The sequence below is a fragment of the Kitasatospora sp. NPDC034533 genome (assembly GCF_055575155.1).
This window is the reverse complement of sequence record NZ_JBVITE010000005.1, coordinates 118,371-219,246: the sequence shown is the minus strand read 5'-3', so window position 1 is coordinate 219,246 and position 100,876 is coordinate 118,371. Positions and strand designations below refer to the sequence as shown.

Genomic DNA, 100,876 nt, shown 5'->3' with positions numbered 1-100,876 from the left:
TCCACCCCGAAGGGCTTCACCGTTCGACTTGCATGTGTTAAGCACGCCGCCAGCGTTCGTCCTGAGCCAGGATCAAACTCTCCGTGAATGTTTACCCGTAATCGGGTCCACACTCGCGTTGAGCGGCACGGCAACCACCGGAATAAGGCGGTCCCGCGCACTGCGTCCTCGCTAGTGTTATTTCAAAAGGAATCTCCAACCCCGATCAGAAGATCAAGGCCGGGGATGTCAACATATCTGGCGTTGACTTTTGGCACGCTGTTGAGTTCTCAAGGAACGGACGCTTCCTTCGAACCGCCTTCCGGCAGGCCCTCCGGGCTTCGTTCTTTCGTGTCTCCAGCTTATCAGATGTTTTCCGCTCCGTTTCCGGGGCTTCGTTCATCCAACTCGCCGGTGTCTTCCGGGGCTTGACGCCCTGTCCGACGTTTCAAACTCTAGCCGATCTCCGCTCCGAAAAGCGAATCCGGCCGCAACCCGATAAACGCGCACACCGAATACGCACCAGGCCGCGACGCGAAAACGACGAAGCGACCCGGCCCGAACCGGGAAGTGGTGTTTCAGAGGATTGGCCGCCCCGGGACCGTCCGCGCAGATGCGTGTCCGGTGCTCCCTGCCGAGCGACTAGAGAACAGTACTCCTCCTTCGGACCGACGCCAAACGCCCCAGGCCCCAGGCCCCGGACCCCGGCCCCCGGGCCCCACGCGCGGCGCCCTCGGACGGCGGTAAACGCCGACGTTCATCGTTCGTCTACCGCCGCCGCCCATGCTCCTTCCCAGCGGCGGCCACGAGGCCTCGTGGCCGCCGACAGCACGAGAGCCGACAGCACGAGAGAGGTCCACGGGGACATGAAGATGATGAAGACGCTGCGACGCACGGCCATCGGGGTAGCGGCCGGCATGCTGGCGCTGGCCGGGACGATCTCCTCTACCGGGACCGCACAGGCCGCCACCGGATACGGATCGACGTTGGGCGAGCCCGGGGTGCTCTACCCGGGCGACTACCTCGAATCCGAGGACACCCGGCTGTACATGCAGGGCGACGGCAACTTCGTCCTCTACAAGTACGCCACGTCGTTCCCGACGGCGGTGTGGTCGGCTCCTGGAACCCTGGGCTGCGGCCAGAAGGCGATCATGCAGGGTGACGGCAACCTCGTCGTCTACGGCGCAGGCAACCGCATCTGCTGGGCCCGTGGCACGTACAAGAGCAGTTCCCTGGCGACCGCCAGCCTGGTGGTGGCCCCCAAGGGCGGCCTCTCGGTCGTCTACGTCACGCCCCGCCAGCTGAGCATCGTCACGGACACCTTCCGCAGCTCGGACCCCTACTAAAGAGGTCCAAAGAGGTCCGCGCGAGAAGAAGCCCTCAGCCCCGCTCGGTGAACCACCTGACCAGGTCGGCCACCGTCCAGCGCGGCCGGGCCGCGAGCCGCGTCGCCGCCGCTCGCAACAGCACCGGCAGGTGGCCGCAGAGCGCGGCCACCTCCGCCGCCGTGTCCGGCTCCTGCCGGACACGCTCCGGGCCGATGATCCGGGCCAGCAGCTCGTAGGCGTCGTGTGGCTCCAGCGGTCCCACCGCCAGCCGTACGGCGTCCTCGGGCAGCGCGCCCGGCTCCGCGCCCGCGACCACTGCGGCGCAGCCCGCCGTCCCGGGCAGCAGCGGCCCGGGGTCGGCCACGCCGTCGAGCAGCACCAGTACCCGCCGCCCGGCGAGCAGCCCGCGATAGCGCGCGCCGAGTTCCTCGACGCCCGCGCCCACCATCGGCCGTTCTCCCAGCGCCCGCAGGAACCCGGCGAGGACCGCACCCGCCTCGCCGCCGCCCGCGTACAGCTGCCCGTCCGGGAAGGCGTCCTGCACGAGGTGCGCTACGTGCACCGCCAGCGCCGAGGCGCCGCTGCCCGCCGGCCCCGACAGCCCCAGCACCGACGCGCCGCCCGCCCGCAGCGCCCGCTCGGCCTCCCGCGCCTGCGCCGCCCGACCGACCAGGTCCGGGATGTCCGGCGGCAGCTGCTGCGGCCTCGGCAGCCGCCGCGGGACCACCGGCGCCTCGCCCCGCCTGATCTGCTCGGCCAGCTCGACCAGTGCCGGGGCGGGTTCCAGCCCCAGGTCCCCGTCCAGCCGCTCCCGCAGCGCCTCGTACTCGGCCAGCGCCTCCGGAGTGCGGCCGCAACGGTGCAACGCCAGCAGGTGCAGCCGGTGCAACTCCTCGTCCTGCGGGTGCTCGGCCGCCAGCCCGGCCAGCTCCTCCAGCGCCTCGGCGTGCCGCCCGAGCGCCAAGTCGAGGTCGAACCGCGCCTTCACTGCCGCGAACCGCCCGGCGGCCAACCGCTCCCGCGACCGCTCGGCGAACGCCCCCGGCACCCCGTCCAGGGCCAGGCACCCGTCCCACATGCCGAGCGCCTCCACCAGCAGCTCCCGGGCCCGGAACGCGTCCTGGTGACGCAGCGCGACGGCCTGGGCCACCGCGGCCTCGTAGCGGAACAGGTCCACCGACTCGCGCGGCACCGCCAAGCGGTAGCCCCCGGCCACCGCGACCAGCAGCCCGGGCTCCCCCAGGGCGCGCCGCAGCCGGTGCGCGTGGGTGCCGATCTGCCCGACCGGATCCTTCGGCCAGCGACCGTCGTCCTCTCCCCACACACCTTCGACCAGCCGCTCCGTCGGCACCAGCTGGCCCGGGGCGAGCAGCAGCGCGGCCAGCACCGCTCGCTGCTGCGGTCGGCCCAGATCGACCTCCCGACCGTCGCACCGGGCGCGCAGCGGCCCCAGCACGCGGAATTCGAGCCGCACGGCCCACCCCTCGAAGCTCTCGTTCCGGTGCACAATCTGTGATGACTGAGCATAGGTCGCCGGGGTATGGGGGCGCCGCTGTCCGGACGGAAGTGGCGGAATACCGGTGCGGAACGACTCTTCGGGACGGGACACATGGGTGACATGGGGGGAGCCGGGCTGCGGTTCGGACTGCTGGGGCCGCTGCGGGCCTGGTACGGGGGGCGGGAACTGGAACTGGGCAGGCCGCAGCAGCGGGCCGTGCTCGCCATGCTGCTGGACGCCGCTGGACGGACGGTCTCCGTCCCGGTCCTGGTCGAGGGCGTGTGGGGCGGGGCCGCGCCGGCCGACCCGCGCAAGGCCGTCCAGCTGGCCGTCTCCCGGCTGCGCAGCGCCTTCCGGCCGTACACCGGCGACCACCCGGAGCGGCTGCCGCTGGTGCGGATCGGCGACGGCTACGCGCTCAGGGCGCCCGAGGCCGATGTCGACGCCACCGCGTGGGAGACACTGCTGGGCGAAGCCGAACGGCTGCGGGAAGCCGACGCGCCGCCGCAGGAGGTCCGGGAGGTGCTGCGGAGCGCCCAACGGCTGTGGGTCGGCGAACCGCTGGCCGGACTGCCCGGGCCGCACGCCGAGGCCGTCCGGGCCCGCCTCACCGAGCAGCGGATCTCGGCCAACGAGACGGCACTGGAGCTGGACGCCGACCTCGGCGACCGCCCCGACCTCACCGCGGCGATCGCCGCCTTCGCCCTGGAGCACCCCGGCCGCCCCCGGCTCACCGCCGTCCTGATGCGCGCCCTCTACCAGGCGGGCCGCAAAGCCGAGGCGCTGGCCGTGTACGAGGACGCCCGCGCCTGGCTCCCGCCCGGCAGGAGCGCCCCCGCCGACCTCCAGCTGCGCATCCTGCGCGAGGACGCCTCCCTGCTGCCCGCGCACGCCGCCACCGGCCCGGCCGAACCCGTCGCCACCGCCACCGGCTGGCAGACCCCCGACCAACTCCCCTCCGGCCTAGCCGACTTCACCGGTCGGACCGAGGAGGTCAAGACCCTCGCCGACCAGCTCTCCGCGGCCGGCGGGCGCGCCGTCGTCGTCTCCGCCCTGGACGGCATGGGCGGCGTCGGCAAGACCACCCTCGCCGTGCACGTCGCCCGGCAGATCCGCGTCCGCTTCCCCGACGGGCAGCTCTTCGCCGACCTGCGCGGCGAGGACCGCACCCCGCCCGACCCGGGCACCGTCCTCGCCGGGTTCCTGCGCGCCCTCGGCGTCGACCCCGCCGACGTCCCACCGGACACCGGGGAACGCAGCGCGCTCTACCGCTCCGTCCTGGCCGGCCGGCGCGTGCTGGTCGTCCTCGACAACGCCGCCACCCCCGGCCACGTCGAACCGCTGCTGCCCGGCTCGGCCGGCTGCGCTGTCCTCGTCACCAGCCGCCACCGGCTGGCCGGCCTCGCCGGAGCCCACCAGATGCGCTTGGACACCCTGCCCGCCGAGCAGGCCCTGGAGCTGCTCACCCGGATCGTCGGCGCCGCACGCGTCACCGCCGAACCCGCCGCCGCCGAGGAGGTCGTCCGGGCCTGCGGGCTGCTGCCGCTGGCCGTCCGGATCGCCGCCTCCCGGCTCGCCGCCGACCCGGCGCTCACCCTCGCCGCCCTCGCCGAAGGACTGCGCCACGAGCACCGGCTGGCCGAACTCAGCGACGGCGAACGCACCGTCGAAGCCACCTTCGCGCTCTCCTACCACCGACTGGATCCCGAACTCGCCCGCGCCTTCCGCCTGTTGGCGATGCCCGACGCCCCCGACATCCCGCTGTCCTGTGCCGCCGCCCTGCTCGACCGCACTGAGGCCGAGACCGACGACCTGCTCGAAACCCTGGTCGACCTCAACCTGCTGCACTCCCCCCGCTTCGGCCGCTACGGCTACCACGACCTCGTCCGCGCCTACGCCCGCGGCCGGCTCGCCGACGAGGACGGCCCCGCCGAACGCACCGCCGCCCTCGACCGGCTGCTCGACTTCTGCCTCGCCACCGCCCGCAACGCCGACCGCGCGGCCCGCAAGGCCGACCCGGCCGAACTCAGCCTGCTCGGCGCCCCCGCCACCGCCCCGGGCCGGACGATCGCGGACGGCACCGAAGCCGTCCGCTGGATGCGCGACCAAGCCGACGTCCACGCCGCCGTCATCGCCCTCTCCTGCGCCGACCCGGCCCTGCCGCTCGACCGCGCCGCCGAACTCGCCGACCGGATGGGCGCCATCCTCCCCGAACGCGCCCGGACCGGCGTCATCGTCGAGCTCGCCGGACACCTCGCCCGACAGGCGGCCTCCCGCGGCGAACCCGGGCCGCTCGCCCTCGCCCGCTACCTGCGCGGCAGCATGCTCTGGCACATCAACGACTACGCCGAGTCCGAGGAGGAGATCCGCCGGGCCGTCGCCCTCGCCGAACAGGACGAGCGCACCGAGCGCGTCCTCGCCAAGGCCCTGATCACCCTCGGCAGCAACGCCCGGATGCACGGCCGCTACGCCGAGGCGGCCGAGCACGCCGGCCGCGCCGCCGACCTGTTCCACCGCCTCGACGCCCAGCGCGCCGAGGGCAGCGCGCTCGGCGAGTTCGCCTTCAGCGCCGCCCAGACCGGACGCCTCGACGAGGCCAGGGCCGCCGCCGAACGCAGCGCCCACCTGATGAGCCGCTCCGGCCCGGTCTCCGCCGCCACCGGCCGCTACTACCTCGCCCGGGTGCTGCGGCTGTGCGGCGACCCGGAGGAAGCGCTCGCCCACGCCGTCGCCGCCCGCGAGGAGTTCACCACCCTCCAGGTCACCGTCTTCGCCGCCGCGGCCGGCGACCTCGCCGCCCGCATCCACGCCGAGGCCGGCCGCTGGCTGCTCGCCGTCGACGCCGCCGAGGCCGTCCTCCCGCTCGCCCGCCGCACCAGCGCCGCCCTGGAGGCCGCCCTGCTGCGCACCCTCGGCACCGCGCTCACCGGCCTCGGCCGCCCGCGCCAGGCCCGGGCCTGTCTGTCCGACTCCCTGGAGGTGTACGAGCGGCTGGGGCTGTCGGAGGACGCGGCGCAGGTCAGGGGGCTGCTGGAACGGTAGACACGGGATCAACGGCCTTGTGCGCTACGCGCGTTGACCCGACGTCTACCGCGACCGGGGAACGTCTCTCCCGCCAGGCCCCGGGCCGCACGAGCAGCGGCGGCCCGGGGCAGCACCACAGACGAGAGGCGCAACCATGCCCACGCTCCCGCAGCACGGCCAGACCTGGACCCTGAAGTCCGCCAACGGAACGGTCGCCGACGTCCGCTCCAGCCTGACCTCGGCCGGCACCGCCATCCAGTCCTGGGGCCCCAACGGCACCACCGCCCAGGGCTGGACCTTCTGGGCCAAGGAGAACGGCAGCTTCCTCCTGGAGACCCAGCTGACCACCGGCAAGCACCCGGGCGGCCAGGCCATGGTCATGGACTACAACTACTCCATCGGCCAGACCTGGCTGTACAACGAGCACAACCGGCCCAACCAGCACTGGACCTTCGAGCCCGTCGACAACGACTGGGTCCGGATCCGCACCACCCGCACCGACGAGGGCCCGCTCTTCCTCACCGCGGCCGCCCCGGGCTCCCCGCTCGCCCTGGCCCGGCAGGACGACCGCAACCCGGCGCAGCGCTGGCAGCTCGTCCCGGCCGGGGGCGTCAGCGGCGGCGGCCGGCAGCAGCCCCAGCCACAACCGCAGCCCCAGCCGCAGCCCGGCGGCGACTTCCGCACGGAGATGCTGAACGCCGTCAACGCCGAGCGCGGCCGGGTGGGCGCCCCGCCGCTGAGCTTGGACGACCGCCTCAGCGCGGCCGCCCAGCGGCACGCCAACGACATGTCCGCGCACGACCTGACCGACCACAACGGCACCGACGGCAGCACCCCCTGGTCGCGCATCGGCGACGTCGGCTACCGCAACGTGGCCGCCGCCGAGAACGTCACCCCGGGCAACAGCGTGGCGGAGGCCATGCAGATGTGGATGAACAGCCCGCACCACCGGGACAACATCCTCAACCGCGACTACAACCGCATCGGCATCGGCTACTCGCCCCGCCAGGGCGGCCACAACTGGGGCCGCTACGTGCAGACCTTCGTCAAGGCCTGAGACCCCCGACCTCCTACTGTCGTAAAGCCCGGAACCGCGCGGCCGGAGGATCGGCGAGGTAGCCGTTCAGAAGGTCGAAGGTGCGGAGCTGCTCCGGGAGCCGCTCGTACCACGCGAGTCCGGATCTGTTGCACGAGTCGCACACGATGCCGCGCACGCACCGTCCGCAGGAATCGGACGACTTGGGGCAGCAGCCGTGGTCGTGATCGACATGCCAGACGCCTTTTCCTCCGGGCTCCGTGCGCCCGCATATTCCGCACCGCCCGCCCTGGAACTCCAGCAGTCCCGTGTACTCCTCCCACGAGAGGCCGTAGCGGGACCTCAGGTGGAACTGCTTGCGGTAGTCGCGAGCGCACTCGGTGCACTTGCAGAGCAGATCGTCGGGTGCATGGCCACCGCCTGCCACGACCTCACAGGCCTCGCTCACCGGACCCACCCGGCACACCCGGAGCGGCTTCAGCTGCCCGTCACGATATTGCTGGAGCAAGTGGGGTTTGCAGAGCGAGTTTGCCTCCGCGATCAGTTCACACCCCGGATAGCCACACACAACACGCGCCTTCTTCCGCCGCACCGGGCTCAGCGGCACCCCCCGCTTCAGTTGGGCGTAGTGGGCCGCACACAGGCTCCGGCGGGTTCCCGGACGATCACACGCGGGACCGACACACATTTTCTGAGCCAAGCGACGCATCCTCCGCGGTCCTTCGCGCCCTCTCCCGTCCCAAGACCCAACCGACGGTACCTGGAGGGTCCGACAAACCGATCCCACGTCCCACCACCCCAGAAGGAGATTCCCAATGATGCTGTCAAACTGCCGTGAGTGGCTCTCGGGAGCCAGCTCACGCCGCGGCGGCAGCTGGCGCTGGCGGCAGTGCGGCGGTCGCGTATGAGGGCCCAGAGCACGTTCAGGCGCCGCCTGGCGAGCGCCAGGACGGCCTGCTTGTGGGACTTCCCCTCGTCGCGCTTGCGCCGGTAGAAGGCCTTGGAGACGGGGCAATGCACGGCGGCTCGGGCAAGGTCGTCGACCTGGACAGCTGGGGCTCCGGGGCCGTCCAGCTCTGGGACACCCCCGGCGGCTGGGACGGCCTCAACCGTCCGGCCGGTGACTGGATGTCGGCCAACCAGAAGTGGCGGCTGACCGACGCGGACCGCGGCTGGTACCTGATCCGCAGCGCGGCCACCGGGCAGTGCCTCGGCTCCTCCGGCCTCGGCCAGGCCACCAGGGTCACCACCTGCGACCCCGGTGACCCGGCCCAGCGCTGGCTGCTGGGCTGACGGAACCACCGGGCCCGGGCCGCTCGCCGACGTCGAGCGGCCCGGGCCCGTCCTCGTTCGGGCCCGGACTTGCCACGGAACAGGCGTGCTCTATGCTGCGTACGACTTCTACACCCGTGTAGAGGCGAAGCGGGAGCGCCCTCCCCGACCGCGGGCGGTCGAAGCCCGCACCGGAACCGGCCACCCCGAACCGGCGTCCAGAACTGGCAGCACCATGAGCCGACTTCCGGACAGCCGGACAGTCCGACGTGAGGACATCGGGACGTTCGGACTTCGGGATGAACGGACGGCGAGCGGCGCAGGCGCCACCGTGGCGCACGGAACGCGGGAACAGCGGGGGTGAGGGCGTGGCGGGGCAGCGAGGACGGTCAGCCGACCAAGGAGCACGGCGGCGGGCGGCGGACGGCGGACCCGCCGGGCGCCCCCTGCGCGGCGGCCCCGCACTGCCCGCGGCCGCCGCCGTCGGGCTGCCGCTCGCGGGCGCCGTGGTCGACGAACTCTCCGGCCCCGGCATGGGGTTGGCCTTCGCGGTGAGCGCGGTGCTCGGCACCGGCGTCGCGGCCGCCCTGAGCGGCCGCAACGGCTGGTGGTGGGTGCTCGCCGCCTCCCCGCTGGTCGTCCTGGGAGTGACGGTCGCCGTCGAGCTGGCCGCCCACCGCGACCGGTACCTGGGCAAGGGCCTGGCCACCGGCGCCGCGAAGTGGGTGGTGCACGGCTTTCCCGTGATGGCCGAGGCCGCCGCCGCGGCCGTCATCGTGATCGCGGTCCGGCTGGTCCGGGCGAGGAGGAGGCAGCATGGCTGACAACGCCGGGGACGGCCGCCGCACCAGGACCCGCCGCCCCTCCCCGCTGCTGATCGCGGGACGGGTGGTGGCCTGCACCGTCGGGCTGGCGGTGTTCGCCGCCAGCGGGGTGGTCTGGTACGAGTACAAGCAGCTCACCGACGGGATGACCACCTCCAACGTCATCGCCGAGACCAAGAAGAACGCGCCCAAGCACCTGGACAACTCGGTCAACCTGCTGCTGATCGGCCTGGACAGCCGCAAGAACATGGACGGCACGGACCTCCCGCCCGAGTTCGTCCAGGACGAGCTGCACGCCGGCCACAGCTCCGACATCGGCGGCTACAACACCAACTCCCTGATCCTGCTGCACATACCGGCGAGCGGCGGCAAGGTGCAGGCCGTCTCGATCCCCCGCGACGACTACGTCATGACCTACGGCGCCGACGGCAAGCAGGCCGGCATGCGCAAGATCAAGGAGGCGTACGGCGAGGCCAAGGACAAGGCCACCCCGGCCCTCCAGGCCAAGGGGCTCAAGGGCGCGGACCTGGAGAAGGCCGGGCGCGACGCCGGACGCGCGGCGACCATCCAGACCGTCCAGAAGTTCCTCGACCAGCCCGTCGACCACATCGCCGAAGTCAACCTGATGGGCTTCTACGACATCGCCAAGGCGCTCCAGCCGATCGAGGTCTGCCTCACCCACGACACCAAGGACCCGGCCATGGAGGGGCAGGGCTCCGGGGCCGACTTCCACAAGGGCATCAACAAGCTCAACGCCTCGCAGGCGCTCTCCTTCGTCCGCCAGCGCCACAACCTCGACGGGGGCGACGGCAACGACAGCGACTTCGCCCGCACCCACCGCCAGCAGGCCTTCATCTCCTCCGTCGTGCACAACCTGAAGCAGAAGGGCGTCATCGGCGACCTCGGCAAGATGCAGGAGCTGATGGGCGTGGTGCAGAAGGACCTCGTCATCGACAACGAGTGGAACGTCCTGGACTTCGCCCAGCAGGCCCCCAACCTCACCGGCGGCAACGCGGAGTTCCGCACCCTCCCGGTGGCCGAGCTCAAGCGGGTCAACGGCCAGGACGTCAACATCGTCAGCCCGCCGCAGATCCAGAAGATCGTCAAGCAGCTCTTCGGCTACGCGGACACCAGCCCCGCTCCGGCCCCGACCGACGAGAGCGCCGCCCCCGCCGCCCCCGCCGCCCCCGCCGCCTCCGCGGCCCCCGCCCAGTCGGCCACGACCCCGCCCCCGGCCGCCGCCAAGTCCGTCACCGTGGACGTCTTCAACGCCTCCTCGGCCGCCGGCGTCACCTCCGCCTCGGAGGCCAAGGCGCTGGCCGCGATGGGGTTCAAGGAGGGGAGGACCGGCCCGGCGAGCACCAGGCCGAAGACCACCACCGTCACCTACGGCAAGGGCGCCAAGGAGGCCGCCGACCGGATCGCCGCCCGCTACGGCGTGACCGCCACCGAGTCCGCCTCCACGGCCGCCGAGCACGTCGTCGTCACCCTCGGCACCACCTTCACCGGCGCCGCCGGGGACAAGCCCGCCGCCGACGCCCCGCCCGCCCCGGACACCAACGTGCCCCAGCAGGGCCCCATGGTCGACGCGGAGTCCGACGGCGGCATCCCCTGCGTCTTCTGAGCCGCCCCTGAGCCGCCCCTGAGCCGCCCCTGAGCCGCCCCTCCGTCGAGGACCTCGGCCCGGTACCCGGCACCCGATCACCCCCCGCGCTCGAACGCGGGCGCCGTCGCGTTGCGGGAACCCTTGGCGAAATTCTCCGTACTATGTATAGTGTACTGCGTACGGGATAACGGGACAGCCGTTACGAGTACCGACGAGAGGGTCCTTCCTTGCAGATCACCAAGACCGCCGTCTCCCTGACCGTCGAGGACGTCACCGCCTCCGCCGCCTTCCTCAAGCGGCACTTCGGCTACACCGAGGACATGTCGGCCGACGGCTTCGTCTCGCTCGTCCACCCCGGCGGCGGGGTGGCCGTCGTCTACCTGCGGCGCGGAATCGAGGTGCTGCCCGAGGAGCAGCGCCACCGCCTCGCGGACGGCGTGATCCTGGCGTTCGTCGTCGAGGACGTCGCCGCCGAGGAGCGGCGGCTGCGCGAGGAGGGGGTCGCGATCACCCTGCCGCTGCGCGAGGAGCCGTGGGGCGAGAAGCTCTTCCAGATCACCGACCCGAACGGGGTGGCGATCGAGCTGGTCGAGTGGGTCAAGCCCCAGCAGTAGGCACGAACGGCGGCGCCCCCTGACCCGGTCGGGTCAGGGGGCGCCGCCCGGTTGGGCCGCCGGGGTCAGTCCACCGTCCAGGTGTCGTTGCCGGCGAGCAGGGCGGCCAGGTCGCCGGGGCCGCCGCGGCTGGTGGCGGCGGCCAGCTGGTCGGCCATCAGCTCGTCGTAGACGGGGCGTTCGACGCTGCGGAGCACACCGATCGGGGTGTGGTGGAGCGTGTCGGCGTCGGCGATGCGGGAGAGGGCGAAGGCCGTGGTGGGGCTGGACGCGTGGGCGTCGTGGACCAGGACGTCCGCCTCGTTGTCCGCGGTGACGGGGGCGGTGGTCAGCTCGCCGTCCGGGCCGCGGAAGACGCCGTTGGCCAGGTCGGCGCCGAAGCGGACGGGCCGGCCGTGTTCGAGCCGGATCAGCGCCTCGTCCCGGCTGCCCGGCTCCTTCAGGACCTCGAAGGCGCCGTCGTTGAAGATGTTGCAGTTCTGGTAGATCTCCACCAGGGCCGTGCCCCGGTGCCGGGCGGCCTCGCGCAGCACCGACTGGAGGTGCTGGCGGTCGGAGTCGATGGTGCGGGCGACGAAGGTGGCCTCGGCGCCGATCGCCAGCGACAGCGGGTTGAACGGGGCGTCCAGGGAGCCCATCGGGGTGGACTTGGTGATCTTGCCGAGTTCGCTGGTCGGCGAGTACTGGCCCTTGGTGAGGCCGTAGATCCGGTTGTTGAACAGCAGGATCTTCAGGTTGACGTTCCGCCGCAGGGCGTGGATCAGGTGGTTGCCTCCGATCGACAGCGCGTCGCCGTCCCCGGTCACCACCCACACGCTCAGGTCCTGGCGCGAGGAGGCCAGCCCGGTCGCGATCGCCGGCGCCCGGCCGTGGATGGAGTGCACCCCGTAGGTGTTCATGTAGTACGGGAACCGCGAGGAGCAGCCGATGCCGGAGACGAACACGGTGTTCTCGCGCTTGATGCCCAGCTCGGGCATGAAGGACTGGACGGCGGCCAGGATCGCGTAGTCGCCGCAGCCGGGGCACCAGCGCACTTCCTGGTCGGTCTTGAAGTCCCGTGCGCTCTGCGGTCCTTCGGCCTTGGGGACGAGGTGCAGGGAGGGGAACTGCTCGCTCATCGGTGGTCCTCCTCGTCCAGGGTGCCGATCGCGGCCGACAGCACGTCCGCCAACTGGGCGGCCTTGAAGGGCAGTCCGCGGACCTGGTTGTAGGACTCGGCGTCCACCAGGTACTTCGCCCGCAGCAGCAGGGCCAGCTGCCCCAGGTTCATCTCGGGCACGATGACCTTCTCGTAACTGCGCAGCACCGTGCCCAGGTTGGCCGGGAACGGGTTGAGGTTGCGCAGGTGGGCCTGGGCGACCTCGCCGCCGTCGGCGCGCACCCGGCGCACCGCGGCGGTGATCGGCCCGTAGGTCGATCCCCAGCCGAGCACCAGCACCCGGGCGTCCCCGCTCGGGTCGTCCACCTCCAGGGGTTTGACGGTGATGCCGTCGACCTTGGCCTGGCGGGTGCGGACCATGAAGTCGTGGTTGGCCGGGTCGTAGGAGATGTTGCCGGTGCCGTCCTGCTTCTCGATGCCGCCGATCCGGTGCTCCAGGCCGGGCGTGCCGGGCAGCGCCCAGGGCCGGGCGAGGGTCCGCGGGTCGCGCAGGTAGGGCCAGAAGGCGCCGTCCTCGCGGTTCGGTCCGGTCGCGAACCGCGGGTCGACCAGCGGGAGTTCGTCGACGTCGGGGATGCGCCAGGGCTCCGAGCCGTTGGCCAGGTAGCCGTCGGAGAGCAGGAAGACCGGGGTGCGGTAGGTGACCGCGATCCGGGCCGCCTCCAGGGCCGCGTCGAAGCACTCCGCGGGCGTGGCCGGGGCGACGATCGGCACCGGCGCCTCGCCGTTGCGGCCGAACATCGCCTGGAGCAGGTCCGCCTGCTCGGTCTTGGTCGGCAGGCCGGTGGACGGTCCGCCGCGCTGGATGTCCACGATCAGCAGCGGCAGTTCGAGCGACACCGCGAGCCCGATCGTCTCCGACTTCAGCGCGACGCCGGGCCCGGAGGTGGTCGTCACTCCCAGCGCCCCGCCGAACGAGGCGCCCAGCGCGGCCCCGATCCCGGCGATCTCGTCCTCCGCCTGGAAGGTGCGCACCCCGAAGTTCTTGTGCCGGCTCAGCTCGTGCAGGATGTCCGAGGCCGGGGTGATCGGGTACGAGCCCAGGTACAGCGGCAGGCCGCAGCGCTGCGCGGCGGCGATCAGCCCGTAGGACAGGGCGAGGTTGCCGGAGATGTTGCGGTAGCGCCCGGCCGGGAGCCTGGCCGGCGGCACCTCGTACGAGACCGCGAAGGACTCGGTGGTCTCGCCGAAGTTCCAACCGGCCCGGAAGGCGCTGATGTTCGCCTCGGCGATCTGCGGCTTCTTGGCGAACTTGGTGCGCAGGAACGACTCCGTCCCGTGCGTCGGCCGGTGGTACATCCAGGACAGCAGGCCCAGGGCGAACATGTTCTTCGCCCGCTCCGCGTCCTTGCGGGCCAGGCCGCTGTCCTTGAGCGCCTCCAGGGTCAGCGTGGTCAGCGGCACCTTGTGCAGGTGGAAGGCGTCCAGCGAGCCGTCGCCGAGCGGATCCGCCGAGTAGCCGACCTTGGCGAGGGCGCGCTTGGTGAACTCGTCGGTGTTGACGATGATCTCCGCGCCGCGCGGCAGGTCCGGCAGGTTCGCCTTCAGCGCCGCCGGGTTCATCGCGACCAGCACGTTCGGGGCGTCGCCCGGCGTCAGGATGTCGTGGTCCGCGAAGTGCAGCTGGAAGGACGAGACGCCCGGCAGCGTCCCGGCGGGCGCCCGGATCTCGGCCGGGAAGTTCGGCAGCGTCGACAGGTCGTTGCCGAAGGACGCCGTCTCCGAGGTGAAGCGGTCACCGGTGAGCTGCATGCCGTCACCGGAGTCGCCGGCGAAGCGGATGATCACCCGATCGAGTCTGCGGATCGGCTTGCCGCCCTTCACCGGTGGGCCGCCCGGGGCGGTCGGGCCGGCGGGCGCGGCCGAGCCGGGGCCGGCGTCGCCGTTCCCGCTCCGGGCCGCGTCGCCGTCCGGGCCGTCCACTGCCTCTGACTGATCGACCTGACTGGTCACTGCCGCGGACCTCCTCGTGGGCGCACCACCGCGGGCGCGGCCCCGTGCCCCGTCCGCTTGGTGCACCTCTCGCATCCTATGCGGGCTGACATGACGACGGCCGGAGCCACGGCAGATTTCACCGGCCCGCGACTGCACCGCACAGGAACGTCAACGCCCGCCCGGCGGAGATCATTCCGGCTCCGGCGGGCGGGCGCGAGGGCGCGGCGGACGCATGGCCGAGATGCGCTCCCGGGCGTCGCCGGGGAGCGCCGTCCGGTCGCGGGCGGACGCCCTCAGGAGTTGAGGTAGGTGAGCACCGCCAGCACCCGGCGGTGGTCCTCCGCGCTCTGGGTCAGACCCAGCTTGAGGAAGATGTTGCTGACGTGCTTCTCCACGGCGCCGTCGGAGACCACCAGCTGCTTGGCGACGGCGGCGTTGGTGCGGCCCTCCGCCATCAGCCCGAGCACCTCGCGCTCGCGCGGCGTGAGATTGGCCAGAACGTCGCCCTTGCGGCTGCGGCTGAAGAGCTGCTGCACCACCTCCGGGTCCAGCGCGGTGCCGCCCTCGGCGACCCGGACCACCGCGTCGGCGAACTCGCGCACCTCGGCGACCCGGTCCTTGAGCAGGTAGCCGACGCCCCGGGTGGAGTCGGCCAGCAGCTCCGAGGCGTAACGTTCCTCCACGAATTGCGACAGCACCAGCACGCCCAGTCGCGGGTAGCGGGCCCGCAGCTCGACGCAGGCGCGCAGGCCCTCGTCGGTGTGGGTCGGGGGCATCCGCACGTCGGAGACCACCACGTCCGGCAGGGCGTCGGCCGCGGCCAGCTCGTGGATGGTCCGCACCAGGGCCTCGCCGTCCCCGACCCCCGCGACGACCTCCAGGCCGCGGTCGGTGAGCAGCCGGGTCAGGCCCTCCCTCAGCAGTACGGAGTCCTCGGCGATGACGACGCGACGCATGGCGACCTTCCGGGCAGGGAGTGCTGACGGGAGTCAGTCTCCCCCATCACCGGGCGCACCGGGTCCCCCAGTCCGGCCACGTCCGCGGCCGCGGGGGCGGCGCCGGCCCGGCTCACATGGTGCGGATCGCCACCGCGTCGCAGAGGCCCACCAGGGCGGTCTTGGCCGCGCAGTCCGGCAGCGGGGCGAGCAGCGCCCGGGCCTCCTCGGCCCGGCGCAGCGTCTCGGCGCGGGCGCGCTCCAGCGCGGGGTGGGCGCGCAGCAGGCGCAGCGCCTCGGCGTGCAGGTCGTCGTCCGCGAGGTCCTGGTCGAGCAGTTCGCGCAGCCGGGTGTCGTCCGGGTCGGACGGGTCGGCGGGCATCTGCCGCAGCAGCAGGGTCGGCAGGGTCGGCACGCCCTCGCGCAGGTCGGTGCCGGGGGTCTTGCCGGACTCGTGGCCGTCGCTGGCGATGTCGAGCACGTCGTCGGCCAGCTGGAAGGCGATGCCGATCCGCTCGCCGAACTCGCCGAGGGTGTCCACCAGGTCGCGCTCGGCACCGGCCATCAGCGCTCCTATCCGGCAGGAGACGGCGATCAGCGAGCCGGTCTTGCCCTCCAGGACGTCCAGGTAGTGCAGCAGCGGGTCCATCTCCGGGCCGGGGCCGCGGGTCTCCAGGATCTGGCCGGTGACCAGCCGCTCGAAGGCCTCGGCCTGCATCCGCACGGCCTCCGGGCCGAGGTCGGCGAGCACCTGGGAGGCGCGGGAGAACAGGAAGTCGCCGGTGAGGATGGCGACCGAGTTGTCCCAGCGGGAGTTGGCGCTGGGGGCGCCTCGGCGCACCGGCGCCTCGTCCATGACGTCGTCGTGGTACAGCGTGGCCAGGTGGGTCAGTTCGACCACGACGGCGGCGGGCACCACGCCGGGCGCGCCCGGGTCGCCGAACTGGGCGGCCAGCAGCAGGAGCAGCGGACGGAAGCGCTTGCCGCCGGCCTCCAGGAGGTGGCTGGCGGTGACGGTGATGAACGGGACGTCGCTCTTGACGGCCTCGCCGAGCGCCGCCTCCACCGCGTCCAGTCCGGCCTGGACGTCCCGGGTCAGGTCGCGGTCCTGCACGCTGAGCCCGAAGGGTTCCACGACGGTCACGAAGACCACTCCTCTGTCCCTGGTCGATCTAGCGGCCTGGTCCCTGAGTGCCGCCGCTGGCCATACAGGCAGGGTATCCGGTCGTGAGTGGATCACTGCACGGGCGTGCGGATCCTGTCATGATCGTGCTTGATGCCCTGGTCAGGACGGATGTGTGGCTCGGACGGCGGTGGGGGCGAATTCGGCCGGAAATAAAGGCGGGAGAGCCCTCGGGCTCCCCCGCCGCGGGCTGCCGGCAAAGAGCCGTCCGGGCCGCGCGGCGGAGCGCGGCCCGGACGGGTCCCGGTCGGGAGCGGTGGACGCGAAGGCCGGCGGAAGGGCCGGCGACGGACTCGGCGAAAAGGTCAGCGCACGAACAGTGAGGCCTTGGAGGCCAGGTCGAGGAAGTACTGCGGGAGCAGTCCGAGACCCAGCGTGACCAGTACCCCCACTCCGATCGCGGTCGCCGTGAAGGCGCTCGGGATCGCCACCGTGGGGCCGCCCGGCTGCGGGTCCGAGAAGAACATCAGCACGATGACCCGGATGTAGAAGAACGCCGCCACCGCCGAGCTCAGCACACCGACGACCACCAGCGGGGTGGCGCCGCCGCTGGCCGCAGCCTGGAAGACCGCGAACTTCCCGGTGAAGCCCGAGGTCAGCGGGATCCCGGCGAAGGCCAGCAGGAACAGGGCGAACACCGCGGCCAGCAGCGGCGAGCGCCGTCCGAGCCCGGCCCAGCTGGACAGGTGGGTCGCCTCGCCCTTGGAGTCGCGCACCAGGGTGACCACGGCGAACGCGCCGAGCGTCACGAAGGAGTACGCCAGCAGGTAGAACAGCACCGAGGAGATGCCCTGCTTGTTGACGGCGATCACGCCGGTCAGGATGAACCCGGCGTGCGCGATCGAGGAGTACGCCAGCAGGCGCTTGACGTCCTGCTGGGTCACCGCGAGGACCGCGCCGACCACCATGGTGAGGATCGCCACCCCCCACATCACCGGCCGCCAGTCCAGCCGCAGGCCCGGGAAGGCCACGTAGAACAGCCGCAGGAAGGCGCCGAAGGCCGCGACCTTGGTGGCCGCCGCCATGAAGCCGGTCACCGGGGTCGGCGCGCCCTGGTAGACGTCCGGGGTCCAGGAGTGGAAGGGCACCGCGGCGACCTTGAACAGCAGGCCGACGGCCAGCATCGCCAGGCCGGTGAGCACCAGCGCGTCGCTCTGGGTGGTGCTCAGCTGCGCCGGGGTGGTCATCGCCTTGCCGGAGATGACGTCGCCGATGTCGCCGAGCTTCACGCTGCCCGCGTAGCCGTACAGCAGCGCGGTGCCGAACAGGAAGAACGCCGAGGCGAAGGCGCCGAGCAGGAAGTACTTGACCGCCGCCTCCTGGGAGAGCAGCCGGCGGCGGCGGGCCAGCGCGCACAGCAGGTACAGCGGCAGCGAGAAGACCTCCAGCGCCACGAACATGGTCAGCAGGTCGTTGGCGGCCGGGAACAGCAGCATGCCGGCGACGGCGAACATGGTGAGCGGGAAGACCTCGCTGGTGGCGAAGCCGGCCCGGATCGCGGCCCGCTCGTGCTCGCCGCCGGGGGTGGCGGCGGCCTGGGCGGCGAAGGCGTCGGCGGGCAGGCCGCCGGCCTTGGGCTCCAGCCTGCGCTCGGCGTAGGTGAGCACCGCGACCACCGAGACCAGCAGGATGACGCCCTGGAGGAACAGCGCCGGGCCGTCCATCGCGACGGTCTCCATGGCCAGCAGGTCGATCCGGGTGAAGCCGTGGCTGCGGACGGCCAGCACCACCACCGCGACGAAGGCGCCGGCCAGCCCGGCCAGGGCCAGCGCCACCTGGGTCCAGTGCCGGTACCGGCGGGGCACGAAGGCCTCGACCAGGACGCCGGCCACGGCGGCGGCGAACACCACGATCATCGGGGACAGTTGGCCGTACTCGATGTGCGGCGCCGGGATGCTGGCGGTGTTGCCGCCCGCGGCGGCGAGCATTGCGGTGGCGCTCACTTCTGCTCACCTCCTGAGGTGGCGGCGACGGGGTGGGCCGGCGCCGGATCGGTCTGGTGGACCTGCGACAGCGTCGCGTTCACCGAGGGGTTGACCAGGTCGGTGAGCGGCTTGGGGTAGACGCCGAGCAGGATGGTCAGCGCCACCAGCGGGGTGACCACGGCGAGTTCGCGGGCCTTGAGGTCGGGCAGCGTCCGCACGCCCTCCCGCACCGGGCCGGTCATGGTGCGCTGGTACAGCAGCAGGGCGTACAGCGCGGCCAGCACGATGCCGAAGGTGGCCACGACGCCGATCGCCGGGTAGCGGGTGAAGGTGCCCACCAGCACCAGGAACTCGCTGACGAACGGGGCGAGGCCGGGCAGCGACAGGGTGGCCAGGCTGCCGATCAGGAACGTCCCGGCGAGCACCGGGGCGACCTTCTGCACCCCGCCGTAGTCGGCGATCAGCCGCGAGCCGCGGCGCGAGATCAGGAACCCGGCCACCAGCATCCAGGCCGCCGTGGACAGGCCGTGGTTGACCATGTAGAGGGTGGCGCCGCTCTGGCCCTGGCTGGTCAGGGCGAAGATGCCCATGATGATGAAGCCGAAGTGCGAGATCGACGCGTACGCCACCAGGCGCTTGATGTCCTTCTGGCCGATCGCCAGCAGCGCGCCGTAGACGATCCCGATCAGCGCCAGGACCAGGATCGCCGGGGCGAAGGTCTTCGAGGCGTTCGGGAACAGCCCGAGGCAGAAGCGCAGCATCGCGAAGGTGCCGACCTTGTCCACCACCGCGGTGATCAGCACCGCGGTGCCGGCGGTGGACTCGCCCATCGCGTTCGGCAGCCAGGTGTGCAGCGGCCACAGCGGGGCCTTCACCGCGAAGGCGAAGAAGAAGCCCAGGAACAGCGCCTTCTCGGCGGTGCCGCTCAGCTGGAGCCGGCCGTCGGCGATCGCCGAGGTGAGGGTCGGCAGGTCGAAGGTGCCGAAGCCCTGGTCCTGCGCGATCACGTACAGGCCGATCACGGCGGCCAGCATCACCAGGCCGCCGAGCAGGTTGTAGAGGAGGAACTTCACGGCCGCGTAGGAGCGCTGGCGCGCCGACTCGGGGCCGCCGGCCCGGTCCCCGAAGCCGCCGATCAGGAAGTACATCGGGATCAGCATGGCTTCGAAGAACACGTAGAACACGAAGACGTCGGTGGCGTAGAAGGAGACGATCACCATCGCCTCCACCGCCAGGATCAGGGCGAAGAAGCCCTGGGTCCGGCGCACGTTCTCGAAGGTGCCGTCGGGCCCGGCGGCGCCCGGGTCGGCGTCGTGCCAGGAGGCGAGGATCACCATCGGCACCAGCACCGCCGTGAGCAGGGCGAGGACGGCGCCGATGCCGTCCACCCCGAGCGAGAAGGTGATGCCGAAGGAGCGGATCCAGCTGTACGACTCGGTCAGCTGGAAGCGGTCGCCGTGCGGGTCGAACCGCGTCGCCACCACGGCGGCCAGCGCCAGGGTGACGGCCGAGACGCCCAGCGCGACGGCCTTGGTGGTCCTGCGCCGGGCCTCGTTCGACCCGGCCGGCAGGGCGGCGGTCAGTACCGCGCCGGCCGCCGGGACGGCGCAGGTGGCGGTCAGCAGCGCACTCATGGCCTGACCTCCCAAGGTGATTCGGGACGAGTCATCAGACGGACCTCATCAGGAGAGTCATGGCGGCCAGCACCAGCGTGCCGCCGAACATGGAGAGCGCGTACGAGCGGACGAAGCCGTTCTGGACCCGCCGCAGCCGGCCGGAGAGACCGCCGATGGCGGCGGCCAGGCCGTTCACCGCGCCGTCCAGGCCGCGGCTGTCGAAGAAGACCAGCGTCGCGGTGAGCGCCGAGCCCGGCCGCACCAGCACGGCGTGGTTGAAGTCGTCCTGCAACAGGTCACGGCGGGCGGCCCGGGTGAGCGGGGAGCCGACCGGCGCCACCACCGGGACGGGCGAGCGCCCGTACATCAGGTACGCGAGGCCGACGCCGGCCAGCATGCAGGCCGTGGTGAGCCCGGTGACGGTCCACGCGCCGAGCGGCGAGTTGCCCTCGCTGTGGCCGGTGACCGGCTCCAGCCACTTCAGGAAGCCGTCGTTGACGTCGAACAGCGCGCCCGCGCCCGCCGAGCCGACGGCCAGCAGCACCATCGGGATCACCATCGTCCTCGGCGACTCGTGGGGGTGCGGGAGGTTGCCCTCCGCGTCGGGCTGCCAGCGCTTCTCGCCGAAGAAGGTCAGCACCACCACGCGGGTCATGTAGAACGCGGTGACCGCCGCGCCGACCAGCGCGCACAGCCCGAGGATCCAGCCCTCGGTGCCGCCCTTGGCGAAGGCCGCCTCGATGATCCGGTCCTTGGAGAAGAAGCCGGACAGGCCCGGGAAGCCGATGATGGCGAGGTAGCCGACGAAGAAGGTGCCGAAGGTCCACGGCATGGACTTGCGCAGTCCGCCGTAGTGACGCATGTTCACCTCGTCGTTCATGCCGTGCATGACTGACCCGGCGCCGAGGAACAGCCCGGCCTTGAAGAAGCCGTGGGTCACCAGGTGCATGATCGCGAAGGCGTAGCCGATCGGGCCCAGCCCGGCCGCCAGCACCATGTAGCCGATCTGCGACATGGTCGAGCCGGCCAGCGCCTTCTTGATGTCGTCCTTGGCGCAACCGACGACGGCACCGAACAGCAGCGTGACCGCGCCGACCACCACCACGGCGGTCCGGGCGTCCGGCGCCAGGTCGAAGACCGCCGCGGACCGGGTGATCAGGTAGACCCCGGCGGTCACCATGGTGGCCGCGTGGATCAGGGCCGAGACCGGGGTCGGGCCCTCCATGGCGTCCCCGAGCCAGGACTGCAGCGGCACCTGCGCCGACTTGCCGCAGGCCGCCAGCAGCAGCATCAGGCCGATCGCCGTCAGCTTGCCCTCGCTCGCCTCGTGCGCGCTCCCGAAGACCGGGTCGAAGGCGAAGGAGCCGAACTCCGCGAACATCAGCATGATCGCGATGGACAGGCCCATGTCGCCGACCCGGTTGACGACGAAGGCCTTCTTCGCCGCCGTCGCCGCGCTCGGCTTGTGCTGCCAGAAGCCGATCAGGAGGTACGAGGCCAGGCCCACGCCCTCCCAGCCGAAGTACAGCAGCAGGTAGTTGTCGGCGACCACCAGCAGCAGCATGGCCGCCAGGAACAGGTTCAGGTACGCGAAGAAGCGGCGCCGGCGCTCGTCGTGCGCCATGTAGCCCACCGAGTACAGGTGGATCAGCGTGCCGACGCCGGTGATCAGCAGGACGAAGGTCATCGAGAGCTGGTCGAGCCGGAAGGAGATGTCGGCCTGGAAGCCGTTCACCGGGATCCAGCTGAACAGGTGCCGGGTGACCGCCCGGTGCTCGGCGTCGCGGCCGAGCATGTCCGAGAACAGGACCAGGCCGAAGCCGAACGAGAGCGCCGCGAGCGCCGTGGCCAGCCAGTGGCCGTACCGGTCCAGCGCCCGGCCGCCGAGCAGCAGCAGGGCGGCACCGGCCAGTGGAGCCGCCACCAGCAGCGGAATGAGAGAGTTCACCGAGGCCCTCCGCCTACAGCTTCATCAGGTTGCTGTCGTCGACCGAAGCGGAGTGCCTGGTCCGGAAGATGGAGACGATGATGGCGAGGCCGACCACGACCTCGGCCGCCGCGACCACCATCGTGAAGAACGCGATGATCTGGCCGTCCAGGGTCCCGTGCAGCCGGGAGAAGGTCACCAGGGCGAGGTTCGAGGCGTTCAGCATCAGCTCCACGCACATGAACAGCACGATCGCGTTGCGCCGCACCAGCACCCCGGCCGCGCCGATGGTGAACAACAGGGCCGACAGGTAGAGGTAGTTGACCGGGTTCACTCCGCGCCCTCCTCGTCGCCCGGGTGCTTCACGTGGTTCGCCGGCACCGGCTCGCCGTTCACCGGCCCGCGCCCGCCGTTCACCGGGCCCCGCTCGCCGTTCGCCGGCACCGGCTCCAGCGACCTGCGCGGAGCGGCCACCGCCGGCCGCTCCGAGGAGGGACGGCCCAGCCAGTCCGCCGTGGTGTTCTCCAGCTCCGCCATCCGCCGCAGCATCGCCTGGCTGACGTCCCGGACCTGGCCGCGCTCGCGCAGCGTCGCCATCACCGAGTCCTCGGCGATCGTGCCGTCCGGCAGCAGCGCCGGGACGTCCACCGCGTTGTGCCGCGCGTACACGCCCGGCGCCGGCAGCGGCGGCACCTGGATGTTGTCCTTGACCCGCTGCGCCGCCAGCTCGCGCTGGGTCTTGGGCGCCGTCACGTGCTCCCGGTGGGTCAGCACCATCGCACCGATCGCCGCCGTGATCAGCAGCGCGCCGGTGACCTCGAAGGCCCACACGTACCGGGTGAAGATCAGCCGGGCCAGGCCCGGCACGTTGCCCTCGGCGTTCGCCTCGGACAGCCCGGTGAAGTGGTTCAGCCTCGCGTTGGCGATCCCGGCGACCAGCAGCACCCCGAAGCCCAGCCCGCACAGCGCCGCGGCGAACCGCTGGCCCTTCAGGTGCTCCTTCAGGGGCCCCTCCTGCCCGTTGGCGGGCGAGGAGGGAGAGTCCTCGCTGGTGACGCCGACCAGCATCACCACGAACAGGAACAGCATCATGATCGCGCCGGTGTAGACCACGATCTGCACCACGCCCAGGAACACCGCGCCCTGGGCCATGTAGCAGACCGCCAGCGCCAGCATGGTGGCCGCCAGGCAGAGCGCGCTGTGCACGGCCTTGCGCATCGTCACCATGCCGAGCGCGCCGCCGACCGCGATCACCGCGAGCACCCAGAACTGGACGGCCTCACCCGTGGAGGTCGTCCCGGTCGCTTCCGCCAGCCGCGCGATCACTGCCGCACCTCCTTCTCCCGGTCGGTGCGCTCCTGCTGGACCGTCCCCGGCGCCGCCGCGGTGACCTCGCCCCGGTAGTAGGCGCCCTCGTCGGTGCCCGGGAAGATCGCGTGCGGGGTGTCGACCATGCCCTCGGACAGGCCCACCAGCAGCTGCTCCTTGGTGAAGATCAGGTCCCGGCGGGAGGAGTCGGCCAGCTCGTACTCGTTGGTCATGGTCAGCGCCCGGGTCGGGCAGGCCTCGATGCACAGCCCGCACAGGATGCAGCGGGCGTAGTTGATCTGGTACACCGCGCCGTAGCGCTCGCCCGGGGAGTAGCGCTCCTCGTCCCGGTTGTCGGCGCCCTCCACGTAGATCGCGTCGGCCGGGCAGGCCCACGCGCACAGCTCGCAGCCGACGCACTTCTCCAGGCCGTCCGGGTGCCGGTTCAGCTGGTGGCGGCCGTGGAAGCGCGGAGCGGTGGGCTTCTTCTGCTCCGGGTACTGCTCGGTGAGCCGCTTCTTGAACATGGCCTTGAAGGTCACGCCGAAGCCGGCGGCCGGGCCGAGGATCGACGGGCGGTCGCCCCGTTCGGGGCGGTCCGTACGGTCGGACTGGTCGGACATCTCGGTTCAGCTCCCTTCGGAATGGTCGGCCCCGTTGAGGGCGTCCTGGAGTTGCTTCGGGGCGCGGCTGGGCCGGCGCGGCACCGGCGGGAGCGCCTGACCGGGCATCGGCGGGACGGGGTAGCCGCCCGCCATCGGGTCGAACTCCGTTGCCGGCGGGGCCTCTTCGGGCTCCGGCTGCTTCCTCGCGAAGTCCCGCAGCAGCGCCAGCAGCAGGATCACGGCGACCGGGGCGCCCACGTACAGCACCACCTCGCCGAAGCCGTAGCCCTCGTTGCGCAGCGCCCGCACGCTCGCGATCAGCACCAGCCACACCAGCGAGACCGGGATCAGCACCTTCCAGCCCAGCTTCATGAACTGGTCGTAGCGGAACCGGGGCAGCGTGCCGCGCAGCCAGATGAAGAAGAACAGCAGCAGCTGGATCTTCAGGGTGATCCACAGCATCGGCCACCAGCCGTGGTTGGCGCCCTCCCAGAACGTCGACACCGGCCACGGGGCCCGCCAGCCGCCCAGGAAGAGGGTCGAGGCCACCGCCGAGACCGTCACCATGTTCACGTACTCGGCCAGCATGAACATCGCGAACTTCAGCGAGGAGTACTCGGTGTTGAAGCCGCCGACCAGCTCGCCCTCGGCCTCCGGCAGGTCGAACGGCGCCCGGTTGGTCTCGCCGACCATCGCGATGACGTAGACGATGAACGACACCGGCAGCAGCGCCGCGAACCAGGTCGGCTGCTGGTGCGCCACGATCTCCGAGGTCGACATCGAGCCGGAGTAGATGAACACCGCCGCGAAGGCCAGGCCCATCGCGATCTCGTAGCTGACCATCTGCGCGGCCGAGCGCAGCCCGCCCAGCAGCGGGTACGTCGAGCCGGACGACCAGCCCGCCAGCACGATGCCGTAGATCCCGATCGAGGCCGTCGCCAGGATGTACAGCAGGGCCACCGGGAAGTCCGTCAGCTGGAGCGGCGTACGGGTGCCGAAGACCGACACCTCGTTGCCGGCCGGTCCGAACGGGATCACCGCGAAGGCCATGAACGCGGGGATGGCGCAGACGATCGGGGCCAGGATGTAGACCACCTTGTCCGAGCCCTTGACCACCAGGTCTTCCTTCAGCGCCAGCTTCACGCCGTCCGCCAGCGACTGGAGCATGCCCCACGGGCCGTGCCGGTTGGGCCCGATGCGCAGTTGCATCCAGGCCACCACCTTGCGCTCCCAGACGATCGCGATCAGGACCGTCAGGACCAGGAAGGCGAAGCAGAACACCGCCTTCAGCAGCACCAGCCACCACGGGTCCTGCCCGAAGAAGTGGAGCGTCTCGTACGGCTGCGAAGTCATCGGTCCTCCCCTTCGCCCGCGGCTTCGGCCGCGGTGTCGGCGGCGGCGGTGTCGGCGGTGGCCTCGGCCTGGGTCCCCGGCTCGGGTGCGGGCTCGGGCTCGGGCTCGGGCTCGGGCTCGGCCGCGGCGATCGAGACCAGGTGGCCGACGGTGGTGCCGAGCGCGCGGTGGGCGCCGCCCGGTGTGGAGTCGAGCGGGATCCAGACCGTGCGGTCCGGGATCGAGTCGGTGACCTCCAGCGGCAGGGTCAGCGAGCCCGCCGGGCCGGTCAGCCGCAGCGCGGCGGCCGCCTCGGCGCCGATCTCCTTGGCCGTCTCCGCCGAGATCCGGGCCACCGCCCGGTGCCGGGTGCCGGCCAGGTGCGGATCCCCCTGCTGCAGCACGCCGTTGTCCAGCAGCAGGCGCCAGCCCGCCAGCACAGCCTGGCCCTCGGCCGGCCGGGGCAGCACGGCCGGGTGCTCGGCCGGGTCGGCCGTGCGGTCGCCCTCCCAGGGGACGAACCGGTCCAGCTCCAGCCGGGCCGCCCGGACGTCCGGCAGGCCCAGCCGGTGGCCCAGGGCGTCCGCCAGCATGTTCAGCACCCGCAGGTCCGACTGGAGGTGGCGGCCCATCTGCTGGTCCGGCTTGAGCGCGGCCTCGAACATCCGCACCCGGCCCTCCCAGTCCAGGAAGGTGCCCGCCTTCTCCGCCACCGCCGCCACCGGCAGCACCACGTCCGCGTGCGCCGTCACCGCCGAGGGCCGCAGCTCCAGCGACACCAGGAACGGCACCGCCGCCAGCGCCTCGTCGGCCAGCGCCGGATCCGGCAGGTCGTCCGGGTCCACACCGCCGACCACCAGCGCGTCCAGCTCGCCCCGCACGGCCGCCGCCAGGATGCCGCCGGTGTCCCGGCCCGGCCGGGACGGCAGCTCGGCCCCGCCCCACACGGCGGCCGCCTGCGCCCGGGCCGCCGGAACGGCCACCGGACGGCCGCCCGGCAGCAGGCCCGGCAGCACGCCGGCCTCCACGGCCCCGCGCTCACCCGCCCGGCGCGGCACCCAGGCGAGCCTCGCGCCGGTCGCGTGCGCCAGCCGCAGCACCGCCGTCAGCGCGCCCGGGACGGCGGCCAGCCGCTCGCCCGCCAGGATCACCGCGCCCGGCGCGCGCAGCAGTTCGGCCGCCCGGCCCGCGTCGTCGCTCAGCGGCTCGTCCGCCGCCAGCGCCGCGAACCACTCCGGCTCGGTGCCGGGCGCCGCCGGCAGCAGCGCCCCGCGCAGCTTCGCCAGGCCCCGGGAGCCGTACGCGGCCACCGAGAACACCTTCAGGCCCGCCGCCCGGGTCGCCTTGCGCAGCCGCAGGAAGACGATCGGCGACTCCTCCTCCGGCTCGAAGCCCGCCAGCAGCACCGCCGGCGCCCGGTCGAGGTCCTGGTACGCGACTCCGGAGCCGTCCAGGTCGACGCCCCGCCCGGCCACCGCCGCGGCCAGGAAGTCGGCCTCCTCGCCGCTGTGCGGGCGGGCCCGGAAGTCCACGTCGTTGGTGCCCAGCACCACCCGCGCGAACTTCCCGTACGCGTAGGCGTCCTCGACCGTCAGCCGGCCGCCGGCCAGCACCCCGGTCCGGGCCTCGCGCAGCCCTTGGGCCGCCCGGGCCAGCGCCTCCGGCCAGGAGGCCGGCACCAGTTCGCCGTCCACCCGCACCAGCGGGGTGGTCAGCCGGTCCCGCAGCTGGGCGTAGCGGAAGGCGAAGCGGCCCTTGTCGCAGTTCCACTCCTCGTTCACCGCCGGGTCCTCGCCCGCCAGCCGGCGCAGCACCTTGCCGCGCCGGTGGTCGGTGCGCTGCGCGCAGCCGGAGGCGCAGTGCTCGCACACGCTCGGCGAGGAGGTCAGGTCGAACGGGCGCGAGCGGAACCGGTACGCCGCCGAGGTCAGCGCCCCCACCGGGCAGATCTGGATGGTGTTCCCGGAGAAGTAGGACTCGAAGTCGTCCCCCTCGCCGGTGCCGACCTGTTGCAGTGCCCCGCGCTCCACCAGGTCGATGAACGGGTCCCCGGCGATCTGCTGCGAGAAGCGGGTGCAGCGCGCGCACAGCACGCAGCGCTCGCGGTCCAGCAGCACCTGGCTGCTGATCGGCACCGGCTTCTCGTAGGTGCGCTTCATGCCCTCGAAGCGGGAGTCGGCGGCGCCGTTGGTCATCGCCTGGTTCTGGAGCGGGCACTCGCCGCCCTTGTCGCAGACCGGGCAGTCCAGCGGGTGGTTGATCAGCAGCAGCTCCATCACGCCGCGCTGCGCCTTCTCGGCCACCGGTGAGCTGAGCTGGGTGCGCACCACCATGCCCTCGGCCACCGGGATGGTGCAGGAGGCGACCGGCTTGCGCTGGCCCTCGATCTCGACGATGCACTGGCGGCAGGCGCCGGCCGGGTCGAGCAACGGGTGGTCGCAGAAGCGCGGGATCTGGGTGCCGATGGTCTCGGCGGCCCGGATCACCAACGTCCCCTTGGGGACCCGCACTTCGACGCCGTCGATGGTGAGCGTGACCAGTTCGACCGCGGTCTCGGAGGCGGTTGGCTCTGTGATCGTCACGCGTGCACCTCCCTTTCGGTGGCGGACTGGTGGCCGGGGCGGGGGCCGTCGGCCCAGACGGTGGAGGCGGCCGGGTCGAACGGGCAGCGGCGCTCGGCCAGGTGCTGCTCGTACTCGGCCCGGAAGTGCTTGAGCGAGGAGACGATCGGGCTGGCCGCGCCGTCGCCCAGGGCGCAGAAGGACTTGCCGTTGATGTTGTCGGCGATGTCGAGGAGCTTCTCCAGGTCCCCGTCGACGCCCTCGCCCGCCTCGATCCGCTTGAGCAGCTGGACCAGCCAGTAGGTGCCCTCGCGGCAGGGGGTGCACTTGCCGCAGGACTCGTGGGCGTAGAACTCCGTCCAGCGGGTGACCGCGCGCACCACGCAGGTGGTCTCGTCGAAGACCTGGAGCGCCTTGGTGCCGAGCATCGAGCCGGCCGCGCCGACGCCCTCGTAGTCCAGCGGGACGTCGAGGTGCTCGTCGGTGAACATCGGGGTGGAGGAGCCGCCCGGGGTCCAGAACTTCAGCCGGTGCCCGGCGCGGACGCCGCCGCTGAGGTCGAGCAGCTGGCGCAGCGTGATGCCGAGCGGGGCCTCGTACTGGCCGGGGTTGGTGACGTGGCCGGAGAGCGAGTAGAGCGTGAAGCCGGGCGACTTCTCGGTGCCCAGGGCCTTGAACCACTCCTTGCCGCGGGCCAGGATCGGCGGCACCGAGGCGATCGACTCGACGTTGTTGACCACCGTCGGGCAGGCGTAGAGGCCGGCGATCGCCGGGAACGGCGGCCGCAGCCTCGGCTGGCCCCGGCGGCCCTCCAGCGAGTCCAGCAGCGCCGTCTCCTCGCCGCAGATGTAGGCGCCGGCGCCGGCGTGCACGGTGATGTCGAGGTCGACTCCCGAGCCGAGGATGTTCCGGCCCAGCAGCCCGGCCGCGTACGCCTCGGCGACGGCCGCGTGCAGTCGGCGCAGCACCGGGACGACCTCGCCGCGCAGGTAGACGAAGGCGTGGTCGCAGCGAATCGCGTAGGAGGCGATGATCATGCCCTCGATCAGCGCGTGGGGGTTGGCGAACAGCAGCGGGATGTCCTTGCAGGTGCCCGGCTCGGACTCGTCCGCGTTGACCACCAGGTAGTGCGGCTTGCCGTCGTTCTGCGGGATGAACTGCCACTTCATCCCCGTCGGGAAGCCGGCGCCGCCGCGACCGCGCAGCCCCGAGTCCTTGACCAGGGCGATCACGTCGTCCGGCGGCATGGCGAGGGCGGCCTTGAGTCCCTCGTAGCCGTGGTGGCGCCGGTAGGTGTCGAGCGTCCAGGGGCGGGTGTCGTCCCAGGAGTCGGACAGCACCGGGGTGAGCAGCTTCTCGGCCGGTTCGGCAGAGGTCATCACGCCCCGCTCCCTTCCTGGCCGTCGCCCGTGGCGCCGTCGCCCGTGGTGCCGCTGTCGGTCTGGCCGTTGCCCTCGTGGCGGGGGGAGACCACCTTGGCGCCGGGGGTGCCGGGCAGGGCCTCGCCCCGGGCCAGCCGCAGGCCGGCCATCGAGGGGGCGCCGCCGGCGCCGGACTCGTCGTTGGCGCCGGGGCGCTCGTCGGGGAAGCCGGCCAGGATCCGGGCGGTCTCCTTGAAGCCGCACAGCCGGGCGCCGCGGGTGGGCCGGACCTCGCGTCCGGCGCGCAGGTCGTCGACCAGCCGCCGGGCGCTCTCCGGGGTCTGGTCGTCGAAGAACTCCCAGTTGACCATCACCACGGGGGCGTAGTCGCAGGCCGCGTTGCACTCGATGTGCTCGATCGAGACCGCGCCGTCCTCGGTGGTCTCGTTGTTGCGGATGCCCAGGTGCTCCTGGAGCTCGGCGAAGATCTGGTCGCCGCCGAGCACCGCGCACAGGGTGTTGGTGCAGACCCCGACGTGGTACTTCCCGGCGGGGCGGCGCCGGTACATGGTGTAGAAGGTCGCGACCGCGGTGACCTCGGCGGTGGTGAGGTCCAGCTGCTCGGCGCAGAAGCGGATCCCGGTCGGGCTGACGAAGCCCTCCTCGGCCTGCACCAGGTGGAGCAGCGGCAGCAGTGCCGAGCGCGACTGGGGGTAGCGGGCGATCAGCTCGGCGGCGTCGGCGGCCAGCCGGGCGTGCACCTCCTCGGGGTACGGTGCGGCCGGCAGTGCCGGCAGTCCGAGTTCGACGTTGGTCACCGGTCCACGCCTCCCATCACCGGGTCGATCCCGGCCACCGCGACGATCACGTCGGCCACCTGGCCGCCCTCGCACATCGCCGCCATCGTCTGCAGATTGGTGAACGACGGGTCCCTGAAGTGGACCCGGTACGGGCGCGTGCCGCCGTCGCTGACCACGTGCACGCCCAGCTCGCCCTTGGGCGACTCGATCGCCGAGAACGCCTGGCCGACCGGGACCCTGAAGCCCTCGGTGACCAGCTTGAAGTGGTGGATCAGGGCCTCCATCGAGGTGCCCATGATCTTGCGGATGTGGTCGAGGGAGTTGCCCATCCCGTCCGGGCCGACCGCCAGTTGGGCGGGCCAGGCGATCTTCCTGTCGGCCACCATGACGGGGCCCGGCCGCAGCCGGTCCAGGCACTGCTCGACGATCCGCAGCGACTGCTTCATCTCCTCCAGCCGGATCAGGAACCGGCCGTAGGAGTCGGCGCTGTCGGCGGTCGCGACCTCGAAGTCGTAGTCCTCGTACCCGCAGTACGGGTCGCTCTTGCGCAGGTCGTGCGGCAGGCCGGTGGCCCGCAGGATCGGTCCGGTGGCGCCGAGGGCCAGGCAGCCGGGCAGGTCCAGGAAGCCGACGCCGACCAGGCGGGCCTTGAACACCGGGTTGCCGGTGGCGAGTTTGTCGTACTCGTGCATCCGGGAGCGGAAGACCTTGACCGCCTCGCGGATCTGGTCGACGGCGCCGGGCGGCAGGTCCTGGGCGAGGCCGCCGGGGCGCACGTACGCGTGGTTCATGCGCAGGCCGGTGACCAACTCGAAGACGTCCAGGATCAGTTCGCGGTCGCGGAAGCCGTAGATCATCAGCGTGGTGGAGCCGATCTCCATGCCACCGGTGGCCAGGCAGACCAGGTGCGAGGCGATCCGGTTGAGCTCCATCATCATCACCCGGATGACGCTCGCCCGCTCCGGGACGTCGCCGGTGATGCCGAGCAGCTTCTCGACCGCCAGGCAGTACGCCGTCTCGTTGAACAGCGGCGTCAGGTAGTCCATGCGGGTCACGAAGGTGGTGCCCTGGACCCAGCTGCGGAACTCCATGTTCTTCTCGATGCCGGTGTGGAGGTAGCCGATGCCGCAGCGGGCCTCCTTCACCGTCTCGCCGTCGATCTCCAGGATCAGCCGCAGCACGCCGTGGGTGGACGGGTGCTGGGGGCCCATGTTGACGATGACGCGCTCGTCGTCGGCCCGGCCGACCGCCTCGACCACCTCGCCCCAGTCGCCGCCGGTGACGGTGAAGACCCGGCCCTCGGTGGTGTCGCGGACGTCCGCCGCCTCGGTCTCGCCATAGTGCTGGGTGTTCATCAGCTGTACGACCTCCGCTGGTCGGGAGCCGGGATCTGGGCGCCCTTGTACTCGACGGGGATGCCGCCGAGCGGGTAGTCCTTGCGCTGCGGGTGGCCCAGCCAGTCGTCCGGCATCATGATCCGGGTGAGCGCCGGGTGGCCCTCGAAGACCAGGCCGAAGAAGTCGTAGGCCTCGCGCTCGTGCCAGTCGTTGGTCGGGTAGACGCTCACCACGGAGGGGATCCGCGGGTCGGCGTCCGGCGCGGTGACCTCCAGCCGGATCAGCCGGCCGTGGGTGATCGAGCGCAGGTGGTAGACCGCGTGCAGCTCGCGGCCCTTGTCCCCGGGGTAGTGCACCCCGCTCACGCCCAGGCACAGTTCGAAGCGCAGCGCCGGGTCGTCGCGCAGGACGCGGACGGTCCTCAGCAGGTGGGCGCGGTCGATGTGGAAGGTGAGCTCGCCGCGGTCGACCACGGTCTTCTCGATCACCTCGACCGGGTCCAGGCCCTGCTCCTCCAGGGCGCCCTCCAGCTCGTCGGCGACCTCGTCGAACCAGCCCCCGTACGGGCGTTCGCTCGGGCCGGGCAGCACGATCGGGGCCGCCAGGCCGCCGAAGCCGGAGGTGTCGCCGGTGTCCTTGGCGCCGAACATGCCCTGGCGGCGGCCGACCACCTCGACCGGGATCTCGCGGGAGGGCTGCTCGCGGCGGGTCTCGGGTACCTGCTCGTTCATCGCAGCTGCCCCCGCATCTCGCTGACCGGGGTGGCCTTGAGGGCGAGCGCCTCGCCCAGCTCCTCGGCCCGGCGCCTGTTCACGCCCAGCGGCTCGTGCCGGATCTTGTCGTGCAGCTTCAGGATGGCGTCCATCAGCATCTCCGGACGGGGCGGACAGCCGGGCAGGTAGATGTCCACCGGGACGATGTGGTCGACGCCCTGGACGATCGCGTAGTTGTTGAACATCCCGCCGGAAGAGGCGCAGACGCCCATCGAGATGACCCACTTGGGATTGGGCATCTGGTCGTACACCTGGCGCAGCACCGGGGCCATCTTCTGGCTCACCCGTCCCGCCACGATCATCAGATCGGCCTGCCGGGGCGAGCCCCGGAAGACCTCCATGCCGAACCGGGCCAGGTCGTAGCGGCCGGCGCCGGTGGTCATCATCTCGATCGCGCAGCAGGCCAGACCGAAGGTGGCCGGGAAGAGTGACGCCTTGCGCACCCAGCCGGCGGCCGTCTCCACGGTCGTGAGCAGAAAGCCGCTCGGCAGCTTCTCCTCGATTCCCATCAGATCCCTCTCAATGCCCTCAAGTCCGCTGATACGTGGGCCGGTTCTGGCTTGTCCGCTCGTTCACAAGCGGGTGCGCAGCCGGCGGACGGGTGGCGCGGCCACCCCGCGCTCGGACCACCCCGCGCTCAGTCCCACTCCAGGCCGCCGCGGCGCCACACGTAGGCGTACGCGACGAAGACGGTGGCGATGAACAGGAGCATCTCGACCAGCCCGAAGATCCCCAGGGCGTCGAAGGTCACCGCCCAGGGGTAGAGGAAGACGATCTCGATGTCGAAGACGATGAAGAGCATCGCCGTCAGGTAGTACTTGATCGGGAACCGACCGCCGCCCACGGGCTGCGGGGTCGGCTCGATGCCGCACTCGTACGCCTCCAACTTGGCCCGGTTGTAGCGCTTGGGGCCGGTGAGTGAGGCCATCACGACGGAGCCGACCGCGAACGCCGCCGCGATGGCACCGAGTACGAGGATCGGCGCGTAGGCATTCATAGCCCCCGCTCCCTCCGTCCAGTCGTCCTTGACTGCAGATCGGAACCGGCAGGTCACCCTGAGATGAACCCGCGTTCCAGTTCCCGAGATCCACCTCATGTGAGGCAGTTCACAAAGCCTGGAACGAGCGCATCCTATGCCCGTCCGCTTGTGATCTGCGACACGCAGTTCACCGCCATCTTTGTGATCTACGACACCATGTGAATGGTGGTGAATGCGAACATGCCCAGACTTGCCAACGCAAAGCAGTCAAATGGTCACAAGCAGTCGCATTTATCTGTGAAGCGGCTGGTCAGAGGCGCGTTCCTATATCAACTATGCGCCGCGACAGGCAAATTTCCGGGCGTCATGTTGACGTGTTATAGCGGCTCACTCGCAGGGGTGGCGGGGGGCCGAACGCTCGCTTGACCCTTCGTTCACAAGCGCGCGAGCGCCCCCGGCCGTGCGACACGGGTCGCATTAGGCTGGGGGCCGAGGGCCGCCGCCCCGACGCCGACCTCGATGCGAGTGGAGCCGACCGTGTCCGAAGCCGCCCGCCCCGAACCCGGGCCCCGCACCCCCGCCGCCCCGCGCCCCGGGGGCCGCAGCGCCCGGATCCGGGCGGAGGTGGTCGCCGCCACGCTCGCCGAGGTCACCGAGCACGGGTACGACGGCCTCACCGTCGAGGCGGTCGCCGCCCGCTCCGGCGTCCACAAGGCGACGCTCTACCGGCGGTGGGGCGGGGTGGACGGCCTGGTCGCCGACGCCCTGACGGCCTCCGCCGACCAGCCGTGGCCGGTGCCCGACACCGGGGACCTCCGAGAGGACCTCCGCCGGATCACCCGCGAGGTCCTCGCCGTCTTCACCGACCCGGAACTCGGCCCGACGCCGGCCGCGCTGATCTGCGCCGCCCAGCATTCGGACACCGGGGCGTCCGCCCTGCGCTCCTTCTTCGCCGCCCGCCACCGCCAGGCCGCCGAGGTGGTCGAACGGGCCGTCGCCCGGGGCGAGTTGCCCACCGGAACGGACGGCGCCGAGGTCGTCCGGGCCGCCACCGCGCCGCTCTACTGCCGGCTGTTCGTCTCCGGCGAGCCGCTCGACGCCCGCACCGCCGAGCGGGCCGCCGACGCCGCCGCGCTGGCCGCACGAGCCGGACTCTTCACGCCCACCTCCACCGCCACGGAACGGAACTGACGCAACGTCACGATACGGTCGCCCGGGGAACCACGGCCGTCCCACCCCCTACCGCATCCCCGACCGGCCGTGGATGATTCCTCCATGACAATCCCGCCGTCCACCACCCCCCGGAAGGCCCGTCACGTGAAGCGCGGACACTGGGCGCTGGTCGCCGCCGCCACCGCCCTCCCGCTCGTGGCGAGCACCGGCACCGCCGTCGCGGACACCCCCGCGACCGCCGCTCCCGCCGCCGGCTGCACCTACACACCGGCCGTCCCGGCGGACAACTTCAAGGGCATCCCGGTCTTCGACGCCAAGAAGGCGGCGAAGCCCTACAGCGCGACCCTGCGGACCAGCCAGGGCCGGATCACCTTCGAGGCGCTGACCGACAAGGCGCCGTGCACCACCTTCTCGTTCCGCTTCCTCGCCGAGCACGACTACTTCGACCGCAGCCACTGCCACCGCCTCACCACCCAGCGGATCTACGTCCTCCAGTGCGGCGACCCGACCGGTACCGGCAGCGGCGGGCCCGGCTACTCGTTCCCGGACGAGAACCTGGCCGGCGCCACCTACCCGGCCGGCACCGTGGCCATGGCCAACGCCGGCCCGGACACCAACGGCAGCCAGTTCTTCTTCGTCTGGAAGGACACCAAGCTCTCCCCCGCCTACACCCCGTTCAGCCGGGTCACCGCCGGTCTGGACGTCCTCCAGAAGATCGCCGCCGGGGGCGAGGACGACCAGAACAACCCGGGCGACGGCTTCCCCACCCTGCCGGTGGACATCCGCAACGTGAAGATCAGCGCCCGCTGAGCCGACGGGCCGGACGGCCCCGGCCCGCGGGCCCGCCCCGGCCCGCACCGACCACCCGGCCGCCCCACCGCCCGCGCTCCCGTACGGTGGCAGCACCAACGACACCGCACGGGAGCAGGAGCAGCACCGCATGGACAGCCGGATCTGGGAGAGCGTCGACCACCTGGTCGCGTGGCTGGACGAGCAGGGCACCCAGTCGCCCCAGGAGGAGCGCCTGCTGCGCATCCTCAAGCTGTCCGAGGAGGTCGGCGAGGTCGGGGCGGCGGTGATCGGCGCCACCGGCCAGAACCCGCGCAAGGGCGTCACCCACACCTGGGAGGACGTCCAGCACGAGCTCTGTGACGTCGTCTTCTCCGCCCTCGTCGCCCTGCGGACCCTCACTCCCGACGCGGCCCGGGTCTTCGCCGAGCGCCTCGCCTACGTCGAACAGCGCTCCGCCGCCTCCCGCCGGGACCCCGGGGGGCGGCAGCGGGAGACGGCGGTCCCGGAGGAGGACTAGGCGTTCGGCGCGACCTTGGCGAGGCCGTTGATCACCCGGTCCATCGCGTCGCCGCCCTGCGGGTCGGTGAGGTTGGCGAGCAGCTTCAGGGTGAAGCGCATCAGCATCGGGTGGGTGAGGCCGCGCTGGGTGGCCAGCTGCATCACCTTGGGGTTGCCGATGAGCTTCACGAAGGCGCGGCCCAGGGTGTAGTAGCCGCCGTACACGTCCTTGAGGATGCGCGGGTAGGCCTGGAGGGCGCGCTCACGGCCGGCGTCGGTGACCCGGGCGAGCGCCTGCACGATGACACCGGCGGCGATCTGGCCGGATTCCATCGCGTAGGCGATGCCCTCGCCGTTGAACGGGTTGACCATGCCGCCCGCGTCGCCGACGAGCAGCAGGCCGCGGGTGTAGTGCGGCTGCCGGTTGAAGGCCATCGGCAGGGCGGCGCCCCGGATCGGCTCGGTCATGTTCTCGGGGGTGTAGCCCCACTCCTCCGGCATGCCGGCGCACCAGGCCTTCAGCACCTCGCGCCAGTCCAGTTCGCCGAACGCCGGCGAGGAGTTGAGGATGCCGAGGCCGACGTTGGAGGTGCCGTCGCCCATGCCGAAGACCCAGCCGTACCCGGGCAGCAGCTTGCGCCCGCCGTCGCGGGTGTCCCAGAGCTCCAGCCAGGACTCCAGGTAGTCGTCGTCGTGGCGCGGCGAGGTGAAGTACGTGCGGTAGGCGACGCCCATCGGGCGGTCCTCGCGCCGGTGCAGGCCCATGGCCAGCGAGAGCCGGGTGGAGTTGCCGTCGGCGGCGACCACCAGCGGGGCCCGGAAGGTGACCGACCGCTTCTCCTCGCCGAGCTTGGCGGTGACGCCGACGATCCGGCCGGTGCGCTCGTCCAGGGCCGGGCCGCTGACGTTGCAGCGCTCGTACAGCCGGGCGCCCGCCTTCTCGGCCTGACGGGCCAGCAGCTCGTCGAAGTCGGCGCGCTTGCGCACCAGGCCGTAGTCGGGGAAGGAGGACAGCTCCGGCCAGTCCAGCTCCAGCCGGACGCCGCCGCCGATGATGCGCAGGCCCTTGTTGTGCAGCCAGCCGTTCTCGGTGGAGACGTCGATGCCCATGTCCACCAGCTGCTTGGTGGCGCGCGGGGTCAGGCCGTCGCCGCACACCTTCTCGCGCGGGAAGGCGGTCTTCTCCAGCAGCAGCACGTCCAGCCCGGCCTGGGCCAGGTAGTACGCGGTGGTGGAGCCGGCCGGGCCCGCACCGACCACGATGACGTCGGCCGTGCTCTCCACGGGGCTGTCCGGCTTCGTCGGATCGGCTGCGGTCTCGGGCACCTGGACACACTCCTGGAACTGCGGCGGGGGGCGGTTTCGTCTCCGGCAGTCTAGTTCCGCTCACTTCACCGGATGGGCACCCGCCCCCGGCCGCCCGCCCCGGCCGCACGGGCCGGAACGCCTAGGCGACCTTGTACGCCCGGTGCAGCGCGACGATCCCGCCGGTCAGGTTCCGCCAGGCGACCTTCGACCAGCCGTTCTCCTGGAGCCTGGCGGCCAGCCCCGGCTGGTCCGGCCAGGCCCGGATGGACTCGGCGAGGTAGACGTACGCCTCCGGGTTGCTGCTGACGGCGGTGGCCACCGGCGGCAGCGCGCGCATCAGGTACTCGGTGTAGACCGTGCGGAACGGCGTCCAGGTCGGGGTGGAGAACTCGCAGATCACCAGCTTGCCGCCGGGCTTGGTGACCCGCAGCAGCTCGCTCAGCGCCGCGTCGGTGTCCTGGACGTTGCGCAGCGCGAAGGAGATCGTCACCGAGTCGAAGGTGTCGTCCGCGAACGGCAGCCGGGTCGCGTCGCCGGCGGTGAGCGCCAGCTCGGGGTGGCGGCGCTTGCCCTCGGTGAGCATGCCGACGGAGAAGTCGCAGGGGACGACCGTCGCCCCGGCCTCGGCGAAGGGCAGCGAGGAGGTGCCGGTGCCGGCCCCGAGGTCGAGCACGAGGTCCCCCGGCGCGGCGGCCACCGCCTCGGCCACCGCCCGGCGCCAGGCGCGGGCCTGGCCGAGGGAGAGCACGTCGTTGGTGCGGTCGTACTTGGCCGCGACGTCGTCGAACATGGCGGCGACTTCGTGCGGCTGCTTGTCCAGAGAGGCTCGGGTCACGCCCCCATTGTTCACCCTCGCACGGACGCCCCGGCCAACGGGGCACGCCGACCCCGGTCGCGACCCCGGTCGCACCCGGGCCGCGCCCGTCAGTGCTGGGCGCGCCGCCCGCCCGCCCGGCGCCTGCGGCGGGACCGCTTGCCGTGCGTTATCGCGGGCATCCCGTCCGCCAGCGCCCCCGTCGCCAGGGCGAGGTTCGCGGCCAGCTTCCCCTGCCCGCCGCGTACCGCGAGGGCCTTGTGGTGCCGCCGGATGCGCAGCACGCAGATCACGAAGAGCACGACGGCCACCGGCACGCTGAACCTGGCCAGGCCCACGCCGACCGGCTGCGGGTAGGTGTCGCCGCAGATCCGCACCGCGCTCGGGTCGTCGGCGGCGTGCTCCAGGCAGACCGTGTCGCCGACCTTGGCGCGGTCCGAGAGCGGCAGCGCGGCCGCGGTGCGCGGCTGGCCCCCGGCCCGGTAGCTGACGGCGCTGTAGGTGCCGCCGCCGGTCGGGAGCTGGGTGACGACCCCGTCGACTCTCACCGGGTGTGCCGCGATCCGGTCGGCCTGGTCGGCCTGGCGCCAACCCAGCAGACACATGCCGACGGCCAGCACGGCGCTGAGCACGGCGGCGAGGTACCAACCACGGCCCATCCGCGGGGTGCGCGGCGGGGGAACGGTCGCGGTTCGCATGGTTCCTGTCCTGGCTTGCCGTCGGGGCCGGGGACACGGCCCCGCCGCCCGCAGGGCACGGGCGGTGGTGTGGTGAGGGTACGGAGTGAGCTGTCCGGGATCGTATCCGCTGGCGGGCCCTCAGGTCACGGCGAAGGCGCAATCACTCTCCGGAACCGGCAGCGGAGTTCAGCCGCATACGAAGGAAGTGCCCCGCGCCGCAAGGAGATCCGGCTACCGGCGAGTACGCCGTGCGCGCCGTGACAGCGGTCTCACCGCCGCCGGTACACCAACCGACCGCCCAGCACGGTGGCCAGGCACCCGCCGGCCGCCGGCACCGCGCTCCCGCCCCCGGTGCTCCCGTCCCCCGCGTCCTGGGCCGGGCGGACCGCGAACACCGCGAAGTCCGCCCGCCCGCCGGCCGCCATCCGGCCGTGCACGGCCTCCGCGAACGGCAGGGCGGCCAGCGGGTCCAGCGGCCCCGCACGGCCGGGCGCCCCCGGCAGCCCCACGACCCCCGAGCGCGCCACCGCCGTCCGCACCGAGGCCCGCTCGAAGGGCCCGGCCACCGCCGTCACGCCGTACCCGAGCATCCGTTGCAGCCCCCGCCGCGCGCTGGCCCCGCACCGCGTCTCGTCCGCGCACCCGGCCAGCCCGTCCGCCACCGGCTCGGCACCGGCCTCCTCCCGGGGGTCCGGGTGGTACGCGCGTTCCAGCAGCCAGTGCCCGTACGGATTGCGCAGGCCGGGGGCGAGCACGGCCGTGCCCCAGTCCCGCACCCGCGCGCCCGGGTGCGCGGCCGCCAGCTCCCCGTACGGCCCGACCGCCTCGACCGTCTCGCCCCGCACCACCACCGCCCCGTCGGCGATGGACGGGGCGGTGGGAGCGGCCGGGTCGGGCAGCACGAACGCCGCCCGGTGCAGGGTCAGCACGGGACTCAGTTGTCCAGGATCTTCAGCTCCGGGTGAGCGGTGCCGCCCTCGATCGCCGTGGAGGCGATGTGCGAGGCCACCCGGGCGTCGACCGGGTCGTCGGCCGGGTCGTCCAGCACCCGCAGGTGCTCGTAGGTGGTCGAGCGCTGCGCCGGGACGCGGTCGGCGGCCCGGATCAGGTGGATCAGCTCGGTGAGGTTGGAGCGGTGCTTGGCGCCCGCCGCCGAGACGACGTTCTCCTCCAGCATCACGGAGCCGAGGTCGTCCGCGCCGTAGTGCAGCGACAGCTGGCCCGCCTCCTTGCCGGTGGTGAGCCAGGAGCCCTGGATGTGGGCGACGTTGTCGAGGAACAGGCGGGCGATCGCGATCATCCGCAGGTACTCGAAGACGGTGGCCTGGGTCGAGCCCTTCAGGTGGTTGTTCTGCGGCTGGTAGGTGTAGGGGATGAAGGCCCGGAAGCCGCCGGTGCGGTCCTGGACGTCGCGGATCATCCGCAGGTGCTCGATCCGCTCGGCGTTGGTCTCGCCGGTGCCCATCAGCATGGTGGAGGTGGACTCGACGCCGAGGCCGTGGGCGATCTCCATGATCTCCAGCCAGCGCTCGCCCGACTCCTTCAGCGGGGCGATCGCCTTGCGCGGGCGCTCCGGCAGCAGCTCGGCGCCGGCGCCCGCGAAGGAGTCCAGGCCCGCCGTGTGGATCCGGGTGATCGCCTCCTCGACGGAGACGCCCGAGATCCGGGACATGTGCTCGACCTCGGAGGCGCCCAGCGAGTGGATCACCAGCTGCGGGAAGTCCGCCTTGATCGCCGAGAACGCGCGCTCGTAGTACTCCACGCCGTAGTCCGGGTGGTGGCCGCCCTGGAACATGATCTGGGTGCCGCCCAGCTCGACCGTCTCCGCGCAGCGGCGCAGGATCTCGTCGAGCTCGCGGGACCAGCCCTTGTCGCTCTTCGGCGGCACGTAGAAGGCGCAGAACTTGCACGCCGTCACGCAGACGTTGGTGTAGTTGATGTTGCGCTCGATGATGTACGTCGCGATGTGCTCGGTACCCGCGTAGCGGCGGCGGCGCACCGCGTCGGCGGCGGCGCCGAGCGCGTGCAGCGGCGCCGAGCGGTAGAGCTCCAGTGCCTCCTCCGGGGTGATCCGGCCGCCGGCGGCGGCCCGGTCGAGCACGGCCTTCAGGTCGGTGCTGGACGCATCGAGGGTGGTCGCTGCGAGCTCGGTCACCTGGCGGCCTTCTCTCTCTCAAGTGCTACTGGGGTACGGCCGAACCAGCCTACGCCAGCGCGTTCCGCCGCCCGCTCCAGCCCGCTGGACTGCGACCGGACCGCGCCGGGGCCGCCGCGCCGGGCCCGGCCGGACCGCGCCGTCGATCGGTCGGATCCGGCCGGGCCCCGGGCCCTACTGCCCCGCCGGCAGCGCCACCGGCTCCAGCAGCCGCACCGCCACGTCCGGGGCGAACCCGCTGTCGTGCGCGACCCGCCGTGCGAACTCCGCGACGCCGTCCAGCTGCCGCTCCCCGAGCGAGAAGTCCAGCGCCTCGCTGAAGTACCGCTCCAGCACGTCCGCCCCGAAGGCCTCCCAGCGGGCGGCCTGCTCGGCGACCTTGGCGGCCTCCACCAGAGAGAGGTCGCGCGACTCCAGGAAGGCCCGGTGCACCGCGGCGGTCAGCTCCGGGGCGCGCTCGGCGAACTCACGGCGCACCGCCCAGACCGCGAAGACGAACGGCAGGCCCGTCCACTCCTTCCACATCTCGCCGAGGTCGTGGACGGTCAGCCCGAGGTCGGCGGCCTGGCCGAGGTAGGCGCGCAGCGCCGGGTCCCCGATCAGGACGGCGGCGTCCGCCTCGGCGAGCATCGCGCTGAGGTCCGGCGGGCAGCTGAAGTAGTCCGGGCGCACGCCCTCGCGCTCCTCCAGGAGCAGCCGGGCGAGCCGGACGGAGGTGCGGCTGGTGGAGCCGAGGGCGACCCGGCGGCCGTCGAGCTCGGCGAGCGGCACCTTGCTCACGATCAGGCAGGACATCACCGGGCCGTCGCTGCCGACCGCGATGTCCGGCAGGACCAGCAGGTCGTCCGCGTTGCGCAGGTACTCCACGCAGGTGATCGGGCCGATGTCCAGGGCCCCGTCGACGAGCTGGTCGCTCAGCTTCTCCGGGGTGTCCTTGGTGAGGTCCAGGTCGAGCAGGTTGCCGGTCCTGGCGAGCCCCCAGTAGAGGGGGACGCAGTTCAGGAACTGGATGTGGCCGACCCGCGGTCTGACCGGGGTGTCCGTCGACCCGTCCGGGCCGTGCTCCTGGGGCTCCCGCGTCCGCGCGTCCGGTGTTGGTGCTTCCGGTGCTGCCACTGCGCCGCTCCCTTGCTGTTCGTGCCTCCCCGCAGCGTATGCCTGCCGTTCGCGGCGGCTCGCACCGGCCGTCCGGACACGCTCCTTCACGCGCTCCGGACGCGTCCTTCCACGCCCGCTCCCGCCCTTACGACACGCGCCTTCCACACCCCGAATGACCTCTGGTCGTCACAGCGGCCGCATGCTAGCGTTGCCCTCAGTTGCAGTTTGATTCCCCTTGCAGTACTTGAAGCCTGCGGAGCATGTAACCGCAGGCTTTTTGTAGTTTTTCAGCAATATCGAAAAATTTCGGACTCGTCCGGAGGCAGGGCGATCAGCGCAGCGGACCGGGTGTCACACGGTGTGGCCCCCGACACGCATCGCAAGGAGAACGGCATGGCTCAGGGAACCGTCAAGTGGTTCAACGCTGAGAAGGGCTTCGGCTTCATCGCCCAGGAGGGCGGCGGCCCCGACGTCTTCGTTCACTACTCCGCCATCAACGCGAACGGCTTCCGTTCGCTGGAGGAGAACCAGACGGTCACCTTCGACGTCACCCAGGGCCCCAAGGGCCCGCAGGCGGAGAACGTCACCGCTGTCTGACGATCCTCTGATGATCTGATCGCTCGGGACCCGTACGGGTCCGTCGGCGGCTCCCGACAGCCGCCACCATGAGCACAAGAGCAGTACCCAAGGGGGCCCGCCCATCCGGCGGGCCCCCTGCCTTTTCGAGTCGCGGTTCGAACGCGAAGTACGGACACGACCGGAGGAATGCGGAAAGGGCCCTCTCCCGTCACCCGGGAGAGGGCCCTTTCCCTCTGTCGGCCGAACGTCCCCTCAAACGTCGGACCGGACATCCGAACGGCCTCGGACGGTCCGGGCCCCGAGGGACCCGGACGGGCTCAGGCCGCGGCCGGAGCCGCCCCGCCCTGCCCCGCGGCGACGGGGGCCGGCTTGGCGTCCTCCTCGTACAGGTCCCCGGACGGGTTGTTGTACGCGGCGACGTCCAGGATCCGCTCCCGGGCGGCGACCACGATCGGCACGACGACCTGGCCGGCGACGTTGGTCGCGGTGCGCATCATGTCCAGGATCGGGTCGATGGCGAGCAGCAGGCCGACGCCCTCCAGCGGCAGGCCCAGGGTGGACAGGGTCAGCGTCAGCATGATGATCGCGCCGGTGAGGCCCGCGGTGGCGGCCGAGCCGACCACCGAGACGAAGGCGATCAGGATGTAGTCCTTGATGCCCAGCTCGATGTTGAAGACCTGGGCGACGAAGATCGCGGCGACGGCCGGGTAGATCGAGGCGCAGCCGTCCATCTTGGTGGTGGCGCCGAACGGCACGGAGAAGGACGCGTACTCGCTCGGGACGCCGAGGCGCTCGGTGACGCGGCGGGTGACCGGCAGGGTGCCCACCGAGGAGCGGGAGACGAAGGCCAGCTGGATGGCGGGCCAGGCGCCCTTGAAGAAGTGCAGCGGGTTGAGCCCGGCGGCGAAGCGCAGCACCAGCGAGTAGACGACGAACAGCACCAGCGCGCAGCCGAGGTAGATGTCCAGGGTCAGCGTCGCGAAGGGCTTGAGCAGGTCCCAGCCGTACTTGGCGACGGACTTGCCGATCAGGCCGAGGGTGCCGAGCGGGGAGAGCCGGATGACCCACCACAGGGCGGTCTGGGTCAGCTCCAGCACGGACTCGCTGAGCTTGAGGACCGGCTCGGCCTTGGCGCCGAGCTTGATGACCGCCGCGCCGACCACGACCGCCAGGAAGACGATCTGGAGCACGTTCACCTTGGCGAAGGAGTCGACGATGTTGGTCGGGAAGATCCCGGTCAGGAAGTCGATCCAGGTGCCCTTGGAGTCGAGCGCCTTGAGGCCCTCGGTCTTCAGGTTGGTGCCCTCGCCCGGGTTGGTCAGCAGGCCCAGGCCGATGCCGATGGCGACCGAGATCAGCGAGGTGATCATGAACCAGAGCAGCGTGCGGGTGGCCAGGCGGGCCGCGTTGGTCACGTTGCGCAGGTTGGCGACGCTCACCACGATCGCGGTGAACACCAGCGGCGGGACGGCGACCTTGAGCAGCTGGACGAAGATCTTGCCGATCGTCTCCAGGGTGGTGGCCAGCCAGGAGATGTCGGCGGCGCGGGCCAGGTAGCCGAGGCCGACGCCGAGCACGAGGCCGGCGACGATCTGCACCCAGAACGGTGTCTTGCGGATGCGGGTGAGCACGGACGGCGACGAGGTCACCTCGGGCGCTGTGGACATGGGGGAGCTTCTCCGGGGGAGGGCGTTGCTGACGGTGAGGTGTGGGGCGCACAGGCGGCACAGCGCGGGGCCGGACGGGAGGGGCCGGGCCCCCGGTTAGGGGCGTGCCGCCGCAGTACAGCTCATGGCGCGACAACGGCGCGGGCTGTCCACAGCACCGGCCAGAGCACACGGGCGGGCGGCGCCGGGCAGCGGGCCCGGGCCGTGCGTCCGCAGTGCGTCTGAGGCTGTCATGGCCGATACGTTAGCAGCAAAGGTTTGAGATGTTCAAAGGACTTGTTTGAGGTTACGCAGAGTTCCCACTTCCCCCGGATTCATCACGGGGCATGACTCCGGACACGAACGAAGCTGACGTGTCATCAGATCGCCATACGAGTCCGATTGACCGCTCGACGGTTATACGTATAACCTCGGCGGCGTCCTCGACCACGCCTGCCCACCCGGGAGAAGACGCCGATGGGCTACCTCGCCCTGCTCCGAGCCCCCCACGTCACCCGGCTGCTGCTCGGCACCCTGCTCGGCCGCCTGCCCGCCGGCATGACCGCCCTGGTGATCGCCCTCGCCCTGCGCGACGCCGAGGTGCCGTACGGCCGGGTCGGGCTGGCCACCTCCGCCTACGCGATCGCCGCCGCCGTCGGCGGGCCGGTGCTCGGACGGATCGTGGACCGCACCGGACAGCCGCGCGTGCTGCTCGCCTCCGCCGTGGTCGCCGGCGGCGGGTACGCACTGCTCGCCCTCGACCCCGGCTCGGCGATCGGCGCGCCCGTCGGCGCCGCGATCGCCGGGCTCGCCATGCCCCCGCTGGAGCCCTGCCTGCGCTCGCTCTGGCCGGACGTGGTCGAGGAGGAGCAGCTGGACACCGCGTACGCCTTCGACTCCGCCTCCCAGCAGACGCTCTACGTCGCCGGACCGCTGGCCGTCGCCGCCATCTCCGGACTGTTCAGCCCCGTCGCCGCGCTCTGGGTCGCCGCCGGGCTCGGCCTGGCCGGCGCGCTGATCGTGGCCACCACCGGGCCGGCCCGGACCTGGCGCGCCCCGGTGCGGGAGAAGTCCGCCGGACTGCTCGGACCGCTGCGCTCCCCCGGCCTGGTGCTGCTGCTGGTCGGACTGGGCGGCGCCGGCTGGGCGGTCGGCGCCCAGAACGTGCTGTTCATCGCCTACGCCGAGCAGCACGCCGGCGCGCTGCCCGGCGGCGGGGGCGCCCTGCTGGCGCTCGCGGCGCTCAGCGGCCTGCTGGGCGCGCTCGCCTACGGCGCGGTCAGGTGGCGGCGGAGCACCGCCACCCGCACCTGGGTGATGGCCCTGGTGATGGCCGCCACCTACCTGCCGCTGCTCTCGCTGCCCGGGCCGTACCCGATGGCCGCGCTGGCCTTCCTCTCCGGGATCATGCTGGCGCCGCTGCTGGCGGCGGCGTTCGTCCTGGTCGCCGAACTGGCGCCGACCGGCACCGTCACCGAGGCCTTCGCCTGGCTGGTGACGCTGTTCGCCACCGGCAACTCGCTCGGCTACGCCGTCTCCGGCAAGCTCGCCGAGGGCTCGCTGCGCTCGGTGGCGCTGTGCGCGGTGGGCGGGATCGCGCTCGGCGGACTGCTGCTGTTCGGCGCCCGGCGCTGGTTCCACCCGGCCCCGGCCGCCCCGACCGCGCGGCCCGTCCCGGTGGGCTGACCCACCCCCACGAGCGACCGCGCCCACCGGGGTCTGGCCGGCGGGCGCGGTCTTCCCCCGCCCACGGGTGATCAGCCGCGGCGGCCCGAGCGGGGGCCGGTCCGCTACGCCGGCGCCGTGGAGGAACGCGGCACCAGTGCCGTCGCGAGCGGTGCGACCGGCGCCACCCGCTCCCCGCGCAGCAGCGCGGCCAGCGCGGCCGCACCCGCCCGGCCGAGCTCCTCGCCGGGCAGGTCGACGGTGGTCAGCGGCGGGGCGAGCAGCGCGGCCACCGCGACGTTGTCCATGCCGACCACGGACAGATCCTCCGGCACCCGCAACCCCCGTTCGGCGGCGGCCTGGTAGACCCCGGAGGCGACCACGTCGTCGTCGCAGATCACCGCGCGCGGCCGGTCCGGCCGTTCCAGCAACCGACCCGCCACGGCCCGCGCGGCCCGGTGGCCGTCGTTCAGACTCACGCCCAACTCCACGACGTCCAGGCCGAGTTCGCGGACGGCCCGCTCGAAGGCGGCCTGCCGGACCCGGAAGGTGTACGCGGCGTGGCTGGAGCGCAGCCGGCCGATCCGGCGGTGGCCGAGCGCGGCCAGGTGCTCGACCGCGGCGCGCATCCCGCCGGCCACGTCGAGCTCGACGGTCGGCCGCGCCCGGTCGGTGCCCGGGTCGGCGTCCAGGAAGACGGCGGGGGTGTCGGCGGGCAGCTCGCCGAGCTGGCTGTCGTCCGGGGAGCAGATCAGCAGGCCGTCGAAGCGGCCGGCGGTGGCGGCCTCGGCGAGGGTGTCCCGGCCCCAGCCGGAACTGACCACGACGGACAGGCCGTTGCGGCCCGCCTCCTCGTGGACCCCCTCCAGCACCCGGCCGAAGAACGGGCCCTGGAGGTTCGGCACGGCCAGCAGGATCATCCCGCTGCGGCCCAGCCGCAGCTGCCGGCCGGCCGCCTGCGGGCGGTAGCCGAGGCTGTCGGCGGCCTCCCGGACCCGCTGCCGGGTGGCCTCGGAGACCCGTCGGCCCGCTTCGGCGCCGGAGAAGACCAGGGAGACGGTGGCCTGGGAGACCCCGGCGAGCCGGGCCACGTCCCGCCCGGTGGGCCGGCGGACGGGGGCCGGCCAGGTGCCGCGCGCCTCCTCGGTGGACGACGGCCCCGGCGGCGGTTCCGGCGACGGCCCGGACGTCGGTCCGGGCGAGGGCTCGCAGGGCGGCTCGGACGGCGCGGAGTCTCGGATGGCGGGCACGGGGGCTGTGCTCGGGGCGGGGCCGGGGGTCAGCTCTGGCCGGCGGAGGCCGCGCGGGCGGCGTCGTCGGCGGCGTCCTCTTCCGCGTTCTGCGCGGCGATCCGCTCGGCGGTGCGGTTGCGCAGCCCGGCGACCTTACCGCTGACCTGCGCGGACATCGCGTCGCGCTGCTTGCTCAGCAGCGCGTAGCTGAGCGGCGCGGAGGCGATCGCGGCCAGCAGGAACAGGAAGATCACGCCGGCCTCGCCGCTCACCGGGATGATCTGGAAGTGACCGAGCAGCAGGGCCACCAGCAGGCAGCCGAGGAAGATGCTGACCCGCAGGGAGGTGTAGCGGAGCGTGGCGTGCGACTTCTCCGGGCCGTTGCTGGTCACTGGACACATCCTTCTTCTTGGCGCGGGCGAGGGCGGGTCCTCCAGTCAAGCATGCCTGACGGGCGGCGCGGGGCACGGGGCACCCGTGGGTCCCGCACCGCCCGGCGCCGTCCGTCCGCAGGCGGGAGTCAGCGCAGATCGAGCCACATGGTGATGTCGTCGCGGTCGTCCCCGGGGGCGACCCGGATCGCCGCCGGCACCCGGCCGACCTCGCGGTAGCCGCTGCGGGCGTAGAAGCGCTCCAGCCCCAGCCCGCCGCGTGCGGTGAGCCGCAGCGACTCCAGGCCCCACTCCCGGGCCACCCGCTCGGCCTCGGCGAGGAGCCGGGCACCGTAGCCGCGGCCCTGGAAGTCCGGGTGCACCATGACCCGCTTGAGCATCCGCCAGTGCTCCATGGGGCCGAAGCGCATCGACTCGAAGAACAGCACGCCGGCCAGCCGGCCCGTGCCGCTCTCGTGCGCGACCAGCAGCCGGTCCGGGCCGTCCGGCTCGACCCCGGCAAACTGGCGGTCGGCGGTGTCCCAGACCTCCTCCTCGGTGACCGGCGCCACGAAGCCGACCGCCCCGCCGGCGTTGGTGACGTCGGTCCAGAGCCGGACGACGTCCGTCCTCAGGTCCGGATCGAGCTTCGGGTCCAGGGTGAAGGTGAGGGCCATGGGGCGGAGCCTAGACCTCCGGTACGACAGCCCTACCGGGCGGGTCCGTACGACCCTTCGGACCCGCCGCTCCACCGCCCCGCTCCATCGCCCCGCTCCGTCCGGCCGGCCGTCACGGAAGCGCCGGCACCGCCCCGGCGGTGCGGTTGGTGCGCAGCGCCAGGCAGAGCCCGACCGCGACGACGCACAGCGCTCCGGCGCCGTACCAGGTGAGGTCGTAGTCACCGAGCGCGTCCCGGGCCAGGCCCGCCAGCCCGGCGACGACGGCCGCGCCGATCTGGTGGGCGGCGAGCACCCAGCCGAAGACGATCGGGGCGTCCTCGCCGAAGTGCCGGCGGCACAGCGCGACGGTCGGCGGGACGGTGGCCACCCAGTCCAGGCCGTAGAAGATCACGAAGGCCAGGATCGGCGGCTGGAGCGAGCCGGCCAGCAGCTGGGGCAGCAGGAGCAGGGACAGTCCGCGCAGCCCGTAGTAGACGGTCAGCAGCAGCCGGGAGTCGACCCGGTCGGTGAGCCAGCCGCTGAAGACCGTGCCGACCACGTCGAACACGCCGATCAGGGCGAGCAGGCTCGCGGCGGTGGTGACCGGCATGCCGTGGTCGTGCGCGGCCGGGATGAAGTGGGTGCCGACCAGTCCGGCCGTGGTGGCGCCGCAGATCGCGAAGGAGCCGGCCAGCAGCCAGAACGCCCGGCTGCGGGCGGCGTCGCGCAGCACCCGCAGCGAGCGGGTCAGGGCGCGGCCGTCGGCGACCGGCGCGGGAGGGGCCTCGGTCGCGCCGTACGGGAGCAGGCCGAGGTCGGCGGGCCGCTCGCGCATCAGCAGCAGGACCGGGACGGCGACGGCGCTGGCGGCGAGCGAGACCACGACCACGGCCGAGCGCCAGCCGTGCTGCTCGACCAGCCAGGCGCCGACCGGCAGGAAGACCAGGTTGCCCGCAGCTCCGGCGGCGGTCAGCACCCCGGTGACCAGGCCCTGGCGGGCCTGGAACCAGCGGCCGGTGATGGTGGTGGCGAAGGCACCGGCCATCGATCCGCTGCCGAGACCGACCAACACGCCCCAGCAGAGCACCAGTTGCCAGGGCTCGCGCATCAGCATGGTCAGCCCGGCGCCGACCGAGATGGTCAGCAGCGCGCAGACCACCACCAGCCGGACCCCGAAACGGTCCATCAGGGCGGCGGCGAAGGGGGCGGTGAGGCCGTAGAGGGTCAGGTTGACGGAGGTGGCGCTGGAGATCGTCCCGAGCGACCAGCCGAACTCGTTGTGCAGGGCGTCCATCATCAGGCTCGGCGTGGAGCGGAAGCCGGCCGAGCCGAGCAGGACGAGCAGGGAGACGGCGGCCACCACCCAGGCGTAGTGCACCCGGGGGCGCCGGGCCGGGGCGGGCGGTCCGGAGGCCGGCCGTTCTGGGGCGGATGGTTCGGAGGCGGATGGTTCGGAGGCGGGTGGCTCGGAAGCGGGGGCGAGGGCGCTGCGTTCGGTCACTCTGACGAGTGTTCCGGCGCGCCCGGAAGCTGACGAGTGGCCCGAATGACAGCTTTCGCAAGAATCGGGCCAGCGTCCGCAGTACCCTGGCCGGGGCCGAGCGACCGTCACCGGAGGCCGCTCCCACCGACGCCCGAGGGGGACGGCATGGCACACCTGGTCGCGGTACTCGCCCTGGAGGGCGTGATCGCCTTCGAACTCGGCATCCCCGCCCGCATCTTCGGCGGCGCCAAGGACCCGGACGGTCAGCCGCTGTACGAGGTGGCCACCTGCACCCTGGACGGCGGCCCGGTCACCACCAGCGCGGACTTCCGGGTGGTGGTCGACCACGGGCCCGAACTGCTGGAGCGGGCCGACACGGTGCTGATCCCGGCCTCCGCCGACTCCAGCCCGGCCGTCGCCGACGCCTGCTTCACCCCGGCGCTGGCCGCCGCGCTGGCCCGGATCCGGCCCGGCACCCGGCTGATGTCGATCTGCACCGGCTCCTTCATCCTGGCCGCCGCCGGCCTGCTGGACGGCCGCCCGGCCACCACCCACTGGCGCTACACCGAGCGCTTCGCCCGGCTCTTCCCCCGGGTGCGGCTGGACCCCGACGTGCTCTACACCGACGACGGCGACATCCTCACCTCCGGCGGGGTGGCCGCCGGGGTGGACCTGTGCCTGCACGTGGTGCGCCGCGACCACGGCAGCGCGGTGGCCAACGCGGTGGCCCGCAACTGCCTGGTGCCGCCGTGGCGCGAGGGTGGCCAGAAGCAGTACGTGGAGGCCCCGAGCCCGGCGGACTCCGGCGTCGGCGGCACCGCCGCGGTGCGCGCCTGGGCGCTGGAGCACCTGGACGAGCCACTGGCGCTGCGCCAGCTCGCCGACCAGGCGGGGATGAGCGTACGGACCTTCACCCGGCGCTTCCGCGAGGAGACCGGAGCCAGCCCCGGGCAGTGGATCACCACCCAGCGCACCGAGCGGGCCCGGCAGTTGCTGGAGCGGACCGACCTGACCATCGACCAGGTCGCCCGGGAGTCCGGCTTCGGCACGGCGGCCTCGCTGCGGCTGCGGCTGCGCGGCCGCCTGGACGTCGCGCCGAGCGCCTACCGGCGCACCTTCCGCACCGTCGCCGAGAGCCCGTGAACCCGCAGGACCCGCAGGACCCTTGGAACCCGGTCCGCCGGTGGCCGAAACCCGTCGCCTCCCGGCGTCGCATTGGATGGCGGCAGGCCGCGCGCACCCCGAGCGCACCACGGCGAGCCGCCATCCAACCGCGGCGCGCGAGCCCTGAACCCGCGCCGCACCCTCCGCACTCGCCGAGGAGCGGGCCTCGACCGGCCGCCGGCGGTCCCCCTCGCTGGCACGAATTCCCTGGACAGCAACACCGCGGCGGTGGACGGACGTCCCCTCGGCGTCCCCTCGCGACGGAGCGCCGCACCCAAGCGTGATCAGTCGGATACGTCACGTCAATGGGTAGTCCGAAATTCGGAATGGTTGCGTCACCTTTCGGCCGGTGATCGGAACCGTGGTCCGGCACCGCCCGACGGCCCCCGCGAAAGCCGCTATTGCGCCAAAGCCGCCCAGTCCACGTCGGCCAGCGGATCGGCCGGGCGGGCGTCGCCGCCGATCTCGCACCAGACCCGCTTGCCCTCGCCGTCCGGGTACCAGCCCCAGCGTTCGCAGAGCAGCTCGACCAGCTCCAAGCCCCGCCCGTTGGTCGCCTCCTCGTCCGCCCCCGCGCGCCGCGGGGCCGGGGCGGCCCGGCTCGCGTCGGCGACCTCGACCCTCAGCAGCGGGGCGGGCTGACGGCCGTCCGCCGGGTCGTCTCCCCCACCCGGCCCGTCCGCCACCGGCAGGCAGAGCCGCAGCACGGCCGGACAGCCGGTGTGCACCACGGCGTTGGTCACCAGCTCCGAGACCACCAGCACCACCGTCTCGGCCATCGGCGCATCCGGGTCCACCCCGTGGTTCAGCAGCCGCGAGCGCACCCACCGGCGGGCCCGGCCGACCTCGGCGGGGTCAGCCTGCACCGCCAGCTGTACCTGAAGAACCTGCACCGCTCCACCACCCGCACTCGCAGTTCGGCCTGAGTCCCGATCGGGCCGGCTGGGCCGGCCGACGGGCCCTCGCGCGTCGCCCGGCGCCGCCCGGGCCGTACCCGGGCGTCCGCCCACGCCCACTCGTCCACGTCGTCCCGTCGGTCGGGCACCGGCCGCGGCACGAATACGCCTCAGGATGGGCGGGGGGACGGACCGCAGCAAGCGCTTCGGGCATATTCCGGCGATCGGGGGACAGCGCAGTGCATACTGTCCCGCTCACTCTGGCGAGCCTCGTACCGGCGCTCGGCCGCCCCGGGCCCACCCGCCGGCCCCGCAGTCGGGAACCTACCGCCAGGCGCCCCCGGCGCCCCGCCCGCCACTCGCGCACCACCCGTGCGACCCGTGCCCGGCGGCGCTCGCGCGTCGGCACCGGCGCACCGTCCCACCAGCCGACCGTCGTACCGTCCGACGATCCGGCCCCGGGCGCCCGGGCAGGCGGTCCCGTACCGGTGGGGACGACGGTCCGCGCCGAACGGTTCCACTCTTGCGGCAATCGCCCCCGGCGCCGCCCGGCCGCAAGATACCGTTGGGTACGCCAGCGAACCCGGGCAGGAGGGTGGTTCCCGATGGCCACCCCCGAGCGGAACCCGCGCTGGGACGAGCAGTTGCAGCGCCGCCTCGCCCGCGGCGAGGAGACGGCGCTCGGCGAACTCTACGACCGGCTCGCGCCGATGGTGCACGGCCTGGCCGGAGGGATACTGGCCGACCAGGCGGCCGCCACCCAGCTCACCCGGGAGGTCTTCGCCCATGTCTGGGAGCACCCCGAGGAGTTCGACCCCGCCCGGGGCACGCTGCGCTCCTGGCTGGGCGCGCTGACCCACCACCGCGCGGTCGAACGGCTGCGGGCGCGGCGCGCCGCCGAACGCGGCCCGGCAGGCGGCACCGGGCCCGCCGAGGCGGAGATCCGCGCCGTGGCCACCGCCGCGCGGATGCGGTTCGTGGTCGACTCCCTGCCCCGGCCCCTGCGTGAGACCATCGCGGTGACCTACTACGACGGCCGCACCTACCCGGAGACGGCCCGGCTGCTCGGCATCAGCGAGCAGGCCGCCAAGCAGCGGATGCGGCTGGGTCTGGAGCTGCTGGCCACCGAACTGGCCGACGAACGCGCCCGCCAGGACGACGCGACCGAGCACGGGCCAGGGGACGGGAGGAGCGGGGAGACGTGAGCAGCACCGAGGAGCGGCACGACGCCCTGCGCTCGCTGCTCGGCGCCTGGGCCCTCGGCGCCTGCCCGCCCGACGAGGCCGCCGAGTTGGAGCAGCACCTGGGCGCATGCGGGGAGTGCGCCGAGGAGGCGGCCCGGCTGCGCGAGGCGGCCGGCTGGCTCTCCCACGACGAGCCGCTGGACCAGCCCTGCTCGCTGCGCCGGCAGGTGCTCGACTGGTGCCTGGCCCGCCGGCCGGCCGAACTGCCCGTCCCCGCCTGGGCCAGGCCGTACACGGCGGAGACCGCCAAGCTCGACGCGCTGCTGCGCGACCTCGGCCCGGAGGAGTGGCAGGAGGTGGCCGAACTGCCGTGGCACGGCGGCACCACGCGGCTGCGCCCGGCCGAGGTGCTCGGCCACCTGACCGCCGTGGACGGCTTCCTGGCGCTCGCCCTCGGCCTGCCCGACCCGGTGCCGGCCGCTCCGGGCCCGCCCGTCGCGCCGGCCGCGCGGCGGGTGCCGCCGCAGGAGCCGGCCACCGGGCCGCCCGTGCCCCGCGTCCCGCCGCAGGGCGGTCCGTACGGCGCGATCACCGCGCGCACCGCCCGCCTGATCGCCGACCAGGCGGGCCTGGCACCGCGGTCGGTGCGCTCCCGCTGGCGGCGGCAGACCCACGACCTGGTGCGCAGCGCCGCGCTGGTCCCGCAGGGCAACACCCCGGTGGACTACGGCTTCGCGGTGCTGCCGCTGCGCGACGCCTTCGTGGACCGCGCCTTCGAGTGCTTCGTGCACGGCGAGAACGTGGCCCGGGCGGTCGCCTACCCGTACGATCCGCCGGCGACCCGGCACCTGCGGCAGATGGTGGAGTTGGTGGTCCGGCTGCTCCCCCGGGCGCTGGCCGGGCAGCGCGCCGCCCGCCCAGAGCACGCCGGCGCGCCGGGCGCACCGGAGGGCGGGGTCCGGGCCGCCCGGCGGGTGCGGCTGGTGGTCGACGGCCCGGCGGGCGGCGAGTGGCTGGTCCCCCTGGACGAGGGCGACGGCGGCGACGCCGAACCGGTGGCCTCGATGGTGCTGGACGGCCTGGAGCTGTGCCAGCTGGCCGCCGCGCACCGGGACCCGGACCGGCTGCCGGTCGGCAAGCACGGTGACCGGGCCGCGGTCCGCGAGGTGCTGCACGCGCTCCCGCTGCTCTCCCGGCCGTAGGGCCGGTGGACCGTAGGCGCGTTGGCCCTTGGGCCCGTGGACCCGTGGGCTCGTGGGGCCCGCGCGGCGGCGCGCGGCCCGGGCGCCGTCAGGCGAAGACGACCGTACGGGTCCCGTCCAGCAGCACCCGGTGCTCGCTGTGCCACTTCACCGCGCGGGCCAGCGCCTGGCACTCGACGTCCCGGCCGATCGCGACCAGCTGGTCCGGGCTGACGTCGTGGGTGACCCGCGCCACCTCCTGCTCGATGATCGGGCCCTCGTCCAGGTCCGCGGTGACGTAGTGGGCGGTGGCGCCGATCAGCTTCACACCGCGCGCGTGCGCCTGGTGGTACGGCTTGGCGCCCTTGAAGCTCGGCAGGAAGGAGTGGTGGATGTTGATCACGCGGCCGGACAGCTCGGTGCACAGCCGGTCGGAGAGCACCTGCATGTAGCGGGCCAGCACGACCAGTTCGACATCCTCCGCGGCGACCAGGTCGAGCAGCCGCCGCTCGGCCTCCGCCTTGGTGTCCTTGGTCACCGGGATGTGGTGGAACGGGACGCCGTAGCTCTCGGTCAGGTCCTGGAGGTCGGTGTGGTTGGAGACCACCGCGGCGATCTCCACCGGCAGCGCGCCGATCCGGGTGCGGTACAGCAGGTCGTTCAGGCAGTGCCCGAACTTGCTGACCATGAGGATGATCCGCATCCGCTGGTCGCTCGGGTGGATCTGCCAGTCCATCCCGAAGGAGGCGCCGATCGCGGCGAAGCTGGCCCGCAGCTTGTCGACGGTGACCGGCTCGGTGGCGGAGAAGTGCACCCGCATGAAGAAGAGTCCGCTGTCCCCGTCCCCGAACTGCTGGCTGTCGATGATGTTGCAGCCGGTCATGAAGAGGTAGCTGGAGACAGCGTGGACGATGCCCTGCTTGTCGGGGCAGGACAGCGTGAGGACGTACTGGGCGCTGGCCGGCTGCTGTTCCACTGGGGGTATCCCGTTCTGAGGTCGTGACGTGGGTGGACGGTCCAGCGTGTCACATCCCGGACATCCGCCGCCCCGCTGCCCGTACTGCGGGACGGAGGGTGCCCGGCCCGTCACACCTGCGTGAGGATGCGCAGCACTTCCAGCGACTTGGGCGGCGCGTCCGGGTCCTCCCCGTCGCCCGCGGCCAGCGCGACGTGCGCCTCGCGGGCGGCCCGGACGGTCTCCGGCCAGCCGGGGTGGCCCAGGTAGGCGGAGGCCGGGGCGTCCGCGCCGACCTCGTGCAGCGTCTGCACGGCCCGCAGCACCGCGACGTCCACCAGCGCGGCCTCGGCGGAGTCCCGGAAGATCGTGCCGACGTACTTCTCGGCCGACCAGTGGTCCAGCCAGGTGTCCTCGACCAGCCGGTAGACGGCGTCGGTCACGTCCCCGTAGCCCTCCCGGCCGGTCAGCCAGGTCTCCCGCTGGAAACCGGGGTCGGACAGCATGTGCAGCGCCGAGCGCAGTCGGGCTCGCCAGCGCCACCAGGGCAGGTCGTTGAGCGGCATGCCGCCCATGGTGCTGGAGCGGTGGCCCGGCCGGGAGGCGTTTCGGGCGGACCGGTGCGAAGAATCTGTGCTGGCGGACATGGTGAACGATCGTACGTTCCCCGTCTGTTCGCGCTCCACTCCCGATCTACACGCGTACCGCCCCCGATTTCGGCCGCCGTTCGCCGCCCGTTCGCACTTCGGCCCTCTCGGCTTGCGGCGCCGGGGCTTGGCTTGCTCCGGTGCGCCGGAGGGCGCCCCAGAGAGGGAAGACCGATGACCAGCCGAAGGGACTCGTTCCAGGACGCCCGTCCCCCGATCGCGCGACGCCGCCGCCGGCGCCCGATCGCAGCCGCCGCGACCACCGCGGTCCTGCTCCCCACCCTCTTCTCGGCCTCCGCGTGCGGCGGATCGGCCGATGCTTCCACCAGCGGCACCGAACTGACCGTGATGACCTGGGCCCCGTCCGGCACCGGTGCGGCCGACCGCCCGGGCATGACGGTGCTCGCCTCCGCCATCGGCCAGGACGTCAACGGCAACGGCGGGATGAGCGGCCACCGGCTGCGGGTGATCACCTGCAACGAGCACAACTCCGCGGACGGTGCCCGCGCCTGTGCCCAGCAGGCGGTCGACGCCAAGGTGACCGCCGTGATCGGCTCCTACAGCCAGTGGGGCGAGGCGTTCATGCCGGTGCTGGAGCGCGCCGGAATCCCGCTGATCGGCGGCTACGGACTCTCCCAGCCGGAGTTCGCCAGCCCGCTGTCCTACCCGGTGGACGGCGGCCTGCCGGCGCTGGTCGCGGGCAACGGCCGCCAGCTGGTGGACGCCGGCTGCAAGAGCGTCGCCCTGGTCCGCCCGGACACCCCGGCCGGCGACAGCCTGCTCGGCTACCTGGGCACCGCGCTGCGGCCCGCCGGGGTCAAGCTGACCGACGTCAAGGCGCCCGAGCAGTCCTCCGACTACTCCCCGGTGGCCCGCAAGGCGATCGGCAAGGACGAGCCGGGCAACTGCATCACCAGCGCCCTGGCCGCCGAGCCGACCGGCAACCTGCTGGACTCCTACCGGCGGCTGGCCCCGAAGAACACCCGGATCGCCTCGGTGATCGGCAGCGTCCAGCAGTCGGTGGTGGACTCCACCGGCGGCGACTCCGGCCCGCTGAACGGCGCCTACGTCACCAGCTGGTACCCGCCGGAGTCGGCGAAGATCTGGGACGGGCTGCGCGCGGTGGTGCGCACCGACACCACCGGCGGCCACACCATCGACGTCTCCGACCCCGGCGTGCAGACCACCTGGGTCGCGTACGAGGTGTTCCGGACGGTGGTCCAGAAGCTGACGGAGGGCGGCCGGCCGGTCACCCCGAAGACGGTCTCCTCGCTGCTGGACAGCGGCGAGGGCATCGACGTCGGGATCACCCCGACGCTGAACTGGGGCACCACCAACATGCTGCCCAGCAGCGGATCGCCCCGGCTGGTGAACACCTGGGTCACGTACCAGGTGGTCAAGAACGGCCGGATGACCCTTCAGCAGCCGGGCTTCGTGGACGTCCGCTGGGCGCTCACCGGGGGCCACCCGCCGGCCTGACGGCGACCTCCCGGGCCAGGGGGGGGAGCCCCCCGTCCCTCACAGGTCGCCGTCGCTCCGGCTGGGCAGCCCGCTCTGGGCGGCGATCGTGTTCCAGAGCGCGGCGGCCTGCTTCTTCGCGGTGGTCGCGGTGCCGCTGGCCTGCACGGCGTTCTTGTAGTGCTGGTTGTCCTGCTTCTTCGCGTCGCAGGAGCCCTGGGCGTCCTGCGCCCAGGCCGCGTACTCGTCGTCGGCCTGGGCCGAGGCCGTCCAGGCCGCGTTGAGCTGCTCGACCAGCTGCTGGCCGCCGGGCAGCTTGTCGGTCTTCAGCTGGCCCAGCTTGCCCTGGAGCTCGCGGCGCTTGCCGGCCGCGGCGGTCAGCGCCTGCTGGGACTCGGGCAGCTTGTCGCACTTCTGCACCGAGGCGACCGCGGAGACCACCGAGCTGCGGCTGTCGCTCGCGGTGCCCAGCAGGTCGGACAGCGGCTGCGCCTGGGCCTTGACGTCCGGGTCGACGGCCGGGCCCGAGCCGCTCGCGCTCGCCGTGCCGGAGGCGCCGGTGGGGGCGGTGCTCACGGCGGCCACCGGGGTGGTCTTCTTGCCGTCCTCGGGCTCGTCCTTACCGCTGAGCAGGACGGCGGCCACGATGCCGGCCACCGCGAAGCCCGCCACCACACCGCCGACGATCAGCTTGTTGGAGCGGCGTCCGCCCCGGCCCGCGCCGCCCGTCCGGGTCGCGTCGAAGCCCCCGCCGGTGCTCTGGCCGTAGTCCTGCCCCTGGCCGGCGCCCGGTGCGTAGCCCTGGCCGTAGTCCGGCGTCGGGTAGGCCGGCTGCGGCTGCGCGGCCGGCGGATATCCCTGGTAGCCGGGCTGGGGCTGCGGCTGGGGGTAGCCGGGCTGGGCCGGTGCGGCCGGGTAGCCCGCCGCCTGCGGATCGCCGACCGGGTACGGCGGCAGGTGCTGGGTCTCCGGGGCCGGATCGTGCTGCGGGGCGCCGTACCCGGGCTGGGGCGCGCCCCACGGGGCCGCCTGCGCGGGCATCGCCTGGGTCGGCAGCGTGTGCGCGCCCTCGCCGAGGTACTCCGGCTGCCCGGACGGCTGGCCCACCGGCGGCACGGCCGAGTGGCCCTGCGGCTGCCCGGGCTCGGGGCGGAACAGGTCGTCCAGGTTGAAGTCACCGGAGTTCGGGTACGAGCGGCGCTGACTCAACGCGATTCCTCACCTGTGCAGGACCGCGCGCTGACGGCGGACCACATCTCGTCGGTTCTTGGGAGCATCACAGTTCCTTGGACGTCGCGCCCACGCTACCGGTTCGCCTCACCGGGTGACCACGTGGGCGGGACAACCGTCACGCTCCCTGCACAGACGATCCGCGACCGCCGCCGGCCCGGACCACCAGGGCCCGGGCCGCGTCGCTCAGGCCGCCTCGGCGTCCGCCCGGGCGTGGAACTCCCGGACCACCCGCTGCTCCCGGTACGGCTCCAGCCGGCGCCGGAACTCGTCCAGGTACTCCACGCCCCGGTTGGAGCGCAGCCCGCTCAGCAGCCGGACCGCCTGGGTGCCCGTCTCGCAGGCGCGTTCCAGGTCCCGCTGCTGGAGCTGGGCGGTGGCCAGCAGGACGAGGTCCACCGCGCGGCGCCGCACCCTGGTCGGCGGGTGCAGGTCGAGCGCCCGGCGGGCGTAGTGCTCGGCCTGGCCGGCCTGCTCCAGGTCACGGTGGCAGTGGGCCAGTTCGTCCGCGAGGTAGGCGTCGTCGAAGTGGGCGATCCAGTCCGGGTCGTCCTCCGGGCGGCGCTTCTCCATCATCGCCAGCGCCTTGGCCGACACCGCCTCGCAGGAGCGGGCGTCGCCGAGCAGGGCGTGGCCGCGGGCCTCGGCGGCGTAGAACATCGCCATCGCCGTCGGAGTGGCCACCGACCGGGCCCCCTCCTGGGCGGCGCGGGCGAGTTGGGCGATCTCCCGCGGGTTGCCGAGGGTGGCCGCCAGGTGGCTCATCGAGGCGGCCAGCACGTACCCGCCGTAGCCCCGGTCGTCGGCGGCCTGGGCGAGCCGCAGCGCCTGGATGTAGTAGCGCTGGGCGAGCCCGGGCTGCCCGGTGTCCACCGCCATGTAGCCGGCCAGTTCCGTCAACCTGGCCACGGCGGCGAAGAGTTGGCGCCCGATCTCCTCCCGGTAGGCGCCGCCGAGCAGGCCGGAGACCACCGAGTTGAGGTAGTGCACCACCACCGGGCGCACATGGCCGCTGCCGAAGCGGTGGTCCAGGTCGACCAGCATCACGGTGGTCGCCTTGATCGCGGCCACGTCGGTCGGACCGACCCGGGGGCCACCGGCCCGCGCCACCACCGGGTCCGGCGGGGTGATCAGCCAGTCCCGGCTGGGCTCCACCAGCGCGGAGGCGGCGACCGTCGCCCCGGTCAGGAAGTCCCGCCGGCCGACGTCGCTGCGCCACAGCTCGCAGACCTGCTCCAGGGCGGCGCCGATGGTCGGCGCGAACTGGAGCCCGATGCCGGAGCTGAGGTTCTTGCCGTCCGCCATGCCGATCTCCTCGACCGACACGCTGCGGCCGAGCTTGCGGCCCAGGGCCTCGGCGATCACGGCCGGCGCCTGCCCGCGCGGCTGCTGCCCGCGCAGCCAGCGGGCGACGGAGGTCTTGTCGTACCGAAGGTCCAGCCCGTGTTCGGCGCCGCAGAGGTTGACCCTCCGGGCCAGACCGGCGTTGGAGCAACTGGCCTCCTGGATCAGTTGCTGCAGGCGCTCGTTGGGCTGTCGTGCGACGAGTGGTCTCGCGGCCATTGGGCTTCGCCTCCCCACACCCTCCGGTCCCGGCCGGCGGGCGACGATTCTGCTGATCTGTTGCCGACTGTCCGACCGTCCAAGGAATCTGACACAAGGTTAGCGATCAGCGACGCCAGCGGGATACCCACGGTGACGAACCGCACCCCCCTTGCGCCCTGGGAAATGCTCCCGTGCGCCCCCACTGCGCCCGCCTTCGGGCCCTTCAACTCGGTCGACTAACCGGAACGGGTGACATCGCCCGGATGCACCCAACCGGGCGCCCCCGGGCCGTAACCAGCCTCACACACGGTAGTTGAGCACCCCGTGGAAGACATCCCCGATGTTTCGGGCCAGGACCAGAAGGCCGCTCCGCCCGCACTGCTCACCGAAGCCGCCGGCTACGCCGAGACCAGGCACTGGGAGGTGGCTCCCGGCGCCTGGCTGGTCGACGACGCCGGGGCCGTCCGCTGCTCCTGCGACGACCCGCACTGCCCCCTGCCGGGAGCCCACCCGCTGGACGCGGACTGGGCGCGCAAGGCGAGCGCCGGGCCCGGGGCGGTGCGGAGCTGGTGGTCCGAGCGGCCGCAGGCGTCGATCCTGCTGCCCACCGGGCGCTCCTTCGACGTCCTGGACGTCCCGGAGACGGCCGGCTGCCTGGCGCTCGCCCGGATGGAACGGATGGACCTCCAGCTCGGCCCGGTGGCGGTCCAGCCCGCCGCCCCCGGCCGGGTCGGGCGGCGGCTGCACTTCCTGGTGCTGCCCGGCGCCGCGGCCCGGCTCCCGGACATGCTGCGCCGGCTCGGCCGCCCGCCCGGCCGGCTGGACCTGGTGGCCCGCGGCGAGGGCGACTGGACGGTCGCCCCGCCCTCCCGGATCGGCTCCCTGGGGTACGCCCAGTGGGCCCGCACCCCCACCGCGCTCAACCGCTGGCTGCCGGACGCCGCCGAGCTGATCGGCCCGCTGGTCTACGCCTGCGCCCGCGAGGCGCCCCCGCGCCGGCCGGTCCGGGCCGCCGAGGCCGCCAGCCCGGCCCCGGTGGGCTGAGCCGGGCCCGCTCCGGCGGCCCGCCGCGGCCGACCGGAGCGGGCCCCGGAACGGACGCCCTCCGCCGATCGGGTGAGGGCGTGCACCGCGCGACACACCGCGCGCGAGTGACGGGCCCCGTCTCCCACCGGAGACGGGGCCCGTCATACGCATGTCCGGATAAGGCTTCCGTGTACCCGCTGGTCAGGCGTGAAAGCCCCTCGTACGAGTGACAGCACTCAAGGATTGCCATGATCGGCCGAGGGGAGGAATTGCGATGTGTGGGGACGCCGGAAGGGGCGCTCGGACGGGGAAGCCGGGCGGCGGCGGTGGAGGGGAAGCGGGAGGGGCGGAGGGGAGCAGGAGGGGACGGGGAGGGCGAAAGGGGCCCGCTGCACGGGGAGCAGCGGGCCCCTTCGCCGTACCGGCGCGCGGCGCCGACGCGCGGTGTCGGATCCCACGGCGCCGACGCACGCGGCGCCGACGCGGCCTCAGGCCTGGGCGACGAAGACGTGCTGGGCGATGTCCTTGCCCAGCTCCGCCGCGTTGTCCCCGGTGCCGACCAGCACGCCGCCGACGCCGGCGCTCACCTTGACCGTGGACCCCGGCCGGACCCCGGCCCGGCGCAGGGTGCTCATCAGTGCGCTGTCGGTCTGGATCGGCTCGCCGATCCGGCGGACCACCACGTCGGCCCCGGCCTCGCCCGGCTTGACGGTGTCCAGCGGGACGAGCCCGGCGTCGAAGCCCTCGCCCTCGGCCTTGGTGTCGCCCAGCTCGTCCAGGCCCGGAATCGGGTTGCCGTACGGGGACTGGGTGGGGTGGCCGAGCATGGCGAGCACCTTGCGCTCGACCGTCTCGCTCATCACGTGCTCCCAGCGGCAGGCCTCCTCGTGCACCTGCTCCCACTCCAGGCCGATCACGTCGACGAGCAGGCACTCCGCGATGCGGTGCTTGCGCATCACCCGCACCGCGAGCCGGCGGCCCTCCTCGGTCAGTTCGAGGTGGCGGTCACCGGCGACCTGGAGCAGCCCGTCGCGCTCCATCCGGCCGACCGTCTGGCTGACGGTGGGGCCGCTCTGTTCCAGGCGCTCCGCGATCCGGGCGCGCATCGGGACGATGCCCTCCTCCTCCAGCTCCAGGATGGTGCGAAGGTACATCTCAGTGGTGTCGATCAGCCCAGACATCGTCGCCGGCTCCGTTCTTCGGTGTCCTCACCGCCAATTCTGACGTACCGGACCGACAACCGGGCCCGCGCCGGGGCTCCCGGGGGCCGTTTTCCCCACTGTTGACAACGGTGCCGCCGGGGCGCGACCGTGCTCGCCGAAGCTTTCTCCACCGGCGGTCTGGACCACCCGGACCACCCCACCCCGGCCGGCTCCCCCACCGGCAGAGAGCGAAGGCACCAGATGAACGACCTGGTCGGCAGGTACTTCGACGCCGCGATCGCCCACCTCCAGCGGGTCCGGGAGGAGGAGGCCGACACCATCGAGGCCGCCGCCGCGCTGCTGGCGGAGGCGATGACCGAGGGCCGCCGGGTCTTCACCTTCGGCGCCGGGCACTCGGCGCTGGCGGCCCAGGACGTGGTCTACCGGGCCGGCGGGCTCGTCCCGATCAACCTGCTGAACGTCCCCGGGATGGCCGGGGTGACGGTGATGCCCGCGCCGCTGTCCAGCGCGCTGGAGCGGGTCTCCGGGCTGGCCACCGCGACCCTGGACCTGACCCCGGCGACCACCGGGGACCTGCTGTTCCTGATCTCGCTCTCCGGCCGCCAGGTGATGCTGGTCGAGCTGGCCCGCTACGCCCGGGACCGCGGCCTCAAGGTGATCGGGGTGACCTCGCTGGCGTACCCGCCGGAGGTGCCCTCGGCGCACCCGACCGGCACCTACCTCAAGGACCACTGCGACGTGGTGCTGGACAGCAAGATCGCGGTCGGCGACGGCGAGCTGACCCACCCGGGCGCCGAGACGACCTTCGGCCCGGTCTCCACCATCGTGACCAGCGCGCTGATGCAGGCCGTGGTCGCCTCGGCGGTCGGCCGGCTGGCCGACAAGGCCGCCGCCGGGGAGTGCCCCGCGCCGCCGCTGTTCCGCTCCGGCAACGTCCCGGGCGGCACCGAGTGGAACGCCAAGCAGATGGCCGAGAACGCCGAGCGGGTCTTCTACACCTACTGACCGGCCCTCCCGCGCCCCCCGCGCACACCGCCGGCCACCGCGCGCCCCCACCGGCTCCCCGTACGCTGGGTGCCGGTCCGGACACTGGGAGTACCGGACAAACCACGGGACTTCCCGGCCACATCCGGCCGCCCCGGCCGTCACCAGGCGTACCGGAGAGCCGCCCGGGGCAGGAGGGCGGTGCGACCGGAGCGACTGGTGGGGGCCGAACATGGCGTCTGTTGCGGGACGGACCGGGTGGGTGCGGGAGCGGGAGCTGCTCCCCGAGTTCTTCTGGGCCGCCGACGCGGCCTCGCTGCGCGGGCAGCGCCGCTCGGTGCTGCTCTCCGCCTGGGAGCTGGTCCTGCTGGTGGCCGCCGCGGCGAGCGGCTCGGCCGACGGCGAGCCCTGGGCCTGGTCGGCGGCCGTGGCCTACCTCGGCGCGATCGCGCTGGCGGTGGTGATCAGCCGGCAGAACCCGCAGGGCCTCTGGTACGAGGGCCGGGCCGCCGCCGAGTCGGTGAAGACGCTGGCCTGGAAGTACGCCGTGCGGGCCGACGCCTACCAGCCGCCGCCGCGCGCCCTGCCGGACGCCGAGGGCCTGTACGGCTTCCAACTCGCCCGGGTGCTCGGCGCGTTCCGGGGCGGCCCGGTGTCCGTCCCGGAGAACGGGGCGGGGATCACCCCGGCGATGCGCGACCTGCGCGGGCAGCCGCTCGCGGTGCGCCGCGAGGTGTACCTGGCCGAGCGGATCCAGGTGCAGCACGACTGGTACCGCGCCAAGGCCCGCCACTGCGCCCGCGCCGGGCACTGGGCCGGGCTGCTGGGCGTGCTGCTGCCCGCGCTCGGCCTGGTGCTGGCCCTGCTGCGGGCGCTCGGCGCGTTCACCTACGACGCGCTGGGCACCGTCTCGGCGGTGGCCGCCTCGGTCACCGCCTGGGCGCAGCTGCGCCAGTACCGGCCGCTGGCCGCCGCGTACGCCCTGGCCGCCGAGGAACTGGCGCAGATCCGGCGCCAGCTCGCCCGGCTGGACCTGGAGTCGCTGGAGGCCGAGGAGATCTGGGCCCGCCTGGCCCGGGACGCCGAGGACGCGATCTCCCGCGAGCACACCACCTGGCAGGCCCGCCGAGAGGTGCGCACCACCACCGACCGGGAGCACGCCACCGATCCGGAGCCCTGAGGAGGCCGCAGGTGTCGTTACGGATGGTCAGAACGGCGGACGACCGCCTCCTCGCCGTCGAGTCCCTCGGCGACCCGCGCGGCCGTCCGGTGTTCCTGCTGCACGGCATGCCGGGCAGCCGGGTCGGCCCGCATCCGCGCAGCACCGTGCTGTACCGGCTGGGCGTCCGGCTGATCTCGTACGACCGGCCCGGCTACGGCGACTCGACCCGCCTGTTCGGCCGCCGGGTGAGCGCGGCGGCCGCGGACGTGCGGACCATCGCGGACGAGTTCGGGCTGGAGGGCTTCGCGGTGCTCGGCCGCTCCGGCGGCGGCCCGCACGCGCTGGCCTGCGCGGCGCTGCTGCCGGAGCGGGTCAGCCGGGTGGCGGTGCTGGTCGGCCTCGCGCCGCGCGACGCGGCCGGGCTGGACTGGTACGCGGGGATGACCCCGTCCAACGTCCGGGCGTACCAGGAGGCGGAGCGCGGGCACGGCCGGATGGCCGACGCGATGGAGTTCCGCTCCCGGCAGATCAAGGACGACCCGGTCCGGCTGCTGAACGGGCTGCGCACCGAACTCTCGCCCGCCGACCGGGAGGTGGTGGCGGACAGCGGGCTGCGGCGGATGCTCCAGAGCAACTACCGGGAGGCGTTCCGGCACGGCGCGGACGGCTGGATCGACGACGTGCTGGCCTTCACCGCCGACTGGGGGTTCGACGTCGGGTCGATCCGGGTGCCGACCTGGCTCTGGCACGGCGCGGACGACCAGTTCTCCCCGGTCGACCACTCCCGCTGGCTGGCCGACCACATCCCGGGCGCCGAACTGTTCCTCGAACCGGGGGCCGCGCACTTCGGGGCGTTCCGGGTGATGACCACCGCCCTGGCATGGGCTGCCGGGTAGGCCACTCCCCCGGCTCAGCCCCGCACCGGCGTCAGGGGCGCCGAACCACCCAGCACCGCCAGCACGTTGTCCACCGCCAGGCCACCCATCGCCTGCTCGGGACGTTCCGGGAGACCACCACCGCACCGGCGTCAAGGGCGCCGAACCACCCAGCACCGCAGGCACGTTGTCCACCGCCAGACCACCCATCGCCTGCCGGGGACGTTCCGGGAGACCACCACCGCACCGGCCCGCGCGGCGGGGCAGGCCACCCCCCGGCTCAGCCCCGCACCGGCGTCAGGGGCGCCGAACCACCCAGCACCGCAAGCACGTTGTCCACCGCCAGACCACCCATCGCCTGCCGGGTGCGGACGGTGGCGCTGCCCAGGTGCGGGGCGAGCACGGCGCGTTCCTGGGCGAGCAGCGCGGACGGGACGGCCGGCTCGTGCTCGAAGTTGTCCACGGCCGCGGCGAACAGGGCGCCGGACTCCAGCGCCGCGGCCAGCGCCTGCTCGTCCACCACTCCGGCGGTCATGCTGACCACCACCGCGCCGGGCGGCAGCAGGGCGAGCCGGCGGGCGTCCAGCAGGTGCCGGGTCTCGGCGGTGAACGGGCAGGTGACGACCAGCACGGTGGAGGTGGCGAGCAGTTCCTCCAGCGGCTTCCAGTCGGCGCCCTCGGCCTGCTCGGGCGGCAGGGCCCGGCGGTTGTGGTAGCTGACCGGCATGTCGAAGGCGCGGGCCCGGCGGGCCACCGCCTGCCCGATCCGGCCCATTCCGAGCACGCCCAGCGGGGTGCCGGCCAGCTCCAGGCCGAGCAGGAAGTTCGGTGCCCAGGTCCAGGGCGCGCCGGAGCGCAGCAGCCGTTCGCCCTCGCCGAGCCGGCGGGTGGCGGACAGCAGCAGGGCCCAGGCCATGTCGGCGGTGGCGGTGGTGAGCACGCCGGGGGTGTTGGTGACCAGCACGCCGCGCTCGGCGCAGGCGGCCACGTCCACGTTGTGGTAGCCGACGGCGTGGTTGGCGACCACGGCCAGCTCCGGCCCGGCGGCGTCGAGGAACTCGGCGTCCACCCGGTCGTCCAGGGTGGTGATCACGGCCCGCCGGCCGCGGACGGCGGCCAGCAGCTCGGCCCGGTCCATCGCCAGGTCGGAGTCGTGGCAGGTGGCGGCGTGGTGCGCGGTGAGGCGCTCGATGACGCCGGGGGCGAGGCGCCGGGTGACCAGGACCGGGGGCGGGGTGCTCATGGTTCCGCAGCGTACCCCCGGTCCGGGAGCACCCCCGAGGCCCCGGCCCGCGAGCGCGCGCCGGCCCGGAAGCTGGCGCCGACCCAACAGCGCGCCCCGGCCTGCGAGCGCGCCTCGCCCCGGAAGCGCCCCCGCCCCTCCCGTCACACCGGCTGCGGCTCCAGGTCCCGGTTGATCCGCTTCCAGCCGCGCGCCGAGACCGTGTTGGGGTGCTCCTCGCCGAACTGCCGGATCAGCTCGGCGATCGACCGCGCCCGCAGCTCCGCCGCCTGGGTGTGCTTCCCGGCCGCCCGCAGGGTGATCGCCAGGTTGGCCTCGCAGGCCACCGCGTCCGGGTGCTGCGGGCTGTAGCGCTCGCACAGCCCCCGGTAGGCGGCCCGGCCGAGCCGTTCGGCGCGCTCTATCTGCCCGTCGTCGCCGTAGGCGTTGGCCAGGTTGATCATCGCGTTGAGGGTGTACGGGTGCTCCGCCCCGACCGAGCGGGTCAGCCCCTCGACGGTGAGCCGCCCGCGCTCGATGGCGCCCTGGACGTCGCCGCTGCCCCGCAGGTAGATGCCGAGGTTGTTGGCGCAGGCCAGGGTGAACGGGTGCTCGTCACCGAACAGCCGCCGGTGGCCCTCGAAGACGGTGGAGCAGAGGTCGCGGGCGGCCTCCTTGTCTCCGGAGGCGCTGTGGTCGGCGGCCAGGTTGAGCGCGCAGGCGAGCGCGTCGGGGGCGTCCGCGCCGTAGCGCTCCAGGTACCGCTCGTAGGTCTCCCTGGTGATCCGGCGGGCCTCGGCGAGCTGGCCGATCCGGCGCAGCGAGACGGCCAGCGACTTGGCGTTGCGCAGGTTCTCCGGCAGGTCCGGGTCCAGCACGTCGCCGAGGTCGGAGGTGACCTCCTGGAGGAGGTCCACCGAGCCGCGGTAGTCGCCGAGTTCGCGCAGGTCGCGGGCCAGGTTGGACTTGGTGGACAGGGTGTAGGGGTGCTTGGGGCCGAGCACCGCGGTGCGCCGGTCGAGGGTCTCCTGGTCGAGTTCCCGGGCCGCCTCGCTGTCGCCGACCAGCCGGTAGTCGATCGCCAGGTTGTTCGCCATGGAGAGCGTGCGCGGGTTGTCGTCGCCGAACAACTCGCGGAACTGGTCGAGGATTTCGCGGTCGAGGTCGAGCGCGGCCTGGAACCGGCCGAGGGCCCGGCGGTCGGCGCCGAGCGAGCCGGCCGTCATCAGGGTGTACGGGTGGTGCTCGCCGAGCAGGGCCCGCTGGCGCTCCACGGTGTCCTCGTCCAGGGCCAGCGCCTCGGCGTAATTGCCTTGGGAGCGGAGGACGTTGGCGAGCTGGAAGCGCAGCAGCAGGGTCTGCCGGTCGTTCTCGCCGAGCTTGCCGGTCCACTCCGCGTCCAGGGCGTGGCCGAGGTCGCGGGCGCGGTCGAGTTCGCCGCGCTTCCACAGGTAGCGGACCCGGTCGATGAGCAGCTGGCGGGTGTCCGCCTCGTCGCAGTTGTGCGCCTTGGAGGGCGACAGGTGCGGCCAGATCTCGTCGAAGGCGGGCCAGTTGGCCGGGTCGTCGGTGTCGCCGAGGACGGGCCGGGCGCCGGTGAGGATGCGGTGCACCTCGTGGACGGCGATCTCCTGTTCTTCGGCGGTCATCCCGGCCCGGATCACCGCCTGGACGAGCCGGTGCACCTGGAAGCTGTTGCTGCCCGCGTCGACCTTGGCCAGCGCGTACCGGCCGATCGCCTGGATCACCTTGCCCAGCATGAACTTGTCGCTGAGGTCGGCGTCGAACTTCACCAGTGCCCGGATCATCTGGTCGCTGTAGAAGAGGTTCATCGAGATCGGCTCGGGCGCGAAGAACGCGCACAGCTGGAGCAGCCGGACGGCCGCCGGGGACTGCTCGCGCAGCCGTCCGATCGACACGTTCCAGGTCGCGGCGACCGGGGTCGGGTAGTCGGCCGGGCGGCCGACGGCCAGCGCGCGGGCGGCCTCGGCGTGCAGCTGGGCGACGTAGGTCTCCACCGGGGTGCCGGTGGTGTCCAGCCAGGCGGCGGCCACCTCGACGGCGAGCGGCAGGTCGCCGACCGCCTCGGCGACCCGGTCAGCGTCCGGGCGGGAGAGGCTGCGGGCGCGCCGGCACAGGTGCTCGACGCTCTCGCCGCGGGTGAAGACGTCGACTTCGAGCGCCTCGGCGTGCCCGGTCCAGGCCTGGTTGCGGGAGGTGACCAGGATGTGGCCGGAGCCGCCGGGGAAGAACCGGCGGATCTCCGAGGGCTCGTCGGCGTTGTCGAAGATCAGCAGCCAGCGCGAGGTGGGCACGCCTCGGCGCAGCGCCTCCCGGGCGGCCTCGGCGGCCTCGGAGACCGAGTCGCCGACCCGCAGTCCCAGCCGGCGGGCGAGTTCGGCGAGCGCCGGGGCGACCAGCTCGGTCTGCTCGGCGTCGATCCACCAGACCAGGTCGTAGTCGGACATGAAGCGGTGGGCGTACTCCAGCGCCACCTGGGTCTTGCCGACGCCGCCGAGCCCGTACAGGGTCTGCGGGGTGGGCAGCACGGCCGCCATGCCGCCGCGCAGCTGGTTGCGCAGTTGCTCCAGGACGGCGGCGCGGCCGGTGAAGGAGGGGTTGCGCGGCGGGACGTCCCACACCGAGGGCTTGCTGCCGGGGAAGCGCGGCCCGCCGCTGGGCGCGTCGTCGAGCGGGGCGTCGCCGCGGCCGAGGGCGCGCAGCAGGCTCTGGATCGACTGCGCCTCGTCGCGGCCGACCAGGTCGACCGGGTTGCGGTTGCTGAACGGCGCGGTGAGCCGCACGTCGCCGACCCGGACGGGCAGCAGCTGGCGCCGGGTGCCGGAGGGGTCGGAGCTGACCACCGACTCCCACAGCGCCCGGGCCTGCGGGGAGCGCTGGTAGGCGGGCGAGAGCACGGCGACCGTGCGGTACGCGGAGTCGATGCCGCGCTCGGTCTCCTCGCGCGGGTCGGTGCCGGCGCTGAGGTCGCGCGGGAGCACCCGGAAACCGGCCCGGGTCAGGACGGACTCGATCCAGTCCGCCCACATCCGGTCCTCGGGGACGTAGGAGAGGTAGAGGTCCGCGGGGACGGACGGGCGGCGGCGGGTGAACGCGTCCACGTAGCGCAGCCGCACCTCCTCGTCCATCGGTGGCAGGCCGGGCGCCCGTCCGTCAGTGAGCATGGAGGTGAGCCGCTCGCAGGCGGCCAGCATCGAGGTGGGGGTGCCGGTCTGGTCGCCGAAGGTGGCGAGGATCTCCTCGTAGGCGTAGAACGGCCGGTACGGGATCTCCACCGAGCCCCAGTACTGGGCGAGTTCGTCGCCGCTCAGGCCGGCCGGCAGCCCGTCGAAGCGGACCCGGGCGAGGGCCCGGCCGGCGTCGGCCTTCTCCTTCTCGCCCTCGTCGATGCGCATCGGGACGGGCAGGATGCGGATGCCGCGCTCGCGGTAGCGGTCGTGGATGTGCTGGGCGATCCGGGAGGCGCCGTCGATGGACTGGTCGCTCAGGGTGAAGCAGACCACCAGGTCGTCGGGCATCTGGACGGTGCAGATCTCGGCGATGTCGGACAGGCCGGTGCGGGAGTCGATCAGCACGTAGTCGTAGCGCTTGGCCATGTCGGCCTTGAGGGCGTCGAAGAACTGCCCGCCGTCGAACCGGTCGTAGAAGATGTCCCAGTCCAGGTGGGTGACGGCCTCGGAGTAGTCGCGGTTGAACTGGCCGGCGGAGAGGAAGTCGAGGCTGCCGGTGGCCGGGAAGTACGGCCAGCTGAGCGAGAGCGCGTGCGGGTGCACCCGGGCGAAGTCGAGGTGCCAGCCCTCGGCGTGCTCGACGGGCCGCAGCGCCTCCTCGCGGTACTCGGCGATCAGGTCCATCATGCCGGTGGTGCCGGCGAGCGAGGCCGGGTCGAGGAACGGGTGGAAGAACTTGGCCAGGCCCGGCGCCTCCAGGTCCCAGTCGACGGTGAGCACCCGGAAGCCGTTGGCGGCCAGGATCCAGGCGGTGTTGGCCAGTGCCATGGTCCGGCCGGTGCCGCCCTTGTACGAGTAGAAGGTGATGATCCGGCCGTTGCGGTCCTGCTCCGCCGCCGCCCGCCGCTCGGCCTCCCGCTGGGCGACCACGTCGGCGGGGGTGATGCCGCCGAGGCGGAGGTTCCTGGTGCGGTTCTCACTCATCGCGGTCCTCGTCCCCCCATCGGGTGGTGCGGCCGTTGCGGTCGCTGCCGCCCGGTCCTCGGTCGTTTCCTCGGTCGTACCCCTGCTCGTTTCCTCTGCCGCGCCCTTGCCCGCGCCCTTGGCCGTGCCTTTGGTCGTCCCTCTGGTCGCGCCTCTGGTCGTGTCCCTGGTGGTGCTCGCGGTCGTGCCCCTGGAGGTCGTCGAAGGAGTCCGCCGGGGACCCGTCCGGTCCGTACCCGCCTCCGCCGCGCCGGAACGCGTCCCGCAGGCTCGGCCGGGGCACCGGGGGCTCCTCCGGCTCCGCCCGAGTGCGCCCCTCGAAGGCGTACTTGGCCTTCATCGCCGCCCGGGGCAGCGCGTCGTCGAAGTCCTCCAGCGTCCTCAGCCCGGTCGGGCCGGTCGCGCCGAGGAAGCTCGGGCGGCTGGCCCGCCGGGTGATGCGCAGCGCCTCGTCACTCAACTCCACCAGCTCGTCCGCGCGTTCGACGCACTCCGGGTCGTCGCCGTTGAACGGCTCCAGGATGCTCACCCAGGCGGCGTCCGAGCGGTCGAAGCGCCGGACCAGCTCACGCCGGCGCGGGTCGCGCAGCGCCCACCGGTCGAGCAGCAGCAGTCCGGGGGCCTCGGCATGGCCGTCGATGATCGACTCGACCTCGTCGTCGAACTCGTGCACGGTCGGCTGGAACCCCAACTGCCGCGCCAGGCGCACCGCGTGCTGGGCGATGGGAGAGCCCGTCGGCCGGTACGGGTGCCAGTCGATCCGCCGCTCGCCGTAGTAGTCGGGGCTGCGGTCGTCGGGCAACTCGCCCTGGTGGTAGGCGAGGACGGAGATCCGCAACTGTCTGGTCGGGGCGGTGACGTTGAACGCGCTGGGCAGGGAGTTGAACTCCAGCCGCCGCCCGACCGGGATCACCGTCTCCTCGGCGACCTGCACGATCCGGGCGGCCAGCCGGTGCACGGCCAGTTCGTAGGCGGCGCGGAAGTAACTGAGCTTCATCAGCGCGTAGAGGCCCTCGGTGGCGTACTCGGGGCCGAAACTCGCGTGGTTGAACTGGAGCTCGCTCGCCACGGTCGGCAATCGGTAGCGGCTCATCGGGGCCCACAGCACCGGGACGATGCCGCTGGTGCGCTCGTAGTCGAGGTTCGCCGGGTAGACCGGCCGGCGGGTGAAGGCGTGCCATTCCTGGCCGCACGGAACGCTGTTGAAGTACCTCGGGGAGTACAGGGGTACGAACACCCGGCAGGTCGCCAACTCGTCGGACAGTCGTTCGGCCCACAACTCGCCCTGGTGCATCGACTCGTCCATGAAGCCGACGGCGACCCCGTCCGGGACGGTGGTGATCTGGAGCACCGCCTCGCAGAGGTCCCGGTACAGCTGCCTGACCCAGTGGTTCGGATCGCTCGCGCCCCGCGCACCGGCCTTCGGGGTGTGCGCGTAGGAGAGGAAGAAGTACGGCCGGGCTTCGTCCTCGTCCCAGCCCCGGTCAGTCACACGCGCCTCCCCCGGGCCCGTCGGCAAACCTGCCTCCCGCAGCCCCCGTGCGGCGGGGCTTCAGTGTAGGAACGACTGAGACCCCAATGGAATAGCACAACGTCTCGCACGAATTGACATGACCGAATCGATGACGCCAGCCGCGCAAGGGAGCAGTACCCTCGTTCCGGCCGCCGCGCACCACCGGGAGGACATCCGTGGATCACCTCGACTGGCAGAGGTCCAGCACCAGCATGGGCAAGGACGAGTGGATCGAGATCGCCTCCGAGGGCGACTTCGTCTACATCCGGCAGTCGAACGACCCGGCGCTCGTCGTGACCACCACCCGCGTCAAGTTCAACGCCTGGGTCCTCGGGGCCAAGGCGGGCGAGTTCGACCACTTCGTCGGGCTCTGAGCCCGACGGCCCGAGCCGTGGGGGCTGCGCGGGAAGTCGGCCCGCCCGACTTCCCGCGCAGCGTCGGTTCACGTGCCGGTCTCGGCTACGCGCCCGGCTCGGCTCACGCGCCTGCCTCGGCTCACCTGCCCGGCTCGGCTCACCTGCCCGTCTCGGCTACGCGCCCGCCTCGGTCAGCCAGCCGTCGAGGGGTGTCCGGCAGGAGTTGGCGATGCCGGCGACCATCCCGTACGTCCCCACCAGCGCCAGGAGTTCCAGCAGCTCGGGCACCGAGTAGCGGCCGGACAGCGCCTGCCAGGTGTCCGGGGCGAGCGCGTGCCCGTTGTGCAGCTCGTCCACGGCCCGCAGCACCGTGCGGTCGGCCGCCGACCACTCGGGGTGCTCCGACCCCTCCCGGACGCGGTCGATCTCGGCCCCGGTCAGCCCGGCCATCGCGGCGAGCCGGACGTGGTGCTCCCACTCGTACGACGAGCCGGTGCGGTGCGCGGTGCGCAGGATGGCCAGTTCGCGGTCGCGGAACGACAGCAGGCCCTGGTTGAGCTGGGCGAGCAGCGGCACCAGGGCGACCAGCAGGTCGGGGTGGTGGCCGATGGTGGCCAGGACGTTGAGCACCGGGCGGCCCGCCAGCGGCCCGGCGCCGTCGGCGAGCAGGTCGGCCGCGGGGCCCTCCAGCCGTCCGGCGAGGGCGGCGATCCCGGTGGCGGGCAGCGGTGCCACGCGGGGGGCCTCAGCGGTGAACTCGTCGAGTCCGGCCAGCAGGTCCTGCTCGACCGGGGTGCCGTCACCGTTCAGCTCGCGGTACACGGCACCGATGTTGAGCAGCAGCCGCTCGCGGTCGATCCAGTGCTCGAACCCGTCCAGGTCCATCTCCCGCGCGGCCCGCAGCACCGGGACGCCCGCCCGGTGGGAGCGCGTGGCATGGTCGAGGACCCGCTCCAGGTAGCCGCGGAAGGTGCGGACCTCCGGCTTGCCGACGACCGGACCGTGCCCGGGCACGATCGTCTCGACGTCCAGGCCGAGGATCAGGTCGCAGGCGGCGATCCAACGCTCCACCGGTCCGCTGTGGACCACCGGGTGGCCGCCGATGAACAGGATGTCCCCGGCGAACAGCACACCGGTGTCGGGCACGTGGACCAGGACGTCTCCCCAGGTGTGGGCGGGCCCGACCTCGATCAGCCGGACGGTGCGCCGCCCGACGGTGACGTCCAGCTCGCCGCTGAAGGTCCGGTTCGGCAGGGTGGGCGTGATGCCGGTGAAGTCGAAGACCTTCCGCATCTCCTGGACGACGCGCGGGAGCGGCAGGTCGCCAGGTGCGGCGAGGAGCCGGTGGAGGTGGTCACGGCCCATGTCGATCGCGGCGGCCTCCGAGGCGATCACCGTGGCCTCGGGCAGCAACTGGTTGCCCCACCAGTGGTCGCCGTCGCTGTGGCTGTTGACCAGGGTGTCGACGCTGACCCCGGGCAGGGCGCGTGCGACGGCGTCGAGCAGGTCCCGGGTCTGCGGGACGGTGAACAGGGTGTCGACGAGCAGCGCCTCGTCACCGGAGACGACCAGGCCGGCGTTGCTGAGCCCCCAGGAGCCGTTCGGCTGGAGGTAGGCGTAGGTGTCGGCGGCGATCTCGTGCAGGCCGAGGGTGTACGGGACGACCATCGTGGGTCTCCTCGCTAGGTGGGCTGGATGGCTCAAGGTGTACTCCAGTTCATGAATGGATTCAAGTACACTTTTCTCGTGACCTACGCGAACCGACACCACCAGCGCCGCACCACGACCCGGGAACGACTGCTCACAGCAGCGCTGGAGCTGTTCGCCACCCACGGGTACGCGGCGACCACCTACGACCACATCGCCGAACGCGCGAACGTGGGGCGCCAGACGGCGTTCAACCACTTCCGCCGCAAGGAGGACTTCGTCACCGCCTGGGCCCAGCGGCGGCACGAGGTCCTGGAGCAGCAGGGAGACCCTCACGCGCCCGCCTTCGAGGCGCTCGCCGACGCCCTGCGCGCCCTCGCACACCTCAACGAGCGGGAGTACGCGCTGGCCAAGGAGCTGCACGACAGCGGAGTGCTCCACGCCGCCTTCGCCCTCGGCACGACGGCACCCCAGGCGTTCACCGCCGCCGCCCTCCGAGGGCACGAACGGGGGGAGATCCGATTGGAGTTGAACCCGTGCGTCGTCGCCGACCTGGTGTTCGACAGCTACATCACGGCCCTGAGCCGCTGGCTGGCCGCCGAAGCCCGCTACCCGCTCGCCGACGCCCTGCTCGCCCGCCTCGACATCCTCGCCGCCGGCTTCACCGGGTGACACACGGGCGCGGGCCCCGACCGACGGCCGGGGCCCGCGCGCGCCTCACGGCCGGCCGCGCCTGAACTCCCGGACGACCGCAAGGAGGTTGATCAGCGTGCTGGCCGGGACATTGCCGAGGGAGACGAGGACCTGGCCGCTCAGGATGGTCTCACCGGGCTTGGCGGAGGGCCAGAGAAGGCCCAACTCGCGGCTTTCAGTGCGCAGTTCCACGATCAGATCGGTGAGATCGCGGCGGGTGAGGTGGCGGATCGCCGGATCACGCGGGTGGATGGGGCGGAGGGTGCTCACGCGACGCAGTCCAGCTCGAACCAGACCCGCTTCCCGAGCTTCTGGGGCTCGGCACCCCAGCGATGCATGAGGCCCTCCACCAGCTGGAGCCCCCGCCCCGACTCGGCGTGAAGGTTGAGGCCCTGACACTTCGGGAGCTCCGAGCTACGGTCCGCGACGGTCACGCGGAGGGTGTTGCCGGAGTAGACCACGGTGACGACGGGCGAGTCGGTGCGACCGTGCCGTCACGCGTTCACGATCAGTTCCATGAGGGCGAGTTCGGCATCCCCGATGGAGGAGGGACCGTACCCGGCGCGCAACATCGCATCGCGCAACACCTCGCGGGACACGGTGAGGGAGGGGGAGTTGAGGTGGGGGTTACACATGGGGAGTCTCCCATCAGCTCAGATGAGCTACGCGCGGAGAGACCTGACGCCCCATCCGGCGAGCAGTGCAGTGAGACTTTAGGGGATTCTGAGGAAAGTTGGCAACACTCTCCGGATGCAGTCCTACACTGTCCGTAGGTGACGATCCGCGAGGAAGGTACGCCCATGGCATTCGGAAATGGGATCAGCGAGCGTCAGCGCCGGTTGGGCGAGGAACTCCGCAGGGTACGTGATGCCGCCGGCCGCTCGGCGCTGGAGGTCGGACAGGCGATCGGCGTGAAAGGCCCAGCCGTCAGCCACATCGAGTCCGGCAGGATGGGCCTAAACCTTCCTCGGCTGAACACCTGGCTCGACCTGTGCGACGTGACGGACTCCGGCTACCGGGCCGGCCTCGCCGCCATGTGCGAGAGCTCCGGCAAGGGCTGGTGGACCGATTTCAAGACCCACGTCACACGAAGCTCACTCGACCTGGCCGAGGCAGAGGCCCGGGCAACGGGCTTGGACAACTACGAATCCCTGTTGATCCCCGGCCTCTTGCAGACCAAGGCCTACAGCGAGGTCATCCAGGGGTACACCGAGAAGAAGGTCGAGTTCCGCCACGAACGTCACAGGGTTCTGCTGGGCAAGAACGCCCCTACATACCGTGCCGTGATCCACGAGGCGGCCTTGCACATGATGTACGGAGGGGCAACGGTCATGTGGGACCAGCTGAATCACCTGATCGAGATGAGCAGGCTACCCAACGTGACGATCCAGATCCTCCCCTTCGACTGCACCACATTCGCGTCGAACGACACGCCCTTCCTACTCATCCGTGGCACTCACGCCCGGCTTGGCACGGTGCTGCTCGAACACCCACATGGATCCAACTTCATTGGAGACCCTGAGGTCGTGACAACATTTGACCGGAAGTTCGACCGTCTCAGGGGCTTGGCTCTTCCACCCCTGTCCGCGGTGACATCCGCGTCATCACCCGTTGATCGGGACTCATTGGGTTTGATCCAGCACATCCGCTACAAGGTCCAGGGAAGATAGCCATGCACCAGCTCAACTGGCAGAAGTCCAGCTTCAGCAGCGACCAGGCCAACTGCGTCGAGATCGCTTCCGCCGACGAGCTGGTCCACATCCGCGAGTCCGACGACCCCGCCCACATCCTCACCACCACCCGCCCCACCCTCCACGCCTGGCTCCTCGCCGCCAAGGCCGGCCACTTCGACCACCTCGCCGAAGCCTGACTCCCGCCCCCGCGCCCCGGCTGACCACCGGGACGCGACGGCGAACTACCCCACCTGGCAGGCAAGCCCAGGCCAGAACCGATTGGGACACACGACCAGGTAGCTCCCGGCCCAACGGTTCTCCGACGCCCAGGCTCCCCAGACCACGTCACCCCCGCCCACGAGCTGCGCCACCGCACGCTCCCGGCGCTTCTCGGTCACCTCACGTCCGATCCCCTGGTCGCAACACCAACCGGCCATCCAGGAGACCGCGTCCTCCGGCCGCGCCCAGGTGCCCCGCACCTGGGAGGCCGGTCTCCGGAGCCACCAGCCGGTCATCATCGGCGGCAGTTCCGAGGTCTGGAATCCACCTCCTTCCACCGGCCGCCGGTCCCGTTCCTTCGCCAGCATGAGGCCATCACCTGCCCAGCCATAGCCGTGGTAGTGCTGCACCCGCGCGCATCCCCTCCGGAAACGACAAGGTCCCGACTGCCCGCCACACAGCGGGCAGCCGGGACCACGGATCTCTGACTCTCAGGGCCTCAGACCAAGAGCCCGAACCTCGCCGGGTCGAGCCCGGCGGCCCTCAACTCCTCGCGGGTGAAGAGCAACGGCCCCCGGTCCGGCCGCTTGCTGTCGCCGACGGCGAACACGTCCTCCTCGACCAGCCCGAGCGTCATGCACGACTCACCGTCGTCGCCGCCGCCCTGGTTGCCACCGCACGCGCGGTTGAACTCCACCTTCGACAAGTCGAGTTCGTACAGGTCGCGATCGATCACTACCGCACCTCCTGCATCTGTTCGAGGCATGCACGCGGCCCTGCTCCACCCACGTTCGGATGGAACCCATCGGGCCCCAGTCGCCCATGCCTGCGGGCGGGAAAACGTTAAGGGAATTCGAGGGACCCTGACGGCCGTATTCCCGAGGCCAACTAAGTTCCTCGGTCCCATTCATCGACGCCCGTACCCGGCCCGGCCGTGACGTCCCGGCGGCGGCCTTATTCCAGAGCAGGAATATTTCCGGCAGCACGTAGACATGTGTCTCGCACACCCTTAGCGTCGTTGACGGGTTGGGAGCTACCCGATCCGAAAGGAGCCGGCATGACCGAGAACCCTCGACTGACGCGCCTCACCGGCAAGTTCAACGGCCCGAACTGCGATGACGACGACTGCCCGAACGTGTACGCGACCGACCGGGACACGGTCGTGGTCCAGGGCGACCATTTCCCCACCCTGAAGGTGGCCGCCGGAGAGTTCGCCGTCGAGATCCCCCAGCACGTCCTGAAGGAGGCCGCCCGTGCTCTTGGACGGTGAGCAGTGGCGCGCCCACTTCGACGGCTACCAGCGTGAAGCCTTCCGGTTCGAGGCGCAGCCCACCTACACGATGCCCAAGGAATCCGAAAGCCTTGCCCGCTTCCTGCGCGGAGAGCCGAAGCCGGTGGAGCACAACGCGGCGTGGCACCGGCGGGTGCGCGGCTTCGTGTCCTCCGGGCGTGTGATCGGTCGTGTCCGTGTGGTGCGCCGTCCCCTCACCGACTACCAGCGGTACCAGGTCGCCTGGGGCATCCCTGGCAACATCGCGGCGGGAGAAGACATCCGGGTGCTCGACCTCACCGAGCGGGACCTCGGCATCCCGGACCAGGACTGGTGGCTGTTCGACGATTCCTCTGCGGTTCACCTGAACTTCCGACCCGATGGAACCCAGATCAACCGGGAACTGGTCACTGGCGACATGCGCCGGTACCAGGAATGGAAGAGCCTCGCCCTGGCGCATTCCGTGCCGTATTCCGAATACCTGAAAGAACTCGGGTGACGCTCGACCCTGATCAGCTCGGCAGATCGAAGGCGGATCTCGCCGACGCCCTGAAGAATCTCCGTCTGGAAGCCGGTCTCACGGGAGACCGGCTTTCGGTGCGTTGCGGCATCTCCCAGAGCAAGATCAGCAAGATCGAGACCGGGAAGCTGACACCCAGCCTCGTTGACGTGGAGCGCATCCTGAGGGCACTCGGCGCTCCGGCTGCCGTCGCCCACGAGGTGTGCTCACTGGCTCGAACAGCGAATACCGAGTGGCAGGACAAGCGGGCTTCGTGGCGTCGGGGCATCGAGAAGCGTCAGGCCGAACTGGCGGCCCTGGAAGCGGACGCCACCGAACTGCGCTACTTCCTGCCCGCGATGATCACAGGCCTCCTGGCCACGCCGGAGTACATCAGGGCCAGCCTTGAGCACTCCCCGGGCGACAAGACCCTCGTGATGAGTCGCAAGCTGGAGCGCCAGTCGGTGCTCTACGACGGGTCGAAGGCCTTCACCTTCCTGCTCACGGAACAGGCTGTGACGTGGGCGCTGCTTCCTCCGCACGCCATGGCCGTCCAGATCGACCGCCTCTCCTCACTCACCCACTTGCCGACGGTGCGAATCGGAGTCATCCCGCGCGGAACACGAGTCCCTCGCGGCCCGATGAACACGTTCACCGTGTACGACGATCGCCTCGTCACCATGGAGTCGTTCACCGGCCGCATCGTCTTCCGGGACCCTCGGGACATCCAGCGCCACCGTGAGATCTACTCGTTGTTCGAACAGTCCGCCCTCTTCGACGAGGAGGCTCGGCAGCAACTCGGCAAGTGGTCGATGCTGTACCGCCGGTGATCCGCACCGCGAGGCCTTCGTGCACAAGCAAGTCACGTCCGCTGAACTCGGAGATTCCTGTGAGCACCCCACGCAAGGAGTTCGGGGCCCTGCTCTCAAGGTTCCACCGGGGAGGCACACCGCGTGAGAAGTCGGCCCGGCCGACTTCTCACGCACGTGGCTCCGGCGGGCGGGGCGGGGTGGTGGGGCGGGTGTGGGGGCGGGGGGCGGGAAACGGCGGGATGAGGAGTGGCAGCACCAGAACGACAGGCGGGTCTCAGGAGCGCCCACGCCGCAGGACGGATTCCGCGAGGTCGACGGCCTCCCGGACCGGCACCAGCCGGCAGTCGGCGGCAGCCCCCACCCGACCGGTGGTGATGCCGCGAGCCGTCCGCAGGACCTCCGCTCCGAGCGGTCCGAAGTGGAGGTCGTCCAGGTGGGGGGCCTTGAAAGTGGCCCAGCCGTCCTCGCCGACGCAGCGGTACTCGCGCTCGGCCACGTCGGGCATCCGCAGGTCGGCCAGGTGGAAGGCGGTGAAGCGGTCCATCGGGACGCCCAGCATCAGCACCCGGGCGTCCAGCTCGTAGAGCCGCCCGAGCGGCGACTCCGGCCCGAGGTGGGAGGTCAGCGGGTGGCCCTCGGTGACCTCCCGGGCGAGCCGGCCCACCGCCGCCCAGGAGGTCTGCGGGTGGCGGCTGCGCAGCGCGCCCGGGCACGTGCGGATCGCCTCCGACAGCACCCCCACGGTGGGCGAGGCCGGGGTCCGGGCCGGGTCGAAGCGGGGCATCCGAGCCTGGTACGCGTCGATCTCCGCCGCCGAGAGCCCGGCAGTGGCCGAGCGGTACAGCCGGGAGCTGGCGGAGTTCTCGGGCGTGGCGGTGTAGGCCACCAAGGTGCCTTCGGCGCCCAGCACTTCGCGCAGTGCCTCGACCACCCCGGCCGCCCCGCCCGGCACCGGTCCGAGGGTGCGCAGGGAGGCCTGGACGTGCAGCACCATGCCCGGCCGGACGCCGAGGTCGGTGAGGGCGCGGACGAGGGGTTCGGTACGGATGGCGTCTCCCCGGGGTGAGTGCGGCGGACGGGCGATCAGACCCCGGCCCGCTCCCGCCGGAGCCGCTCGGCCGCCTGCTCGGCGGCGGCAGGCAGCGGCAGGGCGAGCCAGGGCGCCACGGCGGCGCGCATGCCGTCGGCGAAGCGCACGCCGGTCCCGGTCAGCGACCCGGAGGCCGCCAGCCGTTCCACGGCCTCGGCGGTGTACCGCCGCCAGAGCGCGAACTGCGCCCGTGCCCGGTCGGCGGCCCCGCCCGGCAGCCCGTCGTACGCGAGGGTGCGGGTGCCCCAGTACTCGGTGACCGCCAGGTGGGCGTACGTGCCCTGGAGCAGCCCTTCGAGCGGCCGCGGGTCCGGCCGCCAGGGCGCGAAGTACAGGGTGGTGTCGGCGCGGTCGTACAGGTCCACCAGGTCGAGCACCGCACCGAGCTTGACGTGCTGGAACTCGTGGGCGAGCAGCAGGGCGAGGGTCGGCGCGGTGGCCGGCCGGGCGATGGCGACCGCGCCGTACGCCTGCCGGGCCGCCGAGCTGACGTCCCGGCCGGTGGGGCCCGGCCGCAGCGGGGTGACCGTCGCCAGGCCGGCCCGGATGCCCTCCGCGTACCCGGGCAGGTCCCGCCCGAGCAGTTCCCAGGCCTCGCGCAACGCGCCCGTCCAGTCGAGCAGTTCGCCGTCCGAGAGGCGGCCGGACACCGGGTGGTCGTGGCTGTCGCGCAGCGGATCGGTGTCCTCCAGGGCGACCGTCCAGCCGCCGGCCAGCCGGACCCGCCGCAGCGGTTCGTCCAGCGCGGTGCGCACCGAGCCGTCGGACGCCCGCACCTCGAAGCCGTCCGCCCGCCCGGTGACCACGGCCTCCCCGTCCGGTGCGGCGATCCGCCCCAGCGTGGGCAGGTGCAGCCAGCCGCCCCGCACCGGGACCGCCAGCGCGTCCCCCCGCCCGGCCCGCACCGCGGCGGCGGCGGCGAGCGCGGCCAGCGGGCCGAGCCCGACCGGCAGGTCTCCGGCGAGCCGGCGGGCCGCCCAGGCGCGGGCGTACGGGTGGGCGAGCACGGCGTCCACGGCGGTGGGGGCCGCCGCGTCGAGTTCCGCCAGCAGCGCCCAGGCCTCGGGTCGCCCCTGCCCGGAGGCGTCCCAGGCGGCGGCCAGCATCGCCCGGGTGAGGGAGAGTTGGGAGCGCCCGAGCGCGGCCACGGTGTCGGCGCCCCCGTATCCGCTTGCCAGCTCGTCGAGTTGCGCCGGGGTGAGCGCGCCGGGCAGCGGATCGCCGACCGCCCGGTCCGGAACGGCCGCCGAACCACCTTTTCCCGCAATGCCGTTGATGAACGTCATGAGATCACCGCAGTAGACGGAGGGATGGTCGAATCCGCCTCCTCCATCGTCGCTCCGATAGCGGTGGGCGTACAGCCCGCCGCCGCAGGAGCGCACCACGGAGCAGGCGCGGCAGGCCTCGCTCAGTCCGGCGAGGCCGGACTGCCGGGCGGCGATGCCGGGGTGCCGGGCGAGGTCGTCGAGGCTGTGGGCGAAGACGTCCATCCCGGTGACGGGTGCGCCGTCGTACGCCGTCTTCAGGCTGTCCGCCTGCTCGAAGGTCCCGTCCGTCTCCAGGACGGCCAGGTCGGAGGGCTCCAGCCCGAGCGACTCGGTGAGGCTGGAGAACCCGCGCAGGGTCCGGTGCACGGACTCGAAGGTCCGCACGGAGAACGGACGCCCGTCGGTTTCCCACAGCCTGTGGACAGTGAGCAGCCAGTCGGCGTACGGGGTGGCCCCCAGCCCGTCGGGGCGCTTGGGCGGCTCGTCCCAGGTGGCGTGCGGGAGCAGGAAGTCCACCGCGGGGGGCCGGAGTTCGGCCAGTGCCCGGTACACGGCGACCGGGTCGTTCTCGACGTCCATCGTGCACAGCAGCCCGGCGAACAGGTGCCGGTGCTCGGGCTCGTTCAGCAGCCCGACCGCCCGCAGCACCTGTGGATGACTGCTCCGCCCGTCGGCGAACCGCCGGTGGCGGTCGTTGGCGGCCTTGTCGCCGTCCAGCGAGATGCCGACCTTGATGCCCAGCTCCGCGAAGAGCGAGCAGAAATCCCGGCTCAGCAGCACGCCGTTGGTGTGGATGCGCAGGTCGAGCGCGCACCCCTCCGGAAGCGCCGCCCGCAGCGCCTCGGCGGCCCGGCGCAACCGGTCCGGGCCGGCGAGCAGGGGTTCTCCCCCGTGCAGGACGACCCGGACGGCGGGCAGCCGGTGAGCGGCCGCGTGCTCGCCGATGCGCTCGGCGGCCTTGGCCAGGATCCCGTCCGCGATGACCTTCGGCCGGGAGCGCCAGCTGCTGTCCGCGTGCTCGTAGACGTAGCAGTGGTCGCAGGCCAGGTCGCACCTGCTGTGCATCTTGACCACGAACTGCGTCAGCGGCAGCGGGATCGACGTCGTCATGGAACTGGGACTGTTCGGTTCGGTGAGGCTCGGCGAGGTTCGTCGGGGCTCATCAGGGCCCGTCGAGGCCCGGTGAGGTTCGTCGGGGCTCATCAGGGCCCATCGGGGTTCGGTGAGGCTCGGCGAGACTCAGTGGGGTTCGGCCCGCCCCGCCCGGATTCCGCTCGGGAACCCGGACCGGGTCAGATCGAGGAGTTGAAGGCAGCGACCGGCACGAGGCCGGAGTCCACGCCGGGGAGCGCGCGCTGGAGCCGGGAGGCGAGCTCCTCCGCGCCGAGCGCGGCGAGATCGGCGAGGGAGGGGCGTTCCGGCGTCTCCTGAGGGTCAGTGAGCTCGCCGGCCGGCCTGGTGCTGGTTACCGGAGTCATAGGTTCTTTTCCTTAGGCGCGGTTAGGACCTGCCGAGGGTGGGTAGGCCCACCCGGTTGCGACCAATGTAGTGCCCGCGAACACTCCGCACGACACGTTGCGTGCTCACGGTGGACCCCCCAGACGCCGGACGTCGCACAACAGCGCACAGACCCCAAGAATTCACCCGTTCAGCGGTCGCGCACTTCGCCGTGGCGCGCGCCGAAGCGTGTCGCCAGGGTAAGGAGCGTCGCCGGAACAGGGTCCTGGAGCAGTACCCGGGCACACCCCGGGAGTGCCCGGAGGAGCGCCCCGGCAAGCACGCCATCCGGTCAACCGTCCGCGTGCCCGGGCTCATTCCCCCGGCGCGCCGAGCCCCCGGACGGTCCGCACCAGCTCCTCGGTGAACTCCACTCCGCTCGCCGTCAGTTCGCCGCAACCGAGGAGCGTCTCCCCGGCGGTCCGGGTGTGCGCCCGCCAGCGCTCGGCCTCCCGGCGTGCGCGAACCGTGTCGCCGACGCCCGCGACCGCCTCCGCCTGCCAGAAGCCGGCCACTCCCAGATGGGCGTACGCCCCCTGGAGCAGTGCCCCGGCCGGGCGCGGGTCGGGCCGCCAGGGGGCGCGGTACACCGCCGGGCCGTTGGGGAGGTGCAGCGGCACCAGGTCGAGCAGGGCGCCGAGTTGGACGTGCAGGAACTCGTGCACCAGGGCCAGGGCCAGCAGCACCGGTTCGCGCGGCAGCGAGGCCGCCACCGCGCCGTACGCCCGCCGGGCGGCGGCGCTGACGGCCTCTCCGCCGGGGGCGGGCCGCAGCGGCACGACGGTGGACACGCAGGCCCCGACGGCCCGGGCGTGGTGGCGGTGGCGACGCACCAGGATGTCCCAGGCCCCGGCCAACCACTCCTCCCAGTGGACGAGTTCAGCGTCGGTGAGCGGGCCGGCCGACGGACGGCCGTAGTCCACCCGGCGCGCACCGGCGTGGTCGATCGACGGCTCCCAGCGCAGCCCGTCGCACTCCAACGCGACGACAGGGCCGGGAGCGCCGTCGAGGAACTCGTCCAGACCGTCGAGCGGAACGGGCTCCCCGGCCGCCGCGCCGCGCAGGCAACCGGCCGCCCAGGCGTCCAGCTCCGGCCGCAGCAGCACCTCCTCCCACCGGTCCCGGTCGTCCCGCTGGAGCGCCCGCACCCGGGCGTAGGCCTCCCGGTAGCCGTCGTGCTCCGGCACCGCCCGGCGCAGCGCCAGCAGCAGCAGCGCCCGCTTGCTCAACTGCCCCGAGCGCAGCAGCCGGACGGCCTCCGGACCGCCGCGGGCGCCCGCGATCGCCCGGAACGTCGCCCGGTCCACGCCGTGCCGGGACAACCCGTCCGCCCCGCGTGCGCCCGGCACCCCGACCGCCACCACCTCACCCGCACCCGCCACCGGTTCTCCTCCTCCTGTGTGCGGCTCCGGCCCGGTCGGCCGGTCCATCGCCCAACCCGCCGGGCCCGCCCGCGGTGTCCCCGCGCCGGGGCGGATCAGCCGGACGGCGGCGGGGCGTCACCCGGACGGGTGAACCGAAGCGCCCCTGCCCCGGACCGGCGGACCCGGACCGGCGGAACCGGAGGTCCGCTCAGCTCCTCACCAGACCCGCCACCCCCGCGCGCAGGCGCCCCGCGATGTGCCGGATCAGCCGGTCCAGGTCCGCGCAGTACACCGACGGGTGGCCGAAGCCGTCCCCCGCGTAGCGGTGCGCGTACAGCCCCCCGCCGCAGACGCCGGCCAGGGGGCAGCCGGCGCAGACCGGGCCGAGGCCCGCGAGACCGCGCTGACGGGCCCGGAAGGCCGGGTGCGCGGCCGCGTCCGCGAAGCCGTGCCGCCAGACGTCCAAACCCGTCCCCGGGGCGCCGTCGTAGGCCACCTTGAGGCTGTCCGCCTGCTCGATCGTCCCGTCCACCTCGACGACCACCAGGTCGACGGGCGCCAGCCCGACCGCCTCGCTGGCCGCCCGCCCGCCGAGCAGCAGCACCGACAGCTCCTCGAACAGCCGCACCCCGGTCTCCCGGCGCGGCGCGCCGTACCAGCGGTCGAAGGCGGCGATCAGCCAATCGCCGTACGGCGCCGGCGCGGCGGGCGCACCGCCCGGCGGCTCGTCCGGCACCGCGCGCGGCCGCACCCCCGGCGGCGGTTCCCGCCAGGTCGCGTGCGGCAGCAGCAGGTCGAGCCGTGGCGGCGCGAACTCCAGCAGCGCCTCGTAGGTGGCCACCGGGTCCGAGGCCAGGTCGACGACGCACAGCAGGCCGGCGAACAGCTCCCGGTGCCGGTCCGAGCCGAGCAGTCGCACCGCCTCGGCGGTGCGCGCCCAGCTGCCCGAGCCGGAGGGCAGCCGCCGGTGCCGGTCGTGGTCGGCCCGGGTGCCGTCCAGCGACACCCCGACCGAGACCCGGTGCCGGTGCAGCACGTCGAGGAGGCCGGGCTCCTCCAGCAGCCGCAGCCCGTTGGTCTGCACGGTGAACCGCACCCGGGGCGCCACGGCCGCCAACTCGCCGAGCAGCGCGTCCAGATGGGAGGCGCCGACGAGTAGCGGCTCCCCGCCGTGCAACACGACGGAGACCTCGTCCAGCCCGTGCTCGGCCGCGTGCTCGTCGATCCGCCGGGCGGTGCGGCGGACGGTCGCCAGCTCCATCCGCCGCGGCCGCCCGCGCCAGCTCTGGTCCGCGCCCTGGTAGACGTAGCAGTAGTCGCAGGCCAGGTTGCACCGACTGTGGATCTTCAGCAGGAACTGCCGGAACGCCACCATGCCGTGAGCCTAAGCCACCTCCCCTGACCCCCCGTCACACGTGCGGCGGCTCCACGTCCGAGTCCAGCCGCGTCCCCGCCCGCACCGCGATCGTGGTCGGGTGCTCCTCCCCCAGCGTGCCCCGGGCCCTGCGGATGCACTCCGCCCGCAGCTCCGCGGCCCGCTCGGTGTACCCGAGGGCGGACAGCGACAGCGCGAGGTTGGAGTTGATGCCGATGGAGTCGTAGTGGTCCTGGCCGAGGGCGGCGGTCATCAGCGGCTCGGCCTCCAGCTCCAGGTCGAGCGCGGCCCGCAGCTCCCCGGCCAGCGCCAGGTCGTTGGCGTGGTTCATCATCGCGATCGGGATGTAGAGGTGGTGCGCGCCGAGGACGGTGCGGAACTGCGCCAGCGTGCGGCCGGACAGCTCGCGGGCCTCCGCCGTGCGCCCCGCCAGCCGCAGGTACACCGAGAGGTTGTTGGCGCCGGCCAGCGTCACCGGGTGGTCCTCGCCCAGGTAGTCGCGGTACCGCGCCAGCGCCCGTTCCGCCAGCGGTATCGCCCGCCCGGTGTCGCCGAGCGCGTTGAGGTCGCTGGCCAGGTTGGTGGCGGCGGCCAGGGTGTCGGGGTGCTCGGGACCGTTGATGTCCAGGTAGCGCTGGTAGATGTCCTCGTCGATCTCCAGGGCCTCGTGGTAGCGGCCGGCCCGGCGCAGCGCCACCGCCAGGTTCTTGCGGGCGCGCAGGGTGTCGGTGTGGCCGTCGCCGATGGTCTGCTGGTAGATCCGGACGGTCTCCTCCAGCAGGTCCAGGGCCTCCCGCAGCCGCCCGGTCTCGCGCAGGTCGCGGGCGTAGTTGGAGGCCGAGGAGAGCGCGTACAGGCTGTGCGCGCCGAGCGCGTCGCGCTGCTGGAGGTAGTTGCTGCGGTGCCGCTCCAGGGCGGCCCGGCGGTCGCCGGCCAGGTAGTCGGAGACGGCCAGGTTGTTGGTGATCATCAGGGTGCGCGGGTGGTCCGGGCCGAGGGTGCGCCGGGCGGCGTCCAGGGTCCGGCGGTCGAGCGCCCGGGCCTCGTCGTAGCGGCCGAGGAAACGCAGGTCGGCACCGAGGCTGTTGGCGACGGCGAGGGTGTGCGAGTGCTCCGGGCCCAGCGTCGCGGTGAAGCGCTCCAGGATGTCCCGGTCCATCTCGTACGCCTCCTGGAGGGCGCCCTGGGAGCGGCGGATGTTGCTCAGCTGGGTGCGCAGCATGAGCGTCTGGGCGTCGTTGTCGGCGTCGAAGCCGGGCCCGCCGTAGCCGTCCCGGCGCCAGTGCTCCAGGGTCCGCTCGGCCAGTTCCCGGCCGGACTCGTGCAGGCTGCGCTTCCACTGGTAGCGGACCGAGTCGATGATCCACTGCCGGACGTCCTCGTCGGCGCTGTCCAGCGCCCCGGACGGCCAGAGGTGGGGCAGGAGTTCGGCGTACTCGGCCCAGTTGGCGGGAACGTCCGGGTCGCCGGGGTTGGCGGAGGCGAGCGCGGCGTGGACGACGCCGCGCAGTTCGGCCCGCCGCTCCTCCTCGACCTGGTCGCGCAGGACGGCCTGGACGAGCCGGTGCACGGTGATGGTCTCGCTGCCCTGGTCGGTGCGGGCGAGCCCGAACCGGTTGATGGCCCGCAGGAACTCGCCGATCGCGAGCTTGTCGCGGGGCGCGCGCGGGGGCAGCCGCAGGGCGCGGGTGACGGCCCGGCTGTAGAGCAGCCGCATCGGGATGGCGTCGGGGCCGAAGAAGGCGCAGATCTCCAGGATCTGGGCGGCCGGGGCGTTCATCCGGCGCAGTTCCTCGACCGAGATGCGCCAGGTCGCGGCGGCCGAGTGCGGGTAGTCGGCGGTGCGCAGCCGGGTGCGTTCCAGCATCTCGGTGAGTTCTTCGTCGAGCAGTTCGAGGTAGGTGGCGATCGGCATCGACGTCTCCTGGAGCCAGACGGCGGCCTGGCCGACGGCGAGCGGCAGGTCGCCGAGCCGGTGCGCGACCTGGTCGGCGTCCTCCGGGGAGAGGCCGCCGTTGAAGCGGCGCAGCAGCCGGACGCTCTCCTCGCGGAGGAAGACGTCGACCTCGACCAGGCCGGCGTGCCGGGCCCAGCCCTGGTTGCGCGAGGTGATCAGCACGTGCCCGCCGGAGGAGCCGGCCGGCTGCCAGGGGGCCAGTTCCTCGGGGGTGCCGGCGTTGTCGAAGACGAGCAGCCAGCGGCGGTACGGCTGGCCCCGGCGCAGCGCGTCCAGGACGGCGACGGCGGTGTGCGCGACGTCGTCGCTGCTGGGCACGCCGAGCCTGGGGGCGAGTTCGGCGAGCTTCTGCGGGATGTTGGCGGGCTCCTCCGCCGGCACCCACCAGACCACGTCGTACGCGGCCTTGAAGCGGTGCGCGTACTCGGCGGCGATCTGGGACTTCCCGGCGCCGCCGAAGCCGTAGAGCACCTGGCTGAGCACGGCGGCGGGCCCGCCGGTGAAGCGGTTGCGGAGCAGTTCGAGCAGCTTGCCGCGGCCGATGAAGGCGGCGTTGCGCGAGGGTGCTTCCTGGACCTGCGGGGCGGTGCCGGGGAACCGGGCTGGGGCGGCGAACTCCCCGCTGTCGGAGTCGGGTTGGCGGTTGCTGCCGGGCGGCGGGCCGAGTTCGGCGTAGAGCTGGGACTCGGCTCCGACCGCGGAGGAGCGGACCAGGTCGGGCGCGGGCTGCCCGGTGAACGGGCGGGGCACCGGCTCGTCCGAGTCCTGGAGCCGGAAGGAGACCAACGCCGGTGATCCGGAGAGCAGTTCGCGCCCCTGGAGGAGCTGCCAGACCTCGGCGGCGCGGGGCAGCGCGGTGTACTCGGGCGAGAGCAGGGCGAGCAGCCGGCCCTGACCGTCGATCGGTCCGGCGACCTCCGGCGGCCGGGGGCCGGTGTACGGCTCGGCGGCGCTGTGCAGGGAGGCCTGGTAGCCGAAGCGGGTGAGCGTCCCGGCGGCCCACTCGGCCCACATCCGGTCCTCGGGCGCGTAGCTGACGTACACCTGGCGCGGCACCGCGCGGGCGGAGCGCAGATAGGCGCCGTAGAGCCGGCGGCGGTTCTCCGCGGTGAGCGGCCGCAGGGTGCGGACCCGGCCGTCGGTGATCCAACCGGCCAGCCGCTCGAAGGCGTTGAGCAGGCTGCGGGCCTCCTGCGGCCGGTCGGCGACGGTGGCGGGCACCTCCTCGTAGGCGTAGAAGGGCTTGTACGGCACCTCGACGTCGGCCCAGTAGGCGGCCCGGCGGTCGCCGGGCAGCCAGCGGCCCAGGTAGGGGGCGAAGGCCTCGCGGGCGTAGTCGCGGCCTGCCTCCAGGCGCTCCTGCTCGGCGTCCTCGACCCGCATCGGCACCGGCAGGACACGGATCGCCCGCTCCTCGGCCTCGGCGATGGCGCGGGCGGCGTCGACGCCGCCGCGGATGTTCTGGGCGCTGAAGGTGAAGCAGTCCACGACGGTGTCGGGCATCAGGACGGTGCAGATGCCGGAGGTGTCGCTGACCCCGGTGCGACTGTCGATGAGCACGTAGTCGTAGCCGCGGGCCCAGCGTTCGCGCAGTTCGCGCAGGAACTCGCCGCCCCGGATGTCCCGGCCGTGGTAGAAGCTGCGCCAGTTGAAGCTGGTGACGGCGGCGGCGTAGGCGGCGCTCTGCCGGCCCGCGGGCAGGAAGTCGAGCCGCCCGCCGGGCGGCAGGTCGAGGGCGAGGCCGCAGACGTAGCCCTCCAGGCGTCCGGGCTCGTCCAGCCAGTCGGCCGGGGACAGCCCGACCGGTCCGGCGGCCGAGGGCAGGGCCTGCTTGACGTAGGAGCGCAGCAGGTCGATCAGGCCGTCGGTGGAGTGCAGTTCCGGATCGACCAGCAGCGGGTGGTAGTAGCGGTGGAGGCCCGGCGCCTCCAGGTCCCAGTCGACGACCAGGACGCGCAGGCCGCGGCTGGCGAGGATCCAGCCGACGTTGGCGAGTGCCATGGTGCGACCGGTGCCGCCCTTGAAGGAGTAGAACGTGACGACCGATCCCGGTCCGCCGCGCTCCGGTTCTGCGCCGGGCTCAGTGGTCATCGTCCTGGTCTCCCCTCAGCGGGACGGCGTCGTCGTCCTGGCCCCGGCGCGGGCCGGGCGGTTCGTTCGGAGGCGGATCGGGATGGTGCGCGTCCGCCGGGCCGGGGCGCGGGCCCGGCGGGCGGGGACGGCCGGGCGGCCCGGCCGGGATGGTCAGCCCGGGCATGTCCGGACCGTCGCCCCCGAGGCCGAAGGCGTCCCCGTCATCGTCTCCCCAATCGAGGTTGTCGTCCATGAGCTTGTTCTGGGCGACCGTCACCATGATGGTGAGGTCGCTGTCGAAGCTCTCCTGGCTCACGCGCACCCGGAACAAGTGCTCCAGGTCGCTCCGGCGTAACCAGTTGCGCCGGAACACGCCGCGCACGCCGGTCCACGGCGCCTCGCGCTCCCCGTCCGGGTCGTTGCTGCCGATCGGGACCACCACGCCGGTGACGGGGTGGTTCTGGTCGTCGTACTCGCTCAGCGCGGCCCGGTAGCGGCCGCTGCCGGCCACCCACGGGTCGACCAGGAGCACGCTGACCTGGCTGTCCTCCCGGGCCTGGTCGAGCTTCTCGCCGAGGCCGGGGCCGATCTCCTCCAGCGTGGTGGTGTGCCCGGCCGCGGTGATCACCTGCTGGGCGCGCGCCGCCAGGGACGGCCGGGTGGGCGGGTAGTAGGGAGCCCAGTGCCAGGGCTTGGCCCCGTACCAGCCGCCCGTGTACGAGCCGCCCTCGGCCGCGGCCTCCGAGGCGCACCCGGCGGCGATGAACAGCCGCACCATCCCGGGGCTGGGGGCGGGCTCCGGCGCCGCCGGGGGCGGGAAGTAGCCGCGCACCGCGCCGAGGTCGAACTCGGGCAGCTCGCCGAGCCGCCGCGCGGCCGCGTCCCGGACCCGCTCCGCGACCACCCTGACGACCTGCTCGTACGCCCCGCTCTGCGCGGTGCGCAGCAGGGCCCGCAGGCCGTGCCGGGCGTAGGCGTCGCCCATGTCCGGCTGGACCCACTGGACCCTGGTCACCTCGGTGGCCAGTTCGCCCGATCCGACGGGCTCCCAGAGCACCGGGATCAGCGCCGGAACGAGCTCCCCGGTGTCCTCGTGGTGGCGCCGCACCCGGCCCCGGAAGGCGGTCCACTCCTTGCCGCAGTAGAGGCTGGCGAAGTAGGCCGGGGAGTAGAGCGCGATCATGGTCCGGCTGCGGCCCAGCATCGTCGCGAGCCGCTCGGCCCAGTCGTCGCCGAGGCGCAGCTGCTCGGTGTCGCGGAAGGCGAGTTCCTCGGCCCGGACCGCCGCGCCGAGCAGTCGGCCGAGTTCGTCCCGCAGGTCGTTGAAGAACTGGTTGACGAAGGCGTCCTCGGTCTCGAAGTCCCGACGCGCGTAGCTGAAGAAGAAGTACGGCCGTTGTTGTTCCTGCTCCACCACTCGAATCCCCCGTGCCCGACAGTCCGCGACGGCGCTGGTTTCATACCCCAGCATGTCGTGAACTCCCCTGGCTCCGCTGGCGAGTTGGGGGATTCGGAGCCACCGGCGGTTCAGCCGGTGGTCAGGCGTGGCAGGGCAGCCCGGGGCCGCTCCGGCGCCCGGCGGCGCGCGGACGGGGTCACGGGGCGGGCCGACGGCACCGGCGGGCTCAGCCGTCCGCGCGTCCGACCGGGGGCCTCCGCTCGGACGCCTCCGGCCGAGCCCTACTGGTCGAGCGCCTCCGCCCGGACGCCTCCGGCCGAGCCCTACTGGTCGGGCGCCTCCGCCCGGGCCCTACCGGTCGAGCGCCGACTGGAACGCGGCGAGCGGCTCCGCGCCGGGCGTCAGGGCGTCCGCGACCACCCGGCGCAGCAGGTCGCCGAGGACGGTGTCGGGCAGGGCGTCGAGTTCGTCGAGCGACAGGGCGGCGACGTCGACCAGGTCAGAGCCGAATCCAGCGGCGGTTTCCGCACCGGTGACGCCCATCAGTCCCTCACTCGATCGTGTCGGCACAGCGACGGCCGGCCGCAAGCGCGTCGACCCGGGTCCGCGACGGGCATCCTACTACCCGGGTGGTGACGGTCAATCAGATCCGTGCGAACGCCGCGCGGCGCGTGTGGGCCGAACGGATCACGGACAGAGCCGCTCCACCCGCCACCCCGTCGGGCCGGACGGGTCGACGACGTAGCGGAGCCGGTCGTGCAGCCGGTTCTCCCGCCCCTGCCAGAACTCGACGCTCTGCGGGACCACCCGGTAGCCGCCCCAGAACGGCGGGACGGGGACGCCCTCGCCCTCCGGGTAGCGGCGCTCCAGTTCCGCGTAGCGCTGTTCGAGGACCTCCCGCCCGCCGACCGGGCTGGACTGCTCGCTCGCCCAGGCGCCCAGCTGGGAGCCGTGCGGGCGGGTGCGGAAGTAGGCGGCGGTCTCGTCCCGGCCGACCTTCTCCACCCGGCCCTGGACGATCACCTGGCGGGCCAGCGGGATCCACGGGAACAACAGCGAGGCGTACGGGTTGGCGGCGAGCTCGGAGCCCTTGCGGGAGCCGTAGTTGGTGAAGAAGACGAAGCCGCGCAGGTCGTAGCCCTTGAGCAGGACGGTGCGCGAGCTCGGCCGCCCCTCGGCGTCGGCGGTGGAGAGCACCATCGCGTTGGCCTCCACCACCCCGGCGTCGTCCGCCTCGTGGAACCAGCGGGTGAACTGGGCGACCGGCTCGGGCGCGAGCTGCTCCTCGACCAGGCCCTCGTGGCTGTAGTGCTTGCGCATCACGGTGAGGTCCGGGCCTGGTCGGGCCTCGTCGGCCAGGGTCCGGTTGGCGGGGCTCAGGGGCGTCGACTGGGCGCGATCCGGGGTCTGCACGCCAACATCATCCCGTACGACAAGCAACGGGCACCGCTACCTCCGGACAAACCTCGGTGGGAGATCCGGTGAGCCACCCCCGCTTGGGCGCCCGCTTCACCGGGAATTGTCCGGAAACCGGGCGTTCGGTGCCGGCCACCCCGCGGATCCCCCGGGCGCGGCCGGACCCCCTCACGGGAAAGTCAAGCGGGCCCACGGGAAACATCACCACGGTGGTGTATGGCGCAATGCACCCCGTGCCTGTCACTCTGGCACCGAGTGCCAAACACCAATCGGTCACTGGCGCGTCCGCTCCACCAGAGGCGGGGCGCCGATCGCAGAACTTGAAGGAGCCGTCGCATGTCCGATTTCGTACCCGGGCTTGAGGGAGTCGTCGCGTTCGAGAGCGAGATCGCCGAACCCGACCGCGAGGGCGGCGCCCTGCGGTACCGCGGTGTCGACATCGACGACCTGGTCGGCAACGTCTCCTTCGGCCACGTCTGGGGCCTGCTGGTGGACGGCAAGTTCAACCCCGGCCTGCCGGCCGCCGAGCCCTTCCCGATCCCGGTGCACTCCGGCGACATCCGGGTCGACGTCCAGTCGGCGCTCGCCATGCTCGCCCCGGTCTGGGGCCTGAAGCCGCTGCTGGACATCGACGCCGACCAGGCCCGCGACGACCTCGCCCGGGCCGCCGTGATGGCACTCTCCTACGTCGCCCAGTCCGCCCGCGGCCAGGGCCTGCCGATGGTCCCGCAGAGCGAGATCGACAAGGCCGAGACGGTCGTCGAGCGGTTCATGATCCGCTGGCGCGGCGAGCCGGACCCGAAGCACGTCAAGGCCGTCGACGCCTACTGGACCTCGGCCGCCGAGCACGGCATGAACGCCTCCACCTTCACCGCCCGGGTCATCGCCTCCACCGGCGCCGACGTCGCGGCCGCCCTCTCCGGCGCGGTCGGCGCGATGTCCGGCCCGCTGCACGGCGGCGCGCCGTCCCGCGTGCTCGGCATGATCGAGGAGATCGAGCGCACCGGCGACGCGACGGCGTGGGTCAAGAACGCCCTGGACAAGGGCGAGCGCCTGATGGGCTTCGGCCACCGCGTCTACCGCGCCGAGGACCCGCGCGCCCGGGTGCTGCGCCGCACCGCCAAGGAGCTCGGCGCGCCGCGCTTCGAGGTCGCCGAGGCGCTGGAGAAGGCCGCGCTGGAGGAGCTGCACAACCGCCGCCCCGACCGCGTGCTGGCCACCAACGTCGAGTTCTGGGCCGCCATCATGCTGGACTTCGCCGAGGTGCCGGCGCACATGTTCACCTCGATGTTCACCTGCGCGCGCACCGCCGGGTGGTCGGCGCACATCCTGGAGCAGAAGCGCACGGGCCGGCTCGTGCGCCCCTCCGCGCGCTACGTCGGCCCCGGCCCGCGCCGCCCCGAGGAGATCGAGGGCTGGGACGCCATCGCCCGCTGACGATTACCGGACGAGCGTCCGGACAGTGCCCCTGACCAGCGGGTCCGGCTCCGGCCGGGCCCGCTGTCGGCGTCCGCGGGCAGCGGGGTGCCCGGCGAAGATCACAGTCTCAGCGGGCGGACGGCCGTACCCCCGCCCGGCCCCCGGCGGTAGGCTGCGCGCGTGGCCCAGATCCAGATCCCCGCTGACATCAAGCCCGCAGACGGCCGTTTCGGCTGCGGACCGTCCAAGGTGCGTCCCGAGGCCCTCAGCGCCCTCGCCGCCACCCAGACCTCCCTGCTCGGCACCTCGCACCGCCAGGCCCCGGTGAAGAACCTGGTCAAGCGCGTGCGCGAGGGTGTGAGCAGCCTGTTCTCGCTGCCGGACGGCTACCAGGTCGTCCTCGGCAACGGCGGCTCCACCGCGTTCTGGGACATCGCGGCCTTCGGCCTGGTGCGGGAGAAGTCCCAGCACCTGGACTTCGGCGAGTTCTCCTCGAAGTTCGCCTCCTCGGTCAAGGCCGCGCCGTGGCTCGGCGAGCCGACCGTGATCAAGAGCGCCCCGGGCACCCACCCGCTGCCGGTCGCCGAGGCCGGCGTGGACGTCTACGGGCTGACCCACAACGAGACCTCGACCGGCGTCGCGATGCCGATCAAGCGCCCGGCCGGCGCGGACGAGGGCTCGCTGGTCCTGGTGGACGCCACCTCGGGCGCCGGCGGCCTGCCGGTGGACATCACCGAGACGGACGTCTACTACTTCGCGCCGCAGAAGTCCTTCGCCTCCGAGGGCGGCCTGTGGCTGGCCACCTTCTCCCCGGCCGCCCTGGAGCGCACCGCCGAGATCGCCGGCTCCGGCCGGTACGTCCCGCCGTTCTTCTCGCTGCCGACGGCCATCGACAACTCGTCGAAGGACCAGACGTACAACACCCCGTCGCTGGCCACCCTCTTCCTGCTGGCCGACCAGCTGGAGTGGCTGAACGGCAACGGCGGGCTGGACTGGGCGGTCGCCCGCACCGCCGACTCCTCGTCCCGGCTGTACTCCTGGGCCGAGAAGTCCTCCTTCGCGACCCCGTTCGTGGCCGACCCGGCCGAGCGCTCCCAGGTGGTCGGCACCATCGACTTCGACGAGTCGGTGGACGCCGCCGCGGTCGCCAAGGCGCTGCGCGCCAACGGCATCGTGGACACCGAGCCGTACCGCAAGCTGGGCCGCAACCAGCTGCGCATCGCGATGTTCCCGGCGATCGACCCGGCGGACGTCGAGGCGCTCACCCACTGCATCGACTACGTGGTCGGGCAGCTCTGATCCTGGTCCGCCACGGACTGCGGTCGGGACTCCGGTCCGGACCGCGACCCGGCCTCCGGTCCGCCGAGGACACGGTGCCGAAGGCACGGCGCTGAGGACACGGCCGAGGGCCACCGCCGACGGGCGGTGGCCCTCTCGCCGTTCAGGGGGCCTACCGGCCGGCCAGCGAGCTGATCAGCACGACGACCAGCAGCAGCACCAGGGTGCCGGAGACGATGCGGTTACGAGTCTTGGGGTCCACGGTCAATGAGCGTACCTTCGGCTCACCGCGGACCGGACCCGAGCCCCCGAGCCCAGAGCGCCGCCCCCCGGCCACCGACCGCCGCCCCCGGCCGCCGACCACCGAGCGCCGAGCGCCGCCGTCAGCTCCAGTCCGCCAGCGCCCAGGACCGCAGCGACTCGTAGTGGGCGAAGCCGCCGCCCAGGTCGCTGCGCATCAGGTGCAGCTCGGCGGCCTCCCACTCCGGCCCCCGGTAGTCGGCCAGCCCCGCCACCAGGCCGTCCAGCTCGGCCGCCGCGACCCGCTGCACGGCCCGCCGGTGGCCGCGCGAGGAGCCGGCCCGGGCGAGGGTGAGGTGCGGGTGGAAGGCGAAGCGGTCGGTCGCCCCGGTCACCTCGGCGGTGGCCTCGGCGACGGCCTCGGCCAGCCGGCGCAGCGCCCAGTCCTGGCCCTCGATCCCGGCCCAGAGCACCCGGTCGCCGAACCGCCCGGCGCCCGCGATCCGCAGCCGGTGCACCGGGTGCACCTCGGCGACGGCGGCCAGGCCCGCCTCCAGCTCCGGCAGCCGCTCGGCCGGCACCTCGCCCAGGAAGGCCAGGGTCAGGTGCCAGCCCTCGACGCCGGTCCAGCGCAGCCGGTCCGCCCCGGGCAGCCCCCGCACCGGCGCGACCGCGTCGGAGAGCCCCTGCAACGCCTCGGTCGGCGGCAGCACCGCCACGAACAGCCTCATGCCCCCATCCTCCCGCGTGTTCCGGCGTCCTCCCGCGTCCTCCCCGCTTCGTCCCGCTTCGTTCCGCGTCTTCCCGCGCGCCCCGGTTCCGGGTAGAACGGCTTCATGATCGATTCCAGCGGCCTGAAGATCCGCACCGGAGGCCCCGAGGACATCCCCGCCGTCCTCTCCTTGCTCGACGGCGCCGTGGCCTGGCTGGCCGCCCGGGGCCGCACCGGCCAGTGGGGCGACCAGCCGTTCAGCACCGACCCGGCCCGGGTGGAGCACATCACGAAGTACGGCGCCGAGCCGTTCCTGATCCGCCTCGCGGTGGACGGCCGGGGCCGTACGGTCGGCTCCTGCGTGCTGTCCGAGGAGCGCGGCGCGTACGTCCCCGCGGTGGCGGAGCGCGAGCTGTTCGTCCGCAACCTGGTGACCGACCGCGACCACCGGGGCTCGGGCATCGGCGCCGCGCTGATCGCCGACGCGGTCGAGGAGGCCCGGCGGCGCGGCATCGGCCTGCTCCGGGTGGACTGCTACGCCGGTGACGACCGCCGGCTGGTCGCCCAGTACCGGGCGCTCGGCTTCACCGAGACCGAGGGCTTCGAGGTCCAGCGGCCGGACGGCGTCTGGCCGGGCCAGGTCCTCGCCATCCGGCTCTGAGGCGCCCGGCCCTGAGGCACCCGCTCCGACGTGGCCGGCTCCCGAGTGCCCGGCTCCGGCCCCGGCGGCCCGCTCCTGCCACGTCCGGCTCCGGCCCGTCATCGGCCTCCGGGACACCCCGGAGGCCTGACGGCCCGTCAGCAGGCCGTCGCCAGCTCGGTCTTGCTCGCCGAACCGGCCCGCGGCACGAACGCCACCACCCGGCCGCCGCGACCGGGGTGCAGGTCGAACCGCAGCCGCAGGTCCGCGCTGCGGGCCAGCACCAGCCCGACCACACCGGCCGCCGCCGCGGACACCAGCCCACAGGCCAGCAGGCCCAGCCGGGGCCCGTACGAGGCGGTCACCCAGCCGACGATCGGGGCGCCGATCGGCGTGCCGCCGGTGAAGACCAGCACCAGCAGGCCCATCACCCGGCCGCGCATCTCCGGGTCGGTGGCCAGCTGGAGCGAGGCGTTGACCGAGGTGTTGAAGCTCAGCCCGAAGATCCCGATCAGCGTCAGCAGCAGCGCGAAGGTCCAGTAGTCGGGCGCGAACGCGGCGACCACCTCCAGCGTGCCGAAGGCCAGCGCGGCCCCGACCAGCCGGCGCAGTCGCGGCGCGCCCCGGCGGGCGGCGAGCAGCGCGCCGGCCAGCGAGCCGATCGCCATCGCGGTGTTCAGCAGGCCGTACTGGCCGGCGCCCACCTTGAAGGTGTCGTACGCGAAACCCGAGAGCAGCGTCGGGAAGTTGAAGCCGAAGGTGCCGATGAACCCGGCCAGCACCATCGGCCAGAGCAGTTCGGGCCGCTCCTTGACGTACCGCAGCCCCTCGCGCAACTGCCCCTTCTCGCGGGCGATCGGCGCGGTCGGGCGCAGTTCGCTCTCCCGCATCGCCAGCAGCCCGCCGATCACGGCGGCGAAGGACAGCGCGTTGACGGCGAACGCCCAGCCGCTGCCGACCGCGGCGATCAGCAGGCCCGCGACGGCGGGGCCGACCAGCCGGGCGGTCTGGAAGTTGGCGGCGTTCAGGCTGACGGCGTTGGCGAGGTCCTTGGGCCCGACCATCTCGGAGACGAAGGCCTGCCGGGTCGGGTTGTCCACCACGGTGACCAGGCCGAGCAGCAGCGCGAAGAAGTACACGTAGTACGGCGTCACCACGCCGCCGACGGTCAGCACCGCGAGGCCGGCGGCCAGCAGGCCCATCGCGCCCTGGGTGTAGATCAGCAGCCGGCGCTTGGGCATCCGGTCCGCGAGCACGCCGCCGAACAGGCCGAACAGCAGCATCGGGAGGAACTGCATGGCGGTGGTGATGCCGACCGCCAGCGGGCTGCCGGTGAGGCTCAGCACCAGCCAGTCCTGGGCGATCCGCTGCATCCAGGTGCCGGTGTTGGACACCACCTGGCCGGCGAAGTAGTAGCGGTAGTTGCGAACGCGCAGTGAGGAGAACATCTCCCCGGGGCGGGTGAACCGGGCGCCGGTGGGCGATGCGGCCGCGTGGGTGCGGCCCTGAGCGGCGGATCCGTCCGCCGCGGTGCGTTCGTCGGGGTCGTCGTCGCCGTTGCCGGGCAGTCCCGTGGGGGCGGGCGCCTGGGCGTCGGCGGCCGCGGCGCTGGCCGCGGCGGGGTCGGTCGTCGGGTCGTCGGTACGGATGGCGGCGGCGCTGGCTGCGGCCGGCGTGGTCACGGTGGTCTCCCCTCGCGGCGCGACGGCCATGGTGGTGGCCGTCGCGCTCCTGGTGTCGGTGGTCGGTCCTGCGGTGATGCGGGCTCCTTCTTCTCCCGGCGGCCGGCCGGGGTCGGTGTGCCTAGAGGTGTGCGAGCTTGTAGAGCACGGGCGCGGCCTCCCTGAGGACGGCCCATTCCTCCTCGTCGAGCCCCTGGGCGAGCTCGGCGAGCCAGACGTTCCGGCGTCGACGGCTCTCCGCGAGGATCGTCTCCGCCTGCTCGGTGCTGCTGACGACCACCTGACGGCGGTCCTCGGGGTGCGGCTCGCGCCGCACCAGCCCCTTCTCCTCCAGCATCGCGACGATCCTGGTCATCGAAGGAGGCTGCACGTGCTCCTTCCGGGCGAGCTCACCCGGCGTCGCCTTTCCGCACCGGGCGAGGGTGCCCAGCACTCCCATCTCGGTGGGACTCAGCGACTCCTCCACCCGCTGGTGTTTGAGTCGTCGGGAGAGGCGCATCGTGGACGATCGCAGCTGACTGATCGCTGCGAGGTCCTGCTCGGACATCTCGGGCATCTCTTTAGCCTACGTCATTACTCTCTCTAAGGAAAATGAGATCCGCCGCGCCCCGGAGCCGGCCCGGTGCCATATTGGTCATGGGCCCAAGCTCTCGACTCCCGGAAGGGCCGACCAGCCATGTCCGACCTCGCCACCGAGCAGTCCGAACGGTCCGCGCCGTCCGAACGGCCGCAGCCGTCCGAGCGGTCCGGGTCCGGTGACACCGGCTTCGCCCGGCTCGCCATGGTCACCATCGACTGCGCCGACCCGGTCGCGCTGGCGTCGTTCTACGGCGAGCTGCTGGGGTGGGAGACCCGGCACGCGGACGAGAACTTCGCGATCCTGGACAACCCCGAGGGCGGCAGCCCGCTGGGCTTCGGGCGGGTGAGCGGGTACCGGCCGGAGCCGTGGACGGAGCCGGACGGCAGCAAACACTTCCACCTCGACTTCTACGTCGACGACCTGGAGGAAGCCACCGCGAAGGCCCTGGCACTCGGCGCCACCGAGCCCGCCTACCAGCACGGCCGCACGCTGCGGGTGCTGATCGACCCGGCCGGCCACCCGTTCGGCCTAGCGCCGCTGGAGTGACCGCTGGAGTGACCACCGAGTGACCGCCGGAGCGGTCACCGCGGTGGCCGTCGAACCGGGCCGGCCACGGGAAGTGCGCACCCTACCCCGGCCGGGCGGGTCAGCGGGGGAACGCCCGGCGGGCGCGCCAGGTGGTGTGCTCCCGGGAGACCGCGTCCTCCGCCTCGGCCGCCAGCCGGGCCCACCGCGCCTCGGCGTCCGCCGCCTTGAGGTCCAGGTCGGACAGCTGGTTGCCGACGTTCTCCAGCTCGCGCGCGGCCAGCTGGTAGGCGGCGGCCAGCGGGCCGAGCTGCTTGAGCTGCGTCCAGGCGATGATCGCCGCCGCCGCGGCCGAGGTGGCGCCGAAGAGGTGCACCGAGAGGGCGCCGGTGGCCTGGGCGACGGCCGCCGCCGCCCCGAGGATGATCAGCACCGCGATGCCGAGCCCCCAGGAGACCGCCTGCGAGTCGCAGGCCTCGGCCCGGGATCGGTACCAGGTGCGCTGGCCCTCGACCCGGGTGCGCAGGTAGAGGGTGCGCCGCGCGGCCAGGTCCTCGGCCCGCATCCGCCGCATCTCCGGGGTGATCTCGGCGACGCTGCCGGGCGGCACGATCTCCGGGTCCTCGAAGGCCCGCAGCACGTCCTCCACCTGGAGCAGGTAGCCGCGGTCGACGTCCGGGGACTGCGCCTCGCCGTCGAACGGCCGGGCCCGGACGGTGTACTTCCAGGCCAGCGTCTTGACCGACTCGGCCGCCGCCCGCGCCTGGTACCAGCGACCCTGCGGGTTGCCGCGGCGCAGCCGGGACCAGAAGTACCCGGCCACCAGGAAGGCCGCCACCGAGAACAGCGGCCAGACGTCGAAGCCGCCCTTGTCGTGCGGGCCGGGGAACGACCCGATCACGGCGGCGACCACCAGCATCGCGATCAGTCCGCGGTACCAGCGCAGCGTCTCGCGCTGGCCGTCCAGCGAGGCCTTGTCCGTCGTCCAGAAGAGCTCCGGCAGCAGCTGCGCCTCGACGCCCCCCGGCGGATCCTGTTGCACCATCGGTCGAGCCCCCTCCCCCTATTCCGTCCAGCCAGTATTCCCGCCGCCAACTGGCCTACACGGACGCCTTTTTGACAACTTCCGACGGCCGGACGTTGTCCGGAGCGGGCGCTAACCGATATAACCGGTTACATGCCGCTGCACTGGAAGCTCGTCATCGACTGCGCCGACCCGCACCGCCAGGCCGCCTTCTGGGCCGCCGCCCTGGAGTACGCGCTGGAGGACCACGGCGCGCTGATCACCCGGCTGCTCGCCGCCGGCGCGGTCGGCCCCGAGGCCCTGACCGAGGTGGACGGCCACCCGGCCTGGCGCACGCTGGCGGCCGTCCGCCACCCCGAGGACCCGTTCGACCCGGCCTCGGACACCGGCCTCGGCCGCCGGGTCCTCTTCCAGGCCGTCCCCGAGCCCAAGCAGGGCAAGAACCGCTTCCACCTCGACGTCCACGCCGGCCCGGCCGGACGCCAGGCCACCGTCGCCCGCCTCGAAGCCCTCGGCGCCACGGTCGTCCGGCAGGTCGAGGAACCCGGCGGCGCCTGGACCGTCATGCGGGACCCCGAGCAGAACGACTTCTGCGTCCACTGACGACCGCCCCCACGAACGCCGCGGGGGGGGGGGGGGGGGGGGGGGGGGGGGGGGGGGGGGGGGGGGGGGGGGGGGGGGGGGGGGTGGGGGGGGGAGGGGGGGGGGGGAACCATAG

At 72.9% G+C, this 100,876-nt stretch carries 90 protein-coding genes, 1 rRNA gene and 1 pseudogene; 32 read left to right on the top strand and 60 right to left on the bottom strand.

Going from position 1 to position 100,876, the window contains the following annotated elements:
- Positions 1-88 (bottom strand): 16S ribosomal RNA (locus ACZ55U_RS06305); the annotation flags it as partial.
- 757 nt (positions 89-845) lie between these two features.
- Between ACZ55U_RS06305 and ACZ55U_RS06300 the strand changes: the two genes are divergently transcribed.
- Positions 846-1,325, top strand: a complete 480-nt coding sequence (locus tag ACZ55U_RS06300; protein WP_465522986.1) for a hypothetical protein — start codon at positions 846-848, stop codon at positions 1,323-1,325.
- Between the two features lie 34 nt (positions 1,326-1,359).
- Here the strand turns inward: ACZ55U_RS06300 and ACZ55U_RS06295 are convergent, their stop codons facing one another.
- A complete protein-coding gene (locus ACZ55U_RS06295; RefSeq protein WP_465522984.1) occupies positions 1,360-2,781 on the bottom strand; it encodes an AfsR/SARP family transcriptional regulator in 1,422 nt (473 codons plus the stop codon).
- Positions 2,782-2,916: 135 nt separating this feature from the next.
- Between ACZ55U_RS06295 and ACZ55U_RS06290 the strand changes: the two genes are divergently transcribed.
- Together ACZ55U_RS06290 and ACZ55U_RS06285 are read left to right on the top strand one after the other, a co-directional pair.
- Positions 2,917-5,847: an AfsR/SARP family transcriptional regulator gene (locus ACZ55U_RS06290; protein ID WP_465522982.1), complete on the top strand. Its 2,931-nt coding sequence runs from the start codon at positions 2,917-2,919 to the stop codon at positions 5,845-5,847.
- Positions 5,848-5,983: 136 nt separating this feature from the next.
- Positions 5,984-6,886 (top strand): CAP domain-containing protein, encoded by a 903-nt coding sequence (locus ACZ55U_RS06285; protein WP_465522980.1) that lies wholly within the window; start codon positions 5,984-5,986, stop codon positions 6,884-6,886.
- Positions 6,887-6,899: 13 nt separating this feature from the next.
- Here ACZ55U_RS06285 and ACZ55U_RS06280 read toward each other — a convergent pair whose 3' ends face one another.
- Together ACZ55U_RS06280 and ACZ55U_RS06275 are read right to left on the bottom strand one after the other, a co-directional pair.
- Positions 6,900-7,553, bottom strand: coding sequence for an endonuclease domain-containing protein (locus ACZ55U_RS06280; protein WP_465523010.1), 654 nt, complete (start codon positions 7,551-7,553; stop codon positions 6,900-6,902).
- 203 nt (positions 7,554-7,756) lie between these two features.
- A pseudogene (locus ACZ55U_RS06275) lies at positions 7,757-7,879 on the bottom strand (IS110 family transposase); the annotation flags it as partial.
- Here ACZ55U_RS06275 and ACZ55U_RS06270 point away from each other — a divergent pair.
- The 4 genes from ACZ55U_RS06270 to ACZ55U_RS06255 all read left to right on the top strand — a co-directional run bounded on the left by ACZ55U_RS06270 (position 7,880) and on the right by ACZ55U_RS06255 (position 11,181).
- Positions 7,880-8,158: an RICIN domain-containing protein gene (locus tag ACZ55U_RS06270; protein WP_465522978.1), complete on the top strand. Its 279-nt coding sequence runs from the start codon at positions 7,880-7,882 to the stop codon at positions 8,156-8,158.
- A 347-nt stretch (positions 8,159-8,505) separates the two neighbouring features.
- Complete coding sequence (locus ACZ55U_RS06265) at positions 8,506-8,961, top strand: DUF6542 domain-containing protein (RefSeq protein WP_465522976.1); 456 nt, start codon at positions 8,506-8,508, stop codon at positions 8,959-8,961.
- Positions 8,954-10,585, top strand: a complete 1,632-nt coding sequence (locus ACZ55U_RS06260) for an LCP family protein (RefSeq protein WP_465522974.1) — start codon at positions 8,954-8,956, stop codon at positions 10,583-10,585. Before ACZ55U_RS06265 ends, ACZ55U_RS06260 begins: the two co-directional genes overlap by 8 nt.
- Positions 10,586-10,794: 209 nt before the next feature.
- The gene (locus ACZ55U_RS06255) at positions 10,795-11,181 is read left to right on the top strand and encodes a VOC family protein (RefSeq protein WP_465522972.1); all 387 of its coding nucleotides are present in this window, start codon (positions 10,795-10,797) and stop codon (positions 11,179-11,181) included.
- A gap of 65 nt (positions 11,182-11,246) precedes the next feature.
- Here the strand turns inward: ACZ55U_RS06255 and ACZ55U_RS06250 are convergent, their stop codons facing one another.
- The 18 genes from ACZ55U_RS06250 to ACZ55U_RS06165 form a co-directional block, all read right to left on the bottom strand.
- Positions 11,247-12,299 (bottom strand): 2-oxoacid:ferredoxin oxidoreductase subunit beta, encoded by a 1,053-nt coding sequence (locus ACZ55U_RS06250; protein WP_465522970.1) that lies wholly within the window; start codon positions 12,297-12,299, stop codon positions 11,247-11,249.
- Positions 12,296-14,368: a 2-oxoacid:acceptor oxidoreductase subunit alpha gene (locus tag ACZ55U_RS06245; protein WP_465522968.1), complete on the bottom strand. Its 2,073-nt coding sequence runs from the start codon at positions 14,366-14,368 to the stop codon at positions 12,296-12,298. The genes ACZ55U_RS06250 and ACZ55U_RS06245 overlap by 4 nt, the downstream gene beginning before the upstream one ends.
- Before the next feature lie 200 nt (positions 14,369-14,568).
- Complete coding sequence (locus ACZ55U_RS06240; protein WP_465522966.1) at positions 14,569-15,231, bottom strand: response regulator; 663 nt, start codon at positions 15,229-15,231, stop codon at positions 14,569-14,571.
- A 112-nt stretch (positions 15,232-15,343) separates the two neighbouring features.
- Positions 15,344-16,354: a polyprenyl synthetase family protein gene (locus ACZ55U_RS06235; protein ID WP_465522964.1), complete on the bottom strand. Its 1,011-nt coding sequence runs from the start codon at positions 16,352-16,354 to the stop codon at positions 15,344-15,346.
- 344 nt (positions 16,355-16,698) lie between these two features.
- Complete coding sequence (nuoN, locus tag ACZ55U_RS06230) at positions 16,699-18,321, bottom strand: NADH-quinone oxidoreductase subunit NuoN (RefSeq protein WP_465523008.1); 1,623 nt, start codon at positions 18,319-18,321, stop codon at positions 16,699-16,701.
- 11 nt (positions 18,322-18,332) lie between these two features.
- On the bottom strand, positions 18,333-19,952 hold the full coding sequence (locus ACZ55U_RS06225; protein ID WP_465522962.1) for an NADH-quinone oxidoreductase subunit M: 1,620 nt from the start codon (positions 19,950-19,952) through the stop codon (positions 18,333-18,335).
- A gap of 34 nt (positions 19,953-19,986) precedes the next feature.
- Entirely contained in the window at positions 19,987-21,882 is a 1,896-nt protein-coding gene (nuoL, locus tag ACZ55U_RS06220) for an NADH-quinone oxidoreductase subunit L (RefSeq protein WP_465522960.1), read from the bottom strand.
- Positions 21,883-21,895: 13 nt separating this feature from the next.
- Positions 21,896-22,195, bottom strand: coding sequence for an NADH-quinone oxidoreductase subunit NuoK (gene nuoK, locus ACZ55U_RS06215; protein WP_049652557.1), 300 nt, complete (start codon positions 22,193-22,195; stop codon positions 21,896-21,898).
- Positions 22,192-23,184, bottom strand: a complete 993-nt coding sequence (locus ACZ55U_RS06210) for an NADH-quinone oxidoreductase subunit J (RefSeq protein WP_465523006.1) — start codon at positions 23,182-23,184, stop codon at positions 22,192-22,194. The genes nuoK and ACZ55U_RS06210 overlap by 4 nt, the downstream gene beginning before the upstream one ends.
- The gene (nuoI, locus tag ACZ55U_RS06205) at positions 23,184-23,792 is read right to left on the bottom strand and encodes an NADH-quinone oxidoreductase subunit NuoI (protein ID WP_465522958.1); all 609 of its coding nucleotides are present in this window, start codon (positions 23,790-23,792) and stop codon (positions 23,184-23,186) included. The genes ACZ55U_RS06210 and nuoI overlap by 1 nt, the downstream gene beginning before the upstream one ends.
- Positions 23,793-23,798: 6 nt before the next feature.
- Positions 23,799-25,127: an NADH-quinone oxidoreductase subunit NuoH gene (gene nuoH, locus ACZ55U_RS06200; protein WP_465522956.1), complete on the bottom strand. Its 1,329-nt coding sequence runs from the start codon at positions 25,125-25,127 to the stop codon at positions 23,799-23,801.
- Complete coding sequence (locus ACZ55U_RS06195; RefSeq protein WP_465522954.1) at positions 25,124-27,688, bottom strand: NADH-quinone oxidoreductase subunit G; 2,565 nt, start codon at positions 27,686-27,688, stop codon at positions 25,124-25,126. Before ACZ55U_RS06195 ends, nuoH begins: the two co-directional genes overlap by 4 nt.
- Positions 27,685-29,046: an NADH-quinone oxidoreductase subunit NuoF gene (gene nuoF, locus ACZ55U_RS06190; protein ID WP_465522952.1), complete on the bottom strand. Its 1,362-nt coding sequence runs from the start codon at positions 29,044-29,046 to the stop codon at positions 27,685-27,687. The genes ACZ55U_RS06195 and nuoF overlap by 4 nt, the downstream gene beginning before the upstream one ends.
- On the bottom strand, positions 29,046-29,846 hold the full coding sequence (gene nuoE / locus ACZ55U_RS06185) for an NADH-quinone oxidoreductase subunit NuoE (protein WP_465522950.1): 801 nt from the start codon (positions 29,844-29,846) through the stop codon (positions 29,046-29,048). Before nuoE ends, nuoF begins: the two co-directional genes overlap by 1 nt.
- Positions 29,843-31,183 carry an NADH-quinone oxidoreductase subunit D gene (locus ACZ55U_RS06180; RefSeq protein WP_465522948.1) on the bottom strand — a complete coding sequence of 447 codons (1,341 nt, stop codon included), beginning with the start codon at positions 31,181-31,183 and terminating at the stop codon, positions 29,843-29,845. The genes nuoE and ACZ55U_RS06180 overlap by 4 nt, the downstream gene beginning before the upstream one ends.
- Positions 31,183-31,896 (bottom strand): NADH-quinone oxidoreductase subunit C, encoded by a 714-nt coding sequence (locus tag ACZ55U_RS06175; RefSeq protein ID WP_465522946.1) that lies wholly within the window; start codon positions 31,894-31,896, stop codon positions 31,183-31,185. The genes ACZ55U_RS06180 and ACZ55U_RS06175 overlap by 1 nt, the downstream gene beginning before the upstream one ends.
- A complete protein-coding gene (locus ACZ55U_RS06170) occupies positions 31,893-32,447 on the bottom strand; it encodes a NuoB/complex I 20 kDa subunit family protein (protein ID WP_465522944.1) in 555 nt (184 codons plus the stop codon). Before ACZ55U_RS06170 ends, ACZ55U_RS06175 begins: the two co-directional genes overlap by 4 nt.
- A gap of 128 nt (positions 32,448-32,575) precedes the next feature.
- Complete coding sequence (locus ACZ55U_RS06165; protein ID WP_030060100.1) at positions 32,576-32,935, bottom strand: NADH-quinone oxidoreductase subunit A; 360 nt, start codon at positions 32,933-32,935, stop codon at positions 32,576-32,578.
- 519 nt (positions 32,936-33,454) lie between these two features.
- Between ACZ55U_RS06165 and ACZ55U_RS06160 the strand changes: the two genes are divergently transcribed.
- The 3 genes from ACZ55U_RS06160 to ACZ55U_RS06150 all read left to right on the top strand — a co-directional run bounded on the left by ACZ55U_RS06160 (position 33,455) and on the right by ACZ55U_RS06150 (position 35,399).
- Positions 33,455-34,108 (top strand): TetR/AcrR family transcriptional regulator, encoded by a 654-nt coding sequence (locus ACZ55U_RS06160; protein ID WP_465522942.1) that lies wholly within the window; start codon positions 33,455-33,457, stop codon positions 34,106-34,108.
- 84 nt (positions 34,109-34,192) lie between these two features.
- A complete protein-coding gene (locus ACZ55U_RS06155; RefSeq protein ID WP_465522940.1) occupies positions 34,193-34,900 on the top strand; it encodes a peptidylprolyl isomerase in 708 nt (235 codons plus the stop codon).
- A gap of 130 nt (positions 34,901-35,030) precedes the next feature.
- On the top strand, positions 35,031-35,399 hold the full coding sequence (locus ACZ55U_RS06150; protein ID WP_465522938.1) for a MazG-like family protein: 369 nt from the start codon (positions 35,031-35,033) through the stop codon (positions 35,397-35,399).
- Here the strand turns inward: ACZ55U_RS06150 and ACZ55U_RS06145 are convergent.
- The 6 genes from ACZ55U_RS06145 to ACZ55U_RS06120 form a co-directional block, all read right to left on the bottom strand.
- Positions 35,396-36,706 carry a geranylgeranyl reductase family protein gene (locus tag ACZ55U_RS06145; protein WP_465522936.1) on the bottom strand — a complete coding sequence of 437 codons (1,311 nt, stop codon included), beginning with the start codon at positions 36,704-36,706 and terminating at the stop codon, positions 35,396-35,398. The genes ACZ55U_RS06150 and ACZ55U_RS06145 overlap by 4 nt on opposite strands.
- A 121-nt stretch (positions 36,707-36,827) precedes the next feature.
- The gene (locus tag ACZ55U_RS06140; protein WP_465522934.1) at positions 36,828-37,523 is read right to left on the bottom strand and encodes a demethylmenaquinone methyltransferase; all 696 of its coding nucleotides are present in this window, start codon (positions 37,521-37,523) and stop codon (positions 36,828-36,830) included.
- Between the two features lie 89 nt (positions 37,524-37,612).
- On the bottom strand, positions 37,613-38,200 hold the full coding sequence (locus ACZ55U_RS06135; RefSeq protein ID WP_465522932.1) for a hypothetical protein: 588 nt from the start codon (positions 38,198-38,200) through the stop codon (positions 37,613-37,615).
- Positions 38,201-38,451: 251 nt separating this feature from the next.
- Positions 38,452-39,111, bottom strand: a complete 660-nt coding sequence (locus ACZ55U_RS06130; RefSeq protein ID WP_465522930.1) for an amidohydrolase family protein — start codon at positions 39,109-39,111, stop codon at positions 38,452-38,454.
- A 5-nt stretch (positions 39,112-39,116) separates the two neighbouring features.
- Positions 39,117-40,337 (bottom strand): cyclic dehypoxanthinyl futalosine synthase, encoded by a 1,221-nt coding sequence (gene mqnC / locus ACZ55U_RS06125; protein WP_465522928.1) that lies wholly within the window; start codon positions 40,335-40,337, stop codon positions 39,117-39,119.
- A gap of 174 nt (positions 40,338-40,511) precedes the next feature.
- The gene (locus tag ACZ55U_RS06120; protein WP_465523004.1) at positions 40,512-41,348 is read right to left on the bottom strand and encodes a menaquinone biosynthetic enzyme MqnA/MqnD family protein; all 837 of its coding nucleotides are present in this window, start codon (positions 41,346-41,348) and stop codon (positions 40,512-40,514) included.
- A gap of 480 nt (positions 41,349-41,828) precedes the next feature.
- Between ACZ55U_RS06120 and ACZ55U_RS06115 the strand changes: the two genes are divergently transcribed.
- On the top strand, positions 41,829-42,032 hold the full coding sequence (locus ACZ55U_RS06115) for a cold-shock protein (RefSeq protein WP_189920031.1): 204 nt from the start codon (positions 41,829-41,831) through the stop codon (positions 42,030-42,032).
- Between the two features lie 299 nt (positions 42,033-42,331).
- On the opposite strand, the gene ACZ55U_RS06110 is transcribed toward ACZ55U_RS06115, so the two are convergent.
- On the bottom strand, positions 42,332-43,681 hold the full coding sequence (locus ACZ55U_RS06110; RefSeq protein WP_465522926.1) for a dicarboxylate/amino acid:cation symporter: 1,350 nt from the start codon (positions 43,679-43,681) through the stop codon (positions 42,332-42,334).
- Between the two features lie 456 nt (positions 43,682-44,137).
- Between ACZ55U_RS06110 and ACZ55U_RS06105 the strand changes: the two genes are divergently transcribed.
- Positions 44,138-45,346, top strand: a complete 1,209-nt coding sequence (locus tag ACZ55U_RS06105; protein ID WP_465522924.1) for an MFS transporter — start codon at positions 44,138-44,140, stop codon at positions 45,344-45,346.
- A 104-nt stretch (positions 45,347-45,450) separates the two neighbouring features.
- On the opposite strand, the gene ACZ55U_RS06100 is transcribed toward ACZ55U_RS06105, so the two are convergent.
- The 4 genes from ACZ55U_RS06100 to ACZ55U_RS06085 all read right to left on the bottom strand — a co-directional run bounded on the left by ACZ55U_RS06100 (position 45,451) and on the right by ACZ55U_RS06085 (position 49,088).
- Positions 45,451-46,575, bottom strand: coding sequence for a LacI family DNA-binding transcriptional regulator (locus ACZ55U_RS06100; protein WP_465522922.1), 1,125 nt, complete (start codon positions 46,573-46,575; stop codon positions 45,451-45,453).
- 29 nt (positions 46,576-46,604) lie between these two features.
- Entirely contained in the window at positions 46,605-46,949 is a 345-nt protein-coding gene (locus ACZ55U_RS06095) for a DUF4229 domain-containing protein (RefSeq protein ID WP_465522920.1), read from the bottom strand.
- A gap of 128 nt (positions 46,950-47,077) precedes the next feature.
- Positions 47,078-47,605, bottom strand: a complete 528-nt coding sequence (locus tag ACZ55U_RS06090) for a GNAT family N-acetyltransferase (protein ID WP_465522918.1) — start codon at positions 47,603-47,605, stop codon at positions 47,078-47,080.
- 112 nt (positions 47,606-47,717) lie between these two features.
- Positions 47,718-49,088: an MFS transporter gene (locus tag ACZ55U_RS06085; protein WP_465522916.1), complete on the bottom strand. Its 1,371-nt coding sequence runs from the start codon at positions 49,086-49,088 to the stop codon at positions 47,718-47,720.
- A 147-nt stretch (positions 49,089-49,235) separates the two neighbouring features.
- Here ACZ55U_RS06085 and ACZ55U_RS06080 point away from each other — a divergent pair, with 147 nt between their 5' ends.
- Positions 49,236-50,213, top strand: a complete 978-nt coding sequence (locus ACZ55U_RS06080) for a GlxA family transcriptional regulator (RefSeq protein ID WP_465522914.1) — start codon at positions 49,236-49,238, stop codon at positions 50,211-50,213.
- Positions 50,214-50,632: 419 nt separating this feature from the next.
- Here ACZ55U_RS06080 and ACZ55U_RS06075 read toward each other — a convergent pair whose 3' ends face one another.
- Positions 50,633-51,127: an ATP-binding protein gene (locus ACZ55U_RS06075; protein ID WP_465522912.1), complete on the bottom strand. Its 495-nt coding sequence runs from the start codon at positions 51,125-51,127 to the stop codon at positions 50,633-50,635.
- 608 nt (positions 51,128-51,735) lie between these two features.
- Here ACZ55U_RS06075 and ACZ55U_RS06070 point away from each other — a divergent pair.
- Positions 51,736-52,335, top strand: a complete 600-nt coding sequence (locus ACZ55U_RS06070; protein ID WP_465522910.1) for an RNA polymerase sigma factor — start codon at positions 51,736-51,738, stop codon at positions 52,333-52,335.
- A complete protein-coding gene (locus ACZ55U_RS06065; protein WP_465522908.1) occupies positions 52,332-53,516 on the top strand; it encodes an anti-sigma factor family protein in 1,185 nt (394 codons plus the stop codon). The genes ACZ55U_RS06070 and ACZ55U_RS06065 overlap by 4 nt, the downstream gene beginning before the upstream one ends.
- Before the next feature lie 88 nt (positions 53,517-53,604).
- On the opposite strand, the gene purU is transcribed toward ACZ55U_RS06065, so the two are convergent.
- Positions 53,605-54,471 carry a formyltetrahydrofolate deformylase gene (purU, locus tag ACZ55U_RS06060; RefSeq protein ID WP_465522906.1) on the bottom strand — a complete coding sequence of 289 codons (867 nt, stop codon included), beginning with the start codon at positions 54,469-54,471 and terminating at the stop codon, positions 53,605-53,607.
- A 110-nt stretch (positions 54,472-54,581) separates the two neighbouring features.
- Positions 54,582-55,097 carry an SCO4402 family protein gene (locus ACZ55U_RS06055; RefSeq protein ID WP_465522904.1) on the bottom strand — a complete coding sequence of 172 codons (516 nt, stop codon included), beginning with the start codon at positions 55,095-55,097 and terminating at the stop codon, positions 54,582-54,584.
- A 174-nt stretch (positions 55,098-55,271) separates the two neighbouring features.
- Between ACZ55U_RS06055 and ACZ55U_RS06050 the strand changes: the two genes are divergently transcribed.
- Positions 55,272-56,576, top strand: a complete 1,305-nt coding sequence (locus tag ACZ55U_RS06050; RefSeq protein ID WP_465522902.1) for an ABC transporter substrate-binding protein — start codon at positions 55,272-55,274, stop codon at positions 56,574-56,576.
- Positions 56,577-56,615: 39 nt separating this feature from the next.
- Here ACZ55U_RS06050 and ACZ55U_RS06045 read toward each other — a convergent pair whose 3' ends face one another.
- Together ACZ55U_RS06045 and ACZ55U_RS06040 are read right to left on the bottom strand one after the other, a co-directional pair.
- Complete coding sequence (locus ACZ55U_RS06045) at positions 56,616-57,764, bottom strand: hypothetical protein (RefSeq protein ID WP_465522900.1); 1,149 nt, start codon at positions 57,762-57,764, stop codon at positions 56,616-56,618.
- Positions 57,765-57,971: 207 nt separating this feature from the next.
- Positions 57,972-59,348, bottom strand: a complete 1,377-nt coding sequence (locus ACZ55U_RS06040; RefSeq protein ID WP_465522898.1) for a transcriptional regulator — start codon at positions 59,346-59,348, stop codon at positions 57,972-57,974.
- Positions 59,349-59,654: 306 nt separating this feature from the next.
- Here ACZ55U_RS06040 and ACZ55U_RS06035 point away from each other — a divergent pair, with 306 nt between their 5' ends.
- The gene (locus ACZ55U_RS06035) at positions 59,655-60,374 is read left to right on the top strand and encodes a bifunctional DNA primase/polymerase (RefSeq protein ID WP_465522896.1); all 720 of its coding nucleotides are present in this window, start codon (positions 59,655-59,657) and stop codon (positions 60,372-60,374) included.
- A gap of 470 nt (positions 60,375-60,844) precedes the next feature.
- On the opposite strand, the gene ACZ55U_RS06030 is transcribed toward ACZ55U_RS06035, so the two are convergent.
- The gene (locus ACZ55U_RS06030; protein WP_049649967.1) at positions 60,845-61,537 is read right to left on the bottom strand and encodes a metal-dependent transcriptional regulator; all 693 of its coding nucleotides are present in this window, start codon (positions 61,535-61,537) and stop codon (positions 60,845-60,847) included.
- Between the two features lie 222 nt (positions 61,538-61,759).
- On the opposite strand from ACZ55U_RS06030, the gene ACZ55U_RS06025 reads away from it, so the two are divergent.
- The 3 genes from ACZ55U_RS06025 (at position 61,760) to ACZ55U_RS06015 (ending at position 64,561) form a co-directional block, all read left to right on the top strand.
- Positions 61,760-62,524 (top strand): sugar isomerase domain-containing protein, encoded by a 765-nt coding sequence (locus ACZ55U_RS06025; protein WP_465523002.1) that lies wholly within the window; start codon positions 61,760-61,762, stop codon positions 62,522-62,524.
- Positions 62,525-62,735: 211 nt separating this feature from the next.
- A complete protein-coding gene (locus ACZ55U_RS06020) occupies positions 62,736-63,683 on the top strand; it encodes a DUF4231 domain-containing protein (RefSeq protein WP_465522894.1) in 948 nt (315 codons plus the stop codon).
- A 23-nt stretch (positions 63,684-63,706) separates the two neighbouring features.
- On the top strand, positions 63,707-64,561 hold the full coding sequence (locus tag ACZ55U_RS06015; protein WP_465523000.1) for an alpha/beta fold hydrolase: 855 nt from the start codon (positions 63,707-63,709) through the stop codon (positions 64,559-64,561).
- A 259-nt stretch (positions 64,562-64,820) separates the two neighbouring features.
- Here the strand turns inward: ACZ55U_RS06015 and ACZ55U_RS06010 are convergent, their stop codons facing one another.
- From ACZ55U_RS06010 to ACZ55U_RS06000, 3 genes are all read right to left on the bottom strand, one after another.
- Complete coding sequence (locus ACZ55U_RS06010; RefSeq protein WP_465522892.1) at positions 64,821-65,783, bottom strand: 2-hydroxyacid dehydrogenase; 963 nt, start codon at positions 65,781-65,783, stop codon at positions 64,821-64,823.
- A gap of 143 nt (positions 65,784-65,926) precedes the next feature.
- On the bottom strand, positions 65,927-69,937 hold the full coding sequence (fxsT, locus tag ACZ55U_RS06005; protein ID WP_465522890.1) for an FxSxx-COOH system tetratricopeptide repeat protein: 4,011 nt from the start codon (positions 69,935-69,937) through the stop codon (positions 65,927-65,929).
- Entirely contained in the window at positions 69,930-71,429 is a 1,500-nt protein-coding gene (locus ACZ55U_RS06000; protein WP_465522888.1) for a TIR-like protein FxsC, read from the bottom strand. Before ACZ55U_RS06000 ends, fxsT (ACZ55U_RS06005) begins: the two co-directional genes overlap by 8 nt.
- 197 nt (positions 71,430-71,626) lie before the next feature.
- Here ACZ55U_RS06000 and ACZ55U_RS05995 point away from each other — a divergent pair, with 197 nt between their 5' ends.
- Complete coding sequence (locus ACZ55U_RS05995; RefSeq protein ID WP_465522886.1) at positions 71,627-71,824, top strand: DUF397 domain-containing protein; 198 nt, start codon at positions 71,627-71,629, stop codon at positions 71,822-71,824.
- A gap of 156 nt (positions 71,825-71,980) precedes the next feature.
- Here ACZ55U_RS05995 and ACZ55U_RS05990 read toward each other — a convergent pair whose 3' ends face one another.
- Positions 71,981-73,474 (bottom strand): MBL fold metallo-hydrolase, encoded by a 1,494-nt coding sequence (locus ACZ55U_RS05990; protein ID WP_465522884.1) that lies wholly within the window; start codon positions 73,472-73,474, stop codon positions 71,981-71,983.
- Positions 73,475-73,552: 78 nt separating this feature from the next.
- Between ACZ55U_RS05990 and ACZ55U_RS05985 the strand changes: the two genes are divergently transcribed.
- On the top strand, positions 73,553-74,125 hold the full coding sequence (locus tag ACZ55U_RS05985) for a TetR family transcriptional regulator (protein ID WP_465522882.1): 573 nt from the start codon (positions 73,553-73,555) through the stop codon (positions 74,123-74,125).
- A 45-nt stretch (positions 74,126-74,170) separates the two neighbouring features.
- On the opposite strand, the gene ACZ55U_RS05980 is transcribed toward ACZ55U_RS05985, so the two are convergent.
- From ACZ55U_RS05980 to ACZ55U_RS05970, 3 genes are read right to left on the bottom strand one after another with little or no spacing between them, the layout of a single operon-like run.
- Positions 74,171-74,416 (bottom strand): hypothetical protein, encoded by a 246-nt coding sequence (locus tag ACZ55U_RS05980; RefSeq protein WP_465522880.1) that lies wholly within the window; start codon positions 74,414-74,416, stop codon positions 74,171-74,173.
- Positions 74,413-74,580, bottom strand: a complete 168-nt coding sequence (locus ACZ55U_RS05975; RefSeq protein ID WP_465522878.1) for an ATP-binding protein — start codon at positions 74,578-74,580, stop codon at positions 74,413-74,415. The genes ACZ55U_RS05980 and ACZ55U_RS05975 overlap by 4 nt, the downstream gene beginning before the upstream one ends.
- 60 nt (positions 74,581-74,640) lie before the next feature.
- Complete coding sequence (locus ACZ55U_RS05970; protein ID WP_465522876.1) at positions 74,641-74,781, bottom strand: hypothetical protein; 141 nt, start codon at positions 74,779-74,781, stop codon at positions 74,641-74,643.
- Between the two features lie 138 nt (positions 74,782-74,919).
- Here ACZ55U_RS05970 and ACZ55U_RS05965 point away from each other — a divergent pair, with 138 nt between their 5' ends.
- Both ACZ55U_RS05965 and ACZ55U_RS05960 read left to right on the top strand, forming a co-directional pair.
- Positions 74,920-75,816 carry a helix-turn-helix domain-containing protein gene (locus ACZ55U_RS05965; RefSeq protein ID WP_465522874.1) on the top strand — a complete coding sequence of 299 codons (897 nt, stop codon included), beginning with the start codon at positions 74,920-74,922 and terminating at the stop codon, positions 75,814-75,816.
- Between the two features lie 2 nt (positions 75,817-75,818).
- Complete coding sequence (locus ACZ55U_RS05960; protein WP_465522872.1) at positions 75,819-76,016, top strand: DUF397 domain-containing protein; 198 nt, start codon at positions 75,819-75,821, stop codon at positions 76,014-76,016.
- A gap of 521 nt (positions 76,017-76,537) precedes the next feature.
- Here ACZ55U_RS05960 and ACZ55U_RS05955 read toward each other — a convergent pair.
- Positions 76,538-76,774: a DUF397 domain-containing protein gene (locus ACZ55U_RS05955; protein WP_465522868.1), complete on the bottom strand. Its 237-nt coding sequence runs from the start codon at positions 76,772-76,774 to the stop codon at positions 76,538-76,540.
- A 321-nt stretch (positions 76,775-77,095) separates the two neighbouring features.
- On the opposite strand from ACZ55U_RS05955, the gene ACZ55U_RS05950 reads away from it, so the two are divergent.
- The 3 genes from ACZ55U_RS05950 to ACZ55U_RS05940 are packed head-to-tail and all read left to right on the top strand — an operon-like array spanning position 77,096 to position 78,637.
- Positions 77,096-77,308, top strand: coding sequence for a hypothetical protein (locus ACZ55U_RS05950; RefSeq protein WP_465522866.1), 213 nt, complete (start codon positions 77,096-77,098; stop codon positions 77,306-77,308).
- A complete protein-coding gene (locus ACZ55U_RS05945; RefSeq protein ID WP_465522864.1) occupies positions 77,292-77,807 on the top strand; it encodes a DUF6879 family protein in 516 nt (171 codons plus the stop codon). The genes ACZ55U_RS05950 and ACZ55U_RS05945 overlap by 17 nt, the downstream gene beginning before the upstream one ends.
- The gene (locus tag ACZ55U_RS05940) at positions 77,804-78,637 is read left to right on the top strand and encodes a Scr1 family TA system antitoxin-like transcriptional regulator (RefSeq protein WP_465522862.1); all 834 of its coding nucleotides are present in this window, start codon (positions 77,804-77,806) and stop codon (positions 78,635-78,637) included. Before ACZ55U_RS05945 ends, ACZ55U_RS05940 begins: the two co-directional genes overlap by 4 nt.
- A 256-nt stretch (positions 78,638-78,893) precedes the next feature.
- On the opposite strand, the gene ACZ55U_RS05935 is transcribed toward ACZ55U_RS05940, so the two are convergent.
- The 9 genes from ACZ55U_RS05935 to pdxH form a co-directional block, all read right to left on the bottom strand.
- On the bottom strand, positions 78,894-79,613 hold the full coding sequence (locus tag ACZ55U_RS05935; RefSeq protein ID WP_465522860.1) for an AAC(3) family N-acetyltransferase: 720 nt from the start codon (positions 79,611-79,613) through the stop codon (positions 78,894-78,896).
- An 89-nt stretch (positions 79,614-79,702) separates the two neighbouring features.
- Positions 79,703-82,087: an FxsB family cyclophane-forming radical SAM/SPASM peptide maturase gene (locus ACZ55U_RS05930; protein ID WP_465522858.1), complete on the bottom strand. Its 2,385-nt coding sequence runs from the start codon at positions 82,085-82,087 to the stop codon at positions 79,703-79,705.
- A gap of 182 nt (positions 82,088-82,269) precedes the next feature.
- A complete protein-coding gene (locus ACZ55U_RS05925) occupies positions 82,270-82,455 on the bottom strand; it encodes a hypothetical protein (protein WP_465522856.1) in 186 nt (61 codons plus the stop codon).
- A 333-nt stretch (positions 82,456-82,788) separates the two neighbouring features.
- Positions 82,789-83,856, bottom strand: coding sequence for an aKG-HExxH-type peptide beta-hydroxylase (locus ACZ55U_RS05920; protein ID WP_465522854.1), 1,068 nt, complete (start codon positions 83,854-83,856; stop codon positions 82,789-82,791).
- A gap of 190 nt (positions 83,857-84,046) precedes the next feature.
- Positions 84,047-85,213 (bottom strand): FxsB family cyclophane-forming radical SAM/SPASM peptide maturase, encoded by a 1,167-nt coding sequence (locus ACZ55U_RS05915; RefSeq protein ID WP_465522852.1) that lies wholly within the window; start codon positions 85,211-85,213, stop codon positions 84,047-84,049.
- Between the two features lie 34 nt (positions 85,214-85,247).
- Positions 85,248-89,261, bottom strand: coding sequence for an FxSxx-COOH system tetratricopeptide repeat protein (gene fxsT / locus ACZ55U_RS05910; protein ID WP_465522850.1), 4,014 nt, complete (start codon positions 89,259-89,261; stop codon positions 85,248-85,250).
- Complete coding sequence (locus tag ACZ55U_RS05905) at positions 89,251-90,657, bottom strand: TIR-like protein FxsC (RefSeq protein WP_465522848.1); 1,407 nt, start codon at positions 90,655-90,657, stop codon at positions 89,251-89,253. Before ACZ55U_RS05905 ends, fxsT (ACZ55U_RS05910) begins: the two co-directional genes overlap by 11 nt.
- A gap of 336 nt (positions 90,658-90,993) precedes the next feature.
- Positions 90,994-91,185, bottom strand: a complete 192-nt coding sequence (gene fxsA, locus ACZ55U_RS05900; RefSeq protein WP_465522846.1) for an FxSxx-COOH cyclophane-containing RiPP peptide — start codon at positions 91,183-91,185, stop codon at positions 90,994-90,996.
- 144 nt (positions 91,186-91,329) lie between these two features.
- Positions 91,330-91,962, bottom strand: a complete 633-nt coding sequence (pdxH, locus tag ACZ55U_RS05895; protein WP_465522998.1) for a pyridoxamine 5'-phosphate oxidase — start codon at positions 91,960-91,962, stop codon at positions 91,330-91,332.
- A 432-nt stretch (positions 91,963-92,394) separates the two neighbouring features.
- Here pdxH and ACZ55U_RS05890 point away from each other — a divergent pair, with 432 nt between their 5' ends.
- The gene (locus ACZ55U_RS05890; protein WP_465522844.1) at positions 92,395-93,495 is read left to right on the top strand and encodes a citrate synthase 2; all 1,101 of its coding nucleotides are present in this window, start codon (positions 92,395-92,397) and stop codon (positions 93,493-93,495) included.
- A 162-nt stretch (positions 93,496-93,657) separates the two neighbouring features.
- Positions 93,658-94,776 (top strand): phosphoserine transaminase, encoded by a 1,119-nt coding sequence (gene serC, locus ACZ55U_RS05885; protein WP_465522842.1) that lies wholly within the window; start codon positions 93,658-93,660, stop codon positions 94,774-94,776.
- A gap of 362 nt (positions 94,777-95,138) precedes the next feature.
- Here the strand turns inward: serC and thpR are convergent, their stop codons facing one another.
- The gene (thpR, locus tag ACZ55U_RS05880; RefSeq protein WP_465522840.1) at positions 95,139-95,726 is read right to left on the bottom strand and encodes an RNA 2',3'-cyclic phosphodiesterase; all 588 of its coding nucleotides are present in this window, start codon (positions 95,724-95,726) and stop codon (positions 95,139-95,141) included.
- A 105-nt stretch (positions 95,727-95,831) separates the two neighbouring features.
- Between thpR and ACZ55U_RS05875 the strand changes: the two genes are divergently transcribed.
- Positions 95,832-96,368, top strand: a complete 537-nt coding sequence (locus ACZ55U_RS05875) for a GNAT family N-acetyltransferase (protein ID WP_465522838.1) — start codon at positions 95,832-95,834, stop codon at positions 96,366-96,368.
- Positions 96,369-96,505: 137 nt separating this feature from the next.
- On the opposite strand, the gene ACZ55U_RS05870 is transcribed toward ACZ55U_RS05875, so the two are convergent.
- Together ACZ55U_RS05870 and ACZ55U_RS05865 are read right to left on the bottom strand one after the other, a co-directional pair.
- Positions 96,506-98,059, bottom strand: coding sequence for an MFS transporter (locus ACZ55U_RS05870; protein WP_465522836.1), 1,554 nt, complete (start codon positions 98,057-98,059; stop codon positions 96,506-96,508).
- Between the two features lie 91 nt (positions 98,060-98,150).
- Positions 98,151-98,585 carry a MarR family winged helix-turn-helix transcriptional regulator gene (locus ACZ55U_RS05865; RefSeq protein ID WP_030235202.1) on the bottom strand — a complete coding sequence of 145 codons (435 nt, stop codon included), beginning with the start codon at positions 98,583-98,585 and terminating at the stop codon, positions 98,151-98,153.
- A 120-nt stretch (positions 98,586-98,705) separates the two neighbouring features.
- Here ACZ55U_RS05865 and ACZ55U_RS05860 point away from each other — a divergent pair, with 120 nt between their 5' ends.
- A complete protein-coding gene (locus tag ACZ55U_RS05860) occupies positions 98,706-99,155 on the top strand; it encodes a VOC family protein (RefSeq protein WP_465522834.1) in 450 nt (149 codons plus the stop codon).
- 100 nt (positions 99,156-99,255) lie between these two features.
- Here the strand turns inward: ACZ55U_RS05860 and ACZ55U_RS05855 are convergent, their stop codons facing one another.
- Complete coding sequence (locus ACZ55U_RS05855) at positions 99,256-100,179, bottom strand: DUF4231 domain-containing protein (protein WP_465522832.1); 924 nt, start codon at positions 100,177-100,179, stop codon at positions 99,256-99,258.
- 132 nt (positions 100,180-100,311) lie between these two features.
- Between ACZ55U_RS05855 and ACZ55U_RS05850 the strand changes: the two genes are divergently transcribed.
- On the top strand, positions 100,312-100,761 hold the full coding sequence (locus ACZ55U_RS05850; protein WP_465522830.1) for a VOC family protein: 450 nt from the start codon (positions 100,312-100,314) through the stop codon (positions 100,759-100,761).
- Positions 100,762-100,876: the final 115 nt, after the last annotated feature.

Bases quoted from the DNA above. Each gene is read 5' to 3' on its own strand.
- ACZ55U_RS06300 (WP_465522986.1), top strand. From the start codon at position 846: ATGAAGATGATGAAGACGCTGCGACGCACGGCCATCGGGGTAGCGGCC.
- ACZ55U_RS06290 (WP_465522982.1), top strand. From the start codon at position 2,917: ATGGGTGACATGGGGGGAGCCGGGCTGCGGTTCGGACTGCTGGGGCCG.
- ACZ55U_RS06285 (WP_465522980.1), top strand. From the start codon at position 5,984: ATGCCCACGCTCCCGCAGCACGGCCAGACCTGGACCCTGAAGTCCGCC.
- ACZ55U_RS06280 (WP_465523010.1), bottom strand. From the start codon at position 7,553: ATGTGTGTCGGTCCCGCGTGTGATCGTCCGGGAACCCGCCGGAGCCTG.
- ACZ55U_RS06270 (WP_465522978.1), top strand. From the start codon at position 7,880: ATGCACGGCGGCTCGGGCAAGGTCGTCGACCTGGACAGCTGGGGCTCC.
- ACZ55U_RS06260 (WP_465522974.1), top strand. From the start codon at position 8,954: ATGGCTGACAACGCCGGGGACGGCCGCCGCACCAGGACCCGCCGCCCC.
- ACZ55U_RS06250 (WP_465522970.1), bottom strand. From the start codon at position 12,299: ATGAGCGAGCAGTTCCCCTCCCTGCACCTCGTCCCCAAGGCCGAAGGA.
- ACZ55U_RS06245 (WP_465522968.1), bottom strand. From the start codon at position 14,368: ATGCGAGAGGTGCACCAAGCGGACGGGGCACGGGGCCGCGCCCGCGGT.
- ACZ55U_RS06240 (WP_465522966.1), bottom strand. From the start codon at position 15,231: ATGCGTCGCGTCGTCATCGCCGAGGACTCCGTACTGCTGAGGGAGGGC.
- nuoN (WP_465523008.1), bottom strand. From the start codon at position 18,321: ATGCTCGCCGCCGCGGGCGGCAACACCGCCAGCATCCCGGCGCCGCAC.
- ACZ55U_RS06225 (WP_465522962.1), bottom strand. From the start codon at position 19,952: ATGAGTGCGCTGCTGACCGCCACCTGCGCCGTCCCGGCGGCCGGCGCG.
- nuoI (WP_465522958.1), bottom strand. From the start codon at position 23,792: ATGTCCGACCAGTCCGACCGTACGGACCGCCCCGAACGGGGCGACCGC.
- nuoH (WP_465522956.1), bottom strand. From the start codon at position 25,127: ATGACTTCGCAGCCGTACGAGACGCTCCACTTCTTCGGGCAGGACCCG.
- nuoF (WP_465522952.1), bottom strand. From the start codon at position 29,046: ATGACCTCTGCCGAACCGGCCGAGAAGCTGCTCACCCCGGTGCTGTCC.
- ACZ55U_RS06180 (WP_465522948.1), bottom strand. From the start codon at position 31,183: ATGAACACCCAGCACTATGGCGAGACCGAGGCGGCGGACGTCCGCGAC.
- ACZ55U_RS06175 (WP_465522946.1), bottom strand. From the start codon at position 31,896: ATGAACGAGCAGGTACCCGAGACCCGCCGCGAGCAGCCCTCCCGCGAG.
- ACZ55U_RS06170 (WP_465522944.1), bottom strand. From the start codon at position 32,447: ATGGGAATCGAGGAGAAGCTGCCGAGCGGCTTTCTGCTCACGACCGTG.
- ACZ55U_RS06165 (WP_030060100.1), bottom strand. From the start codon at position 32,935: ATGAATGCCTACGCGCCGATCCTCGTACTCGGTGCCATCGCGGCGGCG.
- ACZ55U_RS06155 (WP_465522940.1), top strand. From the start codon at position 34,193: ATGACAATCCCGCCGTCCACCACCCCCCGGAAGGCCCGTCACGTGAAG.
- ACZ55U_RS06150 (WP_465522938.1), top strand. From the start codon at position 35,031: ATGGACAGCCGGATCTGGGAGAGCGTCGACCACCTGGTCGCGTGGCTG.
- ACZ55U_RS06135 (WP_465522932.1), bottom strand. From the start codon at position 38,200: ATGCGAACCGCGACCGTTCCCCCGCCGCGCACCCCGCGGATGGGCCGT.
- ACZ55U_RS06115 (WP_189920031.1), top strand. From the start codon at position 41,829: ATGGCTCAGGGAACCGTCAAGTGGTTCAACGCTGAGAAGGGCTTCGGC.
- ACZ55U_RS06110 (WP_465522926.1), bottom strand. From the start codon at position 43,681: ATGTCCACAGCGCCCGAGGTGACCTCGTCGCCGTCCGTGCTCACCCGC.
- ACZ55U_RS06105 (WP_465522924.1), top strand. From the start codon at position 44,138: ATGGGCTACCTCGCCCTGCTCCGAGCCCCCCACGTCACCCGGCTGCTG.
- ACZ55U_RS06090 (WP_465522918.1), bottom strand. From the start codon at position 47,605: ATGGCCCTCACCTTCACCCTGGACCCGAAGCTCGATCCGGACCTGAGG.
- ACZ55U_RS06080 (WP_465522914.1), top strand. From the start codon at position 49,236: ATGGCACACCTGGTCGCGGTACTCGCCCTGGAGGGCGTGATCGCCTTC.
- ACZ55U_RS06070 (WP_465522910.1), top strand. From the start codon at position 51,736: ATGGCCACCCCCGAGCGGAACCCGCGCTGGGACGAGCAGTTGCAGCGC.
- ACZ55U_RS06055 (WP_465522904.1), bottom strand. From the start codon at position 55,097: ATGTCCGCCAGCACAGATTCTTCGCACCGGTCCGCCCGAAACGCCTCC.
- ACZ55U_RS06050 (WP_465522902.1), top strand. From the start codon at position 55,272: ATGACCAGCCGAAGGGACTCGTTCCAGGACGCCCGTCCCCCGATCGCG.
- ACZ55U_RS06040 (WP_465522898.1), bottom strand. From the start codon at position 59,348: ATGGCCGCGAGACCACTCGTCGCACGACAGCCCAACGAGCGCCTGCAG.
- ACZ55U_RS06030 (WP_049649967.1), bottom strand. From the start codon at position 61,537: ATGTCTGGGCTGATCGACACCACTGAGATGTACCTTCGCACCATCCTG.
- ACZ55U_RS06025 (WP_465523002.1), top strand. From the start codon at position 61,760: ATGAACGACCTGGTCGGCAGGTACTTCGACGCCGCGATCGCCCACCTC.
- ACZ55U_RS06020 (WP_465522894.1), top strand. From the start codon at position 62,736: ATGGCGTCTGTTGCGGGACGGACCGGGTGGGTGCGGGAGCGGGAGCTG.
- ACZ55U_RS06015 (WP_465523000.1), top strand. From the start codon at position 63,707: ATGGTCAGAACGGCGGACGACCGCCTCCTCGCCGTCGAGTCCCTCGGC.
- ACZ55U_RS06010 (WP_465522892.1), bottom strand. From the start codon at position 65,783: ATGAGCACCCCGCCCCCGGTCCTGGTCACCCGGCGCCTCGCCCCCGGC.
- fxsT (WP_465522890.1), bottom strand. From the start codon at position 69,937: ATGAGTGAGAACCGCACCAGGAACCTCCGCCTCGGCGGCATCACCCCC.
- ACZ55U_RS05990 (WP_465522884.1), bottom strand. From the start codon at position 73,474: ATGGTCGTCCCGTACACCCTCGGCCTGCACGAGATCGCCGCCGACACC.
- ACZ55U_RS05970 (WP_465522876.1), bottom strand. From the start codon at position 74,781: ATGTGTAACCCCCACCTCAACTCCCCCTCCCTCACCGTGTCCCGCGAG.
- ACZ55U_RS05960 (WP_465522872.1), top strand. From the start codon at position 75,819: ATGCACCAGCTCAACTGGCAGAAGTCCAGCTTCAGCAGCGACCAGGCC.
- ACZ55U_RS05950 (WP_465522866.1), top strand. From the start codon at position 77,096: ATGACCGAGAACCCTCGACTGACGCGCCTCACCGGCAAGTTCAACGGC.
- ACZ55U_RS05935 (WP_465522860.1), bottom strand. From the start codon at position 79,613: ATGGTGCTGCACGTCCAGGCCTCCCTGCGCACCCTCGGACCGGTGCCG.
- ACZ55U_RS05930 (WP_465522858.1), bottom strand. From the start codon at position 82,087: ATGACGACGTCGATCCCGCTGCCGCTGACGCAGTTCGTGGTCAAGATG.
- ACZ55U_RS05925 (WP_465522856.1), bottom strand. From the start codon at position 82,455: ATGACTCCGGTAACCAGCACCAGGCCGGCCGGCGAGCTCACTGACCCT.
- ACZ55U_RS05915 (WP_465522852.1), bottom strand. From the start codon at position 85,213: ATGGTGGCGTTCCGGCAGTTCCTGCTGAAGATCCACAGTCGGTGCAAC.
- fxsT (WP_465522850.1), bottom strand. From the start codon at position 89,261: ATGACCACTGAGCCCGGCGCAGAACCGGAGCGCGGCGGACCGGGATCG.
- fxsA (WP_465522846.1), bottom strand. From the start codon at position 91,185: ATGGGCGTCACCGGTGCGGAAACCGCCGCTGGATTCGGCTCTGACCTG.
- pdxH (WP_465522998.1), bottom strand. From the start codon at position 91,962: ATGCGCAAGCACTACAGCCACGAGGGCCTGGTCGAGGAGCAGCTCGCG.
- ACZ55U_RS05890 (WP_465522844.1), top strand. From the start codon at position 92,395: ATGTCCGATTTCGTACCCGGGCTTGAGGGAGTCGTCGCGTTCGAGAGC.
- thpR (WP_465522840.1), bottom strand. From the start codon at position 95,726: ATGAGGCTGTTCGTGGCGGTGCTGCCGCCGACCGAGGCGTTGCAGGGG.
- ACZ55U_RS05875 (WP_465522838.1), top strand. From the start codon at position 95,832: ATGATCGATTCCAGCGGCCTGAAGATCCGCACCGGAGGCCCCGAGGAC.
- ACZ55U_RS05870 (WP_465522836.1), bottom strand. From the start codon at position 98,059: ATGGCCGTCGCGCCGCGAGGGGAGACCACCGTGACCACGCCGGCCGCA.
- ACZ55U_RS05865 (WP_030235202.1), bottom strand. From the start codon at position 98,585: ATGCCCGAGATGTCCGAGCAGGACCTCGCAGCGATCAGTCAGCTGCGA.
- ACZ55U_RS05860 (WP_465522834.1), top strand. From the start codon at position 98,706: ATGTCCGACCTCGCCACCGAGCAGTCCGAACGGTCCGCGCCGTCCGAA.
- ACZ55U_RS05855 (WP_465522832.1), bottom strand. From the start codon at position 100,179: ATGGTGCAACAGGATCCGCCGGGGGGCGTCGAGGCGCAGCTGCTGCCG.
- ACZ55U_RS05850 (WP_465522830.1), top strand. From the start codon at position 100,312: ATGCCGCTGCACTGGAAGCTCGTCATCGACTGCGCCGACCCGCACCGC.